This window comes from Amycolatopsis sp. NPDC051903 (genome assembly GCF_044452505.1).
Taxonomy (GTDB): domain Bacteria; phylum Actinomycetota; class Actinomycetes; order Mycobacteriales; family Pseudonocardiaceae; genus Amycolatopsis.
In genome coordinates this window covers 169,193-283,518 of the sequence record NZ_JBITBT010000005.1, presented here as the reverse complement: position 1 = coordinate 283,518, position 114,326 = coordinate 169,193, and the positions used below count along the sequence as shown (strand labels likewise).

Annotated in this window: 104 protein-coding genes and 5 pseudogenes (2 of these 109 running past the window's edge); 56 read left to right on the top strand and 53 right to left on the bottom strand. The window is 71.0% G+C overall.

The window, feature by feature from the left end; all coding sequences use genetic code 11:
• Together ACIA77_RS15220 and ACIA77_RS15215 are read left to right on the top strand one after the other, a co-directional pair.
• Positions 1 to 51, top strand: partial view of a GbsR/MarR family transcriptional regulator gene (locus tag ACIA77_RS15220; protein WP_395886468.1) — the end only. Its footprint begins 390 nt before the window's first position; the window shows 51 of its 441 coding nt (coding positions 391-441); the start codon falls outside the window, past its left edge; the stop codon is at positions 49 to 51.
• A gap of 126 nt (positions 52 to 177) precedes the next feature.
• Positions 178 to 5,085 carry an AAA family ATPase gene (locus ACIA77_RS15215; protein ID WP_395886467.1) on the top strand — a complete coding sequence of 1,636 codons (4,908 nt, stop codon included), beginning with the start codon at positions 178 to 180 and terminating at the stop codon, positions 5,083 to 5,085.
• Between the two features lie 4 nt (positions 5,086 to 5,089).
• Here the strand turns inward: ACIA77_RS15215 and ACIA77_RS15210 are convergent, their stop codons facing one another.
• On the bottom strand, positions 5,090 to 5,965 hold the full coding sequence (locus tag ACIA77_RS15210) for a LysR family transcriptional regulator (RefSeq protein ID WP_395886466.1): 876 nt from the start codon (positions 5,963 to 5,965) through the stop codon (positions 5,090 to 5,092).
• A 70-nt stretch (positions 5,966 to 6,035) separates the two neighbouring features.
• Here ACIA77_RS15210 and ACIA77_RS15205 point away from each other — a divergent pair, with 70 nt between their 5' ends.
• A complete protein-coding gene (locus ACIA77_RS15205; RefSeq protein ID WP_395886465.1) occupies positions 6,036 to 7,193 on the top strand; it encodes an FAD-binding oxidoreductase in 1,158 nt (385 codons plus the stop codon).
• A 124-nt stretch (positions 7,194 to 7,317) separates the two neighbouring features.
• Positions 7,318 to 9,336, top strand: a complete 2,019-nt coding sequence (locus tag ACIA77_RS15200) for an alkaline phosphatase family protein (protein WP_395886464.1) — start codon at positions 7,318 to 7,320, stop codon at positions 9,334 to 9,336.
• Between the two features lie 49 nt (positions 9,337 to 9,385).
• On the opposite strand, the gene ACIA77_RS15195 is transcribed toward ACIA77_RS15200, so the two are convergent.
• Positions 9,386 to 9,604, bottom strand: a complete 219-nt coding sequence (locus ACIA77_RS15195) for a hypothetical protein (protein WP_395886463.1) — start codon at positions 9,602 to 9,604, stop codon at positions 9,386 to 9,388.
• A gap of 110 nt (positions 9,605 to 9,714) precedes the next feature.
• Here ACIA77_RS15195 and ACIA77_RS15190 point away from each other — a divergent pair, with 110 nt between their 5' ends.
• Positions 9,715 to 10,872, top strand: a complete 1,158-nt coding sequence (locus ACIA77_RS15190; protein ID WP_395886462.1) for an acyltransferase family protein — start codon at positions 9,715 to 9,717, stop codon at positions 10,870 to 10,872.
• Here the strand turns inward: ACIA77_RS15190 and ACIA77_RS15185 are convergent.
• Complete coding sequence (locus ACIA77_RS15185; RefSeq protein ID WP_395886461.1) at positions 10,869 to 11,273, bottom strand: nitroreductase family deazaflavin-dependent oxidoreductase; 405 nt, start codon at positions 11,271 to 11,273, stop codon at positions 10,869 to 10,871. The genes ACIA77_RS15190 and ACIA77_RS15185 overlap by 4 nt on opposite strands.
• 113 nt (positions 11,274 to 11,386) lie before the next feature.
• Between ACIA77_RS15185 and ACIA77_RS15180 the strand changes: the two genes are divergently transcribed.
• Positions 11,387 to 11,860, top strand: coding sequence for a MarR family winged helix-turn-helix transcriptional regulator (locus ACIA77_RS15180; protein WP_395886460.1), 474 nt, complete (start codon positions 11,387 to 11,389; stop codon positions 11,858 to 11,860).
• On the opposite strand, the gene ACIA77_RS15175 is transcribed toward ACIA77_RS15180, so the two are convergent.
• On the bottom strand, positions 11,829 to 12,431 hold the full coding sequence (locus tag ACIA77_RS15175) for an oxidoreductase (RefSeq protein ID WP_395886459.1): 603 nt from the start codon (positions 12,429 to 12,431) through the stop codon (positions 11,829 to 11,831). The two genes, ACIA77_RS15180 and ACIA77_RS15175, sit on opposite strands and share 32 nt — an antisense overlap.
• A gap of 71 nt (positions 12,432 to 12,502) precedes the next feature.
• A complete protein-coding gene (locus ACIA77_RS15170; RefSeq protein WP_395886458.1) occupies positions 12,503 to 13,114 on the bottom strand; it encodes a GNAT family N-acetyltransferase in 612 nt (203 codons plus the stop codon).
• 211 nt (positions 13,115 to 13,325) lie between these two features.
• Between ACIA77_RS15170 and ACIA77_RS15165 the strand changes: the two genes are divergently transcribed.
• Positions 13,326 to 14,174, top strand: a complete 849-nt coding sequence (locus ACIA77_RS15165) for a PaaX family transcriptional regulator C-terminal domain-containing protein (RefSeq protein WP_395886457.1) — start codon at positions 13,326 to 13,328, stop codon at positions 14,172 to 14,174.
• On the opposite strand, the gene ACIA77_RS15160 is transcribed toward ACIA77_RS15165, so the two are convergent.
• Positions 14,164 to 14,556, bottom strand: a complete 393-nt coding sequence (locus ACIA77_RS15160) for a RidA family protein (protein WP_395886456.1) — start codon at positions 14,554 to 14,556, stop codon at positions 14,164 to 14,166. The genes ACIA77_RS15165 and ACIA77_RS15160 overlap by 11 nt on opposite strands.
• 68 nt (positions 14,557 to 14,624) lie before the next feature.
• Between ACIA77_RS15160 and ACIA77_RS15155 the strand changes: the two genes are divergently transcribed.
• Genes ACIA77_RS15155 through ACIA77_RS15145 form a run of 3 tightly spaced genes read left to right on the top strand, consistent with a single transcriptional unit; the run spans position 14,625 to position 18,910 of the window.
• Positions 14,625 to 16,976: a bifunctional salicylyl-CoA 5-hydroxylase/oxidoreductase gene (locus tag ACIA77_RS15155; protein ID WP_395886455.1), complete on the top strand. Its 2,352-nt coding sequence runs from the start codon at positions 14,625 to 14,627 to the stop codon at positions 16,974 to 16,976.
• Positions 16,973 to 18,112 (top strand): acyl-CoA dehydrogenase family protein, encoded by a 1,140-nt coding sequence (locus ACIA77_RS15150; RefSeq protein ID WP_395886454.1) that lies wholly within the window; start codon positions 16,973 to 16,975, stop codon positions 18,110 to 18,112. The genes ACIA77_RS15155 and ACIA77_RS15150 overlap by 4 nt, the downstream gene beginning before the upstream one ends.
• Positions 18,113 to 18,172: 60 nt before the next feature.
• The gene (locus tag ACIA77_RS15145) at positions 18,173 to 18,910 is read left to right on the top strand and encodes a dienelactone hydrolase family protein (protein WP_395886453.1); all 738 of its coding nucleotides are present in this window, start codon (positions 18,173 to 18,175) and stop codon (positions 18,908 to 18,910) included.
• Here ACIA77_RS15145 and ACIA77_RS15140 read toward each other — a convergent pair.
• The 10 genes from ACIA77_RS15140 to ACIA77_RS15095 all read right to left on the bottom strand — a co-directional run bounded on the left by ACIA77_RS15140 (position 18,900) and on the right by ACIA77_RS15095 (position 30,680).
• Complete coding sequence (locus ACIA77_RS15140; protein ID WP_395886452.1) at positions 18,900 to 19,622, bottom strand: decarboxylase; 723 nt, start codon at positions 19,620 to 19,622, stop codon at positions 18,900 to 18,902. The genes ACIA77_RS15145 and ACIA77_RS15140 overlap by 11 nt on opposite strands.
• An 11-nt stretch (positions 19,623 to 19,633) precedes the next feature.
• A complete protein-coding gene (locus ACIA77_RS15135) occupies positions 19,634 to 20,344 on the bottom strand; it encodes a DUF2306 domain-containing protein (RefSeq protein WP_395886451.1) in 711 nt (236 codons plus the stop codon).
• 924 nt (positions 20,345 to 21,268) lie between these two features.
• On the bottom strand, positions 21,269 to 21,625 hold the full coding sequence (locus tag ACIA77_RS15130; RefSeq protein WP_395886450.1) for a nuclear transport factor 2 family protein: 357 nt from the start codon (positions 21,623 to 21,625) through the stop codon (positions 21,269 to 21,271).
• A 108-nt stretch (positions 21,626 to 21,733) separates the two neighbouring features.
• Complete coding sequence (locus tag ACIA77_RS15125; protein ID WP_395886449.1) at positions 21,734 to 23,137, bottom strand: GH1 family beta-glucosidase; 1,404 nt, start codon at positions 23,135 to 23,137, stop codon at positions 21,734 to 21,736.
• A 13-nt stretch (positions 23,138 to 23,150) separates the two neighbouring features.
• A complete protein-coding gene (locus tag ACIA77_RS15120) occupies positions 23,151 to 24,167 on the bottom strand; it encodes an ABC transporter ATP-binding protein (protein ID WP_395886448.1) in 1,017 nt (338 codons plus the stop codon).
• Positions 24,164 to 25,162 carry an ABC transporter permease gene (locus tag ACIA77_RS15115; protein WP_395886447.1) on the bottom strand — a complete coding sequence of 333 codons (999 nt, stop codon included), beginning with the start codon at positions 25,160 to 25,162 and terminating at the stop codon, positions 24,164 to 24,166. The genes ACIA77_RS15120 and ACIA77_RS15115 overlap by 4 nt, the downstream gene beginning before the upstream one ends.
• Before the next feature lie 3 nt (positions 25,163 to 25,165).
• Entirely contained in the window at positions 25,166 to 26,146 is a 981-nt protein-coding gene (locus tag ACIA77_RS15110) for an ABC transporter permease (protein ID WP_395886446.1), read from the bottom strand.
• Complete coding sequence (locus tag ACIA77_RS15105) at positions 26,143 to 27,273, bottom strand: ABC transporter ATP-binding protein (RefSeq protein WP_395886445.1); 1,131 nt, start codon at positions 27,271 to 27,273, stop codon at positions 26,143 to 26,145. The genes ACIA77_RS15110 and ACIA77_RS15105 overlap by 4 nt, the downstream gene beginning before the upstream one ends.
• A 3-nt stretch (positions 27,274 to 27,276) precedes the next feature.
• Entirely contained in the window at positions 27,277 to 28,944 is a 1,668-nt protein-coding gene (locus ACIA77_RS15100) for an ABC transporter substrate-binding protein (protein WP_395886444.1), read from the bottom strand.
• Positions 28,945 to 29,153: 209 nt separating this feature from the next.
• Positions 29,154 to 30,680, bottom strand: coding sequence for an ROK family protein (locus ACIA77_RS15095; protein ID WP_395886442.1), 1,527 nt, complete (start codon positions 30,678 to 30,680; stop codon positions 29,154 to 29,156).
• Between the two features lie 121 nt (positions 30,681 to 30,801).
• Between ACIA77_RS15095 and ACIA77_RS15090 the strand changes: the two genes are divergently transcribed.
• The 5 genes and pseudogenes from ACIA77_RS15090 (at position 30,802) to ACIA77_RS15070 (ending at position 38,795) form a co-directional block, all read left to right on the top strand.
• Positions 30,802 to 32,049, top strand: a complete 1,248-nt coding sequence (locus tag ACIA77_RS15090; RefSeq protein WP_395886441.1) for an ROK family protein — start codon at positions 30,802 to 30,804, stop codon at positions 32,047 to 32,049.
• Between the two features lie 895 nt (positions 32,050 to 32,944).
• Positions 32,945 to 34,196 (top strand): annotated as a pseudogene (locus ACIA77_RS15085) (family 16 glycosylhydrolase).
• Positions 34,197 to 34,453: 257 nt separating this feature from the next.
• On the top strand, positions 34,454 to 35,539 hold the full coding sequence (locus ACIA77_RS15080; protein ID WP_395886440.1) for a ricin-type beta-trefoil lectin domain protein: 1,086 nt from the start codon (positions 34,454 to 34,456) through the stop codon (positions 35,537 to 35,539).
• Entirely contained in the window at positions 35,536 to 37,413 is a 1,878-nt protein-coding gene (locus ACIA77_RS15075) for a ricin-type beta-trefoil lectin domain protein (RefSeq protein ID WP_395886439.1), read from the top strand. Before ACIA77_RS15080 ends, ACIA77_RS15075 begins: the two co-directional genes overlap by 4 nt.
• A gap of 17 nt (positions 37,414 to 37,430) precedes the next feature.
• Complete coding sequence (locus tag ACIA77_RS15070) at positions 37,431 to 38,795, top strand: ricin-type beta-trefoil lectin domain protein (protein WP_395886438.1); 1,365 nt, start codon at positions 37,431 to 37,433, stop codon at positions 38,793 to 38,795.
• Positions 38,796 to 39,284: 489 nt separating this feature from the next.
• Here ACIA77_RS15070 and ACIA77_RS15065 read toward each other — a convergent pair whose 3' ends face one another.
• Positions 39,285 to 39,992, bottom strand: a complete 708-nt coding sequence (locus ACIA77_RS15065; RefSeq protein WP_395886437.1) for a GntR family transcriptional regulator — start codon at positions 39,990 to 39,992, stop codon at positions 39,285 to 39,287.
• Between the two features lie 124 nt (positions 39,993 to 40,116).
• On the opposite strand from ACIA77_RS15065, the gene ACIA77_RS15060 reads away from it, so the two are divergent.
• The 6 genes from ACIA77_RS15060 to ACIA77_RS15035 all read left to right on the top strand — a co-directional run bounded on the left by ACIA77_RS15060 (position 40,117) and on the right by ACIA77_RS15035 (position 45,409).
• Positions 40,117 to 41,394 (top strand): MFS transporter, encoded by a 1,278-nt coding sequence (locus ACIA77_RS15060; RefSeq protein WP_395886436.1) that lies wholly within the window; start codon positions 40,117 to 40,119, stop codon positions 41,392 to 41,394.
• Positions 41,391 to 42,185 carry a putative hydro-lyase gene (locus tag ACIA77_RS15055; RefSeq protein WP_395886435.1) on the top strand — a complete coding sequence of 265 codons (795 nt, stop codon included), beginning with the start codon at positions 41,391 to 41,393 and terminating at the stop codon, positions 42,183 to 42,185. Before ACIA77_RS15060 ends, ACIA77_RS15055 begins: the two co-directional genes overlap by 4 nt.
• 1 nt (position 42,186) lies before the next feature.
• Entirely contained in the window at positions 42,187 to 42,936 is a 750-nt protein-coding gene (locus tag ACIA77_RS15050; protein ID WP_395886434.1) for a LamB/YcsF family protein, read from the top strand.
• Positions 42,933 to 43,535, top strand: a complete 603-nt coding sequence (locus tag ACIA77_RS15045; RefSeq protein WP_395886433.1) for an allophanate hydrolase subunit 1 — start codon at positions 42,933 to 42,935, stop codon at positions 43,533 to 43,535. The genes ACIA77_RS15050 and ACIA77_RS15045 overlap by 4 nt, the downstream gene beginning before the upstream one ends.
• Complete coding sequence (locus tag ACIA77_RS15040; RefSeq protein WP_395886432.1) at positions 43,535 to 44,392, top strand: biotin-dependent carboxyltransferase family protein; 858 nt, start codon at positions 43,535 to 43,537, stop codon at positions 44,390 to 44,392. The genes ACIA77_RS15045 and ACIA77_RS15040 overlap by 1 nt, the downstream gene beginning before the upstream one ends.
• Positions 44,393 to 44,815: 423 nt before the next feature.
• Positions 44,816 to 45,409 (top strand): ArsR/SmtB family transcription factor, encoded by a 594-nt coding sequence (locus tag ACIA77_RS15035; RefSeq protein WP_395886431.1) that lies wholly within the window; start codon positions 44,816 to 44,818, stop codon positions 45,407 to 45,409.
• On the opposite strand, the gene ACIA77_RS15030 is transcribed toward ACIA77_RS15035, so the two are convergent.
• The 6 genes from ACIA77_RS15030 to ACIA77_RS15005 form a co-directional block, all read right to left on the bottom strand.
• A complete protein-coding gene (locus tag ACIA77_RS15030; RefSeq protein ID WP_395886430.1) occupies positions 45,378 to 46,001 on the bottom strand; it encodes an alpha-ketoglutarate-dependent dioxygenase AlkB family protein in 624 nt (207 codons plus the stop codon). The genes ACIA77_RS15035 and ACIA77_RS15030 overlap by 32 nt on opposite strands.
• Before the next feature lie 180 nt (positions 46,002 to 46,181).
• Entirely contained in the window at positions 46,182 to 47,237 is a 1,056-nt protein-coding gene (locus ACIA77_RS15025; RefSeq protein ID WP_395886429.1) for an alcohol dehydrogenase catalytic domain-containing protein, read from the bottom strand.
• A gap of 94 nt (positions 47,238 to 47,331) precedes the next feature.
• Positions 47,332 to 47,682: a transcriptional regulator gene (locus ACIA77_RS15020; RefSeq protein WP_239154366.1), complete on the bottom strand. Its 351-nt coding sequence runs from the start codon at positions 47,680 to 47,682 to the stop codon at positions 47,332 to 47,334.
• A 73-nt stretch (positions 47,683 to 47,755) separates the two neighbouring features.
• The gene (locus ACIA77_RS15015) at positions 47,756 to 48,577 is read right to left on the bottom strand and encodes an LLM class flavin-dependent oxidoreductase (protein WP_395886428.1); all 822 of its coding nucleotides are present in this window, start codon (positions 48,575 to 48,577) and stop codon (positions 47,756 to 47,758) included.
• Between the two features lie 140 nt (positions 48,578 to 48,717).
• A complete protein-coding gene (locus ACIA77_RS15010; protein WP_395886427.1) occupies positions 48,718 to 49,401 on the bottom strand; it encodes a metal-dependent transcriptional regulator in 684 nt (227 codons plus the stop codon).
• A gap of 134 nt (positions 49,402 to 49,535) precedes the next feature.
• Positions 49,536 to 49,976 (bottom strand): GNAT family N-acetyltransferase, encoded by a 441-nt coding sequence (locus ACIA77_RS15005; protein WP_395886426.1) that lies wholly within the window; start codon positions 49,974 to 49,976, stop codon positions 49,536 to 49,538.
• Between the two features lie 52 nt (positions 49,977 to 50,028).
• Here ACIA77_RS15005 and ACIA77_RS15000 point away from each other — a divergent pair, with 52 nt between their 5' ends.
• Positions 50,029 to 50,358 carry a hypothetical protein gene (locus ACIA77_RS15000; RefSeq protein WP_395886425.1) on the top strand — a complete coding sequence of 110 codons (330 nt, stop codon included), beginning with the start codon at positions 50,029 to 50,031 and terminating at the stop codon, positions 50,356 to 50,358.
• A gap of 1 nt (position 50,359) precedes the next feature.
• On the opposite strand, the gene ACIA77_RS14995 is transcribed toward ACIA77_RS15000, so the two are convergent.
• Entirely contained in the window at positions 50,360 to 51,967 is a 1,608-nt protein-coding gene (locus tag ACIA77_RS14995; protein ID WP_395886424.1) for an amidohydrolase, read from the bottom strand.
• A gap of 46 nt (positions 51,968 to 52,013) precedes the next feature.
• Between ACIA77_RS14995 and ACIA77_RS14990 the strand changes: the two genes are divergently transcribed.
• The 4 genes from ACIA77_RS14990 to ACIA77_RS14975 are packed head-to-tail and all read left to right on the top strand — an operon-like array spanning position 52,014 to position 55,309.
• A complete protein-coding gene (locus tag ACIA77_RS14990; RefSeq protein ID WP_395886423.1) occupies positions 52,014 to 52,757 on the top strand; it encodes an enoyl-CoA hydratase/isomerase family protein in 744 nt (247 codons plus the stop codon).
• On the top strand, positions 52,754 to 54,298 hold the full coding sequence (locus tag ACIA77_RS14985) for an ATP-dependent acyl-CoA ligase (RefSeq protein WP_395886422.1): 1,545 nt from the start codon (positions 52,754 to 52,756) through the stop codon (positions 54,296 to 54,298). The genes ACIA77_RS14990 and ACIA77_RS14985 overlap by 4 nt, the downstream gene beginning before the upstream one ends.
• A complete protein-coding gene (locus tag ACIA77_RS14980) occupies positions 54,295 to 54,942 on the top strand; it encodes a TetR/AcrR family transcriptional regulator (protein WP_395886421.1) in 648 nt (215 codons plus the stop codon). The genes ACIA77_RS14985 and ACIA77_RS14980 overlap by 4 nt, the downstream gene beginning before the upstream one ends.
• Before the next feature lie 46 nt (positions 54,943 to 54,988).
• Positions 54,989 to 55,309: a hypothetical protein gene (locus tag ACIA77_RS14975; RefSeq protein WP_204093137.1), complete on the top strand. Its 321-nt coding sequence runs from the start codon at positions 54,989 to 54,991 to the stop codon at positions 55,307 to 55,309.
• An 86-nt stretch (positions 55,310 to 55,395) separates the two neighbouring features.
• On the opposite strand, the gene ACIA77_RS14970 is transcribed toward ACIA77_RS14975, so the two are convergent.
• Positions 55,396 to 56,565 carry an acyl-CoA dehydrogenase family protein gene (locus ACIA77_RS14970; RefSeq protein ID WP_395886420.1) on the bottom strand — a complete coding sequence of 390 codons (1,170 nt, stop codon included), beginning with the start codon at positions 56,563 to 56,565 and terminating at the stop codon, positions 55,396 to 55,398.
• A 138-nt stretch (positions 56,566 to 56,703) separates the two neighbouring features.
• On the opposite strand from ACIA77_RS14970, the gene ACIA77_RS14965 reads away from it, so the two are divergent.
• Complete coding sequence (locus tag ACIA77_RS14965) at positions 56,704 to 57,393, top strand: 4'-phosphopantetheinyl transferase family protein (protein ID WP_395886419.1); 690 nt, start codon at positions 56,704 to 56,706, stop codon at positions 57,391 to 57,393.
• 4 nt (positions 57,394 to 57,397) lie between these two features.
• Here ACIA77_RS14965 and ACIA77_RS14960 read toward each other — a convergent pair.
• From ACIA77_RS14960 to mihF, 3 genes and pseudogenes are all read right to left on the bottom strand, one after another.
• A pseudogene (locus tag ACIA77_RS14960) lies at positions 57,398 to 57,622 on the bottom strand (chorismate-binding protein); the annotation flags it as partial.
• A 10-nt stretch (positions 57,623 to 57,632) separates the two neighbouring features.
• Complete coding sequence (locus ACIA77_RS14955; RefSeq protein ID WP_395886418.1) at positions 57,633 to 58,787, bottom strand: isochorismate synthase MenF; 1,155 nt, start codon at positions 58,785 to 58,787, stop codon at positions 57,633 to 57,635.
• A gap of 95 nt (positions 58,788 to 58,882) precedes the next feature.
• Positions 58,883 to 59,194 (bottom strand): integration host factor, actinobacterial type, encoded by a 312-nt coding sequence (mihF, locus tag ACIA77_RS14950; protein ID WP_204093133.1) that lies wholly within the window; start codon positions 59,192 to 59,194, stop codon positions 58,883 to 58,885.
• A gap of 463 nt (positions 59,195 to 59,657) precedes the next feature.
• On the opposite strand from mihF, the gene ACIA77_RS14945 reads away from it, so the two are divergent.
• The 10 genes from ACIA77_RS14945 (at position 59,658) to ACIA77_RS14900 (ending at position 71,223) form a co-directional block, all read left to right on the top strand.
• Positions 59,658 to 61,286 carry a long-chain fatty acid--CoA ligase gene (locus tag ACIA77_RS14945; RefSeq protein ID WP_395886417.1) on the top strand — a complete coding sequence of 543 codons (1,629 nt, stop codon included), beginning with the start codon at positions 59,658 to 59,660 and terminating at the stop codon, positions 61,284 to 61,286.
• A gap of 99 nt (positions 61,287 to 61,385) precedes the next feature.
• A complete protein-coding gene (locus ACIA77_RS14940) occupies positions 61,386 to 62,690 on the top strand; it encodes an ABC transporter substrate-binding protein (RefSeq protein ID WP_395886416.1) in 1,305 nt (434 codons plus the stop codon).
• Entirely contained in the window at positions 62,687 to 63,598 is a 912-nt protein-coding gene (locus ACIA77_RS14935) for a carbohydrate ABC transporter permease (protein ID WP_395886415.1), read from the top strand. Before ACIA77_RS14940 ends, ACIA77_RS14935 begins: the two co-directional genes overlap by 4 nt.
• 29 nt (positions 63,599 to 63,627) lie before the next feature.
• On the top strand, positions 63,628 to 64,410 hold the full coding sequence (locus ACIA77_RS14930; protein WP_395886668.1) for a carbohydrate ABC transporter permease: 783 nt from the start codon (positions 63,628 to 63,630) through the stop codon (positions 64,408 to 64,410).
• 90 nt (positions 64,411 to 64,500) lie between these two features.
• Positions 64,501 to 64,938 (top strand): DUF4190 domain-containing protein, encoded by a 438-nt coding sequence (locus tag ACIA77_RS14925; RefSeq protein ID WP_395886414.1) that lies wholly within the window; start codon positions 64,501 to 64,503, stop codon positions 64,936 to 64,938.
• A 149-nt stretch (positions 64,939 to 65,087) separates the two neighbouring features.
• Entirely contained in the window at positions 65,088 to 66,815 is a 1,728-nt protein-coding gene (locus ACIA77_RS14920; RefSeq protein ID WP_395886413.1) for a TIGR03767 family metallophosphoesterase, read from the top strand.
• A 52-nt stretch (positions 66,816 to 66,867) separates the two neighbouring features.
• Positions 66,868 to 67,269 (top strand): PaaI family thioesterase, encoded by a 402-nt coding sequence (locus ACIA77_RS14915; RefSeq protein ID WP_395886412.1) that lies wholly within the window; start codon positions 66,868 to 66,870, stop codon positions 67,267 to 67,269.
• Between the two features lie 868 nt (positions 67,270 to 68,137).
• Entirely contained in the window at positions 68,138 to 69,400 is a 1,263-nt protein-coding gene (locus ACIA77_RS14910; protein ID WP_395886411.1) for a peptidase C39 family protein, read from the top strand.
• Between the two features lie 105 nt (positions 69,401 to 69,505).
• Positions 69,506 to 70,603 carry an S-(hydroxymethyl)mycothiol dehydrogenase gene (locus ACIA77_RS14905; protein ID WP_395886410.1) on the top strand — a complete coding sequence of 366 codons (1,098 nt, stop codon included), beginning with the start codon at positions 69,506 to 69,508 and terminating at the stop codon, positions 70,601 to 70,603.
• Positions 70,600 to 71,223, top strand: coding sequence for a gamma-glutamylcyclotransferase (locus ACIA77_RS14900; protein WP_395886667.1), 624 nt, complete (start codon positions 70,600 to 70,602; stop codon positions 71,221 to 71,223). Before ACIA77_RS14905 ends, ACIA77_RS14900 begins: the two co-directional genes overlap by 4 nt.
• Here ACIA77_RS14900 and ACIA77_RS14895 read toward each other — a convergent pair.
• Positions 71,216 to 71,920, bottom strand: a complete 705-nt coding sequence (locus ACIA77_RS14895) for a class I SAM-dependent methyltransferase (RefSeq protein ID WP_395886409.1) — start codon at positions 71,918 to 71,920, stop codon at positions 71,216 to 71,218. The two genes, ACIA77_RS14900 and ACIA77_RS14895, sit on opposite strands and share 8 nt — an antisense overlap.
• A 17-nt stretch (positions 71,921 to 71,937) precedes the next feature.
• Positions 71,938 to 73,545, bottom strand: coding sequence for an FAD-binding oxidoreductase (locus ACIA77_RS14890; RefSeq protein ID WP_395886408.1), 1,608 nt, complete (start codon positions 73,543 to 73,545; stop codon positions 71,938 to 71,940).
• A gap of 97 nt (positions 73,546 to 73,642) precedes the next feature.
• On the opposite strand from ACIA77_RS14890, the gene ACIA77_RS14885 reads away from it, so the two are divergent.
• From ACIA77_RS14885 to ACIA77_RS14870, 4 genes are all read left to right on the top strand, one after another.
• A complete protein-coding gene (locus tag ACIA77_RS14885; RefSeq protein WP_395886407.1) occupies positions 73,643 to 74,206 on the top strand; it encodes a TetR/AcrR family transcriptional regulator in 564 nt (187 codons plus the stop codon).
• Entirely contained in the window at positions 74,203 to 75,738 is a 1,536-nt protein-coding gene (locus tag ACIA77_RS14880) for a glycerol-3-phosphate dehydrogenase/oxidase (protein ID WP_395886406.1), read from the top strand. The genes ACIA77_RS14885 and ACIA77_RS14880 overlap by 4 nt, the downstream gene beginning before the upstream one ends.
• A 68-nt stretch (positions 75,739 to 75,806) precedes the next feature.
• Entirely contained in the window at positions 75,807 to 76,718 is a 912-nt protein-coding gene (locus tag ACIA77_RS14875; RefSeq protein ID WP_395886405.1) for an ABC transporter ATP-binding protein, read from the top strand.
• Positions 76,715 to 77,908: an ABC transporter permease gene (locus tag ACIA77_RS14870; protein ID WP_395886404.1), complete on the top strand. Its 1,194-nt coding sequence runs from the start codon at positions 76,715 to 76,717 to the stop codon at positions 77,906 to 77,908. The genes ACIA77_RS14875 and ACIA77_RS14870 overlap by 4 nt, the downstream gene beginning before the upstream one ends.
• A gap of 56 nt (positions 77,909 to 77,964) precedes the next feature.
• Here the strand turns inward: ACIA77_RS14870 and ACIA77_RS14865 are convergent.
• The 3 genes and pseudogenes from ACIA77_RS14865 to ACIA77_RS14855 all read right to left on the bottom strand — a co-directional run.
• Positions 77,965 to 78,093: pseudogene (locus ACIA77_RS14865) on the bottom strand (integrase core domain-containing protein); the annotation flags it as partial.
• A gap of 13 nt (positions 78,094 to 78,106) precedes the next feature.
• Entirely contained in the window at positions 78,107 to 79,213 is a 1,107-nt protein-coding gene (locus tag ACIA77_RS14860; RefSeq protein ID WP_395886403.1) for an IS110 family transposase, read from the bottom strand.
• Positions 79,214 to 79,459: 246 nt separating this feature from the next.
• Positions 79,460 to 80,066 (bottom strand): annotated as a pseudogene (locus ACIA77_RS14855) (leucine zipper domain-containing protein); the annotation flags it as partial.
• Positions 80,067 to 80,238: 172 nt separating this feature from the next.
• On the opposite strand from ACIA77_RS14855, the gene ACIA77_RS14850 reads away from it, so the two are divergent.
• On the top strand, positions 80,239 to 81,390 hold the full coding sequence (locus tag ACIA77_RS14850; RefSeq protein ID WP_395886402.1) for a serine hydrolase domain-containing protein: 1,152 nt from the start codon (positions 80,239 to 80,241) through the stop codon (positions 81,388 to 81,390).
• Positions 81,391 to 81,454: 64 nt separating this feature from the next.
• Here ACIA77_RS14850 and ACIA77_RS14845 read toward each other — a convergent pair whose 3' ends face one another.
• The 4 genes from ACIA77_RS14845 to ACIA77_RS14830 form a co-directional block, all read right to left on the bottom strand.
• Positions 81,455 to 82,795, bottom strand: coding sequence for a cryptochrome/photolyase family protein (locus tag ACIA77_RS14845; protein WP_395886401.1), 1,341 nt, complete (start codon positions 82,793 to 82,795; stop codon positions 81,455 to 81,457).
• A 61-nt stretch (positions 82,796 to 82,856) separates the two neighbouring features.
• Positions 82,857 to 84,173 (bottom strand): citrate synthase, encoded by a 1,317-nt coding sequence (locus ACIA77_RS14840; RefSeq protein WP_395886400.1) that lies wholly within the window; start codon positions 84,171 to 84,173, stop codon positions 82,857 to 82,859.
• 193 nt (positions 84,174 to 84,366) lie between these two features.
• Positions 84,367 to 85,308, bottom strand: a complete 942-nt coding sequence (locus tag ACIA77_RS14835) for a carbohydrate kinase (protein WP_395886399.1) — start codon at positions 85,306 to 85,308, stop codon at positions 84,367 to 84,369.
• Between the two features lie 41 nt (positions 85,309 to 85,349).
• Complete coding sequence (locus tag ACIA77_RS14830) at positions 85,350 to 85,937, bottom strand: TetR/AcrR family transcriptional regulator (RefSeq protein WP_395886398.1); 588 nt, start codon at positions 85,935 to 85,937, stop codon at positions 85,350 to 85,352.
• A gap of 126 nt (positions 85,938 to 86,063) precedes the next feature.
• On the opposite strand from ACIA77_RS14830, the gene ACIA77_RS14825 reads away from it, so the two are divergent.
• Both ACIA77_RS14825 and ACIA77_RS14820 read left to right on the top strand, forming a co-directional pair.
• Entirely contained in the window at positions 86,064 to 87,209 is a 1,146-nt protein-coding gene (locus ACIA77_RS14825) for an acyl-CoA dehydrogenase family protein (protein ID WP_395886397.1), read from the top strand.
• Between the two features lie 63 nt (positions 87,210 to 87,272).
• A pseudogene (locus tag ACIA77_RS14820) lies at positions 87,273 to 87,647 on the top strand (Uma2 family endonuclease); the annotation flags it as partial.
• A gap of 249 nt (positions 87,648 to 87,896) precedes the next feature.
• Here ACIA77_RS14820 and ACIA77_RS14815 read toward each other — a convergent pair.
• The 3 genes from ACIA77_RS14815 to ACIA77_RS14805 are packed head-to-tail and all read right to left on the bottom strand — an operon-like array spanning position 87,897 to position 90,513.
• Positions 87,897 to 89,117 carry an amidohydrolase gene (locus tag ACIA77_RS14815; RefSeq protein WP_395886396.1) on the bottom strand — a complete coding sequence of 407 codons (1,221 nt, stop codon included), beginning with the start codon at positions 89,115 to 89,117 and terminating at the stop codon, positions 87,897 to 87,899.
• Positions 89,118 to 89,128: 11 nt separating this feature from the next.
• Positions 89,129 to 89,641, bottom strand: a complete 513-nt coding sequence (locus ACIA77_RS14810; protein WP_395886666.1) for a GNAT family N-acetyltransferase — start codon at positions 89,639 to 89,641, stop codon at positions 89,129 to 89,131.
• Positions 89,608 to 90,513 (bottom strand): aldose 1-epimerase family protein, encoded by a 906-nt coding sequence (locus tag ACIA77_RS14805; protein WP_395886395.1) that lies wholly within the window; start codon positions 90,511 to 90,513, stop codon positions 89,608 to 89,610. Before ACIA77_RS14805 ends, ACIA77_RS14810 begins: the two co-directional genes overlap by 34 nt.
• A gap of 88 nt (positions 90,514 to 90,601) precedes the next feature.
• Between ACIA77_RS14805 and ACIA77_RS14800 the strand changes: the two genes are divergently transcribed.
• Positions 90,602 to 91,180, top strand: a complete 579-nt coding sequence (locus ACIA77_RS14800) for a TetR/AcrR family transcriptional regulator (RefSeq protein WP_395886394.1) — start codon at positions 90,602 to 90,604, stop codon at positions 91,178 to 91,180.
• A complete protein-coding gene (locus tag ACIA77_RS14795) occupies positions 91,180 to 91,989 on the top strand; it encodes an MBL fold metallo-hydrolase (RefSeq protein WP_395886665.1) in 810 nt (269 codons plus the stop codon). The genes ACIA77_RS14800 and ACIA77_RS14795 overlap by 1 nt, the downstream gene beginning before the upstream one ends.
• Here ACIA77_RS14795 and ACIA77_RS14790 read toward each other — a convergent pair.
• The 4 genes from ACIA77_RS14790 to pdxH form a co-directional block, all read right to left on the bottom strand.
• Positions 91,967 to 93,337, bottom strand: coding sequence for an APC family permease (locus ACIA77_RS14790; protein WP_395886393.1), 1,371 nt, complete (start codon positions 93,335 to 93,337; stop codon positions 91,967 to 91,969). The genes ACIA77_RS14795 and ACIA77_RS14790 overlap by 23 nt on opposite strands.
• 38 nt (positions 93,338 to 93,375) lie before the next feature.
• Entirely contained in the window at positions 93,376 to 93,912 is a 537-nt protein-coding gene (locus tag ACIA77_RS14785) for a hypothetical protein (RefSeq protein WP_395886392.1), read from the bottom strand.
• Positions 93,913 to 93,969: 57 nt separating this feature from the next.
• Positions 93,970 to 95,235, bottom strand: a complete 1,266-nt coding sequence (locus ACIA77_RS14780; protein WP_395886664.1) for an MFS transporter — start codon at positions 95,233 to 95,235, stop codon at positions 93,970 to 93,972.
• Between the two features lie 375 nt (positions 95,236 to 95,610).
• Positions 95,611 to 96,285: a pyridoxamine 5'-phosphate oxidase gene (gene pdxH, locus ACIA77_RS14775; RefSeq protein ID WP_395886391.1), complete on the bottom strand. Its 675-nt coding sequence runs from the start codon at positions 96,283 to 96,285 to the stop codon at positions 95,611 to 95,613.
• A 231-nt stretch (positions 96,286 to 96,516) separates the two neighbouring features.
• Between pdxH and ACIA77_RS14770 the strand changes: the two genes are divergently transcribed.
• Entirely contained in the window at positions 96,517 to 98,190 is a 1,674-nt protein-coding gene (locus ACIA77_RS14770) for a purine-cytosine permease family protein (protein WP_395886390.1), read from the top strand.
• 29 nt (positions 98,191 to 98,219) lie between these two features.
• Here ACIA77_RS14770 and ACIA77_RS14765 read toward each other — a convergent pair whose 3' ends face one another.
• The 7 genes from ACIA77_RS14765 to ACIA77_RS14735 all read right to left on the bottom strand — a co-directional run bounded on the left by ACIA77_RS14765 (position 98,220) and on the right by ACIA77_RS14735 (position 103,590).
• On the bottom strand, positions 98,220 to 98,837 hold the full coding sequence (locus tag ACIA77_RS14765; protein ID WP_395886389.1) for a TetR/AcrR family transcriptional regulator: 618 nt from the start codon (positions 98,835 to 98,837) through the stop codon (positions 98,220 to 98,222).
• 323 nt (positions 98,838 to 99,160) lie between these two features.
• Positions 99,161 to 99,862: an urease accessory protein UreD gene (locus ACIA77_RS14760; protein ID WP_395886388.1), complete on the bottom strand. Its 702-nt coding sequence runs from the start codon at positions 99,860 to 99,862 to the stop codon at positions 99,161 to 99,163.
• Positions 99,859 to 100,560, bottom strand: coding sequence for an urease accessory protein UreG (ureG, locus tag ACIA77_RS14755; RefSeq protein WP_395886387.1), 702 nt, complete (start codon positions 100,558 to 100,560; stop codon positions 99,859 to 99,861). The genes ACIA77_RS14760 and ureG overlap by 4 nt, the downstream gene beginning before the upstream one ends.
• Positions 100,550 to 101,236, bottom strand: coding sequence for an urease accessory protein UreF (locus ACIA77_RS14750; RefSeq protein ID WP_395886386.1), 687 nt, complete (start codon positions 101,234 to 101,236; stop codon positions 100,550 to 100,552). Before ACIA77_RS14750 ends, ureG begins: the two co-directional genes overlap by 11 nt.
• 10 nt (positions 101,237 to 101,246) lie before the next feature.
• Complete coding sequence (locus ACIA77_RS14745; RefSeq protein ID WP_395886384.1) at positions 101,247 to 102,968, bottom strand: urease subunit alpha; 1,722 nt, start codon at positions 102,966 to 102,968, stop codon at positions 101,247 to 101,249.
• A 3-nt stretch (positions 102,969 to 102,971) separates the two neighbouring features.
• Positions 102,972 to 103,277, bottom strand: a complete 306-nt coding sequence (locus tag ACIA77_RS14740) for an urease subunit beta (RefSeq protein ID WP_395886383.1) — start codon at positions 103,275 to 103,277, stop codon at positions 102,972 to 102,974.
• 10 nt (positions 103,278 to 103,287) lie between these two features.
• Positions 103,288 to 103,590, bottom strand: a complete 303-nt coding sequence (locus ACIA77_RS14735) for an urease subunit gamma (protein ID WP_395886382.1) — start codon at positions 103,588 to 103,590, stop codon at positions 103,288 to 103,290.
• Between the two features lie 300 nt (positions 103,591 to 103,890).
• Between ACIA77_RS14735 and ACIA77_RS14730 the strand changes: the two genes are divergently transcribed.
• Entirely contained in the window at positions 103,891 to 105,036 is a 1,146-nt protein-coding gene (locus tag ACIA77_RS14730) for a citrate synthase 2 (RefSeq protein WP_395886381.1), read from the top strand.
• 51 nt (positions 105,037 to 105,087) lie between these two features.
• On the opposite strand, the gene ACIA77_RS14725 is transcribed toward ACIA77_RS14730, so the two are convergent.
• On the bottom strand, positions 105,088 to 105,669 hold the full coding sequence (locus tag ACIA77_RS14725) for a TetR/AcrR family transcriptional regulator (protein ID WP_395886663.1): 582 nt from the start codon (positions 105,667 to 105,669) through the stop codon (positions 105,088 to 105,090).
• Positions 105,670 to 105,683: 14 nt separating this feature from the next.
• Positions 105,684 to 107,402 carry an SDR family oxidoreductase gene (locus ACIA77_RS14720; protein ID WP_395886380.1) on the bottom strand — a complete coding sequence of 573 codons (1,719 nt, stop codon included), beginning with the start codon at positions 107,400 to 107,402 and terminating at the stop codon, positions 105,684 to 105,686.
• A gap of 214 nt (positions 107,403 to 107,616) precedes the next feature.
• Between ACIA77_RS14720 and ACIA77_RS14715 the strand changes: the two genes are divergently transcribed.
• From ACIA77_RS14715 to sepH, 8 genes are all read left to right on the top strand, one after another.
• Positions 107,617 to 108,456 (top strand): ABC transporter ATP-binding protein, encoded by an 840-nt coding sequence (locus tag ACIA77_RS14715; protein WP_395886379.1) that lies wholly within the window; start codon positions 107,617 to 107,619, stop codon positions 108,454 to 108,456.
• The gene (locus tag ACIA77_RS14710; RefSeq protein ID WP_395886378.1) at positions 108,453 to 108,635 is read left to right on the top strand and encodes a hypothetical protein; all 183 of its coding nucleotides are present in this window, start codon (positions 108,453 to 108,455) and stop codon (positions 108,633 to 108,635) included. Before ACIA77_RS14715 ends, ACIA77_RS14710 begins: the two co-directional genes overlap by 4 nt.
• Complete coding sequence (locus ACIA77_RS14705; protein ID WP_395886377.1) at positions 108,632 to 109,444, top strand: ABC transporter permease; 813 nt, start codon at positions 108,632 to 108,634, stop codon at positions 109,442 to 109,444. Before ACIA77_RS14710 ends, ACIA77_RS14705 begins: the two co-directional genes overlap by 4 nt.
• A complete protein-coding gene (locus ACIA77_RS14700; RefSeq protein WP_395886376.1) occupies positions 109,441 to 110,613 on the top strand; it encodes a sensor histidine kinase in 1,173 nt (390 codons plus the stop codon). The genes ACIA77_RS14705 and ACIA77_RS14700 overlap by 4 nt, the downstream gene beginning before the upstream one ends.
• On the top strand, positions 110,610 to 111,233 hold the full coding sequence (locus ACIA77_RS14695) for a response regulator (RefSeq protein WP_395886375.1): 624 nt from the start codon (positions 110,610 to 110,612) through the stop codon (positions 111,231 to 111,233). Before ACIA77_RS14700 ends, ACIA77_RS14695 begins: the two co-directional genes overlap by 4 nt.
• A gap of 23 nt (positions 111,234 to 111,256) precedes the next feature.
• Positions 111,257 to 112,603 carry a serine hydrolase domain-containing protein gene (locus tag ACIA77_RS14690; protein ID WP_395886374.1) on the top strand — a complete coding sequence of 449 codons (1,347 nt, stop codon included), beginning with the start codon at positions 111,257 to 111,259 and terminating at the stop codon, positions 112,601 to 112,603.
• 114 nt (positions 112,604 to 112,717) lie between these two features.
• Positions 112,718 to 113,851 carry a phosphoserine transaminase gene (gene serC, locus ACIA77_RS14685; RefSeq protein WP_395886373.1) on the top strand — a complete coding sequence of 378 codons (1,134 nt, stop codon included), beginning with the start codon at positions 112,718 to 112,720 and terminating at the stop codon, positions 113,849 to 113,851.
• A gap of 256 nt (positions 113,852 to 114,107) precedes the next feature.
• Positions 114,108 to 114,326: the 5' end (the start) of a septation protein SepH gene (sepH, locus tag ACIA77_RS14680; protein ID WP_395886372.1), read on the top strand. 636 nt of this gene lie beyond the right edge of the window; the window shows 219 of its 855 coding nt (coding positions 1-219); the start codon lies at positions 114,108 to 114,110; its stop codon lies beyond the right edge, outside the window.

Genomic DNA, 114,326 nt, shown 5'->3' with positions numbered 1-114,326 from the left:
TCGATGTCGTGGCTCCAGAAACTGGCGGTGGAACACCCACCGCCTGCTTGAGGTTCGCGGCCGGCCGCGCCGAACGGGAAACGATTTACCTCCGGCCAAGGGGGTCGCCATCGCGCCGAAACAGGTGTAGGCAGAGTTTGCGGTGGATCCGGCGGTGCGTGGAGGTGTCGGATGGGCATGGATGAGCTGCCGGAACAGGATCCGTCCGCTCGGGTCGCCGTCCTCCGCGAGACCGCACGCACCCGCGTCGTCCGGTTGTCCGTCGCCGGGCGGACCGTTGTCTGCAAACAGCCGCTGGGGCCGGACGCGCAGCGGCGGCTGGGGCACGAACAGGCCGTGCTGGAGCGGCTTCGCGGGGTGCCGGGAGTCGCGCAGCTCGTGGAGACGCCGCGGTACGCGGGGGCGATCGTGCTGGCCGACGCCGGTGACACGAACCTGGCCGAGGTGGCGGAGCCGCTGCCCGCGGACGTCCTGATCGGGGTCGGGCTGGGGCTGGCGAAAGCCGTGGCCGCCGTGCACCGGCGCGGGGTGCTGCACGGGGACATCACGCCCGCGAACGTGGTGATCTCCCGCGGCGGCGCCCCGTGCCTGGTGGATTTCGCGTTGGCCAGGTCGCTGCCGGACGCCCACCTGGCCGAGCGCAGCGAGATCGTGGGGACGCTGGCGTACCTGGCGCCGGAGCAGACCGGGCGGACCGGCCGTTCGGTGGACCAGCGGGCCGACCTGTACTCGCTGGGCGCGACGCTCTACGAACTGGCCACGGGTGCGCCGCCGTTCGGCTCCGGTGACCCGCTGCGCCTCACCCACGACCACCTGGCTCAGGTCCCGGTGCCACCGGACGAGCTCAACCCGGCGCTGCCGGCACCGCTGCCCGGGATCATTTCGCGCCTGCTCGAGAAGGAACCGGACAACCGGTACCAGACCGCCGACGGGGTCGTCCACGACCTGGCCCGGCTGCGGGACGCCCGCGCCGGGCGCGCCACGGGACCACTGCGCATCGGTGAACACGACTTCCCGCCCGGGCTGACGGCGCCGCCCCGCCTCGTGGGGCGTGACGCCGAGGTGGCCGCGCTGCGCGAGGCGTTCGAGCACGCCGGGGCGGGCCGGTGCCGGGCCGTGCTGGTCAGCGGCGCGGCCGGCGTGGGCAAAACCGCGCTCGTCGGCGAACTGCGGCCGGCGGTGACCAACCAGGGCGGCTGGTTCCTGGCGGGCAAGTTCGACCAGTACCGGCGCGATCTGGAGTTCGACGGCTGTTACCAGGCGTTCCGCTCGCTGGGCCGGCTGCTGCTGGCCGAGCCGGAGAGCGAGCTGGCCCGCGTGCGGCGGCGGATCCTCGACGCGGTCGGCCCGAACGCCGGCCTGGTCACGGCGGTGGTGCCGGAGTTCGCCGCGCTGCTGGGGGTGCCGCCCGATCCCGGCGATCCGCTCACGGCGCAATCGCGGGCGCAGCACAACAGCGTCCGGATCCTGCGGGCGGTCGCCGCACGGGAGCGGCCGGTGGTGCTGTTCCTCGACGACCTGCAGTGGGCCGGGCGCGGGCCGCTCGGGTTCGTCGACCTCTTGCTGGACGAGGAGCCGATCCCCGGCCTGTTGCTCGTCGGTGCGCAGCGAGCCGGCGAGGCCGAGCCGGCGGCCCTGCTGGCGCGGGCCCGCGACCGGGCCGGCGTGCGGCACCTGCGGCTGCGGAACCTGACCGCGCCGAGCCTGGTCGCCATGGTCGCCGAAACGCTGCGCACGGACGCCGCCGCGGCCGCCCGGCTCGTCGAAGTGATCGAGCCGCGCACCTCCGGCAACCCCTACGAAACCGTGCAGCTGCTCAACTCGCTGAGCCGCCAGGGCGTGCTCACCGCGACTGCGGCGGGCTGGCGCTGGGACCCGGCCGTGGTGCGCGCTCACCTCGGCCCGGCCGAGGTCGGCGACCTGCTGGCCGCGCGGCTCGACGCCTTGCCACCGCCGTCGCGGCAGCTGGTCGAGGCGATGGCCTGCCTGGGCGGGCAGGTCGAGACGGCGGTGCTGGAGACCGCCACCGGCGAGGCGGCCGCCGTGGTGGCCCAGCGCCTGGCCCCCGCGCTCGACGAGGGACTCCTCGTGCCGGCCGACGGCGCGCCCGGTGCGGTGCGGTTCCGCCACGACCGCATCCGCGAGTCCGTGCTGCCCACGCTCGGCCCTCGGCGGCCGGCGCTGCACCTGGCCATGGCGCGCCGGCTGGCGCGGGCGCCCGACCTGTTCGCGGTCGCGGCCGACCAGTACCTGCCGGTGCTCGACGCGGTCGGTGCTCCCGCGGAACGGCAGCGGGTGACGGAGCTGCTGCGGCGCGCGGCCGACCAAGCCGCATTGACCGGCGACTACGCGCGGGTGAGCGCGCTCCTCGCGGCCGCGTTGCGGACGGCCGATCCCGCCGAGCAGGACCTGGTGGCCGAGCTGCGCACCGCCCGTCAGGCGGCGCTCTTCAGCTCGGGGCGCCTGGCGGAAGCCGACGCGGAGTACCGGATCATCGAACAGCTGCGCCCGAGCGCGGTGGACCGCGCCGGCGCGACCGCGGTCCACGTACGCAGCCTGAGCCACCAGACCCAGTTCGCCGAAGCGATCAGCCTGGGCCTGGAAGCGCTGCGGGAATGCGGCCTCGACGTGCCCGCGGCGGAACGGCTGCCCGCCGAAGTCGACGAGCGGTTCGACGGTCTGTACCACTGGCTGGACCACAGCGACCCGGCCGACGAGCTGAGCCGGCCGGACCTCACCGACCCCGCCCTGCTGGCCGCGAGCCGCCTGATCGATGCGGCGCTGCCGACGGCCTACTTCGTCGCCGACCCCGACTTGATCGCGTGGCTGGGGCTGGAAGCCCTGCGGATCTGGCTCGAGCACGGCCCGGGCCCGACCCTGGTCGGCCCGGCGAGCCACGCCGCATACCACGCGGGAGCGCAACGCGGCGCGTACTCGGCCGGGTACCGGGCGTTGCAACGGATCGTGGCGCTGGGCGAAGCCCGCGGTTACGAGCCCGGCACGTCGCAGGCCCGACACATGTTCGCCGCGCTCAGCGGCTGGTTCGAGCCGATCGAGAACGGGGTCCGCGCGGCCCGGCAGGCCCGCAGCGGGTTGATCGCGGCCGGCGATCTGGCCTACGCGGGGTACACCTACCAGCTGTCCGTGCCGTACCTGGCGGACTGCGCGCCGACGCTGGAGAACTTCGTCGCGGAGGTCGACGAGGGGTTCGCCTTCCTGCGCCGGACCGGCAACGAGCAGACGGGCCAGTGGCTCGACAGCTACCGGTGGCTGGCCGACGTGCTCCGCGGCGAAAGTCCCGCCGCCACCGGCGATCCGATCCCGCTCGACCGCTTCGCCGACAATCCGCTCGCGCTGTTCTACGCGCACCTGTGCCACGCCGTCGCGGCCGTCCTCTTCGGTGAACCGGCCGACCTGGCGCGGCACAGCAAGGACGCGATGGTGCTCCTGCCCGCTGCCGCCGGCTTCTACGCCACCGCCGAGGCCCGGCTGCTGCACGGGCTCGCCCTCGCCGAACAGGCCCGCGCGGCCGGCGACACCGAACGCGCCGCCCTACTGTCCGAAGTGGACGAAGAGGTGCTGTGGCTGGCCACTCGGGTCGGGGACGCACCGGAGAACTTCCTGCACCTGCTGCGGCTGGCCGAGGCCGAACGCGCCTGGGTCGCCGGTGATTTCCGGGGCGCCGTCCGCGCCTTCGACGCGGCGCGGCGGGAAGTCGTCCAGCGCGCGCGTCCGTGGCACCGGGCGCTGATCGCCGAGCGCGCGGCGCGCTTCCACCTCGCGCACGGGATCGAGCACACCGGTTTCGACCTGCTGGCGCGCGCTCGCGACGACTACGCCGCGTGGGGCGCGACCGCGAAGGTGGCGCAGCTGGACTGGGCGTACCCCGCGCTGCGCTCGGGACCCGACGCCGGCACCCGGCCCGCCGCCCACCTGCGCTCGACGGTCACGACGGGCACCCTCGACCTGCTCGGGATCCTGTCGGCGTCGCAGGCGCTCAGCTCCGAGACGAGCATCGACTGCCTGCACTCGCGCGTCGTCGAGGTGCTCAGCGCGATGACCGGGGCCACCGGCGTCCACCTGGCGCTGTGGAGCGACGACCGGCAGGACTGGCTCCTGCCCGCCCCCGCGAACGCCGCGGCCGACGCCGCGGTGCCGAGGTCGGTGCTGCGGTACGTCCGCCGGACCGAGGCTCCGATCGTCGTCGACGACGTCACCCGCGACGACCGCTTCGCCCACGACCCGTGCTTCGCCGACCTCAGGTGCTGCTCGCTGCTCGCGGTGCCGATCCTCAGCCGCGGCACCCTGCGCGGAGCGCTGCTGCTGGACAACCGCCTGATCCGCGGCGCGTTCACGGCGGACCGGCTCGACGCGGTCAAGCTCATCGCGAGCCAGCTCGCCGTTTCCCTCGACAACGCCCAGCTGTACGCGCAGCTCACCGCGTCGCGGGCCCGGCTCGTCACGGCCGCAGACCAGGCGCGCCAGCGCATCGAGCGGGACCTGCACGACGGTGCTCAGCAGCGGCTGGTCTCGCTCGCCTTGCGGCTGCACTCGGCCCGGGCGGAGGTGCCACCGGAGTTGGGCGAACTGGCCGCCGATCTCGGCGACCTCGCCACCGAAGCGGCCGGCGTGCTCGACGAGCTGCGCGAGATCGCCCGCGGCATCCACCCCGGGATCCTCGACACGGGCGGGCTCGCGCCGGCTGTGCGCGCGCTCGGCCGTCGCTCGGCGGTCCCGGTCGAGCTCGACGTGGACCTGCCGCAGCCGCTGCCCGAGCACGTCGAGGTCAGTGCGTACTTCATCATCGCGGAGGCGCTGACCAACGCGGCCAAACACGCACGCGCTTCGTCGGCCGCGGTGGCAGTCCGCTACGACGCCGCGGAGGCCGTGCTGCGCATCGCGGTCCGCGACGACGGCGTCGGTGGCGCCGATTTCACCCTGGGCACCGGGTTGCTCGGCCTCAAAGACCGGGTCGAAGCGGTCGGGGGCCACCTCCGCCTCGAGAGCCCGGAAGGCGCGGGAACCAGCCTACAGGCGGAGCTTCCGCTCGAGGTCCCCGCTCACACGTCCACAATGGACAAGTGACGGGTCACAGCACCGAGCGGGCGAAGTCGATCAGCGCGCGGGCCGCCGGGCCGGTGGGACCGCCCGCGCGCCACGCCAGCGCCAGCTGTCCCCGCAGCCGCGGCCGCAGCAGCGCCGGGTGCAGCTGTTCGGCGTAGTACCGGGCCAGCGATTCGGGCACGAGAGCCACGCCCAGCCCGCGCATCGCCAGCTGCGCCAGCACGTTCGGGTCACTCGCCTCGAGCGTCACCCGCGGGTGCAACCCGGCCGTCGCGAACGCGCGATCCAGCACGCCGCGCAACCCCGTCCCCTTCGGCAGGCAGATGAGCGACCGCTCGGACAGCTGCGCCAGCGTCACCTCGGTCCGATCGGCCAGGACGTCCGACGGCGCGACGACGGCGACCAGCGCCTCGTCGAGCACCACCTGCGTCGCCAGCCCGGCCGGGACACCGTCGGCGAGGCCGATCACCGCGACGTCGAGCTGACCGTCGCGCAACGCGTCGACCATGACGTCGGAATTGGCCTCCCCCAACGTGATCTCCACGCCCGGGTAGCGTTCCGCGAAGCCCGCCAGGAAGTCCGGCAACGCGACCGGCCCCGCCGACGTCACCATCCCCATCGCGACCTGACCGCGCACCAGGCCCTCGTGTTCGGCCACGGTCTCGCGCACCGCGGCCACCGCGGCGAGCGCCGCTCGCGCGTGGGGCAGTGCGGCCTCGCCCACGTCGGTCAGCCGGACCGCGCGGCCCGACCGGTCGAACAGCGGCTGCCCCAGCTCGCGTTCGAGCCGCCGGATCTGCGCGCTGACACCGGGCTGCGCGACGTGCATCCGCGCCGCGGCCCGCGTGAAGTTCGCTTCCTCGGCGACGGCCACGAAGTACTCGAGCTGGTGCAGTTCCATAACCGCTGATGCTAGCTCCAGGAAGCACTATCTCTTGGACTTCTCGTCGAATTCCCGCGACGCTGGCCGCATGAAAACCTTCACCCCAGCTCAGGACGGCTACGCTGCCGCCACCGCCGGCTTCCAGGCGGGCGTCCGATCGGCCCCCGAGCTGGTCGTTGCCGCGGAGAGCGCGCAGGGCGTCGCCGACGCCGTGCTTCACGCGAACGCCCACGGCCTGACGGTCGACGTCGAAGCCACCGGACACGGCCGCCGGACGCCGGCCGAGGGAGTGCTGATCTCGACGCGCGGCATGACGGACGTCGTGATCGACCCGGCCCGGGCCGTCGCGCACGTCGGCGCGGGCACGACGTGGGGCGCGGTCATCGAGGCCGCCGCAGAGCACGGCTTGGCGCCGCTCAGCGGTTCGGCACCCGGCGTCGGCGTCGTCGGCTACACCCTCGGCGGCGGGTTCAGCCTGCTCGGCCGGCGCTACGGGCTCGCGTCGGACCGGGTGCACTCCGCCGACGTCGTGACCGCCGACGGCACGATCGAGCGCACGACGTACACCGACGCCGGTGCCGGCGTCGTCACCGCGCTGGAATTCGGCCTCGTCCCCGTGACCAGCCTCTACGGCGGCGGCCTGTACTTCGACACCCCGCAGCTGCCCGACGTTCTGCGCGCCTGGCGTGACTGGACCACCGACCTCCCGGACGCGCTCACGACGTCGCTCGCGCTGATCCCGTACCCGGACCTGCCGATGGTCCCGGAACCGTTGCGGGGCAAGCACATCGCGCACGTCCGAGTCGCCCACCTCGAGGCCGGTGGGCCGGAGCTCGTCGCGCCCCTGCGCGCCCACGGACCGCTGCTGGACACGCTCACGACCATGCCGTTCACGGAGTCCGGCTCGATCGCCGCCGAACCCCCGATCCCGCACGCCTACCTCGGCGACAACCGCGTCGTCGCGCACCTGCCCGACACCACCCTCGACGCGATCCTCGAACACGCGGGTCCCGGCGCCCCCGTCCCGACCGTCCTGATCATCGACCTCCTCGGCGGCGCGTACACGCGCTCGAACGCCCCGGACTTCACGCCGGAGTCGCGGTACACGGTGCGTGCGCTCTCCGTGGTCGAGACCACCGGTCCGGACCCGATCCGGGCCGCGCACGCGAAACTGTTCGACCCCCTTGCGGCGACGGGGCGTTTGCGTAGTTTCGTCTACGGTCAGCCGTTCCAGCCCGGCTCGTGAGGGCGGCTACGCCCAACCGTCGGCAGGGGGCCAGTGGGCGCTCGGCGGATGTTCACGTGGCGTTGGTGTCGGCTGATTTGGATGGACGGCCGCAGCACCTGTCCCCACCACGTGAGGAGCTTCCATGGCCCCCGATCCGATTCCCGCGGCGCCCGAGCCGGCGTCCGGCACCACGCGCCGCCGATTCCTGCAGGGCGCGGGTGTCGCCGCCGGTGCGCTGGTGCTCGGCGGGATCGCCGACGCGGGCGCCGCGAACGCCGCGCCGGCGGCGCAGTACCGCCTGCCCCAGGGGTTCAGAGGCGACCTGTCCGACTTGAGACACGTCGTGATCCTGATGCAGGAGAACCGGTCCACCGACCACTACTTCGGCACGTTCCCCGGCGTGCGCGGCTTCAACGACAAGCAGGCGCTGCGCTTCCAGGACGGCACCAGCGTCTTCCAGCAGCGCGACAGCACCGGCGCCATCGTCACGCCGAAGGTCGACGACGGCCTGTGGGGCAACGACCACGGCGCCTGGGGCGACGTGAACCACCGCAAGTGGGACCTGTGGGTGCAGCACAACGGCGCCAGCTGCATGAACTACCACAGCGACGCCTACATGAGCTTCTACCACTCGGTCGCGGCGCAGTACACGATCGCCGACCAGAACTTCTGCTCCGAGTTCGGGCCCACCGACCCGAACCGCAAGTACCTGTGGAGCGGCACGTCCAACACCGAAACCGGCAACACGGACGAGTCCAACTACAGCCGCCCGTGGCTCACGGTCCCCGAGCAGCTGCAGCAGGCCGGCATCGACTGGCGGCTCTTCTCCGACAACAGCGGCGACGGGCGGCAGGGCTACCTCAGCTCGTGGATCGGCGACTACGGGGACAACGAGCTCAAGTACTTCAAGGGCTTCGAGCCGAACGGCCTGGCCGCCGACGACCCGAAGCTGCGCCCCGGCACCGGCCTGATCTGGCGCGGCAACGCCACGTACTACGCCGGCACGACCACGCCGAACGACGACTCCGACGCGAACCTCGACGCGGTCCTCAAGAACTTCCACGACGCCTGCCGGCCGGGCGCGGAGCACCCGCTGCCCGCGGTCTCCTGGCTCGTGGCGCCCTACGGCTGGTCCGAGCACCCGGACGCGGACACGCTGCACGGCGAGCGCTACGTCAAGAAGGTGCTCGACATCCTGCAGAGCAACCCCGACATCTGGAACCACACCCTCTTCATCCTCAACTACGACGAGAACGACGGGAAGTTCGACCACGTCCTGCCGCCGTGGCCCGAGGCCGGCACCGCGGGCGAGTACACCGGCTCGTACCCGCTCGGCTTCGGCCCGCGCGTGCCGATGGTGCTGGTCTCGCCGTGGACGCGCGGCGGGTACGTCGCGTCGGAGGTCTTCGACCACACGTCGACGATCAAGTTCCTGGAGAAGTGGGCGGCGCACCTCGGCAAGCCGTTCACGTGCCCCAACATCAGCGACTGGCGCCGCTCCATCGCGGGTGACCTGACGAGCGCGCTCGACTTCGCGCACCCGCAGCCCGGCCCGGCGACGTTCGCCGACCCGGTCGCCGAGCAGCCCGTGTCGATCGCCGCCGGGCACATGAAGCCGCGCCCGCTGAGCTTCCACCCGCACGCGACCCTCACGCAGGGCAGCTCGGGCAAGGTCACCGCCACGATGACGCTGACCGGCGGCCCGAAGGACAAAGCCGTGAGCTTCCAGGTGTTCCCGGACAAGCTGAAGGCGTTCTCCAGCACGCCGTTCACCGTCACCGCGCGCAAGCCGCTCCAGTACACCTGGGACACCACGGCGACGGGCGGCGAGTACGCCTTCTCGATCTACTCGAACGACGGCTTCGTGCGTTCGTTCGCCGGGCGCGTCTCGCCCGGCGGGCACGACCCGCGCGTCGAGGCCGACCTGCTTCAGCGCGAACAGCAGGTGAAGCTCACGCTGCACAACGACGGCCCCAAGCCGGTGACCTACACGCTGACCGCCCACGACTTCCGCGGCGGCACCCGGAGCGTGACGGTGCGCGGCGGCAAGCACGAGATCGTCGCGTGGCCGACCGAGAACGGCTACTACGACGTGGTCGTGACGGTCGACTCCGACAGCAGCTGGACGCAGCGCTACGCGGGCCGGATCGCCACGGCCTGACACCGGAGCAGCGCGGCCGGCGGATCCCCACCGGGTCCGCCGGCCGGGCTCACTTCTCGGTGCGGCGGTGGCGGTCCAGCCAGGACAGGTCCTTGCTCTGGTAGCGCGCCAGGCCGGCGGCGTGGAAGTCGCGGCGCGACTCCTGCAGCGTCTCCCACCCGTCGGCCGGGGCCGCGCGCCGGCTCCGGCGCCGGGCGCGGAAGTCGAAAACGGCCGCGAGACCGAGCACCACGACGACGGCCCCAACGAGGACCACCAGCAACGTCATCTCCCCCACCACCCAGAGTAGCCCCAGGTCACGGGCCCGAACCCGCCGAGCGGGCGCCCGAGATCATCCTCATATACTCCCACCGCAGCCGGGCGATTGGGGAAGATTTCTTGCGGACGATGAGCCACGACGAGTACCTCGGCCTGCGCAGGTTCCCCGGTCTCGACGGCTTGCGAGCCATCGCCGCCACGATCGTCGTCTTCTTCCACTTCGCGGGGCCGAAGTTCGTGTGGCCGTCGGGGTGGGTGGGCGTCTACATCTTCTTCGTGCTGTCCGGGTTCCTGATCACGACGCTGCTGCTGCGCGAGCAGGACCGCACCGGGCGCATCTCGCTGAGCGGGTTCTACCTGCGCCGCGTGTTCCGGATCCTGCCGCCGTACTTGGTGATCCTGGGCGGGATCATCGCGTTCGTGCTGCTGCGCGGCGAGTTCCTCGCGCGCGACTTCCCGCACGCGCTGAAGTACTACCTGACGTTCCTCAACGAGTTCCTTCCCGCCTCCGGCGGCAACGGTTCGGACAACTTCTTCTCCGGCTCGTGGACGCTGGGCATCGAGGAGAAGTTCTACCTCGTGTGGCCGTTCCTGCTGGTCGCGATCGGCGTCGGCGCCGCGCGGCGCAAGCTGGCGCTGGTGGTCGCCGCGATGGCCGTCCTGCTCGCCCTCGTGCCGCTGACCACGGGCGGCTGGCTGCTCGACTTCTCGCCGACCGCGATCTACCGCTCGAGCATCCACTACTTCATCCTGCTCAGCGGCTGTCTGCTGGCGATCCTGCTGCACCACCGCCGCAGCTACGCGTTCCTGCGCCCGCTGACGCACCCGCTGGCCGCCGTGCCGATCGTCGCGGCGTTCCTGGCGCTGCACGCGAACCTCGACCCCCTGTGGCGCGAGACCCGCCAGAACCTGCTGGTGCTGATCGCCTACGCGGCGCTGACCATGCTGCTGCTGATCGTGCTGCTCTCGCCCGGCCCGGCGCGGTGGCTGCTGTCGACGGCGCCGATGCGGTTCGTGGGTGAGCGGTCGTACTCGCTCTACCTGCTGCAGGGACCGGTGCACTTCGCGGTGGTGCAGGCCGTGCCGGCGCTGGGCCACAGCCGGCTGCTCACCGCGGTGACGGTGTTCGTGGTGGACCTGGCGGTCGCGGATCTGATCCACCGGTGGGTGGAGCAGCCGATGATCGCGTACGGGAAGCGGCTGATCGGCCGTCGGCAGGCGCGCCGGGCCGCGGTCGTGCCGGTGCCCGGCGAGCCTCGCGTGACGGCGGCCGTCTAGCGCTCGAGCACGAAGACCGGGATCAGGCGCTCGGTCTTCTTCTCGTAGTCCGCGAAGCCCGGCATGTGCGCGGCCATGCCGGCGTACAGGCGGTCGCGCTCGGCGCGGTCGTCGACGAGCTTCGCGGTGGCCTCGAAGGTCTCCGTGCCGAGCTCGACCGTGACCTTCGGGTTGGCGACGAGGTTGTGGTACCAGTCCGGGTTCGTGTCGGCGCCGCCCTTGGACGCGGCGATGACGAGGCGGTCGCCGTCGGTCGTGTAGACCAGCGGGGAGACGCGCTTCGTACCGCTCTTGGCGCCGGTGTGGGTCATCAGCAGCATGTTCGCCCCCTCGAACATGCCCCCGACCTTGCCCTGGTTCGCGTGGAACTCGTCGATGATGCCCTGGTTCCAATCCGACATGTCTCGCCCTCCAGTTAGATTTGTAAGCAAATCTACTTTGCCAGCAAAATAGCTGTCAAACGAGGTAAGCTGCGAGCCGCGACGAGAGTGGTGGTGCGAGCAGGGGGAGCGGGATGGCCACGGAAACCGGGCCGAGCGTCGAGGAAGGGGTCCGCGAGCTGCTCCTGTTGATGCCGCGCCTGGTCGGCCGCGCGAAGCGGACGCCGGTGCCGGCGGAGCTGGCGGACCTGGCCCTCGCGCCGCGGCACCTGTGCCTGCTGTCGTTCCTGCTGTTCGACGGCCCGATGACCGTCTCCGAGCTCGCCGGCCGGCTCGAGGTCGCACCCACCACCGTGAGTCTCATGGTCAGCGACCTGTCGCGCCAGGGCTTGCTCGCGCGCGCCGAAGACCCGGCCGACCGCCGCCGCACCATCGTGAGCATCAGCGAGGCCAAGCGCGGCGCCGTCGACGCGTGGCTGGCGCCCGGCGCGCAGGCGTGGGAGCGGACGCTTGCGCCGCTGACCCCGGCGGAGCGGGCGCTCGTGATCAGCGCGCTGAAGACCTACGAACAGGACCTCACGCACGGCTGGTGCCCCTCGCGGCGCTGAGGAAGCCCTCGGCTAGCGCCCGCGCGTGCGCCTCACCCGGGCACGCGTGCGGCCCGGCGCCGAACGGAGCGTCGTGCAGGTCCACGCTCACCTCGGCCCCGTCGACCAGCCGCCGGGTCGCGGGCACCGGCGGTTCGGCCGAGTTCGCGGCCGTGTGCCGGATCAGGCTCACCGTGGCGTCGCACGCCTGCACGAGCAGGCCGATCACCGCGGCCGTGCGCTCGTCCGGCATCCCGCCGAGCGCCTCGACGAGCCGCGCGCACGCCGCGTCGGCCACCGCGGACTGCGGGAAGTGCGGCTGGTACGCCCCGGCGACGAGGACGACGTCGGCCGGATCCACGGGCAGCCCGAGCGCGTCGGCGAGCACGGCGACCGGGGCGTCCGGCGGGCGCGCCCGGGCGGCTTCCCGCAGTGCCGCGGGGTCCACGCGCCGCAACTGCTCGACGACGAGCGCGCGGCGCCGCTCGTGGTCTTCACCACTGCTGAAGCGGGCGACCACGGCCCGCAGCCACGTCAGGTTCGCGGGCACCGGGGGCACCGGCGCGTCGGTGAGGAGACTGAGCGAGTCCACGGCGAAGACGGTAGGGGCGGGAAGCGTCGGCGCCGGCCGAAGTGTCCGGAATCCCGTGCGGCACAACCAAGTCAGAAAGCGAGCCACTCCGCCGGCGGACCCGGGCAGCGGTGCGGGCGCGGGACGTCGTGCTGGTACCACCACGCTTCGCTGAGGCGGCCGTTCGGCAGGGTGTAGTGGGGCGGACCCGGGGCCCGCCGCAGGCCGGCCGCCTCCAGGGAGCGGCCGCTGGCGACGTTGCCGACCTCGGCGCCCGCGCGCACCCGTGGCAGGCCGAGGTGCGAGTGGGCCAGCAGCAGCCCCGCGGCGAACAGGTCGCGGCCCAGCCCCCGGCCCCGGTAGGCCGGGGCCAGGTAACCGCCGGTCTCGGGGCCGCCGTCCTCGCCGCTGTGGACGCTGACCAGGCCCGCGCAGCGGCCTTCCAGCAGGTCGATGGCCACCACGTCGACGGAGTGCGGATCGGGCGTCGACCACGCCGGGCCGGTGCCGGGCAAGATGCGCAACGCCTCGGAACGCATGGGTTCGGTCACGACGGAATCGGGCAGCCAGCCGAGCCAGCGCTGCGCCGCCGGGTCGCTGCCGCAGGCCACGGCGGCGGCGTACTCCCAGGCCGTGGGCGTGCGGAAGAGGAACCGGCCGAGCGCGAACGCGTGTCCGCGGCGGTCGCAGGTGCGCTTGGCCATGAGCCGGCCTCGACGCGTCAACCTGCCGAAAAGGGGTGCTTCGCCCACGTTCGCCATCGCTCGGCAAATGGTACCCGCGCGACCGGCCCGGAGGCTGCTCCCCATCCGACGCGAAGCAGGCGGACACCCCGCCGGACGTCACTGCGGGGCCCAGGGGTTTCCGCCGTGACTGTGGTTGGATTGGTCACGAACAGCACAGTATGGTGAGCGGGTGACGGCCGTACCGGAGTCAACCGAGCTCGACGCCGGGCGTGCCGCCCAGCCTCGACAGCTGATCGTGTCCGTATACGGGTTCTACCACCGGATCGAGGGTGGCTGGCTGTCCGTCGCCTCGCTCATCGACCTGCTCGCGGCGCTCGGCGTCGACGAGCCGGCCGTGCGCTCCTCGATCTCACGGCTGAAGCGGCGCGGCATCCTCGACGCCGTGCGCCGCGACGGCAACGCGGGCTACGAGCTGTCGGAGACCGCGCTCGCGATCCTGCGCGAAGGCGACGAGCGCATCTTCCGCCGCGACCGCGCGACGCTCGCCGACGGCTGGCTGCTGGCCGTCTTCTCCGTACCCGAGACCGAGCGGCACAAGCGCCACGTGCTGCGCACCCAGCTGGCCCGGCTCGGCTTCGGTACCGCGTCGTCCGGCGTGTGGATCGCGCCCGCCCACCTGCACTCGGTCACCGCCGAGGCGCTGACCCGCCTGGGCCTGGCGAGCTACGCGGACCTGTTCCGCGCCGAGCACCTGGCCTTCGGCGACGCCCGCGACAAGGTCCGCGAGTGGTGGGACCTCGACCAGCTCGACGAGCTGTACACGGCGTTCCTCGAAGAGCACGGCCCCGTGCTCGACCGCTGGAAGCGCCGCCGCACGGCGCCGGGCGACGAGGCGTTCGCCGACTACGTGCGCGTGCTCACCGGCTGGCGGCGCATGCCCTACCTCGACCCGGGCCTGCCCACCGAGTTGCTGCCCCAGAACTGGTCCGGCATCCGCGCGGCCGAGGTCTTCTTCGCACTCCACGAACGCCTCGAAGCCCCGGCCCGCGACTACCTGCTGCAGGTGCTCAGCGGCTGACCACCGCGAAGCCCTGCACCTCCACCAGGGCTTCGACGTCCCACAGCCGGCTCACGCCGATGCCCGCCATCGCCGGGTACTCGGTGCCGGCGAGGCGCTTCCACACCTTGCCGATCTCGCGTGCGTGGGCTTTGTAGTCGTCCATGTCGACGATGTAGATGGTCACGCTGCACAGGTCGGCGGGCTCGCCACCAGCCGCGCGCAGCGCAGTGAGCAGGCTGCCGAGCGCCCGCTCGAACTGCTCGACCACGCCGTCGCCGACGATCTCGCCCTGCGCGTCGAGCGCCGTCTGGCCGGCGAGGAAGACGAGCCGGCCTTCGGCGGCCACGGCGTGGGAGAAGCCGGACGGGCGGCCCAGCTCGGGTGGGTTGATGCGCTCCATGCTGCGGAAGCCTAGCTCATCTATCGCGTTCTTGACGATCGTATGTCACACGACATACCCTGGGCCTCGTGCGGATTTCGGTTCTCGGCGGCGGCCCGGCGGGCCTGTACTTCGCCGCCCTAGCGAAGCAGCTCGGCCCTGAGCACGAGATCACGGTGTGGGAACGCAACGCACCGGATGACACGTTCGGGTTCGGCGTGGTGTTCTCGGACGAAACGCTCGGCGGCATCGAGCACGCCGACTCGGCGGTGCACGAGGCGATGAGCCGCGAGTTCGCCCGGTGGGACGACATCGACGTGCACTACCGCGGTGAGGTGCACACGTCCGGCGGGCACGGGTTCGCGGCGATGAGCCGCAAGCGGCTGCTGGCGATCCTCCAGGAGCGCTGCCGCGAGCTCGGCGTGGACCTGCGGTTCCGCACCGAGGCACCCGACCCGGAGCAGCTCTCGCGAGACTACGACCTGGTCATCGCGTCGGACGGCGTGAACTCGGGCGTGCGCCGGCGGTTCGCGGACTCGTTCCGCCCGACGGTCGAGACGCGCCGGTGCCGCTACATCTGGCTCGGCACCGACCTGGTCTTCGACGCCTTCAAGTTCCACGTGCTCGACACGCCCCACGGGATCATGCAGATCCACGGCTACCCGTACGGGCGCGACGGCAGCACGTTCATCCTCGAACTGCACGAAGACGTGTGGCAGCAGGCGTTCGCGCCGATCGCCGCCACCGACCTCGCGCCGGGCGAGAGCGACGAGAAGTCCATCGAGCTCATCCGCGAGCTGTGCGCCGACGTGCTGGGCGAGCACCACGTGCTGGCCAACAACTCGAAGTGGAACACGTTCGGCACGGTCCGCTGCGAGAGCTGGGTGCACGACAACGTGGTGCTGCTCGGCGACGCCGCGCACACCGCCCACTTCTCGATCGGCTCCGGCACCAAGCTCGCGATGGAGGACGCGCTGGCGCTGGCCGCGTGCCTGCACGAGCAGGACTCCGTGGCCTCGGCGCTGGCCGCCTACGAGGCCGAGCGCAAGCCCGTGGTCGAGTCGACGCAGCGCGCGGCGCAGGCGAGCCTGGAGTGGTTCGAGAACCTGGCGCAGTACACGCACCAGGAGCCGGAGCAGTTCGCGTTCAACCTGCTCACGCGCAGCCGCCGCGTCACCTACGACAACCTGAAGCTGCGGGATCCCGAGTTCGCCACGGAGCTCGACGAGTGGTTCGCGCGGTCGCTCGGCACCCCGGTCGCGCCGCCGATGTTCCAGCCCGTGCGCATCGGGGAGCTGGAGCTGCCGAACCGCGTGATCGTGTCGCCGATGGACATGTATTCGGCCGTCGACGGCGTACCCGGCGAGTTCCACCTCGTGCACCTGGGCAGCAAGGCGCTCGGCGGCGCGGGCCTGGTGATGACGGAGATGATCTGCGTTTCGCCCGAAGCCCGGATCACGCCGGGCTGCCCGGGCCTGTACACCGACGAGCAGGCGCAGGCGTGGCGGCGCATCGTCGACTTCGTGCACACCGGCTCGCGGGCGAAGATCGGGTTGCAGCTGGGGCACTCCGGGCGCAAGGGCTCGACGAAGCTCATGTGGGAGGGCATGGACGACCCGCTGCCGGAGGGCAACTGGGAGGTCTGCGGCCCGTCGCCGCTGCCGTACCGGCCGGACAGCCAGACGCCGCGGGAGCTGAGCGCCGAGGAGCTGACCGAGATCCGGGAGCAGTTCGTGGCCTCGGCGCGCCGGGCCGCCGAAGCCGGGTTCGACCTGCTGGAGCTGCACTGCGCGCACGGTTACCTGCTGTCGTCGTTCCTGTCGCCGCTGACGAACCAGCGCACCGATGCCTACGGCGGGTCGCTGGAGAACCGGCTGCGGTTCCCGCTGGAGGTGTTCGACGCGGTCCGCGAGGTGTGGCCGGCCGCCCGGCCGATGACGGTCCGCATCTCCGCCACCGACTGGTACGACGGCGGCATCGAGGCGGACGACGCCGTCGAGATCGCACGGGCGTTCGCTTCGCACGGCGCGGCGGCGGTCGACGTGTCGACCGGGCAGGTCGTGAGCGAGGAGCGGCCGAAGTTCGGGCGCAGCTACCAGACTCCGTACGCGGACCGGATCCGCAACGAGCTCGGGCGCGAGTTCGGCACGGCCGTGATCGCGGTCGGCGCCATCTCGTCGTACGACGACGTGAACTCGCTCATCCTCGCCGGGCGCGCGGACCTGTGCGCGCTGGGCCGGACCCACCTCTACAATCCACAGTGGACTTTGCACGCGGCCGCGGAGCAGGACTACAACGTGCCGTGGCCGAAGCCGTGGGCGGCCGGGAAGCGCCGGCCCGTCACCGGCCGGACCGACGGGCCGGAGCCGCGGCTGGAACTCGTACGCACCGGTGGGCACCAGACCGCGCACGCCCGCTGGCGACCGGAGAGGGAGCGATGAACGCCTTTGCCCTGACGCCCGACCAGCAGGCCTTCGTCGCCTCGGTGAAGCAGCTCGCGGCCGAGCAGCTGCGGCCGCTCGCCGAGGCGGGCGCCGAAGGTGCCGTCAACCGGCCACTGCTCAAGGCGATGGGCTCGCACGGTCTCCTGGCCCGGCTGTTCCCGGGTGTCGAAAGTGGACAGCCGACGCGCCAGGCCGCGGCGCTCGACCTGTGCCTGCTGCGCGAGGCGCTGGCGACCGAGAACACGGAGGCCGAGACCGCGCTGGCGTTGCAGGGGCTGGGGAGTTACCCGGTGCTGCAGTCCGGAAAGGACGAACAGGTCGCGCGCTGGCTGCCGGCCGTGGCCTCGGGTGACGCCGTCGCGGCCTTCGCGTTGACCGAGCCGGACGCGGGTTCCGACGCCGCCGCGTTGCAGCTGGCCGCGGAACCGGACGGCGACGGGTGGCGGCTCACCGGGTCGAAGATGTGGATCTCGAACGCGCCGGAAGCGGACTTCTACACGGTGTTCGCGCGGACGGTGCCGGACGCGGGTTCGCGCGGGGTGAGTGCGTTCGTGGTGCCGGGTGACCGGGCGGGGCTGTCGGGTGAGCACCTGGACCTGGTGAGCCCGCACCCGATCGGCACGCTGGAGTTCGACGGGGTGCGCGTGCACCGCGACGAACTGCTGGGCGAGGAGAACCGCGGGTTCGCCGTGGCGATGCGGACGCTGGACCTGTTCCGGCCGAGCGTCGGCGCGTTCGCGGTCGGGATGGCTCAGGCGGCGCTGGACGCCGCGGTGGCGTACACGTCCTCGCGCACGGCCTTCGGCGGGCCGTTGATCAAGCAGCAGACGGTGGCGCACACGCTGGCGGAGATGGCGACGCGGACGGAAGCCGCGCGGTTGCTGGTCTACACGGCGGCGTCGGCGTACGACGCGGGTGCCACCGGGCTGGCCGGCCGGGCCGCGATGGCGAAGCTGTTCGCGACGGAGGCCGCCCAGTACGTCGTGGATTCGGCGGTGCAGCTGCACGGCGCGCGGGCGTTGCGGCGGGGGCACCTGCTGGAGCACCTGTACCGCGAGGTGCGGGCACCGCGGATCTACGAAGGCGCGTCGGAGATCCAGCGGACGATCATCGCGCGGTCGTTGCAGCCGTAGCGGGTTCGCCGTGGGCGATTTCGCTGCGGGCCGCGGCCACCGGCGGGTAGCTTCGATGGCATGTCGAGGATCGCGGTCACCATCACCACGCCGGACGGCCTCTGCTCGGCCACGCTGCACACCCCGCTGAGCGCGGGGCCGGCGGTGATCCTGTACACCGACGCGGCGGGGGTCCGCGAGACGTTCGCCGTGATGGCGGACCGGCTCTGCGCGCTCGGCTACACCGTGCTGCTGCCGGACGGCTACTACCGCACGCCGTACGCGCCCTTCGACGTCGCCACGGTCTTCAGCGTGCCCGCCGAACGGGAGCGGCTGACGACGTTGAGTCGCAGCGTGACGGCGGAGATGGCGGTGCGGGACACCGGCGCGTACCTCGATTTCCTGGCCGGACGGCCGGACGTCGCGGGCTCCACAGCCGGTGCGGTGGGGTATTGCCTGGGTGGCCGGTTTTCGCTGTGGGCGGCCGCGCACCACCCGTCGCGCGTCGCCGCCGCCGCGTCCTTCCACGGCGGCAACCTCGCCGCAGCGGACGACCCCGCCAGCCCGCACCTCGTCGCCGGGCAGATCCGCGGCGCCCTCCACGTCGCCGCCGCCCGCAACGACAACGCCTTCCCAGCCGACCAGCACGACCGCCTGCGCACCGCACTGGTGGCCGCCGGGGTGCGGCACACGCTCGAGACGTACCAGGCCGAGCACGGCTTCGCCGTCCCGGACAACCCGACGTACGACCAGCCCGCGGAGGAACGGCACTGGGCGGCGTTGAAGCAGTTGTTCGCCGAGAACCTGCCTAGGGCTTGAACAACGGCCCCGCGCCCTCGGCGACGGGGTGCACGCCGGCGAGGCGGGCCGCGGACCACAGGGTGACCTGCGTGGCGGTGAGGACGGGGCACCCGGCGGCGCGTTCGAGTTCGGCGGTGAGCCGGTTGGTGTGCAAGGCGGTTTCCGGGAGCAGCACCGCCTGGGCCTTCGGGTGCGCCGCCTGCGCGACCAGGTCGACGATGCGCTCCGGTGGCCACGCGGCAAGCTCGCGGTCGGACCCCGCCGACGCGTCGACGCGGTGCACGACGTGGGCGTCGAGGCGGTTGACGAAGTGGTCGGAGAAGCTCGGGTGGTAGACCGACGCCAGGGAGACCGTGTGCAACCCCAGCGCTCGGATGGCTTCCTGGAAGGCCGACGTCGTGCTGGTGGCGGGAGCACCGCAGAGCCGGCGCAAGGTCCGCAGTTGGTGGTCCGGGTCGACCAGGAAACTGGAGCTGGTGACGGCGAAGGCCACCGAGTCGAACCCGGTGGCGAGTTCCGGCAGCACCGCGCCGAGGTGTTCGTCCGAGCCGAGGCGGCGCACGGCGTCGGCGACGGTCGGGAGGTCCTGGTCCGCGAGGTTGCCCACGCCGTCGGGCCAGGGAAAGTAGCGGACGGGGACGTCGAGGGCGGGACGGAAGCGGCCGGCGAGGTCGGTGAAGTCGTCCTCGCCGGCGTTCCTGGTCGGGTAGAGCAGCGCGATGCGGGCCATGCGTCCCGAGGCTAGGCCTTGACGCGCCGGGGTTTGCGGTCCAGCCAGAGCTGCGCGCCGATGAGCGCGACGGTCCAGCTGACCCACGCCGCGATGGAGGCGACGGACTGCATGAACGCGACCTCGCTGCCGCCGAACGTCGTGGGGATCTGGGGTTCCAGGAAGATGATCGCCAACGGTGAGATGAGGCGGTTGAGGATGATGGACATCGTCAGCGCGAAGCTGCGGACCATCCACCGCCGGTGGTCACCGAAGCGGCGCTCGCGGGCGGCGCGGTAGCCGGCCCAGGTGGTGCCGAGCCAGATGACCGCCAGCAGCACGTCGCTCGCTCGCGTGGCGGGCCCGAAGGGGCTCGCGGCACCGATCGTGAGGGCCATGACCCCCGAGGGCAACACGCCGCCGAAGACGTAGGCGCGGCCGGCGTACCGGTGGAGCACCGGGAAGCGCCGGCGGACCCACGGCCAGATCTGCACGACCGCGCAGAGCATCGCGATCGAGCCGAACACCACGTGGCCCACGAGGAACCAGTAGTGCGCGCCGAACCCGGCGGGCGCGGGCACCCGCGACTGCGCCGGGTCCAGCGCCAGGTACGGCGGCAGCGAGTACGCCAGGAACGCCACCACGACCAGCCCCAGCACGCCGATCCAGGGCCGGCGCTTGCGCCGCGGCCGCCCCGCCGGCGGGTGCTCCACTCGCGGTGGTCGCAGGTCCGTCGCCGTCATCGCCACTCTCCCTCGCTCGTCCGGTGCTTACGAACGTAGGTCTGTGCGGGGCGCCCCCGACATGGTGTGGACCGGCGTCCCCGGGGTGGGGGCAGCCTTACCCTCGGCCGGGTGGTTCGGTGATCTTCGCTGGTCAGGGGAAGCTCACGTGCGCCGCGACCCACCAGCCCAACAGAAACCGGCGCCGCGCCCAGAGGCGCGACGAACCGCCACCCAGCGCACCCCCAAACCCGCCCGCGAACCGAGCCCGGCTGGCGTCGAACTCGGCCACTCGGGACCGCGCATCAGGTCAAGGCACAGCTCGCGTGCGCCACCACCCACCAACCCAACGGAAACCGGCACCACACCCGACACGCGAAAACCAAACCCCACCCAGCAAACCCGTCCGCGTAACGAGCCCCACCCACCCCGGGCTGGCACCGAGCCCGGTGACTCCCGACCGCCCGTCCAGTCAGGCGTAGCTCGCCTGCGCCGCGGCCACCCGCCGGCAACCGGCACCGCTCCGGGAGGCGCGACGAACCAAACGCCACCCAGCGAGCCAGTCCGCGAACAGTGCCCCGCCAACCCCCGGCCTGCCGTCGAACTCGGTGAATCGTGGCCGCGCATCAGGTCAGGCATAGCTCGCGTGCGCCGCAACCACCCGCCGGAAACGGCACCGCTCCGGGAGGCGCGACGAACCAAACGCCACCCAGCGAACCCGCCCGCGAACAGAGCCCACCCAACCCCCGGCCTGCCGTCGAACCCGGTGACTCCTGGCCGCACATCAGGTCAGGCGTAGCTCGCCTGCGCCGCGGCCACCCGCCGGCAACCGGCACCGTTCCGGGAGGCGCGACGAACCAAACGCCACCCAGCGAACCCGCCCGCGAACAGAGCCCATCCACCCCGGGCCGGCGTCGAGCCCGGTGACGCCTGACTGCCGTCCGGTCAGGCGAAGCTCGCGTGCGCAGCAACCACCCGCCAGCCCGACGGCGAGCGGTGCCACGTGCGCGTGTACCGCAGGCGAGCGGCGAAAGGCGCGCCGTTCAGCGACCCCTCGAGCCGGCCGAGGAACCAGGTGACGCCGGTGGGGCCGTCGGTGAAGATCGCGAGTTCCTCTTCCACCAGGGAGGTCAGCGTCTGGCTGCCGGAGCGGTGGGCGGCGAGGTCGTCGGCCTTCGTGGCGACCGATTCGCCGAAGGTGAAGCGCAGGCGGTCGTCCAGGAGTTGGTCCAGTGCGGCCACGTCGCTGGTGAGCTGGGCGGTCTGGAGGCGGTGTTCGGCGTCGATGAGAGTCTTGTCCACGCAGCCATGGTGGCCCCGTGAACCGCACGGCAACACGATGTTCGCCCAAAGCCGAAGGGCGCCCGCGGGCAAAGCGGGCACCCTTTGGATCCAACCTCCCCGGGGTGGTCAGGAACCGCGGACGCGGCGGACCGTGTCGCGGTAGAACAGGCCGCTCTGCTTGATCGTGCGGGCCTGCGTTTCGTAGTCGACGCGGATCAGGCCGAAGCGTTTGGCGTAGCCGTAGGCCCATTCGAAGTTGTCCATCAGCGACCACGCGAAGTAGCCGCGGATGTCGACGCCCTCGAGCCGTGCGGCGGCGACCGCGGCCAGGTGCGAAGCGAAGTAGGCCGTGCGACCCTCGTCGGCGACGAAGCCGTCGGCGTCGGGCTCGTCGTCGAACGCGGAGCCGTTTTCCGTGACGTAGATGGGCAAACCGGGGTAGTCGCGGCCCAGGCGGGTGAGCAGTTCGGTGAACTTGCCCGGCAGGATCTCCCAGCCCATGGCGGTCGTCGGTTCGCCGAACGGGACGGCGCGCTGCACGGGGAAGCCGTCTTCGCCCGTGGTGCGGCCCTGTTCGTCGACGCCGGAGTACTGCTGGCCGAAGTAGTAGTTCACGCCCAGGAAGTCCAGCGGCGTCGAGATGATCTCGAGGTCACCGTCCTCGATGGGCAGTGCCGTCCCCCGCACCGCCAGGTCCGCGACGACGTCGGCCGGGTACTGACCGCGCACCAGCGGGTCGAGGTAGATGCGCACGCCCATGCCGTCGGCGTTGCGCGCGGCCTCGCGGTCGAGCTCGCTGCCGGTGGCCGGGTCGGAGGTGCCCATGTTGAGCGTGATGCCGAACTGCGTGCCCTCCAGCGCGGCCTCGCGCATGCGCTGCGTCGCCAGGCCGTGGCCGAGCAGCAGGTGGTGGATCGCCTTCACGCCCGCGGCGAAATCACGCCGGCCCGGGGCCATCACGCCGTGCACGTAACCGTGCATCGCGGAGCACCACGGCTCGTTCAGCGTCGTCCAGTGGCGCACGCGGTCGGACAGCCGGTCGAACACCAGCATCGCGTAATCGGCGAAGCGGTACGCCGTGTCGCGCGCCGGCCAGCCGCCCGCGTCCTCGAGCTCCTGCGGCAGATCCCAGTGGTACAGCGTGAGCCACGGCGTGAGGTCCTTGGCCAGCAGCTCGTCCACGAGCCGGTCGTAGAACCCGAGGCCCGGCTCGTTCACACCGCCCTTGCCGCGCGGCTGGACCCGCGGCCACGCCACGGAAAACCGGTACGTGTCGGCGCCGAGCTCCTTGACGAGCGCGACGTCCGAGGGCATCCGGTGGTAGTGGTCGCACGCGACGTCGCCGTTGTCGTTGTTGTCGATCGCCCACGGCACGCGGCAGAACGTGTCCCAGATGGACGGAGTCCGGCCATCTTCCTCCACCGCGCCTTCGATCTGGTACGCGGCGGTCGCCACGCCCCACCGGAAGTCCGGCGGCAGCGAGTCGATCAGCGCCTGCTGCTCGCGGGTCGCAGCGTTGGTCTCGGTCAACGGATCTCCTTCTCTACGACGTGACGGCGGCGGCTGAGGCGGCCGGGTGCAGCCAGCACGCGACGGTTCGCGCGGGCTCGTCACGATCGGCGGGCACGCCCAGCACCGGCACCTCCGAGGTGCACCGGTCGAACGCCTGCGGGCAGCGCGGCGCGAACGCACACCCGACCGGCAGCGACCGCGGGTCGGGCGGCGAACCGGGGATGCCGCTGAGCTCTCGGCGCGGGCCGCGCAGGGCGGGGAACGAGTGCAGCAGGCCGTCGCTGTAGGGGTGCAGCGCGTCGCGGTACAGGTCGACGCCACGGGCCTGCTCCACGATCCGGCCGCCGTACATGATGGCGATCCGGTCGGAGAACTCCACCAGCAGCGACAGGTCGTGCGTGATGAACACGACGGAGAAGCCCAGCCGCTCGCGCAGTTCCACGAGCTGAGCCAGGATCTGGCGCTGCATCACCACGTCGAGCGCCGTCGTCGGCTCGTCCATGATCACGACCCGCGGTTCCAGGGCGAGCGCCATCGCGATCATCACGCGCTGGCGCATGCCGCCCGAGAGCTGGTGCGGGTACGCGTCGAGCCGGTCGGCCGCGATGCCCACCAGGTGCAGCAGCTCACGCGCCCGCGCGAGCCGCGAGGCCTTGGTGCTGCGCGGTTCGTGGGCCTTGATCACGTCCACCAGCTGCGTGGACACCTTGTGCACCGGGTTGAGCGAGTTCATCGCGCCCTGGAACACGATCGACGTCTCGGCCCAGCGGAAGTCGCGCAGCTGCTTGGGTGTCAGCTTCAGCACGTCGTACGGCTCGCCGTCGACCGGGTGGTAGACCACGCTGCCGCCGCGGATCACCCCGGGCGGCGGCAGCAGCCGGGTCAGCCCGTAGGCCAAAGTGGACTTCCCGCTGCCGCTCTCCCCGGCCAGGCCGAGCACTTCGCCGCGGTGCAGCGTGAGGTGCACGTCCTGCACCGCGTGCACGGCTTCGGCGCCGAGGCCGTAGTCGACGTCGAGGCCCTTGATCTCGAGTACGGGTTCGCTCATTGTTTCTCCCGGCCGAGCACGGGCGTGAAGCCGACGCGCAGGCGCACTGTCTTGCCCTCGGCGTTCTTCGCCTTGGTCTTGCCGCTCGAACGCAACCGCGGGCTCACGAATTCGTCGATGCCGAAGTTGAGCAGCGAGAGCGCGGTGCCGAGGATCGCGATCGCGAGCCCCGCCGGCACGAACCACCACCACGCGCCCTGCGCCAGCGCCTGCTGGCTCTGCGCCCAGAACAGGATCGTGCCCCAGTTCCACTCCGAGAAGCTGGAGACGCCGACGAACGCCAGCGTGATCTCCGACATCACGGCGAACACCACCGTGCCGACGAAGCTCGACGCGATCACCGCGGTGAGGTTAGGCAGGATCTCGAAGAAGATGATCCGGCCCGTCGACTCACCGCTCGCCCGCGCCGCTTCGACGTATTCCCGCCGCCGCAACGAAAGCGTCTGCGCGCGCAGCACGCGCGCGCCCCACGCCCACGACGTGAGGCCGATGATCACGGCCACCAGGTAGTCGCCGCCGCTGGGTAGCGCCGTGCCGATGATGATGATCAGCGGCAGCGCCGGGATCACGAGGAACACGTTGGACAGTGCGGACAGGCCTTCACCCGGCGTGCCACCGAGGTAGCCGGACGTGACACCGACGATCACGGCCAGGATCGTCGCCACGATGCCGGCGGTGAAGCCCACGAGCATCACGCTGCGCGTGCCGACGACGACCTGGCTGAAGATGTCCTGTCCGAGGTGCGTGGTGCCGAACCAGTGCTTGCCCGACGGCGCTTCGAGCAGGTCGTTGCTGCGCGCCGACGGGTCGAACGGCGCGATCCACGGCCCGATGATCGCGATCACCACGAAGAAGCCCAGCACCACGAGCCCGGTGAGCGTTTTGCCGCCGGTGAGGAACCGGAAGCGACGACGCTTGGCGGCGGGGCCGGCGACGGCGTCGGCCGGCAGCGGCTCGGGGGCCACGGCTTTGAGGTCTGCTGCGGGCAGCGCCACGGCTCAGCCCTCCTTCCGGGTGCGCGGGTCGAGCACGAGGTACGCGACGTCGGCGAGCAGGTTCGCCGCCAGCACCGAGAGCGTGATGATGAGGAAGATGCCCTGCATCAACGGGTAGTCCTGCGAGCCGACGGCCTGGAACAGCTCGTAACCCACACCCGGGTAGGAGAACACGATCTCCACGAGCAGCGTGCCACCGACGATGAAACCCAGCGCCAGCGCGAAACCGGAGACGCTCGGCAGTAGCGCGTTGCGGGCCGCGTAGCTGACCATCACGCGGCGTTCCTTGAGCCCCTTGGCGTGCGCGACGGTGATGTAGTCCTCCGAAGCGACGGTGACCATCATGTTGCGCATGCCGAGGATCCAGCTGCCCATCGAGCTGATCAGGATCGTGATCGCCGGCAGCAGGCTGTGCTGGATCGCGCTGCCGACGAAGTCGCCGCCCCACCCGGGCACCAGGCCCGGGTCGTAGCCGCCCGAGGCGGGGAAGAAGCTGTCCGGGCCGGCCAGCAGCGTGATCGCGATGAGGCCGAGCCAGAAGTACGGGATGGACGACAGGAACGTCGTCACCGGAAGCAGACCGTCCACCCAGGACCCGCGCTTCCACCCGGCGACGACCCCGAGCCCGGTGCCGATCAGGAAGCCCACCACCGTGGTGAACCCGACGAGGATGATCGTCCACGGCAGACTGTCGCCGATCACCTCGCTCACGGGCGAGGGGAAGAACGTGAACGACAGCCCGAGGTCGCCGCGGAAGAGCTGGCCCCAGTAGTGGAAGTACTGGGTGAGCAGGCTCTCGTTCTTGTCGAGCCCGAACAGGACGTACAGCGACTGGATGGCGTCGGCGCTCAGCGTGCCCTGGTTCTTCGTGATGAGCGACTGCACCGGGTCGCCCGGGATCAGCCGCGGGATGAAGAAGTTGATCGTGACGGCGGCCCACGCGGTGAAGACGTAGAACGCGAGGCGCTGGAGCAGGTACCTCACTCGCTCACCGCCGGGTCGTAGAGCCAGCACGCGGCCCAGTGGTCCGAGGCGTCCTCGACGGTGAACCGCGGCGGCAAGTCGGTCTTGCACCGCTCCATCGCGACGGGACAGCGCGGGTGGAACCGGCAGCCCGGCGGCGGCGCGATCAGGCTCGGCGGCTCACCAGAGCCCTTCTCCTTTGGCGCCTCACCGGGTTCGGCCGCGGTGCCGGGGTCGAGCCGGTCGGGGTCGGGTGCGGACTCGATGAGCAGCTGCGTGTACGGGTGCGCCGGGTGCTGCGTCACGGTCTCGGAATCGCCGCCTTCGACCATGCGCCCGGCGTACATCACCAGCGTCTCGTCGGCGAAGTAGCGCGCCGACGCGATGTCGTGCGTGATGTAGAGGATCGCCAGGTGCAGGCGTTCCTTCAGGTCCCGCAACAGGTTCAGCACACCCAGCCGGATGGAGACGTCCAACATGGACACCGGCTCGTCGGCCAGCAGCGCCTCCGGATCGGCACCGAGCGCCCGGGCGATCGCGACGCGCTGGCGCTGGCCGCCCGAGAGCTCGTGGGGGAACTTGTCGACGTAGCGCTCCGGCGGGGTCAGCTGCACCCGTGTGAGCAGTTCGTGCAGCGCCCGCTCGAGGTCTTCGGCGGTGCGCCCCGCGCGGCCGTGGATCTTCAGCGCGCGCGTGAGGTGGTAGCGCACGGTGTGCACGGGGTTCAGCGAGGCGAACGGGTCCTGGAAGATCATCTGGACCTGTCGCCAGTACGCCCGGAAAGCCTGGCCGCCCTTGACGGTCACCGATCTTCCGTGCAGGCGGATGTCACCGCCGGTGCGCGGGTAGAGGTGGGCGAGCAGGCGCGCGACGGTCGACTTGCCCGAACCGGACTCGCCCACGAGCGCCGTCACACGCCCGCGTCGCAGCACGAGGTCGACGTCGTCGACCGCCTGGACGCTGCGGCGCCCCTTCGTGAGCACCTCGCGCCCGCGCTTGCGCACGGGGAAGTGCTTGGTCAGCCCGGAGGCCTCGAGCACGACGGTGTCCGACGTGTCCGAGGCCCCGGGGTCGATCCCGCCGGCCCGGGAGGCCACCTCCGGTGCGGAGGCGGCTTCCCGGGTGGCGACTGCGTTGTCCTCGGCCATTCGTCAGGCCGCGGGCTTCAGGTGCAGGACGATGTCCAGCGCGTTGCGCAGGGTCGGCTGCGCCGGGCCGTACGGGTTGGCTTCATCGGGCCAGCCCGTCCAGTTCTTCGTGCTGTACTCGCCGCCGGAGTTGGCGGCCATGAGCGGCACCATCGGCTGCTGGTCGATCATGATCTGCTGCAGCTTGGCCATCGCGGTGGCGCGGCTGGCGTCGTCGGCGGCGTTGGCGTAGGTCGCCAGCGCCTGCGTGGCCTCGTCGTTCTTGTAGCGGCCGTAGTTGCCGTTGATGCCGCCCTGGCCGGTCGGCTTGTAGCGGTTGCCGTCCATCACGTCGCGGTACATGTCGTACGGCGTGGCACCGTCGTTCGTCCAGTGCAGCACGCCCTCGAAATCACCGGTGTCGACGGACTTGGTCCACGCGTCCTGGTTCATCTTCTCGACCGTGGCGGTGATGCCGATCTGCGCCAGGTTGTCCTTGATGATCTCGAGGTCGGTGATGTAGTCCGACCAGCCCGAGGGCACGGTGAGCTTGATGTTCACCGGCTTGCCCGTCGGGTCGACGAGCTGGTTGCCGGTGAACTTGAAACCCGCACCCGTGAGCAGCGACTTGGCGCCCGGCACGTCGACCTTCACGGTCTGGCCCTTGTACTGCGGCGCGATGAACGAATCGCCCGCCGGCGTCGGGATGCCGGTGACCTGGTCGTCCTTCGGGTAGAAGTAGCCGGCCTCGCCCTGGTTGAAGATGTCGTCGCGGTTGACGACCTTACTGATCGCCTGACGCAGCTTCGGGTTGTTCCACGGCGCCTTCTCGGTGTTGAACCACAGGCCGTGCACCGCGAGCTGGGCCGGGAACCACAGCTTGTAGTGCTGTGGGTCCTTGTTCACGTAGACGGTCTTGTAGTTCGGGATGAAGGTGAAGCTCCACTCGGCCGCACCGCTGGTGAGGGCCGCGACCTGCGCGTTGTTGTCGGTGTAGGAGGTGTAGCGGATTTCCTTGACCTTCGGCGCTTCCTGCCAGTAGCCGGTGCGCTGCGTGACGGTGATCGTCTGCGGCGTGAACGACTTGAGCGTGTACGGGCCCGTGCCCACCGGGTTCTTCACGGTGTCGGTGGACGGGTCCTTGATCTGCGACCAGATGTGCTTGGGCACCACGATGGTCTGCAGGATCTTGACCTGGTTCACGAACTGCGAGGTGTCGAAGCCGAGGGTGACCTGGTTCCCGCTCGCGGAGATGTCCTTGTACGGGACCGAGTCGATGTTCAGCGCCTTGTTGTCGCGCAGGAGCTGGAAGGTGTAGGCCACGTCGTCGCCGGTCATCGGCGTACCGTCGGAGAACTTGACGCCGTCGCGAATGGTCAGGACCAGTTTCTTGTAGTTGTCCGACCAGTCCCACTTCGTGGCGAGCCAAGGCTTCCCGGGCTCCTGCGGCTTGACGCGGTTGAGCATCACGAGGGGTTCGTAGATCACGTAGCGGTACCCGAGCGACGCGGCCGCCGAGGTCTCCAGGAACGGGTTGTTGTTGTCGGGCTGCGGGCCGTTCGGCATGCCGACGTTCAGCACGGCCGCGGCGTTGCCGCCACCCGCGCTGCTCGAGCCGCCTCCGCAGGCCGCGAGCACCGCGGCTGCTACCACGGCAACGAGCGCTGCGACGACGGAGCGCTTCACTCGCATTCGTCCTCCTAGGTCCTGGTGCTACGGGTTCGACCGCGCTCGGCGAAGAAGCTGAGTGCTCGGTCCGGCCGCGCGACAGGTGGAGTCAACCCGGGTGACTCGGGTCACGTCAATAACACGGCGGTAACATTTTGTGCCTAAGTTTAAGTACTGAAAGAAAGGCTCACGCTGGGTGTTCGACCGTCGATCTCCTTGCGCGGCAAGGAGATTCAGCCGGCTGAACGCCCACCGGACGCCAGCAGCGCGGCGACCGGCAACGTGGCCGCCCCGAGCGCCACTGCCTCCGGGCCCAGCTGCCCCAGCTGGACCTCGGTCGCCTCGGCCAGGTACCCGAGCGCGTGCCGGGCCGCGGCGTCCCGCACGTGCGGCAGGATCGCCTGTCCCATGATCGCTCCCGCCGAGCCTGCCAGCACAACCCGGTCCGGCGCCAGGAGGTTGACGAGATTCGCGATGCCGATGCCGAGGTATTCACCGACGACGGCGAGGGTTGCCGCAGCTGGACCAGACCACTCGGCCGGTCCCGGCGGCGTGGGGTCGCAGGGGGTGCCGAACGGGGTTCCGCCGGCCGCGGCGGGCCGCGAGGCGGTCTCGGCACACCCCGGCCTCCGGTCGGCGGCGCCCGCTCCGCCCGCAGCGGCGGCATCGGATTCATCGGGTGGGGCGCCCAGGTGTGCGGCTCCGGTCGCGCGGCGCGCCCTCGGACCGGCGCCGACGGCGGCCGTGCCGGGCGGCCCGGCGGTCGTGCCGGCTTCGGCGGCAGCTTCGGCCGCGGCGCGGCGTGAGCTCGGGTCGGCGTGGCCCGCTCCGCCCGCAGCAGCGGTTTCGGCCGCGGCGGTTTCGGCCTCGGCGAGCGCGACGATCTCCGCCAGGCGGCGTTCGGTGTCCGTGGCCGCGAGCGGGGCGGCGCCGGGCGTCTCGAGGTAGCGGCGGATCACGGCTTCGGTGCCGACGTACGCCTCGAGGCAGCCGTGAGAACCACAGCGGCAGGGGGCGCCCGCGGCGCGCACGACGGTGTGGCCCCACTCCGTGGTGGTGATGCCGGGGAACGTGCCGCGGCCCGTGGCGAAGGCCGCGCCGACGCCGACGCCCAGGAGGGCGATCACCGCGCGTTGCGCACCGCGGCCGGCGCCGCGCCACATCTCGGCCTGGCCGAGGGTGCGGGCGCGGTTGTCGAGGTGCAGGGGCGTGTCCGGCGGCAGCGGGACGCTCGCCCGCAGCAGGTCCGCGAACGGCACGCCGGCCCAGCCGAGCGTGGGGGCGTGGACGATGCCACCGTCACGCACCGCGCCCGGCACGCCCACGCCGACGCCCAGAACGCGATCGCCGCCGGCCGCGAGGACCTCGGCGACGCCGGCGCGCGCGAGTTCCACGACCTGCGCCGGATCGAGGCCGGCGAGGGGGTGGCGCACGGTGGCGAGCGTGCCGAGCGCCCAGTCGAAGAGCCCGGCGCGCACGTGCGTCTCGCCCACGTCGACGCCCACCACCTGGCCGAACTCGGGCCTGACGCGCAAGAGCGTGCGCGGCCTGCCACCATCGGACTCGACGGACCCGGCCTCGGCGACCACCCCGTCGCCGATGAGCTCCGCGACCACGTTCGTCACGGTCGCGGGGCTGAGCCCGGACTCGGCGACGAGCTCGAGCCGGCTGACCGGGCCACGCAGGTAGAGCGACGACAGGAGCGCCGCGCGGTTGTGCCGCCTCAGGTCACGGGTCGTCTGCCGGAGCACCCTCGTCACCTGGCGGATTCTGCCAGACGCCCATACGTTCGGGACTTAGTTCACTAGTTAATACATGGCCACAACTTACGGTGATCAGGCATCCTGGTGCTGGGAGAGTTCGAGGCCAGATGGGTGTCACATGGCGACCAAGCGCACCACCGTCCGCGATCTGCGGCGGCACAACCGTTCCCTGCTGCTGTCGAAACTGTACTTCGACGGCCCGCTTTCGCGGCACGAACTGAGCCAGCTCACGGGCTTGTCCGCCGCGACGGTCAGCAACGTGACGGCCGAGCTCGGCGAGGAGCGGCTCATCACCGAGGCCGGTCTGGTCGAATCGGACGGCGGACGGCCGCGGGTGCTGCTGCGCGTGGACCCGGCCTACGGGCACGTCGCGGGGGTCGACATCGGCGAGACGGGCGTGCGCGTGGAGCTGTTCGACCTCGCGATGCGGCGGCTGGCCACCGTGGAGCACGAGCTGTCGCCCGCGCACACCGAACCGCGCACGGTCGTGGCGGCTGTCGTGTCCGGCCTGCGCGAGGTGATCGCGTCCGCGGAGGCCGAGGAGTCCGCTGTGCTCGGTGTGGGCGTCGGCGTGCCCGGCGTGGTCGAGCAGGGCGAACGCGTGCTGGTGCACGCCCCCACCATCGGCTGGGACTCCGTGCCCCTGGCCGACGAACTGCGCGACGCCGGCCTCGACCTGCCCGTGTTCATCGACAACGGCGCCAAGACGCAGGGCCAGGCCGAAATGTGGTTCGGCGCCGGCCGCGGCGCGCGCCACGCCGTGATCGTGCTCATCGGCTCCGGCGTCGGCGCCGCCGTCATCGCAGACGGCGCCACCTACCGCGGCTCCACCTCCAGCGCCGGCGAATGGGGCCACACCACCATCGTCTACGGCGGACAGCCCTGCCGCTGCGGCTCCCACGGCTGCCTCGAGGCCTACATCGGCGCCGAGGCCGTGTTGTCGCGCTACCGCCGCGCCCGCGGCAAGGCCGTCCCCGGCGAAACGGAACAGGACCAGTTCGCCGCCCTGCTGGCATCCGCCGACCGCTCCAAAACGGCCCAGAAAGTCCTCGAAGAAACCGCCGGCTACCTCGGCGCCGGCATCGCCAACCTGATCAACCTCTTCAACCCCGAACGCATCGTCCTCGGCGGCTGGGCCGGCCTGGCACTGGGCGAACGCCTGTTGCCACTGATCCGGTCGACGGCCTCAGCTCATGCCCTGCGCCATCCGTTCGGCGAGACCACGATCCAACTCGGGCAGCTGGGCCTCGACGCAGTGGCGACGGGCGCCGCCACGTTGCCCGTCGCGGACCTGCTGGAACAGGGCTCCGACCCCCGCCTCCAGACGAAGACACCCACCCCACACATCGGCTCCGGCGCAGCCTGACCCCCAGGCGCGTACGCCACCACGCAACGCAAGGGACCCACGCAGACACCCCTGCACCCGGCACCTCGACCGGCGACGCACCACGCGCATACGCAACCCCCGCCCGACCACCCACCGGAGTGCACCCAGCCCCGGCACGGCACCTCGACCGGCAGCGCACCACACAAGTACACAACCGCCGCCCAACCACCCACCGAGGATGCACCCACCCCCCGGCACTTCGAACAGGCGCCGCACCACACGCATACGCAACCGCCGCCCAACCACCCACCAGAGGATGCGCCCAGCCCTGCCCCTGCCCCCCGATCCGAAGCTCCTCTACGGCCGGCGACCCCGTGTCAAGGCACGCTTTCCCGCCTTGACACGGGGTCACCGGCCGTTAGCACACTCAAGCTTCGGGGGGCTTACGCCACGCAACACGCCCCCGCGCAGGACCGCATCACCACCACAGACCAGCCGCAACACGCCCCCGCGAGGGCCCGCATCCCCACCACAGACCAACCGCAGCCGCCCCGGCACAGGACCACATCCCCACCACCCACCCACCGGAACACACCCTACGAGGCCCCACCGCCAACAACTCCCCTCCCTTTCTTCCAGTCGAAAAAATTCCCTCCCCCACCCATTGCCGCAATGGTCCGGACCATGCATACTTCTCTTACTTTGTTGCCAGGCACAACAAAGTAGCCCGATTCGCCCGACCTCGACCCCAAAACCGCCCCGAATCCCCCGCCTTGCCGCCCGCCTGCGGTCCACCTCCGGAGTGGACACGAAGCGCCCGGCCGAGAACCGCACGGCCCCACCGTGCCTTCCTCCGCCCACCCCGCGTTTTCGTCCTGCGGTCCCCCTGCCACGCGCAGAATCCGCGACCCCTCCGCCAGAAGAGGTGACAACGATGTTCATCTCCCTCTCCCAGAGACGATTTCTGAGACGCTCCCGCTGGGCCGGGCTCTTCGCGGCCGCCGCCCTCCTCACCACCGTCTTCCAAGCCACCCCCGCCGTCCTCGCACCCCCCGAAGCCGCCGCCGCAGCCAGCTTCACCGACGACTTCAACGGCTCCGCCGGCAGCCCCGCCGACGGTTCCAAGTGGAACTACGAGACCGGCGACAACGTCAACAACCACGAACGGCAGTACTACACGTCCGGCACCAACAACGCGGCGCTCGACGGCCAGGGGCACCTGGTGATCACCGCGAAGCGCGAGAACCCGGGCAACTACAACTGCTGGTACGGCCGCTGCGAGTACACGTCCGCGCGGCTCAACACGTCCGGCAAGTTCAGCCAGGCCTACGGCCACTTCGAGACCCGCATGAAGCTCCCGCGCGGCCAGGGCATGTGGCCGGCGTTCTGGATGCTCGGCGGCGGCAACTGGCCGGCCGACGGCGAGATCGACGTGATGGAGAACGTCGGGTTCGAGCCCAACACCGTGCACGGCACGATCCACGGGCCGGGCTACTCCGGCTCCGGCGGCATCGGTGCCGGCTACAGCGGGCCGAACTTCTCCGACGACTTCCACACCTACGCCGTGGACTGGTCGCCCAACAAGATCGTGTGGTCGGTCGACGGGAACGTCTACCAGACCCGCACGCCGGCGGACCTGGGCGGCAACCGCTGGGTCTACGACCACAACTTCTTCATCATCATGAACCTCGCCGTCGGCGGTTACTGGCCCGGCGATCCCAACAGCAGCACGCAGTTCCCGCAGCAGCTCGTCGTCGACTACGTGCACGTGACCACCGGCACCGGCGGCACCACGCCGCCGAGCGGGCGCACCGGGCAGATCACCGGCATCGGTGGCAAGTGCGTCGACGTCGCGGGCGCCAACAGCGCCAACGGCACCCCGATCCAGATCACCGACTGCAACGGCAACGCCGCGCAGAGCTGGACCGTCGGCAGTGACGGAACCCTGCGCGCGCTGGGCAAGTGCATGGACGTGACGGCGGCGGGCACCGCGGACGGCACCCCCGTGCAGCTCTACGACTGCAACGGCACCGGCGCCCAGCAGTGGGTGGTCACCGCGGCCCACGACATCGTGAACCCGGCCGCGAACAAGTGCCTCGACGCCACGGGGAACAGCTCGGCCAACGGCACCCGCCTGCAGATCTGGACCTGCACCGGGTCCGAACCAGAAGTGGACCGCGCCCTGATCCCGTAACCGAAAGCTGCCGCGCGGGGCCACTCGCCTCCTCTTCCTCCTCCGGTGGTCCCGCGCGGTGTTCCACCTCCCCTGGACGTACCCCCAGCGTCCGGGTGTGCGCTCCCGACCGGAGCGCGCACCCGGAGCCCCGGATCCCCACCGGTCCGCCTCCACCCGCGAGGCACCGCCGGGGCTCACCCGCGCCCACCCCACTGGATCCCCCGGTCCCCACCGGCCTCTCCCCCTTTCCCCCCAAGGAGATTCCCCGTGCGGCGGTTCTTCGTCGCGCTGGCAGGGTGTGCCCTGCTAGCGCTCTCCCTCCTCTCCGGTACCACGGCAACGGCAGCTCCGGCGGCACCCGCCGCCGCCCCCACCGCGGCGCAGCTGCTCGCGAAAACGACCTCGTGCCAGCAGATCTCGAACGGTAAGTACAGCTACGACGAGGGTGGCGCGGCCACGGTGCCCGTGTGCCAGTCGGGTAGCGCCGTGTTCTTCAAGGCCGACATGGACATCGACTGCGACGGCCAGCGCACGAGCCAGTGCAACGAGAACACCGACTGCTGCTTCTACCCCGACACGGCGTTCCACACCTCCGGCGACCAGCCCCTGAACGCGGCCCAGCTCCCGTACGTCGTGCTCCCGCAGCCGACGTCCACTTGGGACTACCGCAACTACGGCATCGACGGCGGCTCCGTGGTCGCCGTCATCTACAACAACAAAGTCACGTACGCGGTGGTCGGGGACACCGGCCCGACGAGCATCATCGGTGAAGCGTCCTACGCCACGGCCGTGAGCCTCGGCATCGACCCCGACCCGAGCACGGGCGGCACCGAGGGCCCGGTCACCTACGTCGTGTTCCCGAACCGCGTGAACCCCATCGAGAACCACAGCACCGCGGTGAGCGTCGGCGAATCCGCGGCGGGCCAGTGGATCGGCGGCGGCCAGAGCGACCCGCCGACCGGCGGCGGCACGGGCCCGATCACCGGGCTCGGCGGCAAGTGCGTCGACGTCGCGGCGGCCAACAGCGCCAACGGCACCGCCGTGCAGCTCTACGACTGCAACGGCACCACCGCGCAGCAGTGGACCGTCTCCGGTGACGGCACGATCCGCGCGCTGGGCAAGTGCCTGGACGTCACGGGCGCCGGCACCACCAACGGCACGAAGGTGCAGATCTACGATTGCAACGGCACCGCCGCCCAGCACTGGACGGCGAACTCGTCGGGCCAGCTCGTGAACGCGGGCTCGGGCAAGTGCCTCGACGCGACGGACAACAGCTCCGCCAACGGCACCCGCCTGCAGATCTGGACCTGCACCACCGGCGCGAACCAGAAGTGGACGGTGCCGAGCGCATGAGGAAACGCCACCTGCTCCCGCTCCTCAGCGCGGCGGCCCTCGCGGCGTCCGCATTGTCCACAGTGGCTGCTCCCATCGCCCAGGCTGCCAACGAGACCGTGAACGTCTGGCTCACCACGACCGACGACTCGCGTGGCGTGAACGTGACCCGCGGCCTGCAGCAGCAGCCGTCGATCGCGTTCTCCGCCGGCACGGGCAGCGGCCAGCAGACGATCAACGTCAACGAGAACACCACCTACCAGCAGTTCGAAGGCGGCGGCGCGTCGTTCACCGACACCGCGGCGTGGCTGATGAACTCCTCCGGCGCACTGTCGGCGAGCACCCGAAACTCACTGATGCAGAAGCTGTTCGACCCCAACAGCGGGATCGGGCTGAGCTTCCTGCGCAACCCCATCGGTGCGTCGGACCTCGCCCGCTTCAGCTACACGTTCGACGACATGCCGGCCGGGCAGACCGACCCCGGGCTCACGCACTTCTCCATCGCCCACGACCAGGCCGACGTGCTGCCGCTGACGCAGCAGGCCAAGCAGCTCAACCCGCAGCTGAAGATCATGGCGTCGCCGTGGAGCGCGCCGCCGTGGATGAAGGACAACGACAGCTACAACCTCGGCTGGGTCGAATCGCAGTACTACGGCGCCTACGCCCAGTACTTCGTGAAGTACCTGCAGGCCTACCGCAGCGCTGGCGTGCCGATCGACTACCTGTCCGTGTCGAACGAACCCACCTGCTGCAGCGGCTACCCGTCCACGAACTGGAACGGCTCGGGCCTGGCCTACTTCACGAAGAACAACCTGCTGCCGGCGCTGCACGCCGCGGGCCTGCCCACGAAGGTCCTCGCGCTCGACTGGAACTGGGACCAGTACCAGGCCTACGCGGCGCCCACGATGGACGACGCGTCGATCCGCACCGACCCCAACTTCGGCGGCATGGCCTGGCACGGTTACGGCGGCAACGTTGCCACGCAGACCACCGTGCACAACCAGTACCCGAACGTGAACGCGTACTCGACCGAGCACTCCGGCGGCACCTGGATCGCCAACCAGCAGGCCGAGGACATGAACAACATCATCGACTACACCCGCAACTGGAGCCGCTCGGTCACCAAGTGGAGCCTCGCGGTGGACCAGAACATGGGCCCGCACAACGGCGGCTGCGGCACCTGCACCGGGCTCATCACCGTCCACAACGGAGATTCGCGCAGCGGGCAGGTCGACTACACCGTCGAGTACTACACGATGGGCCACCTCACCAAGTTCGTGAAGCCCGGCGCGGTGCGGATCGACTCGAACGACGGTTCGGCGGTGAGGAACGTCGCTTGGAAGAACCCCGACGGGTCCAAGGCGCTGATCGCGTACAACTCGGGCACGGGCAACCAGAGCGTGCGCGTGAACTGGGGCGGCCAGTCCTTCACCTACACCCTGCCGGGCCACACGTCGGCGACGTTCACGTGGAACGGCACGCAGGCCGGCGGCGGCACCCAGCCGCCGACCGGGCGCACGGGCCAGATCACGGGCCTCGCCGGCAAGTGCCTCGACGTCGCCGGCGCGAACACCGCCAACGGCACCGCCGTGGACCTCTACGACTGCAACGGCACGAACGCGCAGCAGTGGACCGTCTCCGGTGACGGCACGATCCGCGCGCTGGGCAAATGTCTCGACGTGACCGCCGCGTCCACAGCGGACGGTGCGAAGGTCCAGCTGTACGACTGCAACGGCACCGGCGCGCAGCAGTGGGTGGCCAACTCCGCCCACGACATCGTGAACACCGCTGCGAACAAGTGCCTCGACGTCACCGGCAACACCTCGGCCAACGGCACCCGCACGCAGATCTGGACGTGCACCGGCGCGGCCAACCAGAAGTGGACCGCTCCCTGACCCCCAGGAGTTCTCCGATGAGAAGACGAATCCTCGCGGCGATCGGCGGCCTGCTCGCCGCCTCCGCCGTCACCCTGATCCCGGCGAGCGCGCAAGCGGCGACCGGGCAGATCACCGGCATCGGCGGCAAATGCGTCGACGTCGCCGGCGCGAGCAGCGCCAACGGCACCGCGGTGCAGCTCTACGGCTGCAACGGCACGACGGCCCAGCAGTGGAACGTGGGCTCTGACGGCACGATCCGAGCCCTCGGCAAGTGCCTTGACGTGACCGCGGCGTCCACAGCGGACGGTGCCAAAGTCCAGCTGTACGACTGCAACGGCACCGCCGCCCAGCAGTGGGTCGTCACCGCGGCCCACGACATCGTGAACCCGGCCGCGAACAAGTGCCTCGACGCCACGGGCCAGAGCTCGGCCGACGGCACGCGCCTGCAGATCTGGACCTGCACCGGCACCGCCAACCAGAAGTGGACCGCGCCCTCGGGCGGCGGCGACACCACGCCACCGCCGTCGGCCGGCGCGATGGCCGTGGCGCCGTACCTCTACAACGGCTGGGGTTCCCCGCCGAGCCCGACCACGATCATGAACGCGACGGGCGTGAAGTGGTTCACGCTGGCGTTCGTGCTGTCCAACGGTTACTGCAACCCGCAGTGGGACGGCGCGCGCCCGCTGACCGGCGGCGTGGACCAGGGCACGATCAACACCGTGCGCGGCGCGGGCGGCGACGTCATCCCGTCGTTCGGCGGCTACAGCGGCAACAAGCTCGAGTCGTCGTGCGGCAGCGCGGGTGAACTCGCGGCGGCGTACCAGAAGGTGATCAACGCCTACGGCCTCAAGGCGATCGACATCGACATCGAGGCCGACGCCTACAGCAACCCGACGGTGCAGCAGCGCACCGTCGACGCGCTGAAGACCGTGCGCGCCAACAACGCAGGCATCAAGATCTACGTCACGTTCGGCACCGGCACCAACGGCCCGGACTCGAGTCTGGTCAACCGCGCGGCGCAGTCCGGGCTCACCGCGGACGGCTGGGTCATCATGCCGTTCGACTTCGGCGGCGCCGGGCAGGACATGGGCACGCTCACGCTGCGCGCGGCCGAAGGCCTCAAGAACGTGGTGAAGAACGCCTACGGCTACAGCGACGACACCGCCTACCGCCACATGGGTATCTCGTCCATGAACGGCATCACGGACCAGAACGAGACGGTGACGGTGGCCGACTTCACGACCATCCTGGGCTACGCCGACCAGCACCACCTGGCCCGGCTCACGTTCTGGTCGGCCAACCGCGACCGGCCCTGCACCGGTGGCCCGGCCGACAGCTGCTCGAAGATCTCGCAGCAGCCGTGGGACTACACCAAGGTGTTCGCCCGCTACGCCGGCTGACGCCGCAGACACCGGAAAAAGACAACGGCGAACCGTGATCTCCCCCCGGGGATCACGGTTCGCCGCTGTTCCACCATCTCCACCATCTCCCGGCCGCGTACCCCGGATCGGGTCCTGGGGGCGACCATCCCGATCCGGCCGGGCGAAGGGGCCGACGTCCCGTCTGGGGGTTCCGGGACCTGGGCGGCCTTCGCGTCACGCGGCCTGACGAAAACGTTAACGAGGCAACGGCGATCTTCACACCACGTGGACGGCGGACGGCCCGAACGTGCACCGGCGGCTGCCCGTCCGCGCGACCAGCGGTGATGTAAGCAGGCGCTTCATCCGGTTTACGACGGAAGTAGGCGCGAAACTGCGCCGCACCCGCGCAAGAAACGACAAACGTTTTCCGTGGCGCAGCACACATCCCGCGTGCGGTCACGGCGATTTTCGTGGCCACGGCACGGATCCCGCCTCAGCGATGTGTCCCGTGTGGAGCACCGGGGCGCGTCAGGCGCCGGCGGCTTCGGCCGATCGCTCGGAGTACGCCTCGACGAGCTGAGCTTCGGCGTCGTCGAGGTAAGCGCCGAGGAGCTTTTCCGTCCCCGCGCCGTCGCCTTCGGCCAGCGGGCCGAGGATCTCGTGGTTGCGCGGCAAGTAGCGCTCGTGGAACCGGCGCGGGTCGGCCATCACGTGGAACACCAGGCGCAGTTCGGCCGTGAGCCCCTGCATCAGCTCGACGATGCGCTCGCTGCCGGTGAGCCCGACCAGCTCGCTGTGGAACCTGATGTTGGCGGTGCCGAGGTCCTGCCAGCGCCCGCCGGCCGCGGCGGCGTCACCGTCCGCGACCGTGGCGGCGATCCGGTCGAAGGACGCCGGCCGCTCGGTGATCCCGCGGACCGCGGCGCACTCGACGAGCTTGCGCACGCGGTAGATGTCACGCACGTCGTCGACGGTCGGCACGCGCACGAACACGCCGCGGTTGAGCTCGTGGGTGAGCAGCCGCTCGTGCGTGAGCAGGCGGAACGACTCGCGCAGGGTGTTGCGCGAGACGCCGAGCGCGGTGCCGATGTCCTGCTCGGACAGGCGCCCGCCGGGCAGGAAGAAGCCCTCGGCGATGCGCGTGCGCAGCACGCCCGCGACCCGCTCCGCGGTGCTCGTGCGGCTCAGCAGGCCCCGGTCGGCTTCGAGCCCCAGCCGGCTCTGGTCGGTGTCCACGTCGCCCAGCGTAGCCGGACGGATGAGAACAATAAAATGCGAGACTTGTGGAATCGTTCAACGATCCGTACGGTAGCCGCCATGTGACTCGAGCCACGATGAGCCCCCCACTGCGAGGTACCCCATGAACACGAACGTGACAGCAGGCACCACGAGTGCGGCCCGGCCGTTCGAGTGGTTCCGTTCCCTCGGCCCCAAGGGCCGCCGGGCGTTCTTCGGCGCCTTCGGCGGCTACGGCCTCGATTCCTTCGACTACCAGACGCTGCCCTTCGGGCTGGCCGCCATCACGGCCTACTTCGGCATCTCCTCGGGCGAGGCGGGCCTGCTCAGCACGACCACGCTGGTGGTCTCCGCGATCGGCGGCATCGGCGCCGGTGTGCTGGCCGACCGCATCGGCCGCGTCCGCACGCTGCAGCTGACCATCGCGCTGTACACGCTGTTCACGGTGCTGTGCGGGTTCGCACCGAACTTCGAGACGCTGCTGGTGTTCCGCGGGCTGCAGGGCCTGGGCTTCGGCGGCGAGTGGGCCGTGGGCGCCGCACTGGTCGCGGAGTACTGCGCGGCGCGCTACCGCGGGCGGACGGTGGCGTTCGTGCAGAGCGCGTGGGCCGTCGGCTGGGGCCTGCTGGTGGTCGTCTACACGATCCTGTTCAGCGTGCTCGACGACGCCGTCGCGTGGCGGGTGCTGTTCTGGGTCGGTGTGCTGCCGGCGCTGCTCGTGCTGTGGGTCCGGCGCAGCGTGTCCGACGCCGAGCACGCGACCGAAAGCCGCCTCAAGGCCCGCACGAAGGCGAACCCGTGGTCCTCGCTCGGCGGGATCTTCCGCCTCGACCTGGTGAAGACCACGCTCTTCGCGGCGCTGCTCGCGACCGGCGTGCAGGGCGGTTACTACACCCTGTTCACGTGGCTGCCGAACTACCTCAAGACCAGCCGCGGCCTGTCGGTGGTCGGCACCGGCGGGTACTTCGCGCTGCTGATCACCGGCGCGTTCATCGGCTACGTCTGCGGTGGTTACCTCGCCGACCTGATGGGGCGCAAGAAGACGTTCCTCCTGTTCTCCGTGCTGTCGGCGCTGCTGATCGTGCTGTTCGTGCAGCTGCCCTACGGCGCCAACGGGCTGATGCTGCTGATCAGCTTCCCGCTCGGCTTCTCGACGTCGGCGATCTTCAGCGGCTTCGGCGCGTACCTCGCGGAGCTGTTCCCGACCGAACTGCGCGCGACGGGCCAGGGTTTCACCTACAACTTCGGCCGCGCGGTGGGCGCCGCGTTCCCCGCGGTGGTCGGGTTCATGGGCGCGGGCGGCGCGATCGCGCTCGGCGCCGTCGGCTACGCGATCGCCGCGCTGGCCCTGCTGTGGCTGCCCGAAACGCGTGGCCGCGAGCTCACCGGGGTCCGATCATGACGACGTTCCGCGATCCGGCGGCACTGAGCCCGGCCGAAGCCCGCGCGCTGTTCCGCGCGGGCACGGACCGGCCGACGACGGGCTGGGCGCTCGGGTACACGCAGACCAACTTGATCGCGGTGCCGCAGGACTGGGCCGACGACGTGCTGCTGTTCTGCGCGCGCAACCCCGGGTCTTGCCCAGTGCTGGACATCAGCAAACCCGGCGACCCGGCCACGCGGCTCGCGCCCGGCGCGGACCTGCGCACGGATCTGCCGCGTTATCGCGTGTGGCACAACGGGGTGCTGACCGGCGAGGTCACCGACGCGACGGGTCTGTGGCGCAGCGACATGGTGGCGTTCTCGATCGGCTGCAGTTTCACGTTCGAGACGGCGCTGGCCGCCGGCGGCTTGCCGCTGCGGCACGTGGCGCAGGGCCGCAACGTGTCGATGTACGTGACCACGCGGCAGTGCGAACCGGCGGGCCGGCTGCACGGGCCGCTGGTGGTGTCGATGCGCTACCTGCCGGCAGGGCTGGTGGACGAGGCCGTGCGGATCACGTCGGCGATGCCCGCGGTGCACGGCGCGCCCGTGCACATCGGCGATCCGGCGGAGCTCGGCATCACCGACCTCACGCGGCCCGACTTCGGCGACGCCGTGGACCCCGAACCCGGTGACGTGCCGGTGTTCTGGGCGTGCGGCGTCACCCCGCAGGCGGCGCTGATGGCGTCCCGGCCACCGTTCGCCATCACGCACGCGCCGGGGTACATGTTCTTGACCGACCAACTCGAGGCCGACCACCGGGTGGAGTGACATGGATCTGAACAGCGACCTGGGCGAAGCGTTCGGCGCCTGGAAGATGGGCGACGACGAGGCGATGCTCGACATCGTCACGAGCGCGAACATCGCGTGCGGCTTCCACGCGGGCGATCCGGGTGTGATGCGCCGGGTGTGCGAGCGCGCCGCCGAACGCGGCGTGACGATCGGCGCGCACGTGGGCTACCGCGACCTCGCGGGCTTCGGCCGCCGCGCGCTCGACATCGACGCGCAGGACCTCACCGACGACGTGCTCTACCAGATCGGCGCGCTCGACGCGTTCGCGCGCGCCGCCGGAAGCCGCGTGAAGTACGTGAAGGCGCACGGTGCGCTGTACAACACCGCGGCCGTCGACGCCGAGCAGGCGGCGGCGCTCGTCGCCGGGGTGCAGCGGTACGGCTCGGACCTGGCGCTGTTGTGCCCGCCGGAGTCCGAGATGCTGCACGCGGCGACGGCGGCCGGCGTGACCGGCTACGCCGAAGCGTTCGCCGATCGCGCGTACACGCCGGAGGGCCGGCTGGTGTCGCGCAAGAAGCCGGGCGCCGTGCTGCACGACCCGGACGAGGTCGCGACCCGCGCCACGGCGATGGCGACGACCGGCGAGGTCGTGGACATCGAGGGCGGGAAGCTCGACCTGCGTGCGGTGTCCCTGTGCGTGCACGGCGACACCCCCGGTGCCGTCGACCTCGCGCGGCGGATCCGCACCGCGCTGACGGATTCGGGTGTGAAGGTGGAGTCGTTCGTGTGAACACGGTGTTGCCCTACGGCGGTTCGGCCCTGCTGGTGGAGGTCGACGACGTGCTCGGCTACCAGGCCGCGCTCGAACTCGCCCCGCCGGCCGGGGTCGTGGAGGTCGTGCCCGCCGCGCGCACGCTGCTGGTGCGCTTCGACCCGGCCGTCGCCGACGTCGCGGCGTTGACCCGCGAGCTCGGGGAAACGTCCACTGTGGACTTCCACCGCGCTTGTCCGGACCCGGTGACGGTCCCCGTCCGCTACGACGGCGAGGACCTGGCCGAAGTCGCGGAAGCGTCGGGGCTGTCGGTGCGCGAGGTCGCCGAACGGCACGCGGCGGGTTCATACGTGGTGGCGTTCTGCGGCTTCGCGCCGGGTTTCGCGTACCTGACCGGCTTGGACCCCGCGCTGCACCTGCCGCGCCGCTCGACGCCGCGCACGCGCGTGCCCGCCGGATCCGTCGCGATCGCGGGCGAGTACTCGGCGATCTACCCGCGCTCGTCGCCCGGTGGCTGGCACCTGCTGGGCCACACCGGCGCGCCCGTGTGGGACGTCGACCGCGCGGAGCCGAACCTGCTGCCGCCCGGCACCCGCGTCCGGTTCGAGGAGCGGTGATGACGGCCAAGGCCGAAGTGCTCGCCACCGGTCCCTTCGCGACCGTGCAGGACCTCGGTCGGCCCGGGCTCGCGGCCGCCGGCGTCGGCCGGTCCGGCGCCGCCGACCGCGGTTCGCTGCGCTTGGCCAACCGGCTCGTCGGCAATCCCGAGACGCACGCCGCGCTGGAGGTGACCCTCGGCGGGCTGCGACTGCGCGTCTCCGAAGCGGCGACCGTCGCCGTCACCGGCGCCGAGGTCGCGGTGCGCGCGGGCCGGCGCGCGGCCGCCCCCAACGGACCGATCGCGCTGCGGGCCGGCGACGAACTGGTGCTCGGCACCGCCACCCGCGGCCTGCGGTGCTACGTCGCCATCCGCGGCGGCTTCGACGTGCGGCCCGTGCTCGGCGCGCGCGCCACCGACACCATGGGCGGGCTCGGTCCGCCGGCCCTGACGCCGGGGATGACGCTGCCGGTGGGCGACGTCGTGGCCGGCTACCCCGTCGTCGACCTCGCCCCGCGCCCGCGGCTCGCCGGGGAACCCGTCCTGCGCATCACGCCCGGGCCGCGGCTCGGCTGGTTCACCACCGCCGCACTGTCCACTTTGGTCACCGCCCGCTACACCGTGACCGCCGACCTCGACCGCGTCGGCGTCCGCCTCGACGGCCCCGCGCTGACGCGCGCCCGCACCGGGGAACTGCCCCCGGAAGCGGCCGTGCCGGGCGCGCTGCAGGTGCCCCCGTCGGGCGTGCCGATCTTGTTCCTCGCCGACCACCCCGTGACCGGTGGTTACCCCGTGCCGGCCGTCGTCGACGAAACCGACCTCGACCTCGCGGCCCAGCTGCGACCCGGCCAGCGCGTGCGGTTCTCGCTGCGCTGACCTCGCCGCGACCACGCAGAACGCCGCCAGCGGCAGTTCCACCAGCGCCATGGCCACCGACTCGCCGACGTCCGGCCCGGCCGTGGTCACGTCGAACCACGCGTCGGCCAGCAGCAGCGCCGCCGTCGCCGCGCACGCGAGCGGCGCCCGCCGGTCGCGGCGAAGCAGCCACCAGCCGCTCAGCAGCAGGCCGGTCAGCTCCAGCACGTCGAGCCCGAGCCACGCCAGCCGCCAGTGCTGCGCGGCGTACGTGTCGGGCAGGGTCGCTGCGAGAACCCCCAGCCACGGCAGCATCCCCGCTCCGGCGAGTGCCGGAATCCACCCCCTGCGCATGACTTCCCCCTTCGTCCCGGCCAGGTTAGCCAGTTGCAGAGACTTTTTGCAAACTTTCTCTGCAATGGTTCTCTGCACTACTCTCGGCGCATGGCGGAACCACCGGAACAACGCGTCCTCACCGGCCCGGACCTCAAGGCCCTGCAGAAGGCGCTGGCCAACCCGGTACGCCGCGACATCCTCACCTACCTGGGCAAACACGGGGAGGCGAACTCGACGAGCGTCGCGAAGGCGCTCGGTGAGAGCACCGGCACCACGAGCTACCACCTGCGCAAGCTCGCCGAACAGAAGCTGATCGCCGAGGTCGAGGAGCGTTCGGCAGGCCGCGAACGCTGGTGGCGTTCGATGATGACGAACGTCTACACGCCACCGGGTCTCGAGCTGACCGACGACGAACGCGCGGCCCACACGCAGATCGGCGCGCTCAAGATGAGCCACGACCTCGACCTCGTGGTCCGCGCGTACGCCGGCTACGACACCTCGGACGGCTGGCACCAGATCCACCGCGCGGGCCTCACGCTGACCAAGGACCAGGTCGGCGAGTTCGCGGCCGAGTTCCGCGCGCTGCTGTGGAAGTACACGAGCGAAGGCGAGCCGGCGCCGGGCGCGCGGGCGGTGGCGGTGCGGCTCGTGGTGCTGCCGGAGGAGAACCTCACAGACCCGACACGCGCAGCGTCAGGTTGAGCCGGCCCGTCAGGCCCAGCTCCGGCTCGGCCGTGCCGGGCAGTGTCCGCAGCACGCCGTGGTAGGCGAGCCGCGAGGGCCCGCCGAAGACGAACAAGTCGCCCGAGCGCAGTTCGAGATCGGTGTACGGGCGGTTGCGGGTTTCGGTGTTGCCGAAGCGGAACACGCACGTGTCGCCCAGGCTCAACGAGACGACGGGATCGAGCGCGCGCTCGTCCTTGTCCTGGTGCATGCCCATCTTGGCGGCGGCGTCGTAGAAGTTCACGAGCGCCACATCGGGTTCGTAAGCGCTTTCCGGGGCGCCGTACGCCTCCGCCACCGCACGCCGGCCGAGGTCACCGAGCCAGGGTGGGAACGGTTCCACGGGCGAACCGTCCTCACGGGTGCGCGAGTAGCGGTACGGGATCCACTGCCAGCCGAGGCACACCATGCGCACCGACATCACGCCACCGCTCGGCAGCCGGGCCTGGCGGTACCCGCGCCAGCCGCGGCACGCGGCGACCAGCGAGCGTTGTTCGTCGAGGCTCAGCCAGCCGGGGACGTGGACGGCACCGGGCGTGATCTCCGCGCGGGGACGAGGCAACAGCTCCACCCCACGATTGTGCCCCTCCGCAGGAGCGACCCCGAAGGGTCCGGCCGGAGCGCTCCTGCGGTTGTTCCCCTCGCCAGAACCGCCGCCGTTGACGCTGCCACACCGATGTGTCACAAACCAAGTTTCCCGCGGCAACAAGATGGACACATGACTCCTGTGACCTGCGCAGGTCACAGGACGTCACCGCAACTCGACGACCGTAACCCCCGCTCGCGCCGGCACCGGATCGCTCATCGCGGCCAGCGCGGCCGGCACGTCGTCGAGGCCGATCCGCGTGCCGATCAACCCGGCGAGGTCGATGCCCGATCGCTCGACCACGCTCAGCAGCTCGGGGTACTCGTGCGCCTGCAGCCCGTGGATGCCCACGATCTCCAGCTCGCCCGCGATCACGCGGTGCATCGGGATCGGCGCGACGCCTTGCGCAGGCGGCATCAGCCCGGCCTGCACGTGCCGGCCGCGCTTGCGCAGGCTGCCGACGGACGCGGCGCACGTCTGCGGTGAGCCCAGGCAGTCGAGCGACACGTGCGTGCCGCCGTCCGTGAGCAGCCGCACGTGTTCGGCGAGCGCCTCCGGCCCGTCGAACGCGCCCGCGTCCACGCTCAGCACCGCGCCCGACTTCTCGGCCAGCGCCCGAGCAGCGGGCGACACGTCCACCGCCACGACCTTCGCACCCGCGGCGGCGGCCAGCAGCACAGCCGAGATCCCGACGCCACCGCAGCCGTAGACCGACACCCACTGGCCCGGGCGCACCCCGCCCTGGCGCAGCACCGCGCGGAACGCGGTGCCGAACCGGCAGCCGAGCGCCGCGGCCTCCGCCGCCGACATCGCGCCGGGCAGCGCCACGAGGTTCGCCTGGGCGTGCCCGATCGCGACGAACTCGGCGAAGGATCCCCAATGGGTCGCGCCGGGCTGGAACTCGTCGTCGCAGATCTGCTGGTCACCGCGGGCACAGTGGACACACGTGCCACACGCGCACACGAACGGGACCGTCACGCGGGCCCCGACCTGCCACCCGCGAACGTCTTCCCCGACCGCCGCGATCCGCCCCGCCAGCTCGTGGCCGGCCACGTGCGGCAGCTTCACCGCCGGATCGTGCCCCTGCCAGGTGTGCCAGTCACTGCGGCACACCCCGGTCGCCTCGACCTCGATGACCACCCCATCGGGTGACACCACCGGATCCGGCACCTCGACCACCCGGGGCAGCACCCCGAACTCTTCGATCACCACGCCACGCATGAGGCTGATCGTAGAGAGCGGGTGGTCGAACGCGGCGAACGGCGCGGGCCTGCGTCAGGCGGCGCGCACGCCGTTCGCCGCGGCCGGTCGCGCTCTAGGTGAGCGGCGGTGCCGGCGGGTGGTACTGGCCGCGAGATCTTGGCGGTCCCAGCAGTCTTCGCAGTGAATTCGGCGGGACACCGAGGATGTCTTCGAGATTCCTCAGTGCCTGCAAGGATTCCGGACGCTCCGGGCGGCACCGGCCCGATTGCCAGTGGCTCAGCGTCGCCAGGCTCAAGGAAGTCCCCCGACCCCTCAAGCGGTACCTGATTCGGTCCAAACCCAGCCCCCTCGCTCTGATTGCCGCGCGCAGGGCGTCCGCGAACGGTCCGGACTCGAGCAACCGCCCAAGATCCCGCTCCGCTGTTTCCGCCCTGTCCATCATCGACGTTCGCTGACCGGTCATCGCACACGCTCCGAACCATGTCGCTGTGGAAACTTCGGAGCGTAGGCCGGACTCCACATGATCGGAAGGCCCATCACCCGCCTGCGGAGAGAGAACGCGCGATCTCTGCGAAGGGTTCCGCGTAGCCGGAATTGACGGTGACGTAGGAAATCCCCCACCGTTCCCGCCAGCGGCGAAGAGTTTCCGTTGCCGCAGCGGGGTTTTCCGGCAGAACCGTGACTGCGCCGCCCGCCACGAGCTCGGGCACGTCCACTCCGGTGTACTTCGCGATGTGCGGCGCGGGCGCATTTCCGACGGCGATGAGGTTCACCGAAATTTCGATGTCGTCGAATCGCGACCCCGCCAATTCCCGAAAGTTGTCCACAATAGAATCAGCTTCGGTCTCGGTCGTGGTCGGCGCCCACGAGAGGGTGACGACATCGGCCTCGCGCGCGGCGAGCGCGAGCATCTTCGGCCCGCCGCCGGCGAGCAGCAGCCGCGGCCGCTCGGGTGTCTGCTTGAGGAACGCGATCGTGTCGGCGAGGCGTGCGATGCGCTCGCGCGGCTTGGCGAAGTCGCGGCCGAGGCGGTGCGCGAAGTCGCCGGCCCCGGGCCGGCCGACGCCGAGGCCGAGTTCGAAGCGTCCGCCGGTCACGCGGTGCAGGGTGCTGACCTGCCAGCCGAGCTGGCGGGCGTCGCGGAACGGGTCGGCGAGCACGAACGTGCCGAGCGTGAGCCGGCTCGTGACGGCGGCGGCCGCGGGCACGAGCGTGAGCGGGTCGGCGTCGCCGACGGGGTCGGTGGCGAGCAGGGTGTCGAGGCCGAGGTCCTCGAACCGGCGGGCCTGGTCGGTCCAGGCCTTGAGGTCCGGGGCGTACCCGGCGACGATCCCGAAGCGGAACGGTTTCGTGGTCATGGCGCCCATCGTCGGTGTCGACGGGGGTAGCGCACATCCGTCCGGGAGCGACACCCGGGCGTACGCACGTCGGCGGACGGCGTGTCCGTGCACAGTGCTCGGGCGGACAGGCTGTCAGTACACAGTGCTCACCGGAACGCTCAGCGGACGGCGACCGACAGCGCCTGCGCGATCTCCTTGCCGATCGCGTGCGTCGCGGCGTCCGGCGGCTGCCCGACCTTCACGACCATGGGCCCGCCGAACGGCTGGCGTTCGAGGACCTCGATGCGTTCGCCGAGCCCGATGGCGTGCTCGGTGAGGTAGCGCAGCAGGTCCGGATCCGTGTCCCACACGCGCACGATCTCGCCGACGGCGCCGGGTGGCAGGTCGTCCAGGATGCGCATCGGCAGCTCCTCGACGCTGCCGTCGGGCGCGGGGATCGGGTCGCCGTGCGGGTCGCGCAGCGGGTTGCCCAGCTTCGCGGCGATCCGCTCCACCAGGCGGTCGGACACCGCGTGCTCCAGCGCGTCGGCCTCCGCGTGGACCTCGTCCCAGGTGTAGCCCAGCTCGGAGACCAGGTACGTCTCGATCAGCCGGTGCCGGCGCAGCACCGACCGCGCGAGCAGCCGGCCCTCCGGGGTCAATTCGATCCCCCGGTACGGCACGTGGGCCACCAGCCCGAGCTGCGAAAGCTTCGTGACCATGCCCGACGCCGAAGACGGGCTCACCTCGAGGCGTCCGGCCAGCGTCGCGTTGGTCACGGCCTCACCGCGCTCGACGAGCCCGTAGATCACGCGCACGTAGTCCTCGACCGACGACGACCTCCGGACGGAACCATCTTCCATGCTGCATACGATACGGGTTCACCCCTCACCATCCGGACGCACCGAACGTGGTTCGACGCTCAACGATCTCGGCCCGGACCGGCGCCGCCGGGTGGTCTGCCGCGCGATCCGTTGTGTGGTCAGGCCGACGGACCTCACGGCCGCCAGCGGTACCGGATCCAGCCCGGCACCGGTTCGGCACCCAGCTGCGCGTAGAACGCCTCGGCTTTCTCGTTGCCCGCCTGCATGTCCCACTCGACGCGGCCGGTCGTGCGTGAGCGCAGCTCGTCGAGCAGCTCCCGGCCCAGGCCGTGCCGGCGGTACTCGGGGCGGATGAACAGGTCGTCGAGCCAGATGCCGGGCCGCGCCTGCCACGTCGAGAAGTTCCAGCTGCAGAACGCGAAGCCGGCGACGACGCCGGGCTGGTCCGGCGGGGTCGCGATCAGCACCCACGCCTTGGGTTCGGGCCCGAACAGGTGCGCGCTCATCTCGGCGCGGTCGAGTTTCAGGTCGTGCTTGTCCTCGTACACGGCGTGCTCTTCGATGAGCGCGCAGATCTCCTCGGCGTCTTCGAAGACGGCGTCGCGGACGGGCATCGGGAGCCCCAATCTGGTCGGTCTTGTCGGTGCTTGCGGTTACGGTGCGGCCATGACTCCGGAAGAGCGGTTCGAGGACCTCGTCGACGAGCTGCTGGACAGCGACGGTGCGAACGGTGTCGAACCGCCGCGGCCCGGCAGCGGGTTCGGGTCGAGTGCGCTGCGCGTGGACAAGCGGATCTTCGCCATGTGCGTGCGCGGGCACCTCGTGGTGAAGCTGCCGAAGCCGCGGGTCGACGAACTGGTGGCCGGCGGGCACGGCGTGCGGTTCGACGCGAACAAGGGCACGCCGATGAAGGAGTGGTTCACCCTGGCCGAAGACGCACCACTGGCGTGGCCCGCGCTCGCGCGCGAAGCCCTCGCGTTCGTCGGCCGCCGGTAGCTCACGGCGCCTCGTACCTCAGTTCGCCGCCCACGGCCGTGGCGAGCACGCGCACACCGTCCAGATCAGACAGTGGATCACCCGAAAGCGCGACGAAGTCGGCCAGCTTGCCGGGTTCGAGCGTGCCGAGGTCATCTTCGGCGAAGGTTGCGTACGCCGAGCCGTACGTGTACGCGCGCAAGGCTTCCGCCGGCGTGAGCGCTTCTTCCGGTGAGAACGGCGCGCCCGTCGCCGTCCGCCGGTTCACCATGTCGGCCAGCCCGAGCAGCGGGGCGCCGTCGACGACCGGCCGGTCGGAGCTCGCGGGCAGCTCGACGCCGGCGTCGAGCACACTGCGCAGGCGGTAGCACCACGGCACGCGCTCCTCGCCGAGCGCCGCGCGCATGCCGTCGCCGAGCTCGTTCACGAACCGGCCCTGCGGCGAAGCGATCAGCCCCAGCGAAGCCAGGCGCGTCAGCTCCGCGGGCTGGAGCACGGCGCAGTGCTCGATGCGGTGGCGGTGGTCCTTGCGCGGCGACGCGGCCAGCGCGGCCTCGTACGCGTCGAGCACCACCGTGATCGCGCGGTCGCCGATGGCGTGGGTCGCGATCTGCCAGCCCGCGTCGTGCGCGAGGCGGATCGTGCGGGTGAGATCTTCTTCGGGCACCTGGAAGTAGCCGCGGTTGCCCGGCTCGCCGTCGAACGGCTCGTGCATCGCGCAGGTGCGCCCGACCAGCGAGCCGTCGGCGAAGAGCTTCATCGGCCCGACGCGCAGCCACTCGTCGCCGAACCCGGTGCGCAGGCCGAGGTCGAGGCCGAACCCCGCGCTGTCGGACAGGTCGTGCAGCACGCTCGCGGCGACCATCACGGTGCTGCGCACGCGCAGCACGCCGCGTTCGCGCGCCAGCTGGTAGGCGGCCAGCTCGGCGGGCGTCTCCCCGACCAGCCCGCCGCCGATGCCGGCCTCCTGCACGCTCGTGATGCCCTCGGCGAGGAACCGCTCGCTCGCGCGGTCGAGCCCGCGGACCACGGCGTCGACTGGTGTCGGGTAGGTCAGCGGGCGCAGCAAGAGCTGGGCCTGTTCGCGCAGCAGCCCGGTCGGCGAGCCGTCGCCGTCGACCACGACGTCCCCGCCGACCGGCACGTGCGCGAGGTCGAGCTGGTGGAGCACGGCGGAGTTGACCACGGTCATGTGCCCGGACGTGTGCTTGAGCCGCACCAGCATCCCGGGCGCCGCGCGGTCGAGGCCGTGGCGGTCGGGGTGCTCGCCGCCCGCGAGCTTGTTCTGGTCGTAACCGCTCCCGACCACCCAGCTGCCGGCCGGCAGCTCGGCGGCCCGGCGCGCGACGGCGTCGTAGACCTCCTCGGTGGTGCGGCAGCCGCTCAGCGGCACGTCGTCGAGACCCATGCCGAACCACGCCATGTGGTTGTGGGCGTCGTGGAAACCGGGCACCACGTGTGCGCCGCCGAGGTCGACGCGCTTGCGCGCGGAGAGGTCCTCCGCGTCCGCGCCCAGCGCCACGACCCGCCCGTGGAGCACGGCGAGCGCACTGGTCCCGGTGGCGCTGTCCCCGGTGACACCGTCCCCGGTCAGCAGCCGGGCGTTCTCGTACACCGCGTCGACCCGCATGAGCCAGACCCTATCGATCGATCGATCGAACGTCTAGGCTCGCCGCATGAGCACCGTGGACCTCGCCGTCGAGGGCGGCATCGCGCACATCCGGCTGAACCGGCCCGAACGGCTCAACGCCGTGGCGCCCGTGCTGGTGGACGACTTCCTGACGGCACTCGACGGCGTCGCGCGCAGCGAGGCCCGCGTGGTCGTGCTGTCGGGCAACGGGCGCGCGTTCTGCGCCGGCCACGACCTCAAGGAGCCGGCGCCCGAGGGCGACTCACGGGCCCGCCTGGACCGGCTCCAGGACGTGACCCGCAAGCTGCGCGCGCTGCCGCAGCCGGTGCTCGCCGCGGTGCACGGTTACGCGATCGGCGCCGGCGCGGAGTTCGCGCTCGGCTGCGACCTCGTGCTGGCCGCCGAGGACGCCGTGTTCGCGTTCCCCGAAGTGTCGCTCGGGCTGAGCGTGACCGGCGCGGCCTCGCGCCTGCTGCCGCTGCTCGTCGGACCGCTCAAGGCCAAGGAACTGCTGCTGCTCGGCGATCGCGTCGACGGCCGGCGCGCCCACGAGCTGGGGCTGGTCAACGCTGCCGTGCCCGCCGGTGAGCTCATGCCGCTGGCGCTGGGCTGGGCCGAGAAGATCGCGCACCACCCCGCGGAGGCCGCGACGATGGCCAAGCGCGCGCTCGACGCCGGGATCGACCACGCCCTCGAGTCGGCGCTGGAACTGGAGGTCAGCCACGCGCTGATCACGGAGCACTCGGCCGCCGTGCGCGAGTCCACCGAGGCGTTCCGGAGCCGGGCGTGAAGCCCTTGGCGCGGGCGGACACCCTCGTCGCGCTGCTCAGTCGGGCCGCGCAGCTGTGGCCCGACCGGACGGCGTGGGTGTTCGACTCGACCGGCGAGCGCGTCACGTTCGCCGAAGTCGACGAGCGCAGCGGCCGGTTCGCCGCCGCGCTGCACGAGCTGGGTGTGCGCCCCGGTGACCGCGTCGCCGTGATGCTGCGCAACCAGCCGGAGTTCCCGCTGCTGTGGCTCGCGCTGGCGAAGCTCGGCGCGGTGCTGGTGCCGGTGAACACCAACTACCGCGAATTCGACGGCGCTCACGTGCTGCGCCACTCCGGCGCGCGCTTCGCCGTGGCGGGCGGGGAGTTCGTGGCGCTGCTGACGAAGATCGCGCCCGGCACCGCGGTGGAGCGGGTGCTGACGCCGGCGGACCTGACCGCGCCGGCGCCGCACCCGGCTGCGGCCACCGGACCCGTGGTCGCCGAGCAACCCGTGAACATCCAGTACACGTCGGGGACGACCGGTGCGCCCAAGGGCTGCGTGCTGCCGCACCGGTACTGGACCACGCTCGCGGTGAGCCTCGCGACGGACTTCCCCGCCGTGGGCGAGGACGACGTGCTGCTGACGGCGCAGCCGTTCCACTACATCGATCCACAGTGGAACGTCGCGTTGGGACTCGCGGGCGGCGCGACGCTCGTGGTGCTCGACCGGTTCCACCCGAGCACGTTCTGGGCGAAGGTCCGGGAGCACGGCGTCACGTGGTTCTACTGCCTCGGCCTGATGCCGGCGTTGCTGCTGCGCCAGCCGCCACACCCCGACGATCGTCACCACCGCGTGCGCGCGATCTGCGCGTCCGCGATCCCGCGGGAACTCCACGCGGAGCTGGAACAGCGCTGGGGCGCGCCGTGGTATGAGGCGTTCGGCATGACCGAGACGGGTGGCGACCTCCGCGTGTCCGAAGCAGATCACGACGCCGCCGTGGGCACCGGCTGCATCGGCCGGCCGAGCCGCGACCGCGAGGTGCTGATCGCGGGTGAGGACGGGAAACCCCTGCCCCGCGGGGAAACCGGCGAGCTGCTCATCCGCGGCATCGGCCTGATGCACGGCTACCACGACGATCCCGAAGCCACCGCGCGCGCGTTCGCCGGCGGCTGGTTCCACACCGGCGACCTCGCGAGCATGGACGCCGACGGGCGCGTGTTCTTCGCCGGCCGGACCAAGGACATGATCCGGCGCAGCGGCGAAAACGTCTCCGCCGACGAGGTGGAACGCGCGCTGCTGCTGCACCCGGCCGTGCGCCTCGCCGCGGTGATCGCGGTGCCCGATGAGCTGCGCGGCGAAGAGGTGAAGGCGTACGTCGTCTGCAACGGCGATCGGCCGAAGCCCGAGGAGCTGGCGGAGTTCTGCGCGGAGAAGCTGGCGTACTTCAAGGTGCCGAGGTTCTGGGCGTTCGCCGACGAGTTGCCGGTGACGCCATCTGAACGCGTCGCGAAGGGCGAGTTGCGGAAGGTCGCGGACCTGCGCGCGGGCTCGTGGGACCGGACGACGGGGACGTGGCTGTGAGCAGCGGCGAACGCGTGCGCGCGGCGGCGGTGAAACTGTTCGCCGCCAAGGGTTTCCACGGCACGGGGATCCGCGATCTCGCCCAGGAGGCCGACCTGTCGTCGGCGACCCTGTACCACTACATGGGCACGAAGGAGGATCTGCTCGTCGAGATCATGACCAATGCGCTGCGGCGGCTGCTCGACGCGGCGGCGAAGGCGACCGCCGGCGCGGTGGATCCCGTGGCGCGGCTGCGTTCGCTGGTGGCGCTGCACGTGCTCGCGCACGCCGCGCGGCCCGCCGAAACCCGCGTGGTGGACAACGAAGTCGACGCGCTTTCGGATGCCGCGCGTACGCGGGTCGTCGCTCTGCGGGACGAGTACGAAGCGCTGTGGTCCCACACCATCGCCGACGGCGTCGCGGCCGGCGTGTTCCACACCGCACACCCGGCCGTGACGCGGCTCGCTCTCCTGGAGATGTGCAGCGGCGTCGCGCGGTGGTACTCGCCCGCCGGGGCGCTGCCGCCGGAAGGCCTGGCCACGCACTACGCGGAGCTCGCGCTGGGCGCGCTCGGCCACCCCGCCGCGGTCCGCGTCGCCGACCTGGAACAGTGTCTCGAAGTCGTCGCCCAGGTGTGGGACGTGCCTGTTCAGCCGGGGTTTTAGCGTCGTACGCCTTGCTGATTGGCCTCGCGTGGGGGACGCTCGAAGGGTGACTGAGCAAACGATCCAACTGGAACTGGACGACTCGGGTCTCGCACCTAGCCTGCCCGCTCCTTCCCACCCCCGCGATCAGGTACAAGATGTGCCCTATCGCCCGGTCGAGTTCCGCGACGACGATCTGCCGACTGCACTGGAGCGCTGCGCGGTGTGGCTACGACAGGCTCAGGAGTGGCTCGGTGAACCGCTCGACGTGCTGGCGATCCACCTCGACTACGACGACCGCCAGGGTTCGCCCTACTACGACGTGAAGGTGCTCTGCAACGAAGAGGACCTGGCCGGCGTCCCGATCGCCCTCCGCAACAGCAAGTAGTTCCTGAGCACCCGTAATCTTCGTGAAGGCCTCGTGGCCGGACCGCGCGTCCTGCCACGAGGCCTTTACGGCGTTCCGGGGCTGGTTCAGCCCAGTGCGCCGCCGACCTTCACGTGGCCCTTGAGGAGGTTGCGCGCGATCGTGCGGCGCTGGATCTCGTCGGTGCCCTCGTAGATGCGCAGCAGCCGCAGCTCGCGGTACCAGCGCTCGACCGGCAGCTCGCGCGTGTAGCCCATGCCGCCGTGGATCTGCAGCACGCGGTCGACGATCTCGTTGGCCTTCTGGCCGCCGTAGAGCTTCGCCATCGACTGCGCGTGCCGCGAATCCATCTTCTGGTCCACCTGCCACGCGGCGTTGAGCACGAGCCAGCGCAGCGCTTCGAGCTCGACGCCGGAGTCCGCGATCATCCACTGGATCGCCTGGCGCTCGGCGATCTTCTGGCCGAAGGTCTCGCGCGTGTTGGCGTGCTCGATGGCCATGCTCAGCAACCGTTCGCACGAACCGATCGCGCGAGCGGGCAGCAGGTAGCGACCTTGCCCGATCCACTGCATCGCGAGTTCGAAGCCGCGGCCCTCCTCACCGAGGATCTGCGACTCGGGCACGCGGACGTCCTGGAACACCAGCGAAGCCGGGCCCCACTCGCCCATCGTGTCGATGTACTCGGACTTCCAGCCGGCCTCGCGGTCGACGAGGAAACACGTGACTCCGCCGTTCGCGCCCTTCTCCGGGTCGGTGATGGCGAAGACCATCACGAAGTCGGCCTCGTTGCCCCCGGTGATGAAGGTCTTCTCGCCGTTGATGACCCAGTCGGAGCCGTCCTTGCGCGCGGTGGTGCGGATGGCCTTCGCGTCGGAGCCGGCGCCCGGCTCGGTGATGGCGAAGCACGACTTGCGGTCACCGGCGATGGTCGGCAGCAAGTAGGTCTGCTTCTGCTCCTCGTTGGCGTGGAACAGGATGTTGTCCGCGGCGCCGCCGAAGCGGAAAGGCACGAAGGTGCGGCCCAGCTCGGCCTCCAGCAGCGCGGCCATCACGGCCGAGAGCCCCATGCCGCCGTACTCCTCGGGCGTCAGCACACCCCAGAAACCCGACTCCTTCGCCTTGAGCTGCAGCTCGCGCAGCTCATCGGCGGTGACGCCGGGCTGACCGGCGCGCTCGCGACGGAGCACCTCCTGCTCACGCGGCACGAGCTCGCGCTGGACGAACGTGCGGACCCAATCGCGCACTTCGCGTTCTTCGGTGCTCAGGGTGAAATCCATCGAGTCTCCCTCGTGCGGCTAAGCGCTTGCTTAGTCGAGGGTACCGCGTCGGCTCGGGGTCCCCCAGTACCCGGCCGGTTACCGTGACAACGCGCGTCCGCGCCGGGAAGATCGGGGGGTGGACGAGGAGGGTGCCAGGTGACGCAGATCTTGGTTCGGTGGTCCGAGCCGCTGCCGGCGCAGGACCGCTTCCTGCGGCTGCTCGACGAGCTCGAGCACGGCCGCTACGAGGGTTACCGGCTGGAGCTGGACAAGCGCCGCTTCCTGACCGGCCGCGTGCTGGCCAAGACGCTCACCGCCGCCCGTCTGGGCCTCGCCCCGGAGTCCGTCGTCTTCGACGCCACCTGCGCCGACTGCGGCAAGCCCCACGGCCGCCCCACGGTGCCCGGCTCGGACCTCACGCTCTCCATCTCGCACTCCGGCAACCTCGTCGGCGTGGCGGCCACGGACGGCGTGCCGGTCGGCCTGGACGTCGAGACGTCGTCGCGCAAGGCCGACCGGTCGCTCATCGAGTACGCGCTGAGCCCGGCCGAGCAGGCCGCCGTGGCCCAGCTGCCCGAGGCCTCGCGCTCCGCCGCGTTCTTCGTCTACTGGACCCGCAAGGAGGCCGTCATGAAAGCCACCGGCAAGGGCCTGAAGATCCCGCTGCAGAGCATCACGTTCTCGGCCCACGACGCGCCCGCCGCACTCGTGTCCGCCACCGACCCGGCACTCGACCCCGCGCGGACGCGCCTCGCCGACCTCAAGGCCGCCGAAGGCCACCGCGCCGCCGTCGCGGCGCTGACCGCGTCGGAGCTGGAAGTGACGGAGGAACACTGGCTCCCGTGAGCCGCTAGTCCAGACCCATCGCACCCAGCAACGTGCGGAACTTCGCGATCGTCTCGTCGAACTCCGCCTGCGCATCCGACGCCGGCACGATCCCACCACCCGCGTACAGCCGCATCGACGTCTGCGCCACCTCCGCGCACCGGATCGCCACCGCCCACTCACCGTCACCCGACGCATCCACCCAGCCGACGGTCCCGGCGTAATAGCCGCGGTCGAACGGCTCCAGCTCCCGTGAGCCGCTAGTCCAGACCCATCGCACCCAGCAACGTGCGGAACTTCGCGATCGTCTCGTCGAACTCCGCCTGCGCATCCGACGCCGGCACGATCCCACCACCCGCGTACAGCCGCATCGACGTCTGCGCCACCTCCGCGCACCGGATCGCCACCGCCCACTCACCGTCACCCGACGCGTCCACCCAGCCGACGGTCCCGGCGTAATAGCCGCGGTCGAACGGCTCCAGTTCCTGGACCAGGTCGCGCGCGGGCGCGGTCGGGGTGCCGCAGATGGCGGGTGTCGGGTGGAGGGCGGCGGCGAGGTCGAGGGCGGTCACGGAGCGGTCGACCAGCTCGCCGGTGATGGCGGTGCGCAGGTGCCAGATGGCGGGCGTCGAGACGAGCTCCGGGGCGGCCGGGACGTCCAGCTTGCGGCAGAAGGGCCGCAGCGCCTCCACGACGTAGTCGATGACCACGGCGTGCTCTTCCTGGTCCTTGGCCGACGCCAGCAGCGCCTCGCCGTTGGCCCGGTCGGCCGCCGGATCCGCCGAGCGCGGCATGGACCCCGCGTGCGGGGTCGTGTACACGGAGTCGCCGGCGCGGGAGAGCAGCAGCTCGGGCGTGGCGCCCACGAGCGTGCGGCCGCCGGGCAGCTCGGCGGCGTAGGTGAAGTGGCGCGGGTTGCCGCGCGCGAGGTTGCGCACGATCGACGCGACCGGGATCGGCGCGTCGAACTCGAGCTCGAGCGCACGGGCCAGCACGGCCTTGCGCAGGCCGCGGTCGCGCAGCGCGGCAACGGCAGCCCGCACGTTGGCCTTGTGGCCGTCGGCCGACGGGACCTCGCGGGTCACCGCCGGCGCGGGCAGCTCCTCGGGGGCGCCGGGTGCGGCGCCCTCGGCCTCGGCCTGCGCCCGGTGGACGGTGCGCGGCAGGACGAGGTGGCCCGGGGTCGTGGTGTCCGGACCGGTGTCGAAGGGCAGCGCTCCCACCGCGAGCGGCACGCCGGAGCGATCCAGCTCCTCGGCCACGGTTCGAGCGAGGCGCCGTGCGTCGGTGTCGGTCACGGCGCCGATCGAACCCTGGGCGAGGAGTGCTCGCCGGGCCGTCGCGAACAGGAAGTCGCCGCGCTGGTAGCGGACGGTGGTCTCGACCGGGGTCGCCGGTGCGGTACTGGTCGTCACCGGACCAGCGTCCCAGGATCCGGGAGCTCCGCGGGGAAAGTGTTGCCAGAAGAACACCTTCGGCGCACACCTTCCCCGCGGGGAGACCGAGACCCCTACTTCAGCGCGTCGATCAGCGCTTCGCGCTGGCGCTCGCCGAGGCCTGCGGCCCGGCGGTCGGGGTCGATCCCGGCCTGCTCGAGCAGCGCGGCGACCTTGACCGCGCCAAGGCCGGGGACGGCCTTGAGCAGCTGGGTGACCTTCGTCTTCCCGATGGTCTTGTTCTCCTTGGCCTGCTTGAGCACCTTCTCGATGCTCGTGGTGCCGGACTTGATCGACGCGAGCAGCTCCGAGCGCGCCTTACGAGCCTCTGCCGCCTTGGCGAGGGCCTCGGCGCGCTGCTCCGGAGTCAACGTGGGCAGAGCCAACGTAGTGTCCTTTCCTCTCAGGTCTCCGCTTTCGCGGCCGACGGCTTTATCCCGATGCTTGCAAGCGCAAGCGCTGGCCAGCCGTCTCTTACCACGGCCCCAGTAAACGCCACGACCCGCAAGCGCGCGCAACCGACACGCACTTATCACCCTCCGACCACCCGGTGGGCAAGTCGCGAAGGGACCCCTCACGGCCTGCGGAAACGTCGGACGTCCGGTGTTTTCCGCGCCATTACCTCACCCGAAAGAGGCTCTATCTCGAACCGGTTACGACGACATATTTTGTTGCCCTGCAAGGAAAAGCAGGGTAAGAAGTTGATCATGACCCAGCTCGGCAGCCACCCGTTACGGGGACGGCCGTGACCGAACGGTTGCCCGAGTTGACCATGCCCGCGGACCCTCTCCGCCGTTAGAGTCTGCGGCACCCCAGTTCACCGGCGAACGAGCACCACGGGAGTCACCCATGTTGAGCACGATGCAGGACGGGCAACTGTCGCTGGCGAAGCTGCTGCGGCACGGCACGAAGGTGCACGCGAAGAGCGAAGTGATCACCTGGACCGGTTCAGATGCGCGCCGGGAGAACTACGCGGAGCTCGGTGAACACGCTGCGCGACTGGCCAACGCTCTGCGGAGCCTGGGTGTGACCGGCGACCAGCGCGTCGGCACGTTCATGTGGAACAACGCGGAGCACCTGGCCGCCTACCTCGCGGTGCCGGCCATGGGCGCGGTGCTGCACACGTTGAACATCCGACTATTCCCCGAGCAGCTCACCTTCGTCGCGAACCACGCCGAGGACCACGTGGTGCTCGTCGACGGCACGCTCGTGCCGCTGCTGGCCAAGCAGCTGCCGAACCTCAAGACCGTCAAGCACGTGATCGTGGCCAACGGCGACGCGAAGGCGCTGGAGGCCCCCGAGGGCATCACCGTGCACGCCTACGACGAGCTGCTGGCCGGCCAGCCGAGCGAGTTCGACTGGCCCGAGATCGACGAGCGCTCGGCCGCCGCGATGTGCTACACGTCCGGCACCACGGGCGACCCGAAGGGCGTCGTCTACTCGCACCGCTCGATCTGGCTCCACTCGATGCAGGTCTGCATGACCGACAGCATGGGCCTGGCCCAGGAGGACAAGGCGCTGGCGATCGTGCCGATGTTCCACGCGATGTCGTGGGGCCTGCCGTACGCGGCGCTGATGGTCGGCGCGTCGCTGATCATGCCCGACCGGTTCCTGCAGCCCCAGCCGATCGCCGCGATCCTGGCGGCCGAGAAGCCGACCTTCGCCGCCGCCGTGCCGACGATCTGGCAGGGCCTGCTCGCCCACCTCGACGCGAACCCGCAGGACATCTCCCACGTGCGGGAGGTGGTCGTCGGCGGGTCGGCCGCGCCGCCGTCGTTGATGCACGCCTTCGAGGAGCGCTACGGCGTGCCGATCCTGCACGCGTGGGGCATGACCGAGACGTCGCCCCTGGGCAGCGTCGCGCGGCCGCCGGGTTCGGCGACCGGTGAGGAGCGCTGGGCCTACCGCTACACGCAGGGCCGGTTCCCGGCGTCGGTGGCCGCGCGGCTCATCGGGGACAACGGCGAAGAGCTGCCGTGGGACAACGAAGCCGTCGGCGAGCTCGAAGTGCAGGGCCCGTGGATCGCCGGCGCCTACTACGGCGGCGACAAGATCGACCCGGAGAAGTTCCACGACGGCTGGCTGCGCACGGGTGACGTCGGCAAGATCAGCCCCGACGGGTTCCTGACCCTCACCGACCGCGCCAAGGACGTGATCAAGTCCGGCGGCGAGTGGATCTCCTCGGTCGACCTGGAGAACCAGGTCATGGGCCACCCGGCCGTCGCCGAGGCGGCCGTGGTCGGCATCCCCGACGAGAAGTGGGACGAGCGCCCGCTGGTGGCCGTCGTCGTCAAGGAAGGCCAGACCGTTTCGGCCGAGGAGCTGCGCGACTACCTGGCCGACAAGGTCGCGAAGTGGCAGCTGCCGGAGAACTGGACGTTCGTCGACGAAGTGCCCAAGACCAGCGTCGGCAAGTTCGACAAGAAGCGCATCCGCGCGTCCTACTCCGAGGGGAAGCTCGACATCTCACAGCTCTAACCGGCGGTTCTCCGGCGCGTCGTGGATCATGCGGCGGCTGTCTTGCGGGAGTCTTGACGCCCTGAGGACAGCCGTCGGCACGTTCGCAAGGAGTTTCCGGTGCAGCAGCGCAGCAGGAGGTCGTTCCTGTCCCTGGCGGGGACCGCGGCGGTGGGCGCGGTCGCGGTCGCGTGCGGTTCGAACACCGGGCGCCCCGGCGACCCGCCCCCGTCCACGGCGATGTCGGCGGGCCCGCCGCCGACGCAGGCGGCGCAGAAAGTCACGCTGCAGCAGTGGTACCACGCGTACGGCGAAGACGGCGTGCAGGACGCCGTGCGCGGCTACGCGGCCTCCTACCCGGGCGCGACCGTCAAGGTCGGCTGGAACCCGGGTGACTACGATTCGAAGATCGTCACGGCGCTGCAGAACAGCGCGATCCCGGACGTCTTCGAGGCCCAGGTGAAGATCGACTGGGTGCGCCAGAACCAGGTGGTGGCGCTCGACGACCTCATCGCCCCGGTGAAAAACGACTTCAGCCCCGCCGTGCTCGCCGCGCAGACCGTGGAGGGCAAGGTCTACGGCATCCCGCAGGCCACCGACACCCAGGTGCTCTTCTACCGCCCGAGCCTGCTGCAGGCCGCGGGCGTGCAGCCGCCGCAGACCGTCGACGAGCTGATCGACGCCGCGGGCAAGCTGTCGAAGGATGGCGTGAAGGGCCTGTTCGCGGGCAACGACGGCGGCGTCGCGACGCTGACCGGGCCGCTGCTGTGGTCGGCCGGGCTCGACTACCTCAAGCCCGGCAACCGCGAGGTCGGCTTCGACGACCCGCGCGCGGCGACGGTGTTCGGCAAGCTGCGCGCCCTGAACGCCAACGGGTCGCTGCTGCTGGGCGCGCCCACGGATTGGTCCGACCCGGGCGCGTTCGTCGACGGCCTGTGCGCGATGCAGTGGACCGGCTTGTGGAACATGCCGAAGATCCGCGACGCGCTCAACGACGACTTCGCCGTGCTCCCCTTCCCGAAGCTGGACAACAGCGGCGCGCCCTCCGTGCCCGTCGGCGCGTACGGCTCGATGGTCAACGCGAAGAGCAAGCACCTCGACGAAGCCAAGGCCTTCGTGAAGTGGCTGTGGATCGACCAGACGGCCGACCAGCTGGAGTTCGCCACGCGCTTCGGCTTCCACGTGCCGGCGCGCCAGAGCCTCATCGACAAGGCCGACACCCTGCGCTCGGGCCCGGCGGCCGACGTCGCCCGGTTCGTGAAGGAGAACAGCCACCTCGTCGGCGGTCCCGTGTGGACGCAGCAGGCGAACACCGCGCTGTCGGACGCCGTCGCGAAGATCGCGAAGGAGGGCGCCGACCCGGTGGCGCAGACGAAAACCGCGGTCGACGTCGCCAAGTCCGAGCTGAAGCGCCTGTTCGGATGACAATGTCCCGGAAGACCCGGGACACGCTCGCGTTCTGGGGGTTCGTCGGGCCGTTCCTCATCGGGCTGGCCGTGTTCGCGTACCTGCCGATCGGCTGGAGCGTGTACCTGTCGTTCTTCGACGCGCGCAACACGGTGACCCCGAGCGTGTTCGTCGGCCTGGACAACTACGCGCACATGCTCACCGACGGGCCGTTCCTGGCGAGCCTCGGCACGTTCAGCGCGTTCGCGGTGGCGATCGTGCCGCTGACGTACGTGCTGTCCCTCGCGCTCGCGGTCGGGGTCAACCAGCTGCGGTTCGCGCAGGCGTTCTTCCGCTCGGTGTTCTTCCTGCCGTTCGCGTGCTCCTACGTGGTGGCTTCGCTGATCTGGAAGACGTCGCTGTTCTCCGGCGTGCGCTACGGCCTGGCGAACACCGTGCTGGGCTTCTTCGGCGTCGACCCGGTGGCCTGGACGGGCACGGTCGACCCGCCGCTGTACTGGATCGTGCTGGTCACGGCGCGGCTGTGGCTGCAGCTCGGCTTCTACCTGATCCTCTTCCTCGCTGCGCTGCAACGCATTCCGGGCCAGCTCTACGAAGCCGCGTGGCTCGACGGCGCCAAACCGGGCTGGCAGGTCTTCCGGTACATCACGCTGCCGCAGCTGCGCGCGACGTCAGTGGCCGTGCTGCTGCTCAACCTGATCAACGCGTACCAGGCGTTCGACGAGTTCTACAACATCATGGGCGATTCGCGCGGCTACCCGCCCTTCGCGCGGCCGCCGCTGGTGTACCTGTACTACACGTCGCTGGGCTCCGGCGGCCAGGACCTGGGCCGCGGCAGCGCCGGGGCCGTGCTGCTGGCGTTGCTCATCGCGCTGGTGACCCTGCTGCAGGGCCGGGTGTTGCGCTTCGACCGGAGTGCGCTGTGAGGGCCGTCCTGCGCTGGACCGCGCTGATCGTGGCCGCGGTGCTGTTCCTGCTGCCGTTCTACCTGTTGCTGCGCAACGGCCTCGCCTCCCGCGCGGAGATCACGGCGCCGAACTGGACGCTGTGGCCGAAGACCGTGCACTGGGAGAACTTCACGCGCCTGTTCGCACTGGAGGACGTGCCGTTCGCGCGCAGCCTGCCGAACTCCGCGATCGTCGCGACGCTGCAGACGGCCGGCCTGCTCGTGGTGTGCTCGCTCGCCGGCTACGGCCTCGCGCGGATCCCGTACCGCTACTCGAAAGCCGTGTTCTACGCGGTGCTCGCGACGCTGATGATCCCGACGTCGGTCACGTTCGTGCCGAGCTTCGTCGTGGTGTCCACGCTCGGCTGGCTCTCGGACTTCCGCGGCCTCGTGATCCCGGGGCTGTTCAGCGCGTTCAGCGTGTTCCTGTTCCGCCAGTACTTCCTGGACTTCCCGCGCGAACTGGAGGAAGCCGGCCGCGTCGACGGGCTGTCGCGCTGGGGCGTGTTCCGCCGGATCGTCGTGCCGAACTCGCTCGGCTTCTTCGCCGCGATCGCGGTGATCTCCGTGATCGGCAGCTGGAACGCCTTCCTGTGGCCGCTGATCATCGCCCAGTCGCCGGACTCGTGGACGGTGCAGGTGGCGCTGTCGGGGCTGCTGACGTCGCAGAACCCGCAGCTGAACCTGCTCTTCCTCGCCGCCGCGCTGTCGATCCTGCCGATCGTGCTGCTGTTCGCGTTCCTGCAGCGCTACCTCGTGCGCGGCGTCACCGAGTCGGGCCTGAAGGGCTGAACCGCGCGGTTGATCCGCCGATTCCGGTCCCCTCGACCGGTCTGTCCGCATAAGCTCGTTCGTACCCGACGTCCGGAGCAGGAGCACCCGATGACCGATCCCTACCAGCGGCCCCACGGCGAGGGCCAGTACTACGGGGCCGACGGTTATCCCGTGCCGCAGCGGCAGCCGTCGGCGCCGCTGCCCGTGCCGTACAACCCGTACTCGGGGCCGCAGCCGATGCCGTACCCGCCGGTGTACGGGATGCCGCTGCGCACGAGCGGGCTCGCGGTCGCGGGGATGATCGTCGGCATCGTCGCGCTGCTCACGTTCTGGGTGCCGTTCTTCGACGTGGTCGTGGCGATCGCCGCGATCGGGCTGTCGTGGGGCGGGATGGTGCAGGGCGCGCGGCCCGGCTACACCGGCCAGGGCATGGGCATCGCCGGGCTCGTGTGCGGGATCATCGCCGCGATCCCGGCCGTGATCATCCTGATCCTGTTCTTCGTGGCGATCGCCGCGACGAGCACGGAGTGCGCGCTCTACTGCTGAACCCGCCCTTCGTCGGGTAGCCGCGCCCCCATCGCTGTGACAAAGTCAGCCGCACTGTCACGGTGAATGTGAGCGTTATTCGCGTTGTGTTCACCGGAGGTCCACCGCCGTCCGGCAGCGTGCTGGGCAGCTGACACCGGGGAGCGCAGATGGCCCAGCTGACCAGGCGGACGTTCACCGCGGCGGGCGCCGCCGGCGTGGGGTTGCTGCTGTGCACGCCGACGGCCAACGCGCTCGACCGGGCGCTGAAGCGCACGGCCGCCCGCACCGTCAGCACCACGGGCACCACGCTCGACCAGGTCGCCACGGCCGTCACTCCCGGCACGGCCACCTACAGCCGGCTCACCGGCGGCCCCGGCTGGCCGCTCGTGGTCCGCGCCGACCTCGCGGAGCCGAAGGACGGCCGCGACGACCGGCGGCAGGCACTGAGCGCGTTCGTGCAGTTCACGGACCTGCACATCACCGACACGGAGTCGCCCGCACGCTTTGAGTACCTGCACCCGTACGTCAGCTCGGCGCACCGGCCGCAGGAGGCACTCGGCACGGTGGCCACCAGCGCGCTGGTGCAGCGGGTCAACAGCGTCGCGAAGGGACCGTTCACCGGGCGGCCGTTCGACTTCCTCGTGACCACGGGCGACAACACCGACAACCACGAGCTGATCGAGCTCGACTGGTTCCTGACCAGCCTCAACGGTGGCGCCATCACCCCGAACTCGGGTGACCTCAGCCGGTACGAAGGCGTGCAGGCGTCCGGCAACGACGCGTTCTGGAACCCGTCGGCCCGGCTCGACGACGACTACACGAAGAAGGGCTTCCCGCAGCTGCCGGGCCTGCTGGAGGGCGGCATCGCGCCGTTCACCGCGCCGGGACTGGACGTGCCGTGGTTCTGCACGTTCGGCAACCACGACGACAGCGTGGTGGGCACGCTGCCGGAGGGTCTCCCCGGCATCGAGAACTTCTACACCGGCCGGTACAAGGTGATCGGCAAGGACGAGACCACCGCGAAGAACCTGGGCACGGCCATCACCGACGGCCAGAGCGTGCCGCTGACCGAGCTGTTCGGCGGCTCCGGCACGATCCGCGAAGTCACGCCCGACGCGCGCCGCCGCCCGTTCACCACGGCGGAGTTCGTGTCGGCCCACCTCGAAGCCGGCAACACCGGCCCGGGCCCCGCCGGCCACGGGTTCACCGCGAACAACGCCGACGGCCGCGACGTCTACTACACGTTCCGCATCGCGCCGGGCGTCACGGGCGTCAGCCTCGACACCACCACGCTCGGCGGGTTCGCCGACGGCTCGATCGGGCTCGGCCAGTTCACCTGGGTCGAGACGACGCTGAAGCGCAACTGCTCGACGTACTACGACTTCTTCGGCCGCAAGGTGACTCAGCACGTGAGCGACGAGCTGTTCGTGCTCTTCAGCCACCACACGAGCGGGACCATGGGCAACCTCCTGCCGGACTCGCGCCACCTGCTGGAACCGCGCCTGAACGGCGACGCGTTCGTCGGGCTGCTGAACCGGTTCCCGAACGTCGTGGCGTGGGTCAACGGGCACACGCACCTCAACAAGATCACCCCGCACGTCGGCAAGACGCCCGCGCAGAGCTTCTGGGAGATCAACACGGCCTCCCACATCGACTTCCCGCAGCACGCCCGCGTGCTCGAGCTCACCGACAACGGCGACGGCACGTTGTCGATCTTCACCACGCTGATCGAGGCCGACGCGCCCTACGCCGTCGACTATTCGGCGCGCACGCCCGCTGCGCTGGCGTCGCTGTACCGCGAGCTGTCCTACAACGACATCCACGTGGACCTGGGCCGCGTCGGCGCCGCCGTCGACCACAACACGGAGCTGCTGCTCACCAACCCGCTCGGTTGATTACGCCGGAGGTAATCGACGAGCCGCACCCGGCTGCGGTTGACTGCGGGCCATGACCGATCCCGAGGGCACGCAGCTGTTCCACCGCACCATGCCGTTCAGCGAACGGCTCGGCATCGAGGTCCTCTCGCACTCCACCGACCTCGTCCGCAGCCGGCTCAAGTGGGACGAATCCCTCTGCACCCTCGGCGGCGCCCTCCACGGTGGCGCCCTCATGTCCCTCGCCGACGCGACCGGCGCCGTCTGCGCCTACCTCAACCTCCCCGACGGCGCCCAGGGCACCACCACACTGGAGTCGAAGACGAACTTCTTGCGCGCCGTCCGTTCGGGCTACGCAGTTGCGTCGTCCAGACCACTCCACACGGGGCGCCGGGTGATCGTGGTGGAGACTGAGATCCGCGACGACGAGGAGAAGCTGGTCGCGAAGGTGACCCAGACGCAAGCTGTCCTCTGACCGTCCCAGGGCAGCCGGACCGCTTCGACCTCGGCGTCACTCAGCAGCGCTTCGACCAGCGCAGGCGGGCCGACGACCTTGGTGCCCCACAGGTCGTAATCGGTGCAGGGGCACCACGAGCGGTCCAGCGCCCAGAGGTTCGACGGACTGAAGTCGGTTTCGGGATCGTCGTACCGGACCGCGGCGACGCCGGGCTGTAGTAGGCCAGGCACGGGGTGCGCGGACCGGCGGGACTGTGCTCGGCGAGGATGCCGATCAGCCGGGTCCAGGTCTCGCGGTCCAGGCTTCCCTCCGTCGGCGGGACGATGCCGAGCGGCCAGCTGCGGTCCTTCTTCGCCGAGGGGAAGCACCTGAAGCAGGGCAGCAGCCCTTCGGGCACGACGGGGTCGCCGGTGCGCTCGGCGAGCTGCGCCCAGCGCAGCCGGCGCCGGCCTGGGCCGGGATGCCCGGCCCAGGCCCAGCCCAGCGCCGGTGCTCACGCTGACGGCGTCGAGGTCGAGGTCTCCGATGACGCGGGGCTCGGCGCGTCCTTCCGCGATCCGCACCAAGCGGTCCTCGTGGTAGGAGATGTCGGCCGGCCCCAGCTCGTGCTCGTACATCGCGTTGAGCACCCAGGCCGCGTCCGGCATCGCCGGCGGCATGAATCCGGTCAGGCCGTCCTCACCGGACAGCTCCAGCAACCATTCGGAGGCGCTGTCAGGTGCGGGCGGCCACAGCTCGGCGAACCGGTTCGGCACGCGGTCATGATCTCAGCGGCGGTGTCCGGCGCTCCCCTTTTTGAAAGCCGTGCTCTGGTCGGCCCTTTACGGAGTCGCTCAGGCAGGAGAAAATCTCTGGCTATCACTGGGGTCCAGGGGAGGAGCACGGCATGCGAGTGCGGCGTTTGCTCACGCTATTGTCGATCGTCATGGTGTCCGCAGGGGCGACGCAGGTCGCCGTGGCAGCGCCGGCGCGGCCGGGCGACGACGAGTCGATCAACTACCACGAGTGGTCCGGCGGCTCGTTCCACGCGGGCCGCCTCGACGGGCTGGCGCTGGGCCGCGACGGGCTGCGCATCACGCACCCGGCGGGCACCGTCGAGCACAGCGAGCCGGGGCTGGGGACGACGAAGACGTACGAGTACGGCTCGTGGACCTCGCCCCAGTACCGCCAGGGCTTCGACGCGACGCAGCTCATCGCGTCGTGGAACGCGGTGACGCCCGCGAAGACGTGGCTGGAGGTCGAGGCCAAAGGCCGCACGTCGGGCGGGGTCGAGACCACCTGGTACGTGATGGGCCGCTGGGCCAGCGGCGACGGCGACATCCAGCGCACCAGCGTCGACGGCCAGAGCGACGACAACGCGTCCGTGGACGTCGACACGCTGGCCACCAAGACCGGCGTGACGCTGCGCTCGTACCAGCTGCGCGTGAGCCTCTACCGCGAAGCCGGCACGACGGTGACCCCGACGGTCTCCACGCTCGGTGCCATGACCTCACACGTCCCCGACCGCTTCGACGTGCGCACCACCCGGCCGGGCCGGGCCCGCGGCATCGAGCTCAAGGTGCCCGCGTACGCGCAGAACATCCACAAAGGACAATTCCCGCAGTACGGCGGTGGCGGCGAGGCGTGGTGCAGCCCCACGTCGACGGAGATGGTGGCCGAGTACTGGGGCAAGAAGCCTTCCGAAGCGCAGTTGAGCTGGATCCCGTCCGACTACGCCGACCGCTCCGTCGTGTACGCCGCGCGCAACACCTACGACTACGCGTACGACGGCACCGGCAACTGGCCCTTCAACACCGCCTACGCCGCGTCGCTCGGCCTGCGCGGCCACATCACCCGCCTGCACGACCTCAACGAACTCGAGGACTACATCGCGCGCGGCATCCCGGTCATCACGTCGCAGTCGTTCCTCCCGGAAGAACTCGACGGCGCCGGCTACGGGACCTCGGGCCACATCATGGTGGTCGTCGGCTTCACCGCCGCGGGCGACGTGATCGCCAACGACCCCGCCTCCAGCAGCGACGACCGCGTGCGCAACGTGTACAAGCGCGACCAGTTCGAGAAGATCTGGCAGCGCACGAAGCGCCTGACGGCGGACGGCAGCGTGGCGAGCGGGCCCGGCGGGGTGGTGTACGTCGTCACCCCGGCTTGAGTTCAGGCGGACATCGACCGGGACCCACGCATCGTGGTATGGCCACGCGTGCATGTTCCGTGATTAGCTGCCCAGGCAAGCAACGGTGCCGGAAAGGGTGAGCGCATGCCGTACGAGGTCCAGGGAGTCGTGTCGCGGGCGAAGGGACAGCCGGTCACGCTGGAGACCGTGGTGGTGCCGGATCCGGGGCCCGGTGAGGCGGTCGTGTCGGTGCAGGCGTGCGGGGTGTGCCACACCGACCTGCACTACCGCGAGGGCGGGATCAACGACGAGTTCCCGTTCCTCCTCGGCCACGAGGCCGCCGGCCGGGTCGACAAGGTCGGCGAAGGGGTCACGGACATCGCGCCCGGGGACTACGTGATCCTCAACTGGCGCGCGGTCTGCGGCACGTGCCGGGCGTGCAAGCGGGGCAAGCCGTGGTACTGCTTCTCCACGTTCAACGCCGAGCAGCCCATGACGCTCACCGACGGCACGAAGCTGTCGCCGGCACTAGGCATCGGGGCGTTCCTCGAGAAGACGCTCGTCCACAGTGGACAGTGCACGAAGGTGAACCCCGAGGCCGAGCCCGCGGTGGCGGGCCTGCTCGGCTGCGGCGTGATGGCGGGCCTCGGCGCGGCCATCAACACCGGCGCCGTGACGCGGGGCGACTCCGTGGCCGTGATCGGCTGCGGCGGGGTGGGCGACGCGGCCATCGCGGGCGCGCACCTGGCCGGCGCGACCACGATCATCGCGATCGACACCGACGACCGGAAGCTCGAGTGGGCCAAGGGCTTCGGCGCGACGCACACCGTGAACAGCAAGGGCCTCAGCGAAGCAGCCGTGGTCGAGGCGATGCAGGACGCGACCCGCTCGTTCGGCCCCGACGTGGTCATCGACGCCGTCGGCCGGCCCGAAACGTGGAAGCAGGCCTTCTACGGCCGCGACCTCGCGGGCACCGTCGTGCTCGTCGGCGTGCCGACGCCCGACATGAAGCTCAACGACCTGCCGCTCATCGACTTCTTCGGCCGAGGCGGCTCGCTCAAGTCGTCCTGGTACGGCGACTGCCTGCCCTCGCGCGACTTCCCCATGCTCGTCGACCTGTACCTGCAGGGCCGGCTGCCACTGGACAAGTTCGTGACCGAGCGCATCGGCGTCGGCGACGTGGAGCGGGCCTTCGAGCGCATGCACCACGGCGACGTCCTCCGCAGCGTGGTCCAGTTCTGAAGCTCTTCACCGACGCCGAGTACCCGGCCGCGCCCTACCCCGGCGCGCGGCCGGGTACCTCGTTCGTCCACGTCGACGGTGCCGGCCACTCCCTGGACACGGCCCCGGCCGGCTGGCGCGAGCGGCTGCCCGTGCTCGCCTACGGGTCCAACGGGTGCCCGTCGAAGATCACCTGGCTGCGCAAAGCGCTGGGGCTCGCCGGACCCGTCGTCGCGGTCCGCGCGCGGTGCACCGGCCTGGCCGCCGTGTGGGCCTCGGGCCTGCGCAAGGTCGACGACCAGCGCCCGGCCACCCTCACCGCACTACCCGGCACCGAGCACCACTTCGTGTGGTTCGTGACGCCCGAGCAACGCGCCGTACTGGACGTCTGCGAAGGCCGCGGCACCCGCTACCACTTCGCCCGCCTGGACGCCGCCGTCCACCTCGAAGACGGCACGGCGGTCCCGGACGTCCACGCCTACGTCGGCGCCTCCCCGATCCGCTACCCCCTCCTGGTGGACGGTCAGGCGGTCCGCGTCGCCGACGTCGCCCAGGCCGAAGCCGCCCTCCTGCTGGGCACCCCGGCCCCGTCCCACGGACTGCGGTGCACGGTGGTGGAACCGGAGCAGATCTTCAGCTGAGCCGTGGATCCGGGATCGCCCGGATCGCCAGGAAGCCCGTCGGTTCCTTCGACAGGCGGGCGTAGCGCTCCGGGTCCACCGTCTCCGCCGAGGGGACCGGGCGGGGTTCCACGAGGTGTTCGATCAGGAAGCCCGCCTCGCGGAGTTCCGCGCAGGTGTTCTGCAAGGGCGAGAGCCAGAAGCGGACGTCCCAGCCGTTCTTCCAGGTTTCCGCGACCACGCGGGGCTCGAAGTAGTTGCCGCGGTGGCGGAGCCAGTCGCCGGTGGGGTGGAGGCGGGAGAGGACCAGCGCGCCGGTGGGGCGGAGGACGCGGCGGAGCTCGCGGAGCATGGCCACACGGTCGTCCACGTATTCGTAGACCAATGCGAGCAGGACGAGATCCATCGAAGCGTCCGGGAGCCAGTCGAGGGGCGCGGCCAGGTCGTGGACGCGGAACGACGCCGACGGCACCCGCGAGCGGGAGAGCGAGACCATCCGCGGGCTCAGGTCAAAACCTGTCACGCGCGCACCCCGGCCCACGAGTTCCCGGGCGTACAGGCCGGGGCCGCACGCGGCGTCGAGGACGTCGCGGTCCGAGACGTCGCCCAGCAGCTCCAAGCAGGCCGGGCGGTCGACGTGCGCGTTGTAGAACCCGTCGCGGGCGTGGGCGAGGAACTCGTCGGCGAACTGCTCGTACTGGGGGAACGAACCGATCATCCGGTCAGTCTCCCAGCTCAGCCCAGCAGTTTTCCGGGGTTCAGAATGCCCGTCGGGTCGACGGCGGACTTCGCGGCGCGCAGGACGGACACGCCGAGGGCCCCGATCTCCGGCGCCAGGTACGGCGCGTGGTCCACGCCGACGGCGTGGTGGTGCGTGATCGTGCCCAGGCCCACGATGGCTTCCGACGCCGCGTGCTTCGCGCGTTGCCACTGGCCCACCGGTTCGGCGGCGTCGCGGGCGGTCAGGACCGTGAAGTACAGCGAGGCGCCCGTCTCGTAGACGTGGGACACGTGGCACATCACGATGGTCTGGCCCAGCGACGCGGTCAGGGCGGCGCGGACGGCGTCGTGCAGGTCGTCCAGGCGCGACCAGTACGCGGCGGTCTCCAGGGTTTCGACGCAGACGCCCAGGTCCATCAGCGTGTCCCGCTGACGGGGACCCGAGAAGCGGCCGTGGCGCCACGACTCGCCGAGCGCGGTGCCGATGCGCACCGCACCGGCGTGCCGCAACAGCCGGGCCGTGTGGTGGCGCCGGGCGAGCGAACCCTCCCAGCCGACGATGAGCAGGCACGGGTGCCGCACGCCGCGCAGCCGCAAGAACGCCCGCAGCGCGGCCGTTTTCCAGCCCGCGTTCAGGGCGAACGACACGGTCGTCTCGTCCACATCGGACAGCCGGGTGACGTCGGCCGTCGCGTGGTTCTGGGCCAGCGTGCGCAGCGCGGCGGCGCCGGCGGCCCAGCCGTCGACGACGTAGCCCTCGTAGCGCCGCGCCGACGGCACCGGCCGCACGCGCAGCGCGACCTCCGTGATCACGCCGAGTGCGCCCTCGCTGCCTACCGCGAGCTGCCGCAGGTCCGGTCCGGCGGCCGACGCGGGCGCCACGCCGAGCCGCCACTCGCCCTTCGGCGTGGCCACGCGCACGCCCGTGACCATGTCCTCGAAGCGGCCGTAACCCGACGACGCCTGCCCGGCCGAGCGCGTCGCCGCGAAGCCGCCGATGGTGGCGCGCTCGAACGACTGCGGCACGTGACCGAGGGTGAACCCGTGTTCGGCGAGCAGCTCCTCCGCGGCCGGCCCGCGCACGCCGGCCTGCAGCACCGCGACGCGCGATTCGGCGTCCACCGACACCAGCGCGTCGAGCCGGACCAGATCCACAACGATCACCGCCGGCTTGTCGCCGCGCAGCGCCGCGACGCCGCCGACCACCGAGGTGCCGCCGCCGAACGGGACGACCCCCACGTCGTGGCGGACGCAGACCTCGAGCACGGCCTGGACCTGCTCCGGCGACGCGGGCAGCACCACCGCGTCGGGGGCGGGCACGGCGTCGCCCAGCCGGCGGTGCAGGAGGTCCAGATAGGACAGACCACCGGCCCGGGCCAGCCGTTCTCCGGCGCCCAGGAGCACGTGTTCGGACCCGACGACGGCCGAAAGGTCCTCCCGAGCCCGGTCGGGAAGGGCAGAATCGGCCGGGTCCGGGATCGAATCGGCCCGACGCCCTCGATCAGCACCGATCGGGCCGATACGCTGGCCGAGCCACCGGACCGCCCGATCGGGCAGCGAGGCGGCACCAGCACCGTCGCCGGTCCACGACTGCCGGAGGCGGTGGTTTATGAGATCACTCACGACTACAGTGTGACATATGGACGTCAAACGTCACTCCCGACCGGGAGAGACTCCCTCAGCCCTCGCGGGGGCCCGCAGCCGGCAGACCTCGGCGCGCGTGTCCGACGACGTGCTACTCGACGCCGCACGCGAGTGCGTGCTCGCCGTCGGTGTCCGGCGCACGACGCTGGCCGAGATCGCGCGCACCGCGCGCGTCAGCCGCATGACCGTGTACCGGCGGTTCCCCGACGTGCGCAGTGTGCTCGCCGCGCTCATGACACGCGAGTTCAGCGGCCTGCTCAAACACGCCAGTCACTCGGGCGACGACGCGGCCCACACGCGGGAGCGCCTTGTGCTGATCGCGTGCGCCGGCGTCAGCGCGCTGGCGGCCGACCCGCTGTTCCGCACGCTGCTCGACGTCGACCCGGAACTCGTGCTGCCCTACGTCGTGGAGCGGCTCGGCGCGACGCAGATCTTCGCCGAGCAGGTGCTGCGCCAGCTGCTGGAGGCCGGGCACCGCGACGGCTCCGTGCGCGTGGCCGAGGTCACCGCGCAGGCGCGGTCGATCCTGCTGGTCGTGCAGTCGTTCGCCTTCTCGCTGCGCCCGGCCACCGCCGACGTCGACGAGCAGGCGCTGCTCGCCGAATTCCGCCACCTCGTCGACGCCGCGCTGAAACCATGAGCACCGGTTCGCTCAACGCGCGCCGCCGGGAACGGGAGCTCGACCGGCTCACGACCGGCGAACGGGTCGACGTCATCGTGGTCGGCGGCGGCGTCACCGGAGCCGGCATCGCGCTCGACGCGGCGGCCCGCGGCCTGTCCGTGGCCCTGGTCGAGGCGCACGACCTGGCCTTCGGCACGTCGCGCTGGTCGAGCAAGCTCGTGCACGGCGGCCTGCGCTACCTCGCGAAGGGCGAATTCGGGCTCGCGCACGAGAGCGCCGTCGAGCGCGGCATCCTGATGACGCGCACCGCGCCGCACCTCACGCGCGCGATGCCGCAGCTGTTCCCCTTGTACCCCAGCACTTCCCGGGCGCAGCAGGCCGTGATCGCCACCGGTCTGCGCGCGGGCGACGCCCTGCGCCGGGCCGCGCGCACGCCGTCGTCGGTGCTGCCCGGCCCGCGGCAGATCCCGCCGGCGCTCGCGGCGGCGCTGGCTCCCGGCCTCGCGCCCGCCGGCCTGCGCGGCGCCCTGCTCGCCTACGACGGCGCCTTGGTCGACGACGCGCGCCTGGTCGTGAACCTGGCCCGCACCGCCGCGCTGCTCGGCGCCCGGATCATCACGCGCGTGGAGGCCGTGTCGCTGTCGGCCACCGGCGTGCGGGTGCGCGAAGGATCCGCCGAGTACGACCTGCACGCCCGGCAGGTCGTCAACGCCACCGGCGTGTGGGCGGGCACCCTCACCGACGCCGTGCGGCTGCGCCCCTCGCGCGGATCGCACCTCGTGCTCGCGCCCGGTGCCGCTTCCGTGGGCTCGACGTCGGTCAACGTCGCCGTGCCGGGCGAGAGCAACCGCTTCGTGTTCTTCCTGCCGCAGCTCGACGGCCGCTTCTACTTGGGACTCACCGACGAGCCGATCTCCGGTGAGCTCCCGGCCGTCCCGGACGTGCCCGAGTCCGATGTGGACTTCCTGCTGTCGGTCGCCTCGTCGGTGCTGAAACGTCCGCTGACGCGGACCGACGTGATCGGCTCGTACGCTGGGCTGCGCCCCCTCGTCGCGGGCGACGGCGGCCGCAGCGCGGACCTGTCCCGCAAACACGCGGTCGTCACCGGTTCCGACGGCGTGCTCACGGTCGTCGGCGGCAAGCTCACCACGTACCGGCGCATGGCCGAGGACGCCGTCGACGCCGCGCTCGCGCACTCGGGTCTGCACGCCGGCCCGTCCCGCACCGCACGCCTGCCGCTGCTCGGCGCCGCCCCGCGTTCCCGGCTGTCCCTTGTGGACGCTGCGCCGCGGCTGGTCGCCAAGTACGGCACGGAAGCCCCGCGCGTCGCGGCCCTCGGGGAGGTCGAGCCCGCCTTCGCGGCGCCGCTGTTCGCCGGCACCGACATCACCGCCGCCGAGGTCGTGTGGGCCGTGCGCCACGAGGGCGCCCTCACCGCCGACGACGTCCTCGAACGCCGCACCCGCCTGTCCCTCGTCCCGGCCGACGCCGAAGCCGCGCGGGCGCGCGTGGCCGAACTCGTGGAGAAAGCGCTGGCCGGGCTGTCCTGAGCACCGGGAGCTAGAGTGACGGCGCGGACACCGGGGAGGTCCGCGCCGCGCACCGGGAGGAGGGGGACGTGACCGGGGGAACGCTCGAGATCGATCGCATCTCCAAGCGCTACGGCCGCACGCAGGCGCTCGACGAGGTCACCTTCGACGTGCGCCCGGGTGAGCTGTTCGGGTTCGTCGGCAGCAACGGTGCCGGCAAGACCACCACCATGCGGATCGCGCTGGGCGTGCAGGCCGCGGACTCCGGTGAGGTGCGCTTCGCCGGCGAGCCGATCACCCACGAGACCCGCGCGCGCATCGGGTACATGCCCGAAGAGCGCGGCTTGTACCCGAAGATGAAGGTGCTCGACCAGCTCGTCTTCCTCGCGGAGCTGCACGGCCTGAGCACCAACGACGCCCACCGCGCCACCGAGTTGTGGCTCGCGCGGCTCGGGCTCGGCGAGCGCCGCAAGGACGAGGTGCAGAAGCTGAGCCTCGGCAACCAGCAGCGCGTGCAGCTGGCCGCCGCACTCGTGCACGACCCCGACGTGCTCGTGCTCGACGAGCCGTTCTCCGGGCTCGACCCGATCGCCGTCGACGTCATGAGCCTGGTGCTGCGCGAAAAAGCGGCCACCGGCGTGCCGGTCGTGTTCTCCAGTCACCAGCTCGACCTCGTCGAGCGCCTGTGCGACCGCGTCGGGATCATCCGGGCCGGCCGCATGGTCGCCGTCGGCACGGTCGACGAGCTGACCCGCGGCGCGGGCTGCCGGCTCGTCGTCACCGCGCCCGGCGCCCGGCCGGGCTGGGCCTCGACCGTGCCCGGCGTGCGCGCGCTCGAGACCGACGGCGCCACGACCGTCTTGGAACTGTCCCCGAGCGCCGACGACCAAGCCGTGCTGGCCGCCGCGCTCGCGACCGGCCCGGTCACCGAGTTCAGCCGGCAACGCCGTTCGCTCACCGAGCTCTTCCGCGACGCCGTGCGGCAAGGGGAAGCCGCGTGAGCCGGATCAGCGCCACCCGGGCCGTCCGGCTCGTGGCGAAGCGGGAGATCACCACGCGGCTGCACACGCGGTCGTTCGTCGTGAGCACCGCCGTGCTCCTGCTGCTGCTCATCGGATACGTGGCGCTGGAAGCGTTCCTGGCCGGCTCCACGGCCACGACGAAGGTCGCGCTCACCGGGCAGGCGCAGGGCATCGCGCAGCAGCTGCAGCTCGCCGGGAAGGCCGGGGGGCGGACGATCGAGGTGGTGACCGTCCCGACCGAACAGGACGGGCTCGCCGAAGTGCGCTCTGGCGACGTCGACGCGCTCGTGTCCGGGAGCGCGTCCCGGCTGCGCGTCGCCGCGAAGTCCACTGTGGATCAACAGTTGCAACGCGCGCTCGACGGCATCGTGCAGCAGCAGGTGCTCGACGCACAGCTCTCGGCCGCGGACCTCGACCCGGTCTCGGTGCACCAGGCCGTGTCGGCGGCCCACGTCGAGGTGCAGCCGCTGGAGGCGCGTGATCCGCACGCCGGGCAGAAGCTCGTGGTCGGCGTCGTGGTGGCGGTGCTGCTCTACCTCAGCATCATCACCTACGGCATGCTCGTCGCCCAGGGCGTGGTCGAAGAGAAGTCCAGCCGGGTCGTCGAGCTCCTGCTCTCGACCGTGCGGCCGTGGCACCTGTTGCTGGGCAAGGTGCTCGGGCTGGGGCTCGTCGGGCTGACGCAGCTCGCGATCCTCGCCGCGGCCGGGCTCGTCGCGGCGCTCGCGACCGGCGTACTCGCCTCGATCTCGGGCATCGCCGCGTCGGCCGTGGTGTGGGGTGTCGTCTGGTACCTGCTCGGGTTCCTGCTGTACGCCATGATCTACGGCGCGGCCGGTTCGCTCGTGTCGCGGCAGGAGGACACGCAGTCGGTGGTCGCGCCGGTGAACATCGCGCTCGTGATCGGGTTCATCGCCGGCCTCAACCTCATCACGCAGTCGGCCGACAGCACGGCCACGAAGGTCGTCTCGCTCATCCCGCTGCTGTCGCCGATCCTCATGCCCGCGCGCATCGCGACCGGGTCGGCTTCGCCGTGGGAGATCGTCACCTCAGTGGTCTTGACCACCGCGCTCATCGCACTCGTGACGTGGCTCGGCGCGCGGATCTACCGCAACGGCGTGCTGCGCGTGGGCAGCCGCCTCAAGCTGTCCGAGGCGTTGCGGGGTTAGCTCCCGTGTTGTTCGGTGAGGTTGGTGGCGCGGCCGGCTGGGGTGTGACCGCTGATTCAGGTGTGGGGTAGGTGGTAGTTGTGCCAATCAAGCCAGTGGGGAAAGGCTTGTTGGCGCGCGGCTTCTGAGGGGTAGGGCTGGTGGTAAGCCCATTCGTCGAGCAGGGTGCGGTGGAATCGCTCGATGCTCCTATGTTTGTCAAGCTGTGGCGGTGGTGGGTGTTGGTGGTGAGTCGAGGCCGGTTTGGCGGGGAAGTTTGGCGTAGATCTCGCGGGCGATGTAGCGCTTGAGGCAGCGGATGATCTCGCGTTTGCTCAGTCCTTCGGCGGTCCGCCGCTCGACGTAGTCGCGAGTGGGCTGGTGACGGCGCATGCGGACGATGGTCACGATGTAGAGGGCGCTGTTCGCGGCGCGATCACCGCTGCGGCTGAGCCGGTGGCGGCCGGTGGTGCGGCCGCTACTGGCTGGTTGTGGAGCGACTCCGCAGAGTTTGGCAAAGGCTGCCTCGCTGCGGATGCGCTCGGCGTTGTCGCCGGCGGTAACCAGGAATTGCCCAGCCAACTCGATGCCGACCCCGTGGAGTTCGACGAGTTCCGGCGCGGTGGAGCGGACCAACGCCTCGATCTGCTTGTTGAGCGTTGTGATCTCTTCGTCCAATGCCTTCCAGCGGCGTGCCAGGTCGCGCAGTGCTGTTGTCACTCCGGCCGTGAGCAACTGCTCGGGTGCGCCGATCAGCGTGAGGACGTCCTCGGTTTCCGGGGCCAGTTGCAGGCATCGGTTGATCAGGGTCCTCTTGGTCAAGGCCACCAGATCGTCCCGCAACGGCGAGGGCGCACCGATCATCACGCCCCAGAGGGTGTTGAACGTCTGGGTCCGGGCCTTGACCGCGCTGGTCCGGGTGATCCGCAGCGTTCGGATCACCTCGACGACGCCAGACTTGGCTTTGGGGGTCGCGGTCGACGTTTGCCCGAGAACAGCGCGGGCGATCTGCTCGGCGTCCAGGCGGTCGGACTTGCCATCCAAGCGCCGGGCCAGACGGTTTGGCCGGTTGGCCTCGATGACCCGGACGTTGGCGGCGGTGAGAAACCTGCTCAAGCAAGCACCGAACGACCCGGTGCTCTCGACACCGATCGCGGCGACGACGCCGTGGCCTCTGATCCAGTCCAGCAACTGCACATAGCCGCGGTCGCGGGCAGGGAACTCACGATGTCCGAGTAACCGGCCGTGCTCGTCGACCACGGCTGCGTAGTGGGTGTGTTTGTGGGTGTCGACACCGCCGATGACACGGGTTGCGATGGTTGTCATGCCGGAACTCGCTCCCTCCGGTGGGTTCGCGCTCGCGGATGGGCGAACCGACCGGACGGGCGACAGGTCTGTGACGGGGCTTCTGATCCAAGCTCCTATCAGGTCAGACCCGTCTGGCCGGTGCGCACACGGTGCCGCACCCGGACCGGCCGACACATCGAACGCAGGACACCAAGGTCGCGCCTCGGGTCATACCTTGGCCGGGGTCACACCAGCCCGGCGCAGCACCAAGCCCCAGTCTTCACAGACTTTGCCGTTGGGCTGCGGCCGGTAGGGGCGAGTGTAGCGGCGCTGGATGCCCAGGTCAGTGCGGGTGGTTTGCCAGGTGGTTTTGCGGTGGGCCCAGGCATTGTCGGTGCGTACTCGTTCGAGGGGGATGCCCAGGCTGGTGAACCAAGTGAGCGCGATGCAGGAATGTTGCGCAGGTCGCGGCGGTCTCGTCGGACAGGATTTCGGTGTAGGCCAGGCGTGAGTGGTCGTCGAGAGCGGTGTGGAGGAAGGCGTATCCCATCCCGTTGCGGTTGCGGCGTCCCTCGGCGCGTCCGCGGGTCTTGTGCCCGCCACCGGTGCGCATGGCCAGCCGAGCCGGCCCGATCTTGTGCTCGCGCCGCAACGCCACCACCTGGCTCTCGATGAGGTCAGGAGTCCGATTCGGGCTGCGGTGCGGCCGACTGGAGCGGTCGGCCATTCCCTCTGGCCCGCTCGTGCGGTAACGCTCGGCCCAGCGCGACGCTGTGGTGTGCGAGACCTGGAACCGCTCAGCCGCCCGCCGCAACGGCGACCCCTGCTCGACGACACATCGGGCAAGCCGCAGCCTGCCAGTCGGCGTCAACGGGGCATTACCGCGGACCATGAGGACCTCCGGGAGTCGGTGCAGGTTGTGGTGATCCACACCGAAACCCGAGGTCCTCACCTATAAGTCGTCACGTCACCAGCGTGCCCGAACAACACGGCTAGCCCCTAGGGTCCCCGATCCGGGTTTCTCCCCGATGGCGGGACGATCGCGAGTCGAAAGACTCGTCGGCATGACGAGAAACCCACTGATCCGGATCGCCGCGGCCGCGAGCGCCGCGCTCCTGCTCACCGCCGCCGTGACGCCGGCCGCGCTGGCCGAACCCGCGGCGGCCGTCCGCTCGACGCTGCCGCCGATGAATCCGGCGTCGCTGGCGGGTGCCATCGCCGGGTTGCCCGACGACGAGGCCACCGGAGCGCTGGTGCAGGTCCGCGGGGCGGCGGGCGCGTGGAGCGGGGTGTCCGGGACGAGTGACCTGAGCACCGGGGCGCCCGTCCCGGCGAACGCGCACTTCCGCATCGGCAGCATCACGAAGACGTTCACCGCCGTCGTCGTGCTGCAGCTCGCGGCCGAGCACCGGATCGATCTCGACGCGCCCGTGCAGCGCTACCTGCCCGGCCTGCTGCCGGCGAGCTATCCGAAGATCACCATCGCCCAGCTGCTCGACCACACCAGCGGGCTGCCCGGCGTCGACCTGCCGGAGGATCCACAGTGGATCGTCGACCACCGCTACACGGTCTTCACGCCGCAGCAGGTGCTCGCCACCGCGTTCCGGCACGCGCCGGTGTTCGCGCCCGGGACGGAACAGCAGTACACCAACACCAACTACCTCGTCGCCGGGCTGCTGATCGAGAAGATCACCCGCCGCACCTACGGCGACGAGGTGCGCGACCGCATCCTGCGCCCGCTCGGCCTGCGCGACACCTCCGTGCCCGGCAACAACCCGAACCTGCCCGCGCCCTACTCCCACGGGTACCAAGTCGTCGATGGGCAGCTCGTGGACCTGACGCGGATGAACCAGTCGATCCCGTGGGCCGCGGGTGAGATGATCTCGACCGCCGACAACCTCGACACGTTCCTGATCGCGCTCTTCCGCGGCCGGCTCGTGCCGGATCCGGTGCTGCAGCGCATGTTCACCGTGCCGGACGTCAAGATCCACGGCTCGGCCGACCCCGCGATCTACAGCCAGGGCCTGATGACCGCGACCGTCAACGGCGTCACCGTCTGGGGCAAGACCGGCAGCCGCTACGGCTACACCAACGGCATCTGGGCCACGCGCGACCTGCAGCGCCGCGCGGTCTACTCGATCAACACCACCGACAAGGACTTCGACGGCCAGCCCGAGATCGTGCAGAAGATCGCGCTCGCCATCGGCGGCCTCTGACCGGGGGACACCGCGCGGACGGCCCCGGACCGCGGGCCGTCCGCAGCCGGCCATGCCCGTCCACTCAGGACCCCTTGATCGCCCCGAAGCGCTGCAACGCCACCTGGCGCTCCTCGGCGTGGTCCACCAGGGGCGCGACGTACTCCGCGGGCCGGTCCTTCACCTTGTGCACCGCTTTTCCCGCCACACCACGGAGTTCGGGCACGTACTTGCGCACGTAGTCGCCGTCGGGGTCGAACTTCTCGCCCTGCGTGGTGGGGTTGAAGATCCGGAAGTACGGTGCCGCGTCCGTGCCGCTGCCGGCGACCCACTGCCAGTTGAGCTGGTTGGACGCGAGGTCGCCGTCGACGAGGTGGCGCATGAAGTGCCGCGCACCCCACCACCAGGGCAGGTGCAGGTCCTTCACCAAGAAGCTCGCCACGACCATGCGGATCCGGTTGTGCATCCAGCCTTCCGCCAGCAGCTGGCGCATCCCCGCGTCGACGATCGGGTAGCCGGTGCGCCCCGCGCACCACGCTTCGAAGGCGTCCCGGTCCTCGTCGTGCTCCATCTCGTCGAACCGGCGGTCGTAGTTCTCGCGCGCGGTTTCCGGGCGGTGCCACAGGACGTCGGCGTGGAACTCGCGCCAGCACAGCTCCGAACGCAACGACTGGGCGCCGTCACCGGATTTCCCGGCGAGGCCGGCCAGCATCGTGCGCGGGTGGATGGCACCCCAGTGCAGGTACGGCGACATGCGGGTGGTCCCCGGCCGGTCGGGCCGGTCCCGGTCGATCGCGTAGCGCCGCAGCCCCGACTCGAGGAAGTCGTGCCACGCCGCGAGCGCCGCGGCTTCGCCCGGTTCCGGCAGCTGCGTGTCGCCGAGCGCCGGTGATTTCGGGATCTTCGCGGGCTTCTCCGGCTTCAGCCAGTCCACAAGAGACGCTCCGGTGTCGGCCGGGCGGCGCCAGCCGTGCTCGGTCCACGCGCGGTGGAACGGCGTGAACACCCGGTACGGCGTGCCGTCCGGTTTGGTCACCCGGCCCGGTGTCACGGCGTAGGGCGATCCCGTCGCGACGAACTCGATGTCGTGCTCCGCCAGCGCTTTCGCGACTTCCTCGTCGCGGCGACGGCCGTACGGTGCGGAGTCGGCGCTCACGTGCACCGCCGACGCGCCAACGGATCGCGCCACGCGCGCGACTTCGCGCACCGGATCGCCGTGCACCACCATCAGCCGGCCGTCGAGCGCTTCATCGAGCGCACGGAGGCTGTCGAGCAGGAACGCCCGGCGCGGCGCACCGGAGGGTTTCAGCAGTCGGTCGTCGAGCACGAACAAGGCCAGCACGGGTCCGCCGGCTTCGGCGGCGGCCAGCAGGGCCGCGTGGTCGCCCAGCCGCAGGTCCCGGCGGAACCACAACACGCTCGTCATACCCGCCAACGCTAAACGCCCCGCCGCGCGAGTGCACAGCGGGGCGTTTCGGAAAGCGGGCTCAGCGGTCGTTGATCGGCGTGTAGTCCCGCGAGGCGTGACCGGTGTAGATCTGCCGCGGACGGCCGATCTTGGTCTGCGGGTCGTTGATCATCTCGCGCCAGTGCGCGATCCAGCCGGGGAGCCGGCCGAGCGCGAACAGGACGGTGAAGAACTTCGTCGGGAACCCGAGCGCGCGGTAGATGAGGCCGGTGTAGAAGTCCACGTTCGGGTACAGCTTGCGCTCGACGAAGTAGTCGTCGGAAAGCGCGGTCTCCTCGAGCTTCTTCGCGATGTCGAGCAGCTGGTCGCCGCCCGCGATCTTGCCGAGGATCTCGTCGGCGGTGTTCTTGATGATCTTCGCGCGCGGGTCGTAGTTCTTGTAGACCCGGTGCCCGAAGCCCATGAGCTTGACACCCTTTTCCTTGTTCTTCACGCGGTTCACGAACGAGGCGACGTCGCCGCCCTCGTCGCGGATCGACTCGAGCATGTCGAGCACGGCCGCGTTCGCACCGCCGTGCAGCGGGCCGAACAGTGCGTTGATGCCCGCCGAGATGCTGGCGAACAGGTTGGCCTCCGACGAGCCGACCAGGCGGACGGTCGACGTGGAGCAGTTCTGCTCGTGATCGGCGTGCAGGATGAACAGCAGGTCGAGCGCCTTCGCCACGGCCGGGTCGACCTCGTACGGCTCCGCCGGGAAGCCGAAGGTCATCCGCAGGAAGTTCTCCACCAGGCCCAGCGAGTTGTCCGGGTACAGCAGCGGCTGCCCCACGGACTTCTTGTACGCGTAGGCCGCCAGGGTCGGAACCTTCGCCAGCAGGCGGATGGTGGACAGCTCCACGTTGGGCTCGTCGAACGGGTTCAGCGAGTCCTGGTAGAAGGTCGACAGCGCCGAAACCGCGCTCGAGAGCACGGGCATCGGGTGCGCGTCGCGCGGGAAGCCCGAGAAGAACGCCTTCAGGTCTTCGTGCAGCAGCGTGTGGCGCTGGATCTTCTCGGTGAAGTCGGCGAGCTGGGCCTCGGTGGGCAGCTCACCGTAGATGAGGAGGTAGGACACCTCGATGAAGGTGGACTTCTCGGCGAGCTGCTCGATCGGGTACCCGCGGTAGCGCAGGATGCCCGCATCACCGTCGATGTAGGTGATGGCCGACGAAGCGGCACCGGTGTTCACGAAACCGGGGTCGTAGGTGATGTACCCCGTCGACGCCAGCAGCTTCCCCAGCTCGATTCCCGGTGCACCCTCCGTCGGGTGCACAACCTTGAATTCGTGCTCGCCACTCGGCAGGCGCAGCGTCGCGGTTTCGCCGCCGGTCTGCCCCGCATTCGTCGCGTCGGACATGCAGGTCCCTCTCACGTTGGCACGGGCCGGCGGCGCCTGTACGTTCCACAGGTAGCCACGTGTTCACGCGAGGAAACACGTCGCCTCGCTGCACACCGCCCCGCTGGGGTATGAATTCACCCCTTACGCTAGTCGAAATACGGGTGTCCGCGCAGCCGCTGCGTTGCTCTCAGTGGCCCCTTTGGGACCAGGTTCACACGGTGGCAGCCATGTCCGCGGCCGTCGGCGGCTCCGCGCCACTGCGCGAGACCGTGATGGAGGCCGCTTTCGCGGCGTACGAGAGCGCCTCGCGCCACGCGTCCGCGCCGAGTGCGGCCAGGTCACGGACCTCGTGGGTGTGCAGCCACGCGAGCAGCGCCCCCTGAACGGTGTCGCCGGCCCCGATCGTGTCCACCACTTCGACCCGGCGCGAAGGCACGTGGGCCAGCTCACCTGCGGTGGTGATCACGGACAGGCCCTCGGCGCCCCGGGTCAGGACGACCGCGTCCACACCGGACTCGACCCACGTCTTCGCGGCGGCCACGGGGTCGGCGCCTTCGGCGAGCCACGCGGCGTCGTCGTCGGAGATCTTCAGCAACCGGACATCGGGCAGCCACGACGCGAACCGTGCACGGTAGGCGGCCGGGTCGGCGATGAGCGCTTCGCGGATGTTCGGGTCGAGCGCGGTGAGCGTGCCGCGCGCCGATTCGCGGCGCAGCACCGCCTCGTACGCGCTGGCGCCGGGCTCGAGCACCATCCCGAGGGTGCCGAGCGACAGCGCGGTGGCCTCGTCGGGCAGCGCGCCGGGGTCGGTCACGAGCCGGTCGGCTGTGCCGTCGACGTAGAAGGTGTACTGCGCGGCGCCCGAACGGTCCAACGCCACCACAGCGAGCGTGGTGGGCTCGGCGCCGCGCTGCACGAGCGAGGTGTCGACGCCGGAGTCCACGAGCCGGTCGACGAGCGCGGCACCGAAGCGGTCGGTGGAGACGCGGGACAGGAACGACGACGGGACGCCGAGCCGCGCGGCGGCGAGCGCGACGTTGTACGGCCCGCCACCGAGACGGGGCAGCAGTGCGCGCAGTCCACCGTCCACAGTGGAGTCCAACGGTTCACCCGGCACGAGGTCGACCAGCGCCTCTCCACCCACCACAATCACGAGCGCGAGTGTAGAGGACTTGTTCTTGACAATTCGTGTCCTCAGTCCTTCGTGAGCCCGCCCAGCAGGAGCTCGCCCAGCGCGGTGAACGCTTCGCCGTCGGACACGTCGGTGCGGCGGCCGAGCACGCCGGTCTGGATGCCCTCGACGATCAGCCCGGTCATCTCGGCGACGAGGCGGGCGTGCACGTCGCGGAACACCCCGTCGGCCACGCCCTTGTCGATGAACTCGCGGATCCGGCGCGCGGCGGCGCGGCTGTTGAGCTGGTAGGTGTCGCGGGCCGGCCCGAACTGCGCGATGTCGGTCATGAACGCGGGCGACGCGCGGTTGAGGTGCTCCGAGACGCCGGCGAGGTACTCCCCGACGAGCTTGCGCGCGTCGTCGATGCCCTCGATGCGCGTCTCGATCCGGCGGGCGGCGCCGCGGAAGAAGTGGGCGACGACCTTCACGGCGAGTTGTTCCTTGCTGGGCGCGAGCGCGTACAGCGTCGATTTGGAGCAGCGCAGGCGGGCGGCCAGGTCGTCGAGCGTGAAGCCGGCGAAGCCCTCGGCGAGGAAGAGGGTCTCGAGCTCGGCGAGCAGCGCCTGCTGCCGCGCCGTCGGGCGGCGGCGGGCTTCGGGTGCGGTCATCGGCCACCAGCTTTCGTGATCGAACCACTATCCCTCATGAATCCGGGACGGCCGCGTCCTCCATACGGTACTCTCGAACAGCCCGTAGTACTGTTTTCAGTACCGCTTCTTGCCGCTGGAGGAGACATGCCGGCAGAACGACTGCTGCCCACCACCGAGGCCGAAGACCTGCTGAACCTGGTCACGGAGATCGCGCGCAACGAGCTGAAGCCCCGCGCGGCCGCGGCAGAAGAGGCGGAGCAGTTTCCGCGCGACATGTTCACGCTGCTCGGCAAGTCCGGACTGCTGGGCCTGCCGTACGCCGAGCGCTGGGGCGGCGGGGAGCTGCCGTACGAGGTCTACCTGCAAGCGCTCGAGGAGATCGCCGCCGCGTGGATGACGGTGGGCGTGGGGCTGTCGGTGCACACGATGTCGTGTTACGCGCTGGCCCACCACGGCACGGACGAGCAGCGGGAACAGTGGCTGCCGGACATGCTGGGCGGCTCACTGCTGGGGGCGTACGCCCTGTCCGAGACGCACGCCGGCTCCGACGCGGCCGCGCTGTCGACCCGTGCCCGCCGCGACGGCGACCAGTACGTGGTCAACGGCACCAAGGCGTGGATCACCCACGCCGGCGTCGCGGACTTCTACACGACCATGGTCCGCACGAGCGACGACGGCGGCCACGGCATCTCGTGCCTGCTCGTGGACGGCGCCACCGCCGGCCTTTCCGCGGCCCCGCGCGAACGCAAGATGGGCCTCACCGGCTCCCCGACGGCCCAGATGATCTTCGACAACGCGCACGTCCCGGTCGCCCGGTTGATCGGCGACGAGGGCGCGGGCCTGAAGATCGCCCTGTCCTCGCTGAGTTCCGGGCGTCTCGGCATCGCGGCGTGCGCGGTGGGCCTGGCGCAGGCGGCGCTGGACGAAGCCGTCGCCTACGCGAAGGGCCGCACCCAGTTCGGCAAGCCGATCATCGAGTTCCAGGGCCTGGAGTTCCTGCTGGCCGACATGGCCGCGACCGTCGAATCGGCCCGCGCGACCTACCTGGACGCCGCCCGCCGCCGCGACCGCGGCCTCGACTTCCAGCGCCAGTCCTCCATCGCGAAACTCATCGCGACCGACGGCGCCATGAAGGTGACCACCGACGCCGTCCAGGTCCTCGGCGGCGCCGGCTACACGCGCGACTTCCCGGTCGAACGCTACCTGCGCGAGGCCAAGGTCCCCCAGATCTTCGAGGGGACGAACCAGATCCAGCGGATGGTCATCGCGCGGGCTTTGAAGGCTTCCTGACGTTCACACGTACCGCAGCGCTCGGTACCCCTATGCTCACCCGGAGTAACAGGGGGTACCGAAATGACCTACTCCATCCAGCAGGAGCTCCGCTGGCCCGTCCCGGGCCGGCTGCTGTCGATCGAGGAATACGCGGCTCTCGGAGAAACCGAGTTCTGCATCACCGAACTGGTCGAAGGCCGCCTCGTGCTGGCGCCCAATTCGAGGCCGCGGCACAACTCGGCCACCATGGAGCTGGCTGGGCAGCTTGAACCGCAATTGCCCGGTGGCCGCTCCCTGGTTCCGTTCACGGACGTCGATCTACAGCTGTCACCGGCAGGTCAACCGGGGTTCTCGCGCCGGCCGGACCTCGTAGTGACCGACGAAGCGGCAGTCGCACGCGACGGTGGGATGCTGCGCGCTGACGAGGTCCTCGTCGTGATCGAGATCGTGTCGCCGGGTTCGAAGCGAACCGATTACGTCACCAAGCACGACGAGTACGCCGACGCAGGAATCCCGTCTACTGGATCGTCGATCTCGGCGACCCGGTTTCCCTCATCGCGTGCCACCAGGCAGGCGAACTCGGCTCTCAAGACGCGCCCGCCGTCACCGGCGTTTTCACCACCAGCGAGCCGTTTCCGGCGAAGATCGACCTCACCACGCTCACCGCTTGAGGCACCGAACCCCGGCGCCTCAAGCGGTTGCGCGTCAGCGGGTTTCGCGGTAGCGGCGGTCCTCGGTGACGCCCTCGCCGGTGGCCTCGTCGTAGTGGTAGACCTCGCGGCCGCGGACGAAGACGCGCAGCGCGCGGTTCATGACGTCCAGCGGGTCGCCCGACCAGAGGACCACGTCGGCGTCCAGGCCGGGCGACAGGGTGCCGATGCGGTCGGACAGGCCGAGCATCTCGGCGGGGTGCGCGGTCAGGGCCCGCAGCGCCGTCTCGGGGTCCAGGCCGTCCTTCACGGCGAGGGCGGCCTGGTAGACGAGGAAGTTGATCGGCACCACGGGGTGGTCGGTGGTGATCGCGATCTTCACGCCCGCCCGCGCGAGGATGCCCGCGGAGCGCAGGGTGCGGTGGCGCAGCTCGACCTTGGACTTCGTGGTGAACAGCGGGCCGAGGATCACGGGCACGCCGCGTTCGGCCAGGAGGTCGGCGATGAGGTGGCCCTCGGTGCCGTGGTTGATCACGAGCTTGTAGCCGAACTCGTCGGCCAGGCGCAGCGCCGTGACGATGTCGTCGGCGCGGTGCACGTGCTGGTCCCAGTACAGCTCGCCGTCGAGGACCTTCGCGAGGGTCTCGTTCGTCAGGTCGACCTCGTGCGGCTTGCCCTCGGACTCCGCGTGGGTGCGCTTGGCCTGGTAGTTGCGGGCCTTCGTGAACGCCTCGCGCAGGATCGCCGCGACGCCGAGCCGCGTCGAGGGCGTCTGCTTCTTGTCGCCGTACACGCGCTTCGGGTTCTCGCCCAGCGCGCTCTTCACGCTCACCTGCTCGGCGAACGTCATGTCCAGGACGCTGCGGCCCCACGTCTTCACGCCGATGGTCTGCCCGCCGATCGGGTTGCCCGACCCCGGCTTGATGACGACGCTCGTGACGCCGCCGGACAGCGCGTCGTCGAAGCCCGGTTCGTACGGGTCGATGCCGTCGACAGCGCGGAACCGGGCGCCGACCGGGTCCGTCATCTCGTTGGTGTCGTTGCCGGCCCAGCCTTCGCCGTCTTCGTGGACGCCGAGGTGCGCGTGCGCGTCGATGAAGCCCGGGAGGACCCAGCTGCCGGATGCGTCGACGAGCTCGGCGTCCTCCGGGACGTCGACGTCAGCCGCCGCCCCGACCTGGACGATCTTGCCGTCTTCGATGAGGACCGTGCCGTCCTCGATGGGTGCCGCACCAACGGGGACGACGTAGCCCCCCACAATCGCCTTCAATGCCATAGTTTGACACGCTAACGAATTGGCGTGGGCGCGCGACCGCGGGGCTTTTCGAGGTGAATGAGCTGGTAGTCCGCTTCCGGGCTGCGGTGCGTTTCGCGGTAGCCGAGCTTGGCGTAGAGGTGCAGCGGCCCGGCCGAGCGTTCGCCGGTGCAGAGCCGGAAGCACGTGATCTCGGCCGGCGCGAGCTCCTCCACCGCCAGCAGCAGCGCGCTGCCGAGTCCGGCACCCTGCCGGTCGGGCGCGACGGCCAGCCGCCCGATGTCCCCGACGGCACCGGCGACGCGAAGCCGCACGCTCGCGATGAGCCGTCCACCGTCGCGCACACCCCACACCCGGCACGCCGGATCGGCGAGCGCCGCGCGCACCTGGTCCAGCGACTCCACCAGCGGTGGGAGGTCGAAGTTCAGGTGCGCGCGGGCTTCGGAGAGGTACGCGGCGCGCTGCACCGTGAGCAGCTCCCCGGCGTCGGCCTCGGTCAGCAGCTCCGGTGTCACGGCACGCGGATGCCCCAGCTGCCCGACCAGGACGTCGCGGGTTCGAGTTCGATGAGGTCGGTGCCGGTGTTGAGCGCGTCGGCCGGGCAGGTCATGGGCTCGATCGCGACGGCGCGGCCGCGGCCGGTCAGGTCGTCGGGCGTGAACACCTGCACCCAGCGGAAGTCGGGGCCGGTCCAGACCAGTAGCTGCTTGTCCTGGTGGGTGAGGACGTGGTGGTGCGTGCCGTCGTCGTCCAGCGACAGAGCCCCGAACGCGGTGTCGAGATCGACGCCGGCGAGGACCTTGCCGCGGCGGAAGTCGTATTCGGTGCCCTCGACGTCCTGTTCGTCCGCGTACGGCATCTGCTGGCCGTCGACGTACGGGCGCACGCGCGAAGCGGGCAGCGTGAGGGTCAGCTCGTCGGTCGGCACGTCGCCGATGCGGAAGTACGGGTGCGTGCCGACGCCGACGCCGATCGGCTGCTCACCCTCGTTGCGGATCTCGTGGGTGATCGTGAGCTCGCGCGGCTGCAGGTCATAGGTGATCGTGGCGCGCAGCGGCACCGGCCAGCCGGGCTGCACCTCGACGTCGACCGCGAGCGTGATCGACGATTCGGCGTGCTCCAGCAGCTCCCACTCCTTGTGCCGCGTGAGGCCGTGGATCGCGTTGCCGCGCGCCTCTTCGGTGATCTCCAGCTGCTGCTTCTCGCCCTGGAGCTCCCACTCGCCACCCTTGGTGCGGTTCGGCCACGGGAGCAGCACCTGACCGAGGCCCTTCGGCGGCTTCTCGTCCGCCTCGAACTCCTCGACGTAAGGCACCCCGCCGACCTCGAACACGCGCAGGCCGGCACCGATTTCGGTGACGACGGCGCGGGCGCTGCCGCGGGTGATCTCGAACTGCTCTCCGGTGGGATTGGCCATGCCGCAGACATTACCGGCGGCGGGCCGGCCGCCGTACGCGGTCGAAACTAACTAGACCGGTCGTCATAGTTTGAGCTACGGTGACGTCATGGTCCGCCGCACCGACTCCCGCCGCCGCATGCTCGACTCCGCTGCCGAGCTGTTCCAGGCGCAGGGTTACCACGCCACCGGCCTCACCCAGCTCGTCGCCGCGGGCGGGGCGCCGAAGGGCTCGCTGTACTTCCACTTCCCCGGCGGCAAGGAGCAGCTGGCGGCCGAGGCCGTGCGGCTGTCGAGCGAGCGGACCGGCGAAGTGCTGCGCGCCGTGGTCGCCGCGGCGCCGGATCCCGCGGCCGCGATCGCGGCGGTGCTGGACACCCTCACGACCGCGCTCGTGGAGTCCGACTTCCGGCGCGGATGTCCACTTGCGACAGTCGCGCTGGAGGCCGCCGCCGAGAGCCCCCTGATCCGCGAAGCTTGCGACGAAGGCTACTGCTCGTGGCAGGGCTCGCTCGCCGAGTACTTCACGCGCGAGGGCTTGCCGGTCGAGCGCGCGTCTTCGCTGGCGACGGTGGTGCTCGCGTCGATCGAGGGCGCGCTGCTGTTCGCCAAGACCCGCCGCGACGTCGCGCCGCTGCACGCGATCGCGGCCCACCTGCGCACGACCGTCGAGAGGGAGTTCTCCTGATACGCGTACACCACCTGAACACCGGCACCATGACCCCGTTCGGCGGCAAGCTCGTCGACGGCCGCCCCGGTTTGCTGCGGCGCGCCGAGCTCGTGTGCCACTGCCTGCTGCTCGAAACCGACACCGGACTCGTGCTGATCGAGACGGGTATGGGGACCCCCGCCGTCAGCGATCCGGTGCGCTGGCTGGGCCGGCGGTTCCTCGCGTTGTCCCAGCCCGTGACCCGCGCGGACGAAACAGCCGTCAGCCAGCTCCGCGCGCTCGGTTTCGACCCGGCCGACGTGCGTGACATCGTGCTGACGCACCTCGACCTCGACCACGCGGGCGGGCTCGTCGACTTCCCCCGAGCGCGGGTGCACGTCTACGCGGCGGAGCTGGCCGCGTACCGCGCGGGGAACAAGCGGTACCGGCAGGTGCAGTTCGCTCACGGTCCACAGTGGACGTCCTACGCGGACGCGGGCGACGACTGGTTCGGCTTCTCGGCCGTGCGCGAACTCGACGGCGTGCCGGACGTCGCCCTCGTACCGCTCGCGGGCCACACGCCCGGGCACGCCGGCATCGCCGTCCGCACGGACACCGGCTGGCTGCTCAACGCCGGCGACGCGTACTTCTTCCACTCGGAGATCGACGACCCGGCGGCCATCCCGCCCGGCCTGGCGATGTTCGAACGGTTCGTGCAGACAGTGCCCGAGCAGCGCATCGCGAACCAGCAGCGGCTGCGGGAACTGCGCCGGGCCGGCGAAGTGACGATCTTCGCCGCCCACGACCGCACCGACTTCGAACGCCTCAGCCAGCCGGACCGCGTGTGACCTCACGCCGGTCGAGGCCGCGTTTCACCAGCCAGTTCACGAACCACAGCACCACCCCGACGCCGAGCAGGATCGCGCCCACGGCGTAGTCGCTCGCGGGGCGGCCCGACAGCGGGCTCACCAGGTAGACGCAGAAGATCGCGGCGAGCACGGGGATCGCGGTGGGCGCGCGGAAGTGCTTGTGCGCCACCTTGTCCCTGCGCAGGACCAGCAGGGCGACGTTGACGATCGCGAACACCACGAGCAGCAGGAGCGCCGTCGTGCCGCCGAGCGCACTGATGTCCACAAAGGACACCAGCAGGATCGCGATGGCGCTGGTGAAGATGATCGACACCCACGGCGTGCGGCGCTTCGGGTGCACACGACCGAAGACTGCGGGCAGCACGCGCTCGTTGGCCAGCCCGTAGAGCAGGCGGCTGGCCATGAGCATGTTGATGAGCGCCGAGTTGATGACCGCGAACAGGCCGATGGCGGAGAAGATCTCGCGCGGGAAGCCGGGTGCGCCGACGTCGAGCACCTTCAGCAGCGCGTCGCTCTTGGCGGCGGCGAGGTCGCCGGCCGGGACGAGCAGCGAGGACGTGATGGAGACCAGCACGTAGATCGTCGCGGCGACGACCATGCCCCACAGCATGGCCTTCGGGAAGATGCGCACCGGGTCGTGGCACTCCTCGGCCATGTTCACCGAGTCCTCGAACCCGACCATGGCGAAGAAGGCCAGCGAGGTCGCGGACGTGATGGCGACGAGCCACGTCTTGTCGGCCGTGTTGATCTCGACCAGGCGCGACGGCTCGCCGTCGCCGTTGATCACGGCCCACACACCGACGCCGATGATGATCAGCAGGCCGGACAGCTCGATGCAGGTGAGCACCACGTTGGCCTTCACCGATTCGCCGACGCCGCGGAAGTTGATCAGCGCCAGCGCGACCACGAACACGATGCCGACGAGCACCATCGGCAGCTTCACGAACGCCGCCAGGTAGGTCGCACCGAACGCCACCGCGGCCGACGACGCGGACGTGATCCCGGAGCACATCACGGCGAACGCGACCATGAACGTCAGGAACGGCACGCCGAACGCTCTGTTCGTGTACAGCGCCGCGCCTGCGGCCCGCGGGTACTTGCCGACCAGTTCCAGGTAGCTGAACGCGGTCATGAACGCGACCACGAACGCCAGCAGGAACGGCAGCCACAGCGCCCCGCCGACCCGGCCGGCGACCTGGCCGGTCAGCGCGTACACGCCCGTGCCGATGATGTCGCCGACCACGAAGAACAGCAGCAGCTTCGGCCCCATCACGCGCCGCAGTGCCGGTTCCTGAACTTCCGAACCCTCCGCCCTCACGTCCGTCATGGGCGATTAGTCTGCCTTGTCCGGCAGCTGCGCGAAAGTCAGACGGCGGTGACGACGGTCTTGACCAACGGAGCCATCATCTGCTGCGTCATCTTCACCGGACCGGTGTAGTTCACCAGCACGGGCACGCCCTTCACGATCTTCGCCGCGGCGAGCGTCGCCGTCTTGGCTTCGTCGACGTAGTAGACGGCCCCGCTGGGGAAGCCGGGCACGTCGACCGCGCCGGGCTTGGCCTTCTTGATCGCGGCGACCATGTCCCCGGGGTTGGCCTTGCGGCCCTCGTAGCGCGTGACGGCCAGCGCGCCGGCCTGCTTGTCACCGAGGAGGTACTCGCAACTGGTCGACTTGCCGCCGTTGTTCGGGCTCTCCTGGTTCGGACCGGTTTTGGCGACGATGCCGGGGATGTTGATCGCCTTGCCGACCTCGTCCGCGGACAGCAGCGAACACGTCGACCCGGGCTTCGGCGGCGGCACGGACGTGCTGGGCTTCGGCGGCGCGGCCTGCTGCTGCCCGGAGGAGCAGGCGGCGAGCGCGGCGGCGGCGAGCAGGACAGCGGCGATCGGGTGAGCACGCATGCCCGGCATCGTAGGCCGTTCGGAGCAACGCCGGTCACCCCGGGCGGCGCGGCCGGATCAGCCGGTGGGTGCGCGGTAGCGCCAGAACGCGGGCAGGACCAGCATCGCCAGGAGCACGAGCACGATCACCAGCAGCCCACCGCCCGTGGCGGCGGCTTCGGTGCCGAACAGGGCGCCCGCCCAGCCGTGCGTGAGGTCGGCCAGCCGCGGGCCGCCCGCGACGACCACGGTGAAGACACCCTGGAGCCGGCCGCGCATCTCGTCGGTGGTGGCGGTCTGGAGGATGGCCTGGCGGTAGACGGAGCTGACCATGTCGGCGGCCCCGGCCAGCGCCATGAAGATCACGGCGAGCCAGAGCGAGTGGGCGAGCCCGAACGCCGCGATCGCCGCGCCCCACAGGCAGATCGACACGACCACGGCGACGCCCTGGCGCCCGACGCGGTGCAGCCAGCCGGAGAACAGGCCGATGATCATGGCTCCCGCGGGGAGCGCCGCGTACAGGAAACCAAGGGCGGGGCCACCGCCGGGCGGGTCGCCGAACGTGCGCTCGGCCATCTCGGGGATCAGGGCGCGCGGCATGCCGGCGACCATCGCGATGATGTCCGCGACGAACGACGCCAGCAGCACCTTCTTCGTGGCCAGGTACCGGAACCCGTCGATGACGTCCCCGACCCCCGCCCGGCGCGACGGCCCGTTCAGCGGCGGGATCGACGGCAGCCGCCACACGGCGATGAGCGTGATCATCAGCGCGCACACGTCGATGAGGTACAGCGTCGACAACCCGATGACCGGGATCAGCGCCCCGCCGAAGAGCGGCCCGAACACCGCGCCGAACGTCGACATCGTCGTGTTCAGCGCGTTCGCCGACGGCAGCAGTTCCGGCGGCACCAACCGCGCGACGACAGCACCGCGCGTCGGCATGTTGATCGCGAAGAACGCCTGGTTCGCGGCCAGCAGGACGAGCACCAGCGTCACGGACCCGAACCCCGCGAACGCCTGCAACCACAGCAGCGCCGACGAGACGGCCACCCCGACGTTCGTGACCAGCAGCAGCTTCCGCCGGTCCACCGCGTCGGCGATCGCCCCGCCCCACAACCCGAACACGAGCAGCGGCACCAGCGCGACGGCCCCGGTCAACCCCACGTACCCGGACGACCCCGTCAGGTCGAACACCTGCTTGGGCACCGCCACGGCCGTCAGCTGCGACCCCACCGCGGTCACCGCCGTGGACACCCACAGCCGCCTGAACGCCGGAATCTTGAGCGGACGAGTGTCAACAACGATGCGGCCGAGGAGCTTCCGAACCCCAGTACGGGGCGGCAACGTCCCCGGATCAGAACTCACGACACACCATCTTAGCTGCGCTAACTAACCGCCCGCGCGTGATTTTGATCGCCGAGTAACCGACACCCGAAATGCCGGATCGGCCGCCGAGCCCGGACAACCACTCAGCCCCCTTCGCCGCAGGCGACACCCCCTACGACCCCATCACCCGACAACGCACCCCACGCAGTCACCCAGCCCCCGCCCTGCACTTCGATCCCCGCGCCCTTCACGGTTCTGGGCCCTGTGTCAAGGCACGCTATCCAGCCTTGACACAGGGCCCAGAACCGTAGAAACAATCAAAGATCGGGGTGCCCCACGCAACAGAGTGGCGACCGAACTACGAAAACCTCACCGGCGCGACCCAACAGCCGATCACGGAGCCAACCGCTCCACAACCCACCCGTCATCAGTCCGCCGGAACCTCAACCGATCGTGCATCCGGTCTTCCCGCCCCTGCCAGAACTCCACGACATCGGGCCGGATCCGCCACCCACCCCAGTGGGGCGGCGCCGGAATGCTCTCCACGTCCGCGAACCGCCGCTCGATCCCCCGCAGCGCGTTGTCCAGCGCCCGCCGGCCGTCCACGATCCGCGACTGCGGCGACGCCCACGCGCCCAGCTGCGACCCCCGCGGCCGCTGCTCCCAGTACGCCGCGGTCTCCGCGGCGGCGACCTTCTCGACCTCACCGCGCACCGTCACCTGACGCTGCAGGGCGTACCAGGGGAACGTCGCCGACGCGTAGCGCGTGGCCGTGAGGTCGTGGCTCTTCGCCGAGGTGTAGTTCGTGTAGAACACGACGCCGCGCTCGTCGAGGCCCTTGCACAGCACCGTCCGGGAAGACGGGTGCCCCTGCGGGTCGGCCGTCGCCAGCACCATCGCGTTCGGCTCGGCGACACCTGCCGACATCGCCTGGCTCAGCCAGTTCTGCAGCTGCTCGGTCCAGGTGGACGCGAGGGCCGCCTCGTCGAAGGGGGCCCCGTCGTAGGCCACCCGCATCCCGGGCAGCCGGACTACCGCATCCGGCGCCTCATCGATCTCCGGCATCATGGGCCCCAACCTCCGTACCCCTGGTGAGGGTGTCGACTCATCGGTATCCAGCGACGGTATTGGCTCGCCAGCTGCGGCGAAACCCACCGAACGGTGACTCCTGCCACCTCTCGCCGCTCACCGATCCGTAACCGCGGAACCCCGAACCGTAACCGCCGGGTTACCTCCTGGACCCTGATCGACACGGGCGCGACCTACCTTCTGGCTTCCCCACCGTCTGGAGGCAGGTCCATGACCGACACCCTGTCCGAAGCCGACGACACCACCGAGCCGCAGCGCAGGTACGCCGCGCTCGCGGCCGACGAAAACCGCGAAGACTACTCACTCCGCTTCGCCGCGCAATCGTTCCGCCGCTGGTCCCCGTTCGTGGTCGCGACCACGGCGCTCGGCGGCATCGCCTACCTCGCCGACTTCGCGATCGGGGCCAGCATCGTCCTGACCTACGGGTTCACCTCCGGCGTGCTGGCGATCCTCGCCGCGGCCGTGGTGATCTTCGTGACCGGCGTGCCGATCGCGCGCGCGTGCGCCACGTACGGCGTGGACATGGACCTGCTCACCCGCGGCGCCGGCTTCGGCTACTTCGGGTCGACGCTGACCTCGCTGGTCTACGCCAGTTTCACCGTCATCTTCTTCTCGCTCGAGGGCTCGATCATGGGTCAGGCGTTCGAACTGGCGCTCGGCATCCCCCTGCCGGTCGGTTACCTCCTGGCCACGCTGATCGTGCTGCCCTTCGCCCTGTACGGCATGGGCGCCGTCGCGAAGATGCAGACCTGGACGCAGCCGCTGTGGATCGCCGGTCTGGTGCTGCCGTTCGTGGTCGTGCTCGTGCGTGAACCGGGCCGGTTCGCCGACTTCACGTCGTTCGGTGGCACGGAGGGCGCGGGCTCCGGGTTCTCGGCGATCGGGTTCGGGTTCGGCATGGGCGTGGCGCTGTCGCTGATCGGGCAGATCGGTGAGCAGGCCGACTACCTGCGGTTCATGCCGGTGAAGACGGTGGCGAACAAGCGGTCGTGGTGGGCCGCCGTGCTCGCCGCCGGCCCGGGCTGGGTCGTGCTCGGCGCGGCGAAGCAGATCGGCGGCGCGCTCCTCGCGTTCCTCGCACTCGGCGCGGTCGGCAAAACCGCCGCGCTCGAACCCATCGCGCCCTACCTGGCGGCGGTGAAGCCGGCGCTCGGTCCGGTGGCGCTCACCTTCGCGGCGCTGTTCGTCGTCGTGTCGCAGATCAAGATCAACACCACCAACGCGTACTCGGGTTCGCTGTCGTTCGCCAACTTCTTCTCGCGCGTGCTGCACAAGCACCCGGGCCGGGCGTGGTACGTGCTGGTCAACTGCGGCATCGCGCTGGCGCTCATGGAGTTCGGCGCGTTCGCGTTCCTGAACAAGATCCTGGGCTTCTACTCCAACGTCGCGATCGCCTGGATCGGCGCCGTGTGCGCGGACCTGGTCATCGCGAAGCCGCTGGGCCTGTCGCCGCGGTACATCGAGTTCAAGCGCGCCTACCTGCACAAGGTCAACCCGGTCGGCTTCGGGTCGATGCTGATCGCGTCGGCCGTGTCGATCGCGGCCTACTTCGGCGCGTTCGGGTCCGTGCTCGCCGCGTTCAGCCCGCTGCTGGCCCTGGTGATCGCCGCGGTGCTGGTGCCCGCACTGGCCGTCGCCACGAAGGGCCGCTACTACCTCGTGCGACCCAACCTGGTGTCGGGCCCCGGCGTCGACGCCGACCCACGGGCCACGCACACCTGCTCGGTGTGCGGTGACCCGTACGAGCTGCCGGACATCGCCGACTGCGCCAAGCAGGGCGGCGCGATCTGCTCCCTGTGCTGCACGCTCGACAGCACCTGCCACGACCTGTGCCGCGAAGCCGGACCGGTCGACCTGCCGCTGCCGACCGTCCGGCCCGCCTGAGCCCCGGAGCAAGCCCCCGACCAGCGCGATCAGACCCGCGTGATCGCCGCCAGCATCAGTGCCCGCAGCTCCGCGCCGACCTCGTCCACGGGCAGCGGCGGCTCGTGCGCCTGCCACTCGCGCAGGAGCCCGGTGGCCGCGCCGACGAGGGCGATCGCGGTCAGCCGGTAGTCGCGGTCGGGGGCGACGCCGGCCTTGGCGGCGCGGCGCGCCTCCGTCTCGATGAACGTGGCCCACCGGTCCACCCACACCTGGTGCTGCTCTTCGAGCTCCGGGCTGACGCCCACGGCCTCGACGTAGTTGAGCCGCGGCATGCGCGGGTCGAGGGTCACCGTGGCGACGAAGACGTCGAGGAGCTTCGCGATGCGCGTCATCGCGTCGGCGTCCTTGACCTCCTCGAGCGCGGCCGACACGTGCATGAGCGCGAGCGAGTTGATGCGGTCGTGCAGCGTCCGCAGCACTTCTTCCTTGCTGCCGAACTCCTCGTAGAAGTTCCGCGTGGACACCCCGGCACGGGTACACAACTGGGTGATCTTGGCCTGCCGGAAGCCCGTCGTGGTGAACAGCTCCAGAGCGGCCGTGAGCAGCCGTTCCCGACGCTCGGCGCGTCTCTGCTCCGGCGGGACGCCACCGTAGGTCCGGGCCACCGGCCCTCCTTCCCGCCGTACTCCGCCCAGGGGGCAGCGTCGGCGTCTACCTTGTGAAAATCGCAATTACCGTTGAGGCGGAGGCGAAAGCGCTCTTCCGGATTCAGGTAATCCGCGTGCACGGCCCGGCGGAGCGCGCCGTCGAACGTGCGGCGATCACGGTATCGAGCAGCAGGTCACCCGCCTCGCGCAGGCCCCACCACAGGCGATCACCGAAAGCTAAGTCGTTGCCACGCCTGGGAATCGTCCCTGCACCGGAGCTTGAACGACGTTCAGAGCTACCCTCATCACGAGATCGGAGGGCGCTGACGAGGCACGAAGCGTCAGCCCTCCAGACCATTCACGGCACGGACCGCGTCCGCCGCGAGAGACGTCGTGAGCGTAACGCCGGGCGCGGGGCACGTGCGCGCCCACCACTCGCCGGAAGCCACCGGACGCGGCGGACCACCGATCACCAGCTCCGTCGCGAGCACGCGCTTTCCCGCCAGCGCGGCGAGCCCGGTGTCGAGCACCGGGTCGCCGATTTCCTGCGTCTGCCGCAGCACCGGCAGGCCCCCGCGCGTCACGTGGACGGTCGTGGTGAGCCGGCCCGGCCGTTCGCCCGCGCGGCCGAGCACGAGCACTTCCCGGGTGTGGAAACGGGAATTTTCCCCTACCGACGCGCGCAGGACCGCCGTGTGGTCCGCGCGCGCGGTGACCACGGTCGGCTCCGGCAGGTAGGTCAGCGAACCACCGTCCGCCACTTCGATGTCCACAGTGGACGAGCTGGCGCCGCCGCCGAGCCCGGGCAGCGCGAGCGTCGCCGCGACTCCGGACAGCCGCAGCACGGCGCCGGGCCCGACCCGGACGTCGAGCAGCAGCTCGTCCCCGCCCAGCGGCGCCGTCGCCGACGAGACGAGGTGGACGACGGCGTCCGGCCCGCGGCCGCGGCGCGGGAACAGCGTCAGGGGCGCCATCGACCGCAGCTCGCGCAGCACCGTCCGGCCGTCTTCGAAGCACGCGACCACCCGCGCGTGGGCTTTCACCCCGCGCGCACCGGCAGCACCGACCGCACCCAGCGCGCCACGTCGGGCGCGTCCGGCGTCTGCACCAGCGACTGCGCGAGCACGGGCAGGTCGCCGCGCATGCGGTGCGCGTCGGCCGTCATCACCCCCAGGTCCGCCCCGACCAGCGACGCGAGGTCGATCTTGTTGATCACCAGCAGGTCGGCCGTCGTCACGCCGGGGCCGCCCTTGCGCGGCACCTTGTCGCCGCCGGCGACGTCGACGACGAAGACTTGGCTGTCGGCGAGCCCGCGGCTGAACACGGCGGTGAGGTTGTCCCCGCCGCTCTCGATGAGCACCAGGTCCAGCCCGGGGAAGCGCTCTTCGAGGGTCTCGACGGCGTCGAGGTTCGCGGTGATGTCGTCGCGAATCGCGGTGTGCGGGCAGGCGCCGGTCTGCACGGCCTCGATGCGCTCGGGCGCCAGCACACCGGCTTTGCGGAGGAAGTCGGCGTCCTCGGTGGTGTAGATGTCGTTCGTGACCACGGCGAGGTTCAGCTCGCCGCCGAGCGCGCGGCACAACGCGGCGGTCAGCGCCGTTTTGCCGCTGCCGACGGGACCGCCGATCCCGATGCGGTACGCGCGGCCCGCCGCCGGCGCGGCTGTGTGGCGGTCGGGTTCGGTCGCCGTCGGGTCGAAGCTGACCGGATGGGTGTGACCGTGACCGTGTTCAGCTCGCAAAGAGCCGCACCTCCTCCTCGTGGTGCCGGGCGTGCGCCTCGGCGAACAGGTCCAGCGCCGGCGAACCCGGCGCGGGCAGCTGCGCCGGGTCGGCCCCGGCGACGGCGGCGGCTTCGCCGGCCACGCGGCGCACCTCGGCGCCGAGCCGGGCGACGACCGCGTTGACGGCGAACGGGTCGAGCCCCAGCAGCCGCACGGCCGCGCTCGCGGGCCCGCTCACCGACGAGTACCCCACCGCCGTCGCGGCGTCGGCGGGCGCACCGCCGGCGATGCCCACCAGCGCGCCGCAGACGATCGGGTGGTGCGGCCGCGGGGTTTCGGCGAGCAGCGCCGTCAGCACCGGCGACGGCCACGCCACCGCGCCGGCCCGCGCGGTGCCGCGCCCCTGGGCCCGCGACGCCGCACGCTGCGCGGGTGACGGCGTGCGGGCGTCCAGCTCCCGGTCGAGCCGCAACCAGTGTCCACTCCGGACTCCGCGCGCGGCGGCGTGCGCAGCGGCCGCGGCGAACGCTGCGGCGAGCGCGCCCGCGGTGCGCAGCCGGCTCAGCAGGAACCCCGGCAGGTCGGCCTCGCTCGTCACGAGCTTGCGGCTCACGGCTTCTTCCAGCCCGCCGGAGTGCACGTGGCCGCCGCCCGGGAAGCGGGAATCGGCGAGGATGAGTGCGCAGACGTCCACCAGCGTCGCCCTAGAAGAGGAAGTACCGCTGGGCCATCGGCAGCTCGGCGACCGGTCTCGACTCCACGAGCTCACCGTCCACGCGCACCGCGAAGCTGTCCGGGTCGACCCGCACGTCGGGCGTCGCGTCGTTGAGCACCATGTCGGCTTTGGTCCGCGCGCGCGTGTTCGCGACGGCGACGAGCGGGCGCTGGATGCCGAACGTCTCCGCGAGGCCCGACGACAGGGCTTCGGGAGCCACGAAGTGCAGGCTCGACGCCGCCGCGACGCGCGGGGCCGCGCCGAACATCGGCCGGGCGAGCACGGGCTGCGGCGTCGGGATCGACGCGTTCGCGTCGCCCATCGCCGCCCACGCCGGGAAGCCGCCCTTGAGCACCACGTGCGGGCGCACGCCGAAGAACTTCGGCTCCCACAGCACGAGGTCCGCGAGCTTGCCGACCTCGACCGAGCCGATCTCGGCCTCCATCCCGTGCGCGATCGCCGGGTTGATCGTGTACTTCGCGACGTACCGGCGGGCGCGCAGGTTGTCGGCCGCGCCGTCGCCGGGCAGCGCGCCGCGGCGGCGTTTCATCACGTGCGCGGTCTGCCAGGTCCGGATGACGACCTCGCCGATGCGGCCCATGGCCTGCGAATCGGAGCTCATCATCGAAATCGCGCCCAGGTCGTGCAGCACGTCCTCCGCGGCGATCGTGCTCGGCCGGATGCGGCTCTCGGCGAAGGCGAGGTCCTCGGGCACCGACGGGTTGAGGTGGTGGCACACCACGAGCATGTCGAGGTGCTCGTCGAGCGTGTTGACCGTGTGCGGGCGCGTCGGGTTCGTCGACGAGGGCAGGATGTTCGGCAGGCCCACGACCTGGATGATGTCCGGCGCGTGACCACCGCCCGCGCCCTCGGTGTGGTACGCGTTGATCGACCGGCCGCCGATCGCCTCCACAGTGGACTCCAGGAACCCGGCTTCGTTGAGCGTGTCGGTGTGGATCGCCACCTGCACACCCGATTCGTCGGCCACCGTGAGGCACGCGTCGATCGCGGCGGGCGTGGTGCCCCAGTCCTCGTGCAGCTTGAACCCGCCGGCACCGGCGGCCAGCTGCTCGCGCAGCGCCTCGGCCCGCACGGTGTTGCCCTTGCCCAGCAACAGGACGTTCACCGGGAGACCGTCCATGGCGGACAGCATGCGCCCGAGGTTCCAGGCCCCGGGTGTCACGGTGGTGGCCCTCGTGCCCTCGTTCGGCCCGGTGCCGCCACCCACCAGCGTCGTCAGGCCGGCGGCGAGCGCGGTGTCGACGAGCTGGGGACAGATGAAGTGCACGTGGCAGTCGATCCCGCCCGCCGTGAGGATCTTCCCGTTGCCGGAAAGCACTTCCGTCGACGGCCCGATCACCAGCGCCGGGTCGACGCCGTCCATCGTGTCCGGGTTGCCGGCTTTGCCGATGCCGGTGATGCGCCCGTCGCGCACGCCGACGTCGGCCTTCACCACACCCCAGTGGTCGAGGATGACGGCGCCGGTGATCACGAGGTCCGGCGCGCCTTCGGCACGCGTGGCCATCCCCTGGCCCATCGACTCGCGGATGACCTTGCCGCCGCCGAAGAGCACCTCGTCGCCGCTGCCGCCCGCCCCCCTCGACCGGTCTTCGGTCACCTCGATGAGCAGGTCGGTGTCGGCGAGCCGGATCCGGTCGCCGGTGGTCGGGCCGAACAACTCGGCGTAGCGCTCGCGATCGATCTCCGGCACGCCTCAGCGCTCCCGGCCGGACTCGGCGCGCAGCCCCGGCACCCGCCGGTTCCCGCGCAACGGCACCAGGTCGACCTCGCGTTCGACGCCCGGTTCGAACCGCACGGACGTGCCGGCCGGCACGTCGAGCCGGTGCCCGCGCGCGGCCTCGCGGTCGAACTCCAGCCCCGGGTTCACGGCCGCGAAGTGGTAGTGCGAGCCGACCTGCACGGGCCGGTCGCCGAGGTTGCGCACGAGCAGCCGCACGCGCTCGCGCCCGGGGTTCAGCTCCACCGGTTCGGCGCCGGGGATGATCTCGCCTGGCCGCACTCGCGCTCCTTCAGACGATCGGGTCGTGCACGGTGACGAGTTTGGTCCCGTCCGGAAAAGTGGCCTCCACCTGCACGGAGTCGACCATTTCGGCGACTCCGCCGAGTACCTGGGCGCGGCTGAGCACCGCTCGGCCGCTGGCTGCGAGCTCGCTCACCGTGCGCCCGTCGCGCGCGCCCTCGAGCACGTGGTCGGTGATGAGCGCGACGGCCTCGGGGTAGTTGAGCAGCACCCCGCGCTCCAGCCGGCGGCGCGCGACATCGGCGGCGACGTGGACCAGCAGCTTGTCGCGTTCCTGCGGGCTCAGGTGCATGCGAAAGGTGTATCACCGGCTCCGCCGCACCGCCGGATTCGGAAACACAGGATTTACGTTCGGTGCACCGCGCGTCTGCGAGCTCGGTCACGACGCGGTGCCGAAGAACTTGCCGCGAGAGGCCTTTCCCCACTGAATCGTTCTCGGAATCGTGACCGAAACCACCACATCTTTCATTGCCCAGGTCGCCGCGAAGGAGCAAGGTTTGTCCAACCGTGCGATGAGGCGCGCCCAGGTTGCGTCCGCACGAGTGAGCCATCGTGAAGAGATAGAGCCGGGGCGCATCGAAAGGTTCGCGAAGTGACTACCTCCACCATCAACCAGAAGAACGCCGACCAGGCCGACGACGGCTTCAAACCGGGCCTCGAAGGTGTGGTGGCGTTCCGCACCGAGATCGCCGAACCCGACCGCGACGGCGGCGCGCTGCGCTACCGCGGCATCGACATCGAAGACCTCGCCGGCAAGGTGACCTTCGGTGACGTGTGGGGACTCCTCGTCGACGGCCGCTTCGGCAACGGGCTCCCGCCGGCCGAGCCGTTCCCGCTGCCCGTGCACACCGGCGACGTACGCGTGGACGTGCAGGCCGCGCTGGCGATGCTGGCGCCGATCTGGGGCTTCCAGCCGCTGCTGGACATCACCGACGAACAGGCCCGCGACCAGCTCGCCCGCGCTTCGGTGATGGCGCTGTCCTACGTCGCGCAGTCGGCGCGCGGGACCTCGGCGCCGGCCGTGCCGGAGTCGGAGGTCGACAAGGCGACGTCCATCACCGAGCGCTTCATGATCCGCTGGCGTGGCGAGCCGGACCCGGCCCACGTCAAGGCGCTCGACGCGTACTGGGTGTCGGCCGCCGAGCACGGCATGAACGCGTCCACGTTCACCGCGCGCGTGATCGCCTCGACCGGCGCCGACGTGGCGGCTTCGCTCTCGGGCGCGGTCGGGGCGATGTCGGGCCCGCTGCACGGTGGCGCGCCGGCGCGCGTGCTGCCGATGATCGAGGAGGTCGAGCGGTCGGGTGACGCCGCCGGCCTGGTCAAGGGCATCCTCGACCGCAAGGAGCGCCTGATGGGCTTCGGCCACCGCGTGTACCGCGCGGAGGACCCGCGGGCCCGCGTGATGCGCCGCACGTGCAAGGAACTCGGCGCCGAGCGCTACGAGGTCGCCGCGGCGCTGGAGCAGGCCGCGCTGACGGAGCTGCGCGAGCGGCGCCCGGACCACCCGATCGAGACCAACGTGGAGTTCTGGGCGGCCGTGATCCTGGACTTCGCGAAGGTGCCGCCGGCCATGATGCCGTCGATGTTCTCCTCCGCCCGCACCGCCGGCTGGGCGGCGCACATCCTGGAGCAGAAGCAGACCGGCCGCCTCGTGCGCCCGTCGGCCAAGTACGTGGGGCCGGGCCCGCGCAAGCCGGAGGACGTCGAAGGCTGGGACAGCGTCACGAAGCACTGAACCCCTTCGCCTGAAGGCCGTCCCGTTCGCCCGGGGCGGCCTTCGGGGTGTTCAACGCGCCGGGCGATCGTGGCGTTCGGTGGTTTCCAGCATCGCCGTGAGCTGGTCGACGAGCCACCCGTCGAGAACCTCGCGCGGCACGGTGCGCTCCTGCAGCCACGACAGCAGCGCACCCTCGACGACGGCGGTCCAGCACCGCAACGTCAGCGACTGCAGCGCCGACGGTTCGGTGACCCCGAGCGCGTCGAGGATCAGCTCCACGGACCGGTGCCGGACCTCGTCGATCGCCGCGTCGGTTTCGGACGTCGCGATCACGGAACCGCTGCGCAGCAAGGCGACGTAACCGGCGCGGTAGTGATCGGCCACGTCGATGAGCCCGCGCACGGCCGCTCGCAACCGGCCGTCCGGCGGGCCCTTCTCCAGCTGCGCGAGCCCGTCGACGAGGCCGTCGGTCACCGTCCGCAGCGCCCGCACCTGCAGCTCGTGCAGGCTCGGGAAGTAGCGGTAGAACAGCGGCCGCGACACCTGCGCCCGCGCGACGATGTCGTCCACCGTCACCAGTTCCGGTGCACGGCTGCCGAACAGGTCCAGCGCCGCGGCGATCAGGTCGTCGCGCCGGGCCTGCGGGGTCATCCGGCGCGGGCGGCTCACGGGGTGACGTCCAGCTTCGCCGCCGCGCGCAGCAGGCCGGGCGTCAGACGCGAAAGCACCAGCGCCACCTTGGCTTCCGGGGTGGACGGCTGGATCGCGCGGTCGCGCTCCACCGCGCGCAGGAGGTCACGCGCCACCTTCTCCGGCCCGAACCCGCGGCGCGCGTAGAGCTTCGTCGACGCCTGCTGCCGCCGCGCTTGTTCGTCGGCCGCGACGCCGACGAACCGCGTGGTGCTGGTGATGTTCGTGTGCACCAGGCCCGGACACACGGCCGTCACGCCGATGCCGTCGGCCGCCAGTTCGGCGCGCAGGCCGTTGCTCAGCGCCAGCACGGCGGCCTTCGTCGTCCCGTACGCGGTCAGGATCTTCGACGGCAGGTAAGCCGCGGCCGACGCGAGGTTCACGATCTGCCCGCCCTCGGCCCGCTCGGCCATCATCGGCGCGAACGCGCGGCACCCGTGGATCACGCCCCACAGGTTCACGTCCACGACCCTCTCCCAGTCGGCCAGCGTGGTGTCCAGGAACGGCCCGGACATCCCGATCCCGGCGTTGTTCACCACGACGTCGGGCACGCCGAACTCCGCGCGCACCCGGGCCGCGAACTCCTCGACCGCCCCGGCGTCCGAGGAGTCCACTGTGTACTCTCCGGCGTCGACGCCCTTGTCCCGCACCAGCTTCGCGGTTTCCGCCGCGGCGGCCGCGTCGACGTCGGTGACCACCACGTCGGCCCCTTCGGCGGCGAACGCGAGCGCGGTCGCGCGCCCGATGCCGCTGCCGCCGCCCGTGATGACCACGAGCCGGTCGGCGAACCGGCCGGGCGCACCGCCGACGACGCGAGCGCGCTTGAGCGCCCGGCTCTCCTCACCGCCCTCGGCGTACTCGACCAGCTCGGCGGTCGCGTCCGCGATGACTTTCGGCTTGCTGCGGGCGATCCAGTGCGAACCGACCAGCCGCCGCACGCGCAGGTCCGGCACCCAGCGCGCGATCTCCGTCTGCAGCGGCGCGGTCACGAACGCGTCGCCCGCCGGCGCGAGCACCTGCACCGGCACCTCGGCCGGGCGCGGCGCGGGCCGCGACAGGCGCGTGAACATGTTGGCGCGGTACAGCTTCAGGCCGTGCACGGCGTCGGCCGTCCGCACGCGCCCCGCGGCCGGGTCGAGCCGGCGGATGAGTGCGGGCACGATCCCCGAACGCCAGCCGAACTCCGGCACGAGCGGCAATTGGAACAGCAGGATGTAGTACGAGTGCAGCAGCTGGCGCAGCGCGCGCGGCACCCCCGACGGCCGCTTGAACTGCTCGCGGAACCACGCGCCGGCGTGGTCGAGGCTCGGGCCGGAGATCGAGGTGTACGAAGCGATCCGCCCGCGCAGCTCGTCGCCGGTCACCGCGTGCCAGGTCTGGATCGAACCCCAGTCGTGGGCCAGCAGGTGGACCTTCCCGGTCGGCTGCACCTCGTCGACCACGGCCTTGAGGTCCGCGGCGAGCTGGTCGAGCCGGTACGCGTCGCGCTCACGCGGCTTGTCCGAGTCCCCGGCGCCGCGCACGTCGTAGACCACCACGCGGTGGCGGCGGCCGAGTTCGGCGGCCACGCCGCCCCACATCGAACCGTTGTCCGGGTAGCCGTGCACGAGCACGACCGTGGGCCCGGCTTCGGCGCCGCTGACGCGGACCGAGAGGCGGACACCGTCACTGGCGGTCACCTGCTTGTGAGACATCCCGTCATGTTAGACAACTTGTCAACAACGCGGTTTCACCTCGGCGGCGGTTGCCGTGCACCCGCCGTTCGTGCGGTAGGCCGGTTTCGGCCTCCATGACGGCGTTTTCGCTGGTTCCACGGGAAACACGCCCTCGTGTCCACCGTTCGGTGGACAGCCGGATTCCACTGGCCGGACGTCCCGCGGACGCGGTCCGTGACCGCAGGATGAAGCCATGACCACAGCAGTGAGGGTGCGCGGACTGCGCAAGGAGTACCCGGGCCACGTCGCCGTGGCCGGACTCGACCTCGACATCCACCAAGGTGAGGTGTTCGCGCTCCTGGGGCCCAACGGCGCGGGCAAGACCACCACCGTCGAAATCCTCGAGGGACACCGGCAGCGCACGGCGGGCGAAGCCGCCGTACTCGGCGAGGATCCCGGAAAAGCGGGCCGCGAATGGCGTTCGCGCCTCGGCATCGTCCTGCAGACGGCGACGGACGCGGCCGAGCTGACCGTGACGGAAACCGTGCGGCACTTCGCGAAGTACTACCCCAACCCGCGAGACGTGGAAGAAGTGATCGAGCGGGTCGGGCTCAGCGAAAAGGCCGGGGCGCGCGTGAAGTCGCTCTCGGGCGGGCAGCGCCGCCGCGTCGACGTGGCGCTCGGCATCATCGGCCATCCGCGGCTGCTGTTCCTCGACGAGCCCACCACGGGGTTCGACCCCGAGGCGCGGCGCCAGTTCTGGGGCCTGATCGAAAGCCTCGCCCACGAGGGCACCACGATCCTGCTCACCTCCCACTACCTCGACGAGGTCGAGGCGCTGGCCGACCGGCTCGTGGTGATCGCCAGGGGCAGCGTGGTCGCCGAGGGGACCCCCGAAACGCTCGGGGGTCGCGGCCAGGCCGAAGCGGTCGTGCGGTGGAGCGACGACCGCGGCGACCACGAGGAGCGCACGCCGTTCCCGACCAAGCTCGTGAACCAGCTGTCCGGCGGGAGCGGGGAGCTCGCCGGCCTGACGGTGACGCGGCCCAGCCTCGAAGACATCTACCTCGAGCTGATCGGAGAGACGCCGTGATCCCGCCCCTGCTCGGCGGCTTCACCCTCGACGGCTTCACGCCACCGCGGCTGCAGTGCGGCACGACCTTCCACAGCCGGCGGCTGACCGGTGAGGCCCGGGGGCTCACCGGCTCAGCCGCCACCCACACCACCGGCCGGGATCAGCGCCGGCCCGACCGAACCGGGGAGAAACCGTGACGACCCTTGCCGTGGGCGGCACCTTCACGCTCGGCGCCGCACGCGGCAGCTTCGAGCTCCGGCAGTTCTTCCGCAACAAGGAGCAGGTGGTCTTCACCTTCTCCCTGCCCGCGGTGCTGATGATCCTGCTCGGGTCCATCCTGGACGGTCCGACCGGGCAGGCCGGCGTCTCGTCGGGACAGCTGCTCGCCGCGAGCATGATCGGCGCGGGCATCGTGTCGACGTCGTTCAACAGCGTCGGCATCGGGATCGCGGCCGACCGCGAGGTGGGCGCGCTCAAGCGCCTGCGCGGTACGCCGATGCCGGCCGCGTCGTACTTCGTCGGCAAGATGATCATGGTGCTCGTCACGAGCGTGGCGCAGACGGTGATCATGGCCGCGGTGGCGATGCTCCTGTTCGGCCTGGAGCTGCCGTCCGACGGCGAGAAGTGGGCGACGCTGGTGTGGGTGATGCTGCTGGGCGTCATCTCCTCGACGCTGCTCGGGATCGCGATCAGCTCGCTCACCCGCACGGCCAACGGCACGGTCGCGGTGGTGCAGCTGGTCTACCTGGTGCTGCAGTTCATCTCGGGCGTGTTCGTCACCCCGATCACGCACCTGCCGAAGATCATGGTCGACATCGCGTCCTTCTTCCCGCTGAAATGGATCTGCCAGGGTTTCCGGTCGGTGTTCCTGCCGCCGGCGGCCGCGAGTCAGGAGATGGCGGGGACATGGGAACTTCCGATGGTGGCGCTCGTGCTCGGGGCGTGGTGCGTGGCCGGGCTCGTGCTCGCGAGGCTGACGTTCCGGTGGACGAACGAACCCCGGTGACGAACCCCGACGACGCCTGGGAGCGCTCGTACTGGGTCTGGGAGGTGCTGTTCGCGGTCGCCTACGTGGCGACCGCCCTCCTGGTGCTGTTCGACGACGAGCCCTTGGCGGAGCAGGTGGTCGCGGAGGCCGCGCTCGCGGCGCTGGTGCTCGGCTACGTCGCGGCCGGGCGGCGGATCCTCCGCGCCGACGACAACCCGGTCGCCGGCACCGTGGTCACGGGCGTGCTCGTGGTGCTCGTGGCCACGGCGATCTTCGCGGACACCACCTCCGCGTTCATCCTGTTCATGGCGTGCCCGCTGGTGTTCATGCTGCAGGAGATCCGCCCGAGCATCGTGCTCACGACGCTGCTGATCCTGCTGGAGCCGGTGGCGGCCGTCGTGCGCGGCGGATGGAGCAACCCGAGCCTGCCGATCCTGCTGCCGATGACCGCGATCCTCGTGGTGTTCAGCGTGCTGGCGGGCAAGTTCACCTCCGACGTCATCGCGCAGAGCTCTGCGCGCGCCGAGCTGATCCGGCAGCTGGAGGACAGCCAGGCGGAGGTTTCGCGGCTCTCGCGCGAGGCCGGCACGGCCGCGGAACGCGAGCGACTGGCCCGGGAAATCCACGACACCCTGGCGCAGGGCTTCACCAGCATCGTCACGCTCGCGCAGGCCATCGAGTCCGAACTGGACACCGACCTCGAGGCGGCGCGCAAGCACCTCGCGCTGGCTTCGCGCACCGCGCGGGAGAACCTCGCCGAGGCCCGCGCGATGGTGGCGGCGCTCGCGCCGTCGGACCTCGCGGCCGGCTCGCTGCCCGACGCCGTGCGCCGCGCCGCGGGCCGGCTCGCCGACGAAGCCGGCCTGCGCGTCGAGTGCGAAGTGGACAGTCCGCTGCCGCAGCTGGCGACGGCCGCGGAGGTCGTACTGCTGCGGGGTGCGCAGGAGGCGCTGGCCAACGTCCGCAAGCACGCGGGTGCGGAAACGGTCCTGGTGCGGCTGTCCGCTGTGGACGGAACGGTACGGTTGCGCGTGCGCGACGACGGCTGCGGCTTCTCCCCGACCACCCCCACCGACGGGTTCGGCCTGCGCGGCATGCGCTCGCGCGTCGAGCAGGTGGGCGGGCGGCTGCGCGTCCGCAGCGGCGCGGACGGTGGGACCGAACTGGAGCTGGAGGTACCCGCGTGATCACGATCATGCTGGTGGACGACCACCCCGTGGTGCGCGAGGGGTTGCGCGGGATGCTCGAGGCCGAGGACGACCTCACCGTGGTCGGGGAAGCCGGCTCGGGCGAGGAGGCGATCGCGCTCGACCGCGTGAAGCAGCCCGACGTCGTGCTGATGGACCTGCGCATGCCGGGCCTCGACGGCGTCGGCGCGATCCGCGGCATCCTCAAGGAGACGCCGGCGCGGCGGATCGTCGTGCTCACCACGTACGAGACGGACGCCGACATCCTGCGGGCCGTCGAGGCGGGTGCGGCGGGTTATCTGCTCAAGGACGCGTCCCGCGTGGAGCTGGCCGGCGCGATCCGCGCGGCGGCGCGCGGCGAGACCGTGCTGGCGCCGTCGGTGGCCGGCAAGCTCGTGAACCGCGTGCGCAACCCCGGGCCCGCGTCACCGCTTTCGGCGCGCGAAGTCGAGGTGCTGCGGCTCGTCGCGAAGGGACTCACGAACGCCGAGATCGGCCGCAGCCTGCACATCGGTGAGGCGACGGTGAAAACGCACCTGCTGCGGGTGTTCGGGAAGCTCGGGGTCTCCGACCGCACCGCGGCCGTCACCACCGCGCTGGACCGCCAGCTGCTGGGCTGAGAAGCCGGGGCAGAATGGCCCGCATGCTCGACTCCACCGAACTCGCCCTGTACCGCAGGCTCGCGCGCGAGCAAGCCACCGGCCGCGCGCCGTCGCTGGTCGCCGGAGTGGTGCGCGACGGGAGCCTCGTCTGGTCCGGCGCCCGCGGCCGCGTCGGCTCCGCGCGGCCCGACGCCGACACGCAGTACCGCCTCGGCTCGATCACCAAGACGATGATCGCCACCGCCGTGCTGCGCCTGCGCGACGAAGGCCGCCTCGAGCTCACCGATCCGCTCGAGAAGCACGTGCCCGGCACGGCGTTCGGCTCGGCGACCGTGGCGCAGCTGCTCTCGCACACCTCCGGCCTCACGTCGGAGTCGCCGGGCGGCTGGTGGGAGCGCACGAAGGGCGGCGACTGGGCCGCGCTGGAGGAGAGCCTGGACAAGGACGCGACGAAACTGCGCCCCGGGTTCAAGTTCCACTACTCCAACGTCGGCTACGGCGTGCTCGGCGAACTCGTCGCGCGCCACCGCGGCCGCGCGTGGTTCGACGTCGTGCGCGAGGAGATCCTCACGCCGCTGGGCATGACGCGCACGACGCCGCACCCCGAAGGCGCGCACGCCGAAGGTTTCGCGGTGCACCCGTTCGCCGACGTCCTGCTGCCCGAACCGTCACCGGACGCCGGCGCCATGGCGCCGGCCGGCCAGCTGTGGTCGACGGTCACCGACCTCGCGCGCTGGACCGCGTTCGTCGGCGGCCACACCCGCGGCGTGCTGAGTGAGGACACCGTGGCGGAGATGCGCGCGGTGAACACCGTGGACGACGGCGAAGTCTGGAACACCGGCTTCGGGCTCGGCATCATGCAGGTCCGCGTCGACGGCAGGCGGCTGTCGGGCCACACCGGTTCGATGCCCGGTTTCCTCGCCGCGTCGCTCGTCGACCCGGCCACCGGCACCGGCGCGCTGTGCTTCGCCAACGCCACCGCGGGGGTCGGCATCACGCAGCTCGTGCTCGACCTCATCACCACCGTGGAAGAGCTGGAGCCCGCGCTGCCCGACGAGTGGCAGCCGTCCACTGTGGACCCGGCGCTGCTCGCGCTCACCGGCCTGTGGCACTGGGGCCCGACGCCGTACCACCTGCGCGTGCTGGGCTCCGACACGATCTCGCTCGACCCGGTCAGCGGCGCCGGCCGCGCGTCCCGCTTCCGCCCGGTCGGCCCGGACACCTGGGTGGGCCTGGACGGCTACTACGCCGGCGAGACGCTGACCGTCGGCCGCGACGCGAACGGCGCGGCGACCCACCTGGACCTCGCGACGTTCATCTTCAGCCGCACCCCGTACGACCCCGCCGCGCCCATCCCGGGCGGCGTGGACGAGGCCGGCTGGCGCTGAAACCGGGTTCGCGCAGCCCGTTTCGCCGGGAGCGCGCGGAGGTGTCCGGTTCCACATACCGGACACCTCCCCACCGCATTGAGCAGGCGCATCCCGACCTGAGAGACTGGCCACATGACCGACGCAGCGGAGTTGAGCATCCCCGAAGACCTCAAGCCGGCCGATGGGCGCTTCGGTTGCGGACCGTCCAAGGTCCGTGACGAGCAGCTCGCCAAGCTGGCCGAGTCCGGGCACACCTACCTGGGCACGTCGCACCGCCAGAAGCCGGTGAAGTCGCTGGTCGGGCGTGTGCGCGCGGGGCTGTCCGAGCTGTTCTCCCTGCCGGAGGGCTACGAAGTCATCCTCGGCAACGGTGGCACCACCGCGTTCTGGGACGCCGCCGCGTTCGGCCTCGTCCGCGAGCGCGCGCAGCACTTCGCCTACGGCGAGTTCTCCTCGAAGTTCGCGAGCGTCACGAACAAGGCGCCGTTCCTCGCCGACTCGATCATCGTGAAGGCCGACGCGGGCAGTGCGCCCGACATCGCCTACGAAACCGGTGCCGACCTCGTCGGCTGGGCGCACAACGAAACCTCCACCGGGGTCGCGGTGCCGGTGCGCCGCCCCGAAAACAGCGCAGCCGGCGACGCCTTGATCGCCATCGACGCGACGTCCGGGGCCGGCGGCCTGCCGGTGAAGGCCGAAGACTTCGACGTCTACTACTTCGCGCCGCAGAAGTCCTTCGCGTCCGACGGCGGCCTGTGGATCGCGCTGGCCTCGCCCGCCGCGGTCGAGCGCATCGGCGAACTCGGCGGCGGCGACCGCTGGATCCCCGAGTTCCTGTCGCTCACCACGGCGCTGGACAACTCGCGCAAGGACCAGACGTACAACACGCCGGCCGTGGCCACGCTGTTCCTGCTCGCCGACCAGATCGAGTGGATGAACGGCCAGGGTGGTCTCGCCTGGACGACCGCGCGCACCAAGGAATCCTCGACGCGGCTGTACGAGTGGGCGGAGAAGACCTCGTACACCACGCCGTTCGTGAAGGACCCGGACCTGCGCTCGCAGGTCGTCGGCACCGTCGACTTCACCGACGAGGTCGACGCCGCCGCCGTGGCCAAGGTGCTGCGCGCGAACGGCATCGTCGACACCGAGCCGTACCGCAAGCTGGGCCGCAACCAGCTGCGCGTCGGCCTCTTCCCGGCCATCGACCCGGACGACATCACGAAGCTCACCCAGAGCATCGAGTACGTCGTCGAGCGGCTCGGCTGAGTTCGTGCGACCCGAAGGGCCCCTCCCGCGCGGAGGGGCCCTTCGTCGTTTGAGCGACGAACACGGAACACCACTCATTCGTGACGGAACGTGGTCGGCGTGTCCTGAACGGTCCCGGTGAGCGGGCACTGGAGGATGACGGAGGTCGTCGGCAATCGGGTGACGGATCGGTGTGGCGTCGGCGCGCCTCGCGCGTCAAGGCGACGCGCCGTTCTAACGTGAACACCCACAACGGTGAAGATCGGGGAGGCGAGAAATGCGGGCGCTACGGGTGATCGGGCTGCACGAGGACGGCAAGTCCATCGTGCTCGAGGATCCGGCCAGCCGCACTCGTTTCCTGCTGCCGGCCGACGAACGACTGCGAGCAGCGGCTAGGGGGGACATCGCCCGGCTGGGCCAGATCGAAATCGAGTTGGAGAGCCAGATGCGGCCACGCGAGATCCAGGCGCGAATCCGCGCCGGCGAGTCCGTCGAA

Coding starts and splice junctions, on each gene's coding strand:
- ACIA77_RS15215 (WP_395886467.1), top strand. CDS start 178: ATGGATGAGCTGCCGGAACAGGATCCGTCCGCTCGGGTCGCCGTCCTC.
- ACIA77_RS15210 (WP_395886466.1), bottom strand. CDS start 5,965: ATGGAACTGCACCAGCTCGAGTACTTCGTGGCCGTCGCCGAGGAAGCG.
- ACIA77_RS15205 (WP_395886465.1), top strand. CDS start 6,036: ATGAAAACCTTCACCCCAGCTCAGGACGGCTACGCTGCCGCCACCGCC.
- ACIA77_RS15200 (WP_395886464.1), top strand. CDS start 7,318: ATGGCCCCCGATCCGATTCCCGCGGCGCCCGAGCCGGCGTCCGGCACC.
- ACIA77_RS15195 (WP_395886463.1), bottom strand. CDS start 9,604: ATGACGTTGCTGGTGGTCCTCGTTGGGGCCGTCGTCGTGGTGCTCGGT.
- ACIA77_RS15185 (WP_395886461.1), bottom strand. CDS start 11,273: ATGTCGGATTGGAACCAGGGCATCATCGACGAGTTCCACGCGAACCAG.
- ACIA77_RS15180 (WP_395886460.1), top strand. CDS start 11,387: ATGGCCACGGAAACCGGGCCGAGCGTCGAGGAAGGGGTCCGCGAGCTG.
- ACIA77_RS15170 (WP_395886458.1), bottom strand. CDS start 13,114: ATGGCCAAGCGCACCTGCGACCGCCGCGGACACGCGTTCGCGCTCGGC.
- ACIA77_RS15160 (WP_395886456.1), bottom strand. CDS start 14,556: ATGGAGCGCATCAACCCACCCGAGCTGGGCCGCCCGTCCGGCTTCTCC.
- ACIA77_RS15150 (WP_395886454.1), top strand. CDS start 16,973: ATGAACGCCTTTGCCCTGACGCCCGACCAGCAGGCCTTCGTCGCCTCG.
- ACIA77_RS15145 (WP_395886453.1), top strand. CDS start 18,173: ATGTCGAGGATCGCGGTCACCATCACCACGCCGGACGGCCTCTGCTCG.
- ACIA77_RS15140 (WP_395886452.1), bottom strand. CDS start 19,622: ATGGCCCGCATCGCGCTGCTCTACCCGACCAGGAACGCCGGCGAGGAC.
- ACIA77_RS15135 (WP_395886451.1), bottom strand. CDS start 20,344: ATGACGGCGACGGACCTGCGACCACCGCGAGTGGAGCACCCGCCGGCG.
- ACIA77_RS15120 (WP_395886448.1), bottom strand. CDS start 24,167: ATGAGCGAACCCGTACTCGAGATCAAGGGCCTCGACGTCGACTACGGC.
- ACIA77_RS15105 (WP_395886445.1), bottom strand. CDS start 27,273: ATGGCCGAGGACAACGCAGTCGCCACCCGGGAAGCCGCCTCCGCACCG.
- ACIA77_RS15100 (WP_395886444.1), bottom strand. CDS start 28,944: ATGCGAGTGAAGCGCTCCGTCGTCGCAGCGCTCGTTGCCGTGGTAGCA.
- ACIA77_RS15090 (WP_395886441.1), top strand. CDS start 30,802: ATGGCGACCAAGCGCACCACCGTCCGCGATCTGCGGCGGCACAACCGT.
- ACIA77_RS15075 (WP_395886439.1), top strand. CDS start 35,536: ATGAGGAAACGCCACCTGCTCCCGCTCCTCAGCGCGGCGGCCCTCGCG.
- ACIA77_RS15070 (WP_395886438.1), top strand. CDS start 37,431: ATGAGAAGACGAATCCTCGCGGCGATCGGCGGCCTGCTCGCCGCCTCC.
- ACIA77_RS15060 (WP_395886436.1), top strand. CDS start 40,117: ATGAACACGAACGTGACAGCAGGCACCACGAGTGCGGCCCGGCCGTTC.
- ACIA77_RS15055 (WP_395886435.1), top strand. CDS start 41,391: ATGACGACGTTCCGCGATCCGGCGGCACTGAGCCCGGCCGAAGCCCGC.
- ACIA77_RS15050 (WP_395886434.1), top strand. CDS start 42,187: ATGGATCTGAACAGCGACCTGGGCGAAGCGTTCGGCGCCTGGAAGATG.
- ACIA77_RS15040 (WP_395886432.1), top strand. CDS start 43,535: ATGACGGCCAAGGCCGAAGTGCTCGCCACCGGTCCCTTCGCGACCGTG.
- ACIA77_RS15035 (WP_395886431.1), top strand. CDS start 44,816: ATGGCGGAACCACCGGAACAACGCGTCCTCACCGGCCCGGACCTCAAG.
- ACIA77_RS15025 (WP_395886429.1), bottom strand. CDS start 47,237: ATGCGTGGCGTGGTGATCGAAGAGTTCGGGGTGCTGCCCCGGGTGGTC.
- ACIA77_RS15020 (WP_239154366.1), bottom strand. CDS start 47,682: ATGACCGGTCAGCGAACGTCGATGATGGACAGGGCGGAAACAGCGGAG.
- ACIA77_RS15015 (WP_395886428.1), bottom strand. CDS start 48,577: ATGACCACGAAACCGTTCCGCTTCGGGATCGTCGCCGGGTACGCCCCG.
- ACIA77_RS15010 (WP_395886427.1), bottom strand. CDS start 49,401: ATGGAAGATGGTTCCGTCCGGAGGTCGTCGTCGGTCGAGGACTACGTG.
- ACIA77_RS15005 (WP_395886426.1), bottom strand. CDS start 49,976: ATGCCCGTCCGCGACGCCGTCTTCGAAGACGCCGAGGAGATCTGCGCG.
- ACIA77_RS15000 (WP_395886425.1), top strand. CDS start 50,029: ATGACTCCGGAAGAGCGGTTCGAGGACCTCGTCGACGAGCTGCTGGAC.
- ACIA77_RS14995 (WP_395886424.1), bottom strand. CDS start 51,967: ATGCGGGTCGACGCGGTGTACGAGAACGCCCGGCTGCTGACCGGGGAC.
- ACIA77_RS14990 (WP_395886423.1), top strand. CDS start 52,014: ATGAGCACCGTGGACCTCGCCGTCGAGGGCGGCATCGCGCACATCCGG.
- ACIA77_RS14970 (WP_395886420.1), bottom strand. CDS start 56,565: ATGGATTTCACCCTGAGCACCGAAGAACGCGAAGTGCGCGATTGGGTC.
- ACIA77_RS14945 (WP_395886417.1), top strand. CDS start 59,658: ATGTTGAGCACGATGCAGGACGGGCAACTGTCGCTGGCGAAGCTGCTG.
- ACIA77_RS14935 (WP_395886415.1), top strand. CDS start 62,687: ATGACAATGTCCCGGAAGACCCGGGACACGCTCGCGTTCTGGGGGTTC.
- ACIA77_RS14925 (WP_395886414.1), top strand. CDS start 64,501: ATGACCGATCCCTACCAGCGGCCCCACGGCGAGGGCCAGTACTACGGG.
- ACIA77_RS14920 (WP_395886413.1), top strand. CDS start 65,088: ATGGCCCAGCTGACCAGGCGGACGTTCACCGCGGCGGGCGCCGCCGGC.
- ACIA77_RS14915 (WP_395886412.1), top strand. CDS start 66,868: ATGACCGATCCCGAGGGCACGCAGCTGTTCCACCGCACCATGCCGTTC.
- ACIA77_RS14910 (WP_395886411.1), top strand. CDS start 68,138: ATGCGAGTGCGGCGTTTGCTCACGCTATTGTCGATCGTCATGGTGTCC.
- ACIA77_RS14905 (WP_395886410.1), top strand. CDS start 69,506: ATGCCGTACGAGGTCCAGGGAGTCGTGTCGCGGGCGAAGGGACAGCCG.
- ACIA77_RS14895 (WP_395886409.1), bottom strand. CDS start 71,920: ATGATCGGTTCGTTCCCCCAGTACGAGCAGTTCGCCGACGAGTTCCTC.
- ACIA77_RS14880 (WP_395886406.1), top strand. CDS start 74,203: ATGAGCACCGGTTCGCTCAACGCGCGCCGCCGGGAACGGGAGCTCGAC.
- ACIA77_RS14860 (WP_395886403.1), bottom strand. CDS start 79,213: ATGACAACCATCGCAACCCGTGTCATCGGCGGTGTCGACACCCACAAA.
- ACIA77_RS14850 (WP_395886402.1), top strand. CDS start 80,239: ATGACGAGAAACCCACTGATCCGGATCGCCGCGGCCGCGAGCGCCGCG.
- ACIA77_RS14845 (WP_395886401.1), bottom strand. CDS start 82,795: ATGACGAGCGTGTTGTGGTTCCGCCGGGACCTGCGGCTGGGCGACCAC.
- ACIA77_RS14840 (WP_395886400.1), bottom strand. CDS start 84,173: ATGTCCGACGCGACGAATGCGGGGCAGACCGGCGGCGAAACCGCGACG.
- ACIA77_RS14830 (WP_395886398.1), bottom strand. CDS start 85,937: ATGACCGCACCCGAAGCCCGCCGCCGCCCGACGGCGCGGCAGCAGGCG.
- ACIA77_RS14825 (WP_395886397.1), top strand. CDS start 86,064: ATGCCGGCAGAACGACTGCTGCCCACCACCGAGGCCGAAGACCTGCTG.
- ACIA77_RS14815 (WP_395886396.1), bottom strand. CDS start 89,117: ATGGCATTGAAGGCGATTGTGGGGGGCTACGTCGTCCCCGTTGGTGCG.
- ACIA77_RS14805 (WP_395886395.1), bottom strand. CDS start 90,513: ATGGCCAATCCCACCGGAGAGCAGTTCGAGATCACCCGCGGCAGCGCC.
- ACIA77_RS14800 (WP_395886394.1), top strand. CDS start 90,602: ATGGTCCGCCGCACCGACTCCCGCCGCCGCATGCTCGACTCCGCTGCC.
- ACIA77_RS14790 (WP_395886393.1), bottom strand. CDS start 93,337: ATGACGGACGTGAGGGCGGAGGGTTCGGAAGTTCAGGAACCGGCACTG.
- ACIA77_RS14785 (WP_395886392.1), bottom strand. CDS start 93,912: ATGCGTGCTCACCCGATCGCCGCTGTCCTGCTCGCCGCCGCCGCGCTC.
- pdxH (WP_395886391.1), bottom strand. CDS start 96,285: ATGATGCCGGAGATCGATGAGGCGCCGGATGCGGTAGTCCGGCTGCCC.
- ACIA77_RS14770 (WP_395886390.1), top strand. CDS start 96,517: ATGACCGACACCCTGTCCGAAGCCGACGACACCACCGAGCCGCAGCGC.
- ACIA77_RS14735 (WP_395886382.1), bottom strand. CDS start 103,590: ATGCACCTGAGCCCGCAGGAACGCGACAAGCTGCTGGTCCACGTCGCC.
- ACIA77_RS14725 (WP_395886663.1), bottom strand. CDS start 105,669: ATGACCCCGCAGGCCCGGCGCGACGACCTGATCGCCGCGGCGCTGGAC.
- ACIA77_RS14720 (WP_395886380.1), bottom strand. CDS start 107,402: ATGTCTCACAAGCAGGTGACCGCCAGTGACGGTGTCCGCCTCTCGGTC.
- ACIA77_RS14715 (WP_395886379.1), top strand. CDS start 107,617: ATGACCACAGCAGTGAGGGTGCGCGGACTGCGCAAGGAGTACCCGGGC.
- ACIA77_RS14690 (WP_395886374.1), top strand. CDS start 111,257: ATGCTCGACTCCACCGAACTCGCCCTGTACCGCAGGCTCGCGCGCGAG.
- serC (WP_395886373.1), top strand. CDS start 112,718: ATGACCGACGCAGCGGAGTTGAGCATCCCCGAAGACCTCAAGCCGGCC.